At 66.9% G+C, this 100502-nt stretch carries 164 protein-coding genes, 1 tRNA gene and 1 pseudogene (1 of these 166 only partly in view); 129 read left to right on the forward strand and 37 right to left on the reverse strand.

The window, feature by feature from the left end:
- The 21 genes from ACFOY2_RS04865 to ACFOY2_RS04965 form a co-directional block, all read left to right on the forward strand.
- Window positions 1-350, forward strand: the end of a protein-coding gene (locus ACFOY2_RS04865) for an AAA family ATPase (RefSeq protein WP_379526681.1). Its footprint begins 676 nt before the window's first position; 350 of the gene's 1026 nt are visible here — the last part of the coding sequence; its start codon lies off the left edge, out of view; it ends in the stop codon at window positions 348-350.
- Entirely contained in the window at window positions 347-853 is a 507-nt protein-coding gene (locus tag ACFOY2_RS04870) for a hypothetical protein (protein WP_379526682.1), read from the forward strand. The genes ACFOY2_RS04865 and ACFOY2_RS04870 overlap by 4 nt, the downstream gene beginning before the upstream one ends.
- Window positions 850-1158, forward strand: coding sequence for a hypothetical protein (locus ACFOY2_RS04875; protein ID WP_379526683.1), 309 nt, complete (start codon window positions 850-852; stop codon window positions 1156-1158). Before ACFOY2_RS04870 ends, ACFOY2_RS04875 begins: the two co-directional genes overlap by 4 nt.
- Window positions 1155-1592, forward strand: coding sequence for a hypothetical protein (locus tag ACFOY2_RS04880; protein WP_379526684.1), 438 nt, complete (start codon window positions 1155-1157; stop codon window positions 1590-1592). The genes ACFOY2_RS04875 and ACFOY2_RS04880 overlap by 4 nt, the downstream gene beginning before the upstream one ends.
- Window positions 1589-2098, forward strand: coding sequence for an HNH endonuclease (locus tag ACFOY2_RS04885; RefSeq protein ID WP_379526685.1), 510 nt, complete (start codon window positions 1589-1591; stop codon window positions 2096-2098). Before ACFOY2_RS04880 ends, ACFOY2_RS04885 begins: the two co-directional genes overlap by 4 nt.
- Window positions 2095-2745 carry a hypothetical protein gene (locus ACFOY2_RS04890; protein ID WP_379526686.1) on the forward strand — a complete coding sequence of 217 codons (651 nt, stop codon included), beginning with the start codon at window positions 2095-2097 and terminating at the stop codon, window positions 2743-2745. The genes ACFOY2_RS04885 and ACFOY2_RS04890 overlap by 4 nt, the downstream gene beginning before the upstream one ends.
- Window positions 2729-3154, forward strand: coding sequence for a hypothetical protein (locus tag ACFOY2_RS04895; RefSeq protein WP_379526687.1), 426 nt, complete (start codon window positions 2729-2731; stop codon window positions 3152-3154). Before ACFOY2_RS04890 ends, ACFOY2_RS04895 begins: the two co-directional genes overlap by 17 nt.
- 69 nt (window positions 3155-3223) lie before the next feature.
- Window positions 3224-4027: a hypothetical protein gene (locus tag ACFOY2_RS04900; RefSeq protein ID WP_379526688.1), complete on the forward strand. Its 804-nt coding sequence runs from the start codon at window positions 3224-3226 to the stop codon at window positions 4025-4027.
- Entirely contained in the window at window positions 4027-4497 is a 471-nt protein-coding gene (locus tag ACFOY2_RS04905; RefSeq protein WP_379526689.1) for a hypothetical protein, read from the forward strand. Before ACFOY2_RS04900 ends, ACFOY2_RS04905 begins: the two co-directional genes overlap by 1 nt.
- A gap of 75 nt (window positions 4498-4572) precedes the next feature.
- Window positions 4573-5034 (forward strand): hypothetical protein, encoded by a 462-nt coding sequence (locus ACFOY2_RS04910; RefSeq protein WP_379526690.1) that lies wholly within the window; start codon window positions 4573-4575, stop codon window positions 5032-5034.
- A gap of 92 nt (window positions 5035-5126) precedes the next feature.
- Window positions 5127-5249, forward strand: a complete 123-nt coding sequence (locus tag ACFOY2_RS04915; protein ID WP_379526691.1) for a hypothetical protein — start codon at window positions 5127-5129, stop codon at window positions 5247-5249.
- Complete coding sequence (locus ACFOY2_RS04920) at window positions 5246-5749, forward strand: hypothetical protein (RefSeq protein ID WP_379526692.1); 504 nt, start codon at window positions 5246-5248, stop codon at window positions 5747-5749. Before ACFOY2_RS04915 ends, ACFOY2_RS04920 begins: the two co-directional genes overlap by 4 nt.
- Window positions 5746-6210, forward strand: coding sequence for a hypothetical protein (locus ACFOY2_RS04925; RefSeq protein WP_379526693.1), 465 nt, complete (start codon window positions 5746-5748; stop codon window positions 6208-6210). The genes ACFOY2_RS04920 and ACFOY2_RS04925 overlap by 4 nt, the downstream gene beginning before the upstream one ends.
- Window positions 6207-6581 (forward strand): hypothetical protein, encoded by a 375-nt coding sequence (locus tag ACFOY2_RS04930; protein ID WP_379526694.1) that lies wholly within the window; start codon window positions 6207-6209, stop codon window positions 6579-6581. The genes ACFOY2_RS04925 and ACFOY2_RS04930 overlap by 4 nt, the downstream gene beginning before the upstream one ends.
- Window positions 6578-6856, forward strand: a complete 279-nt coding sequence (locus tag ACFOY2_RS04935; protein ID WP_379526695.1) for a hypothetical protein — start codon at window positions 6578-6580, stop codon at window positions 6854-6856. Before ACFOY2_RS04930 ends, ACFOY2_RS04935 begins: the two co-directional genes overlap by 4 nt.
- A gap of 67 nt (window positions 6857-6923) precedes the next feature.
- Window positions 6924-7238 carry a hypothetical protein gene (locus ACFOY2_RS04940; protein ID WP_379526696.1) on the forward strand — a complete coding sequence of 105 codons (315 nt, stop codon included), beginning with the start codon at window positions 6924-6926 and terminating at the stop codon, window positions 7236-7238.
- On the forward strand, window positions 7235-7405 hold the full coding sequence (locus tag ACFOY2_RS04945) for a hypothetical protein (protein ID WP_379526697.1): 171 nt from the start codon (window positions 7235-7237) through the stop codon (window positions 7403-7405). Before ACFOY2_RS04940 ends, ACFOY2_RS04945 begins: the two co-directional genes overlap by 4 nt.
- Window positions 7402-7632 (forward strand): hypothetical protein, encoded by a 231-nt coding sequence (locus ACFOY2_RS04950; RefSeq protein ID WP_379526698.1) that lies wholly within the window; start codon window positions 7402-7404, stop codon window positions 7630-7632. The genes ACFOY2_RS04945 and ACFOY2_RS04950 overlap by 4 nt, the downstream gene beginning before the upstream one ends.
- Window positions 7633-8168: 536 nt before the next feature.
- Window positions 8169-8477 carry a WhiB family transcriptional regulator gene (locus ACFOY2_RS04955; RefSeq protein ID WP_379527000.1) on the forward strand — a complete coding sequence of 103 codons (309 nt, stop codon included), beginning with the start codon at window positions 8169-8171 and terminating at the stop codon, window positions 8475-8477.
- Between the two features lie 32 nt (window positions 8478-8509).
- Entirely contained in the window at window positions 8510-8908 is a 399-nt protein-coding gene (locus tag ACFOY2_RS04960) for a hypothetical protein (protein ID WP_379526699.1), read from the forward strand.
- Complete coding sequence (locus ACFOY2_RS04965; RefSeq protein ID WP_379526700.1) at window positions 8908-9645, forward strand: hypothetical protein; 738 nt, start codon at window positions 8908-8910, stop codon at window positions 9643-9645. Before ACFOY2_RS04960 ends, ACFOY2_RS04965 begins: the two co-directional genes overlap by 1 nt.
- 898 nt (window positions 9646-10543) lie before the next feature.
- Here the strand turns inward: ACFOY2_RS04965 and ACFOY2_RS04970 are convergent.
- On the reverse strand, window positions 10544-10774 hold the full coding sequence (locus ACFOY2_RS04970; protein ID WP_379526701.1) for a hypothetical protein: 231 nt from the start codon (window positions 10772-10774) through the stop codon (window positions 10544-10546).
- 220 nt (window positions 10775-10994) lie between these two features.
- Here ACFOY2_RS04970 and ACFOY2_RS04975 point away from each other — a divergent pair, with 220 nt between their 5' ends.
- The 14 genes from ACFOY2_RS04975 to ACFOY2_RS05040 all read left to right on the forward strand — a co-directional run bounded on the left by ACFOY2_RS04975 (window position 10995) and on the right by ACFOY2_RS05040 (window position 17868).
- Complete coding sequence (locus ACFOY2_RS04975; protein WP_379526702.1) at window positions 10995-11627, forward strand: HNH endonuclease; 633 nt, start codon at window positions 10995-10997, stop codon at window positions 11625-11627.
- A 14-nt stretch (window positions 11628-11641) separates the two neighbouring features.
- Window positions 11642-12682 (forward strand): hypothetical protein, encoded by a 1041-nt coding sequence (locus ACFOY2_RS04980; protein WP_379526703.1) that lies wholly within the window; start codon window positions 11642-11644, stop codon window positions 12680-12682.
- Entirely contained in the window at window positions 12679-13239 is a 561-nt protein-coding gene (locus tag ACFOY2_RS04985; protein WP_379526704.1) for a zinc finger domain-containing protein, read from the forward strand. The genes ACFOY2_RS04980 and ACFOY2_RS04985 overlap by 4 nt, the downstream gene beginning before the upstream one ends.
- The gene (locus tag ACFOY2_RS04990) at window positions 13236-13550 is read left to right on the forward strand and encodes a hypothetical protein (RefSeq protein ID WP_379526705.1); all 315 of its coding nucleotides are present in this window, start codon (window positions 13236-13238) and stop codon (window positions 13548-13550) included. The genes ACFOY2_RS04985 and ACFOY2_RS04990 overlap by 4 nt, the downstream gene beginning before the upstream one ends.
- Window positions 13547-13720 (forward strand): hypothetical protein, encoded by a 174-nt coding sequence (locus ACFOY2_RS04995; protein ID WP_379526706.1) that lies wholly within the window; start codon window positions 13547-13549, stop codon window positions 13718-13720. Before ACFOY2_RS04990 ends, ACFOY2_RS04995 begins: the two co-directional genes overlap by 4 nt.
- Window positions 13717-14472, forward strand: coding sequence for a hypothetical protein (locus tag ACFOY2_RS05000; RefSeq protein ID WP_379526707.1), 756 nt, complete (start codon window positions 13717-13719; stop codon window positions 14470-14472). The genes ACFOY2_RS04995 and ACFOY2_RS05000 overlap by 4 nt, the downstream gene beginning before the upstream one ends.
- Complete coding sequence (locus tag ACFOY2_RS05005) at window positions 14465-15385, forward strand: DUF5131 family protein (protein ID WP_379526708.1); 921 nt, start codon at window positions 14465-14467, stop codon at window positions 15383-15385. Before ACFOY2_RS05000 ends, ACFOY2_RS05005 begins: the two co-directional genes overlap by 8 nt.
- Window positions 15378-15617: a hypothetical protein gene (locus ACFOY2_RS05010; protein WP_379526709.1), complete on the forward strand. Its 240-nt coding sequence runs from the start codon at window positions 15378-15380 to the stop codon at window positions 15615-15617. Before ACFOY2_RS05005 ends, ACFOY2_RS05010 begins: the two co-directional genes overlap by 8 nt.
- Complete coding sequence (locus tag ACFOY2_RS05015; RefSeq protein WP_379526710.1) at window positions 15610-15951, forward strand: hypothetical protein; 342 nt, start codon at window positions 15610-15612, stop codon at window positions 15949-15951. The genes ACFOY2_RS05010 and ACFOY2_RS05015 overlap by 8 nt, the downstream gene beginning before the upstream one ends.
- Before the next feature lie 119 nt (window positions 15952-16070).
- Complete coding sequence (locus ACFOY2_RS05020; protein ID WP_379526711.1) at window positions 16071-16805, forward strand: hypothetical protein; 735 nt, start codon at window positions 16071-16073, stop codon at window positions 16803-16805.
- Window positions 16805-17086 carry a hypothetical protein gene (locus ACFOY2_RS05025; protein WP_379526712.1) on the forward strand — a complete coding sequence of 94 codons (282 nt, stop codon included), beginning with the start codon at window positions 16805-16807 and terminating at the stop codon, window positions 17084-17086. The genes ACFOY2_RS05020 and ACFOY2_RS05025 overlap by 1 nt, the downstream gene beginning before the upstream one ends.
- On the forward strand, window positions 17083-17247 hold the full coding sequence (locus tag ACFOY2_RS05030; protein ID WP_379526713.1) for a hypothetical protein: 165 nt from the start codon (window positions 17083-17085) through the stop codon (window positions 17245-17247). Before ACFOY2_RS05025 ends, ACFOY2_RS05030 begins: the two co-directional genes overlap by 4 nt.
- Entirely contained in the window at window positions 17244-17612 is a 369-nt protein-coding gene (locus ACFOY2_RS05035; RefSeq protein WP_379526714.1) for a hypothetical protein, read from the forward strand. The genes ACFOY2_RS05030 and ACFOY2_RS05035 overlap by 4 nt, the downstream gene beginning before the upstream one ends.
- 28 nt (window positions 17613-17640) lie before the next feature.
- Window positions 17641-17868 carry a hypothetical protein gene (locus tag ACFOY2_RS05040; RefSeq protein WP_379526715.1) on the forward strand — a complete coding sequence of 76 codons (228 nt, stop codon included), beginning with the start codon at window positions 17641-17643 and terminating at the stop codon, window positions 17866-17868.
- Between the two features lie 84 nt (window positions 17869-17952).
- Here the strand turns inward: ACFOY2_RS05040 and ACFOY2_RS05045 are convergent, their stop codons facing one another.
- Window positions 17953-18165 (reverse strand): hypothetical protein, encoded by a 213-nt coding sequence (locus tag ACFOY2_RS05045; protein WP_379526716.1) that lies wholly within the window; start codon window positions 18163-18165, stop codon window positions 17953-17955.
- A gap of 157 nt (window positions 18166-18322) precedes the next feature.
- Between ACFOY2_RS05045 and ACFOY2_RS05050 the strand changes: the two genes are divergently transcribed.
- From ACFOY2_RS05050 to ACFOY2_RS05260, 43 genes are all read left to right on the forward strand, one after another.
- Window positions 18323-18550 (forward strand): hypothetical protein, encoded by a 228-nt coding sequence (locus ACFOY2_RS05050; RefSeq protein WP_379526717.1) that lies wholly within the window; start codon window positions 18323-18325, stop codon window positions 18548-18550.
- A 77-nt stretch (window positions 18551-18627) separates the two neighbouring features.
- A complete protein-coding gene (locus ACFOY2_RS05055) occupies window positions 18628-18951 on the forward strand; it encodes a hypothetical protein (RefSeq protein ID WP_379526718.1) in 324 nt (107 codons plus the stop codon).
- 3 nt (window positions 18952-18954) lie between these two features.
- Window positions 18955-19506: a hypothetical protein gene (locus ACFOY2_RS05060; protein WP_379526719.1), complete on the forward strand. Its 552-nt coding sequence runs from the start codon at window positions 18955-18957 to the stop codon at window positions 19504-19506.
- A 43-nt stretch (window positions 19507-19549) separates the two neighbouring features.
- The gene (locus ACFOY2_RS05065; protein ID WP_379526720.1) at window positions 19550-20002 is read left to right on the forward strand and encodes a hypothetical protein; all 453 of its coding nucleotides are present in this window, start codon (window positions 19550-19552) and stop codon (window positions 20000-20002) included.
- Between the two features lie 78 nt (window positions 20003-20080).
- Window positions 20081-20377, forward strand: a complete 297-nt coding sequence (locus ACFOY2_RS05070; RefSeq protein WP_379526721.1) for a hypothetical protein — start codon at window positions 20081-20083, stop codon at window positions 20375-20377.
- 74 nt (window positions 20378-20451) lie between these two features.
- Entirely contained in the window at window positions 20452-20673 is a 222-nt protein-coding gene (locus ACFOY2_RS05075) for a hypothetical protein (protein ID WP_379526722.1), read from the forward strand.
- A complete protein-coding gene (locus tag ACFOY2_RS05080) occupies window positions 20670-20876 on the forward strand; it encodes a DUF7167 family protein (protein ID WP_379526723.1) in 207 nt (68 codons plus the stop codon). The genes ACFOY2_RS05075 and ACFOY2_RS05080 overlap by 4 nt, the downstream gene beginning before the upstream one ends.
- Window positions 20877-20983: 107 nt before the next feature.
- Window positions 20984-21379: a hypothetical protein gene (locus ACFOY2_RS05085; protein WP_379526724.1), complete on the forward strand. Its 396-nt coding sequence runs from the start codon at window positions 20984-20986 to the stop codon at window positions 21377-21379.
- A gap of 3 nt (window positions 21380-21382) precedes the next feature.
- Window positions 21383-21832: a DUF6283 family protein gene (locus ACFOY2_RS05090; protein ID WP_379526725.1), complete on the forward strand. Its 450-nt coding sequence runs from the start codon at window positions 21383-21385 to the stop codon at window positions 21830-21832.
- 4 nt (window positions 21833-21836) lie between these two features.
- Window positions 21837-22082, forward strand: a complete 246-nt coding sequence (locus ACFOY2_RS05095) for a hypothetical protein (RefSeq protein WP_379526726.1) — start codon at window positions 21837-21839, stop codon at window positions 22080-22082.
- Window positions 22075-22587 carry a hypothetical protein gene (locus ACFOY2_RS05100; protein ID WP_379526727.1) on the forward strand — a complete coding sequence of 171 codons (513 nt, stop codon included), beginning with the start codon at window positions 22075-22077 and terminating at the stop codon, window positions 22585-22587. The genes ACFOY2_RS05095 and ACFOY2_RS05100 overlap by 8 nt, the downstream gene beginning before the upstream one ends.
- Complete coding sequence (locus ACFOY2_RS05105) at window positions 22577-22876, forward strand: hypothetical protein (protein ID WP_379526728.1); 300 nt, start codon at window positions 22577-22579, stop codon at window positions 22874-22876. The genes ACFOY2_RS05100 and ACFOY2_RS05105 overlap by 11 nt, the downstream gene beginning before the upstream one ends.
- The gene (locus tag ACFOY2_RS05110; RefSeq protein WP_379526729.1) at window positions 22873-23127 is read left to right on the forward strand and encodes a hypothetical protein; all 255 of its coding nucleotides are present in this window, start codon (window positions 22873-22875) and stop codon (window positions 23125-23127) included. Before ACFOY2_RS05105 ends, ACFOY2_RS05110 begins: the two co-directional genes overlap by 4 nt.
- Window positions 23120-23545: a DUF4326 domain-containing protein gene (locus tag ACFOY2_RS05115; RefSeq protein WP_379526730.1), complete on the forward strand. Its 426-nt coding sequence runs from the start codon at window positions 23120-23122 to the stop codon at window positions 23543-23545. Before ACFOY2_RS05110 ends, ACFOY2_RS05115 begins: the two co-directional genes overlap by 8 nt.
- Complete coding sequence (locus ACFOY2_RS05120; RefSeq protein ID WP_379526731.1) at window positions 23529-23822, forward strand: hypothetical protein; 294 nt, start codon at window positions 23529-23531, stop codon at window positions 23820-23822. Before ACFOY2_RS05115 ends, ACFOY2_RS05120 begins: the two co-directional genes overlap by 17 nt.
- Window positions 23815-24393: a hypothetical protein gene (locus tag ACFOY2_RS05125; RefSeq protein ID WP_379526732.1), complete on the forward strand. Its 579-nt coding sequence runs from the start codon at window positions 23815-23817 to the stop codon at window positions 24391-24393. Before ACFOY2_RS05120 ends, ACFOY2_RS05125 begins: the two co-directional genes overlap by 8 nt.
- Window positions 24394-24395: 2 nt before the next feature.
- Window positions 24396-24653, forward strand: coding sequence for a hypothetical protein (locus ACFOY2_RS05130; protein WP_379526733.1), 258 nt, complete (start codon window positions 24396-24398; stop codon window positions 24651-24653).
- Window positions 24654-24816: 163 nt separating this feature from the next.
- Window positions 24817-24957 (forward strand): hypothetical protein, encoded by a 141-nt coding sequence (locus tag ACFOY2_RS05135; protein WP_379526734.1) that lies wholly within the window; start codon window positions 24817-24819, stop codon window positions 24955-24957.
- Window positions 24944-25393: a hypothetical protein gene (locus ACFOY2_RS05140; RefSeq protein ID WP_379526735.1), complete on the forward strand. Its 450-nt coding sequence runs from the start codon at window positions 24944-24946 to the stop codon at window positions 25391-25393. Before ACFOY2_RS05135 ends, ACFOY2_RS05140 begins: the two co-directional genes overlap by 14 nt.
- On the forward strand, window positions 25386-25625 hold the full coding sequence (locus tag ACFOY2_RS05145; protein WP_379526736.1) for a hypothetical protein: 240 nt from the start codon (window positions 25386-25388) through the stop codon (window positions 25623-25625). The genes ACFOY2_RS05140 and ACFOY2_RS05145 overlap by 8 nt, the downstream gene beginning before the upstream one ends.
- Complete coding sequence (locus ACFOY2_RS05150) at window positions 25622-25915, forward strand: hypothetical protein (RefSeq protein WP_379526737.1); 294 nt, start codon at window positions 25622-25624, stop codon at window positions 25913-25915. The genes ACFOY2_RS05145 and ACFOY2_RS05150 overlap by 4 nt, the downstream gene beginning before the upstream one ends.
- Window positions 25908-26438, forward strand: a complete 531-nt coding sequence (locus tag ACFOY2_RS05155; RefSeq protein ID WP_379526738.1) for a hypothetical protein — start codon at window positions 25908-25910, stop codon at window positions 26436-26438. Before ACFOY2_RS05150 ends, ACFOY2_RS05155 begins: the two co-directional genes overlap by 8 nt.
- A complete protein-coding gene (locus tag ACFOY2_RS05160) occupies window positions 26431-26754 on the forward strand; it encodes a hypothetical protein (protein WP_379526739.1) in 324 nt (107 codons plus the stop codon). Before ACFOY2_RS05155 ends, ACFOY2_RS05160 begins: the two co-directional genes overlap by 8 nt.
- Entirely contained in the window at window positions 26744-27238 is a 495-nt protein-coding gene (locus tag ACFOY2_RS05165) for a hypothetical protein (protein WP_379526740.1), read from the forward strand. Before ACFOY2_RS05160 ends, ACFOY2_RS05165 begins: the two co-directional genes overlap by 11 nt.
- Window positions 27231-27632 (forward strand): hypothetical protein, encoded by a 402-nt coding sequence (locus ACFOY2_RS05170; RefSeq protein ID WP_379526741.1) that lies wholly within the window; start codon window positions 27231-27233, stop codon window positions 27630-27632. The genes ACFOY2_RS05165 and ACFOY2_RS05170 overlap by 8 nt, the downstream gene beginning before the upstream one ends.
- Window positions 27629-27805 carry a hypothetical protein gene (locus ACFOY2_RS05175; protein ID WP_379526742.1) on the forward strand — a complete coding sequence of 59 codons (177 nt, stop codon included), beginning with the start codon at window positions 27629-27631 and terminating at the stop codon, window positions 27803-27805. The genes ACFOY2_RS05170 and ACFOY2_RS05175 overlap by 4 nt, the downstream gene beginning before the upstream one ends.
- A gap of 70 nt (window positions 27806-27875) precedes the next feature.
- A complete protein-coding gene (locus ACFOY2_RS05180; RefSeq protein WP_379526743.1) occupies window positions 27876-28658 on the forward strand; it encodes a nucleotidyltransferase domain-containing protein in 783 nt (260 codons plus the stop codon).
- The gene (locus ACFOY2_RS05185; RefSeq protein ID WP_379526744.1) at window positions 28655-28885 is read left to right on the forward strand and encodes a DUF6011 domain-containing protein; all 231 of its coding nucleotides are present in this window, start codon (window positions 28655-28657) and stop codon (window positions 28883-28885) included. The genes ACFOY2_RS05180 and ACFOY2_RS05185 overlap by 4 nt, the downstream gene beginning before the upstream one ends.
- Entirely contained in the window at window positions 28882-29145 is a 264-nt protein-coding gene (locus ACFOY2_RS05190) for a hypothetical protein (protein WP_379526745.1), read from the forward strand. The genes ACFOY2_RS05185 and ACFOY2_RS05190 overlap by 4 nt, the downstream gene beginning before the upstream one ends.
- Complete coding sequence (locus ACFOY2_RS05195) at window positions 29142-29597, forward strand: DUF6221 family protein (RefSeq protein WP_379526746.1); 456 nt, start codon at window positions 29142-29144, stop codon at window positions 29595-29597. The genes ACFOY2_RS05190 and ACFOY2_RS05195 overlap by 4 nt, the downstream gene beginning before the upstream one ends.
- Window positions 29594-29986, forward strand: a complete 393-nt coding sequence (locus tag ACFOY2_RS05200; RefSeq protein WP_379526747.1) for a hypothetical protein — start codon at window positions 29594-29596, stop codon at window positions 29984-29986. Before ACFOY2_RS05195 ends, ACFOY2_RS05200 begins: the two co-directional genes overlap by 4 nt.
- Window positions 29987-30152: 166 nt before the next feature.
- Window positions 30153-30983 (forward strand): hypothetical protein, encoded by an 831-nt coding sequence (locus tag ACFOY2_RS05205; protein ID WP_379526748.1) that lies wholly within the window; start codon window positions 30153-30155, stop codon window positions 30981-30983.
- 554 nt (window positions 30984-31537) lie between these two features.
- Window positions 31538-32032 (forward strand): GIY-YIG nuclease family protein, encoded by a 495-nt coding sequence (locus tag ACFOY2_RS05210; protein ID WP_379526749.1) that lies wholly within the window; start codon window positions 31538-31540, stop codon window positions 32030-32032.
- A 111-nt stretch (window positions 32033-32143) separates the two neighbouring features.
- Window positions 32144-32380: a hypothetical protein gene (locus ACFOY2_RS05215; protein WP_379526750.1), complete on the forward strand. Its 237-nt coding sequence runs from the start codon at window positions 32144-32146 to the stop codon at window positions 32378-32380.
- Window positions 32381-32602: 222 nt separating this feature from the next.
- Window positions 32603-32851: a hypothetical protein gene (locus tag ACFOY2_RS05220; protein ID WP_379526751.1), complete on the forward strand. Its 249-nt coding sequence runs from the start codon at window positions 32603-32605 to the stop codon at window positions 32849-32851.
- Window positions 32848-33357, forward strand: coding sequence for a hypothetical protein (locus ACFOY2_RS05225; protein WP_379526752.1), 510 nt, complete (start codon window positions 32848-32850; stop codon window positions 33355-33357). The genes ACFOY2_RS05220 and ACFOY2_RS05225 overlap by 4 nt, the downstream gene beginning before the upstream one ends.
- Window positions 33358-33361: 4 nt before the next feature.
- Window positions 33362-33802: a hypothetical protein gene (locus ACFOY2_RS05230; protein WP_379526753.1), complete on the forward strand. Its 441-nt coding sequence runs from the start codon at window positions 33362-33364 to the stop codon at window positions 33800-33802.
- Window positions 33803-34088: 286 nt separating this feature from the next.
- Window positions 34089-34162, forward strand: a tRNA-OTHER gene (locus tag ACFOY2_RS05235).
- 28 nt (window positions 34163-34190) lie between these two features.
- Window positions 34191-34442 carry a hypothetical protein gene (locus tag ACFOY2_RS05240; protein ID WP_379526754.1) on the forward strand — a complete coding sequence of 84 codons (252 nt, stop codon included), beginning with the start codon at window positions 34191-34193 and terminating at the stop codon, window positions 34440-34442.
- The gene (locus ACFOY2_RS05245) at window positions 34432-34704 is read left to right on the forward strand and encodes a hypothetical protein (protein ID WP_379526755.1); all 273 of its coding nucleotides are present in this window, start codon (window positions 34432-34434) and stop codon (window positions 34702-34704) included. Before ACFOY2_RS05240 ends, ACFOY2_RS05245 begins: the two co-directional genes overlap by 11 nt.
- A 72-nt stretch (window positions 34705-34776) precedes the next feature.
- Window positions 34777-35037 (forward strand): hypothetical protein, encoded by a 261-nt coding sequence (locus ACFOY2_RS05250; protein ID WP_379526756.1) that lies wholly within the window; start codon window positions 34777-34779, stop codon window positions 35035-35037.
- Window positions 35024-35257, forward strand: coding sequence for a hypothetical protein (locus tag ACFOY2_RS05255; RefSeq protein ID WP_379526757.1), 234 nt, complete (start codon window positions 35024-35026; stop codon window positions 35255-35257). Before ACFOY2_RS05250 ends, ACFOY2_RS05255 begins: the two co-directional genes overlap by 14 nt.
- A gap of 2 nt (window positions 35258-35259) precedes the next feature.
- Window positions 35260-35718 (forward strand): hypothetical protein, encoded by a 459-nt coding sequence (locus ACFOY2_RS05260; RefSeq protein ID WP_379526758.1) that lies wholly within the window; start codon window positions 35260-35262, stop codon window positions 35716-35718.
- A 79-nt stretch (window positions 35719-35797) separates the two neighbouring features.
- On the opposite strand, the gene ACFOY2_RS05265 is transcribed toward ACFOY2_RS05260, so the two are convergent.
- From ACFOY2_RS05265 to ACFOY2_RS05280, 4 genes are all read right to left on the reverse strand, one after another.
- On the reverse strand, window positions 35798-36277 hold the full coding sequence (locus ACFOY2_RS05265; protein ID WP_379526759.1) for a hypothetical protein: 480 nt from the start codon (window positions 36275-36277) through the stop codon (window positions 35798-35800).
- A gap of 33 nt (window positions 36278-36310) precedes the next feature.
- Window positions 36311-36649, reverse strand: a complete 339-nt coding sequence (locus tag ACFOY2_RS05270) for a hypothetical protein (protein ID WP_379526760.1) — start codon at window positions 36647-36649, stop codon at window positions 36311-36313.
- Between the two features lie 270 nt (window positions 36650-36919).
- The gene (locus ACFOY2_RS05275) at window positions 36920-37819 is read right to left on the reverse strand and encodes a hypothetical protein (protein WP_379526761.1); all 900 of its coding nucleotides are present in this window, start codon (window positions 37817-37819) and stop codon (window positions 36920-36922) included.
- Between the two features lie 48 nt (window positions 37820-37867).
- Window positions 37868-38029, reverse strand: coding sequence for a hypothetical protein (locus ACFOY2_RS05280; RefSeq protein ID WP_379526762.1), 162 nt, complete (start codon window positions 38027-38029; stop codon window positions 37868-37870).
- Window positions 38030-38667: 638 nt separating this feature from the next.
- On the opposite strand from ACFOY2_RS05280, the gene ACFOY2_RS05285 reads away from it, so the two are divergent.
- The 23 genes from ACFOY2_RS05285 (at window position 38668) to ACFOY2_RS05395 (ending at window position 53363) form a co-directional block, all read left to right on the forward strand.
- Window positions 38668-39003 (forward strand): hypothetical protein, encoded by a 336-nt coding sequence (locus ACFOY2_RS05285; protein ID WP_379526763.1) that lies wholly within the window; start codon window positions 38668-38670, stop codon window positions 39001-39003.
- 432 nt (window positions 39004-39435) lie between these two features.
- The gene (locus tag ACFOY2_RS05290; protein WP_379526764.1) at window positions 39436-39588 is read left to right on the forward strand and encodes a hypothetical protein; all 153 of its coding nucleotides are present in this window, start codon (window positions 39436-39438) and stop codon (window positions 39586-39588) included.
- An 87-nt stretch (window positions 39589-39675) separates the two neighbouring features.
- Window positions 39676-39945: a hypothetical protein gene (locus ACFOY2_RS05295; protein WP_379526765.1), complete on the forward strand. Its 270-nt coding sequence runs from the start codon at window positions 39676-39678 to the stop codon at window positions 39943-39945.
- Entirely contained in the window at window positions 39942-40589 is a 648-nt protein-coding gene (locus ACFOY2_RS05300) for a 3'-5' exoribonuclease domain-containing protein (protein ID WP_379526766.1), read from the forward strand. The genes ACFOY2_RS05295 and ACFOY2_RS05300 overlap by 4 nt, the downstream gene beginning before the upstream one ends.
- Complete coding sequence (locus ACFOY2_RS05305; RefSeq protein ID WP_379526767.1) at window positions 40586-40990, forward strand: hypothetical protein; 405 nt, start codon at window positions 40586-40588, stop codon at window positions 40988-40990. Before ACFOY2_RS05300 ends, ACFOY2_RS05305 begins: the two co-directional genes overlap by 4 nt.
- A gap of 184 nt (window positions 40991-41174) precedes the next feature.
- Window positions 41175-41651 carry a hypothetical protein gene (locus ACFOY2_RS05310; protein WP_379526768.1) on the forward strand — a complete coding sequence of 159 codons (477 nt, stop codon included), beginning with the start codon at window positions 41175-41177 and terminating at the stop codon, window positions 41649-41651.
- A 110-nt stretch (window positions 41652-41761) separates the two neighbouring features.
- Entirely contained in the window at window positions 41762-44416 is a 2655-nt protein-coding gene (locus ACFOY2_RS05315) for an LAGLIDADG family homing endonuclease (RefSeq protein WP_379526769.1), read from the forward strand.
- 12 nt (window positions 44417-44428) lie between these two features.
- The gene (locus ACFOY2_RS05320; RefSeq protein WP_379527001.1) at window positions 44429-45964 is read left to right on the forward strand and encodes a phage portal protein; all 1536 of its coding nucleotides are present in this window, start codon (window positions 44429-44431) and stop codon (window positions 45962-45964) included.
- A 3-nt stretch (window positions 45965-45967) separates the two neighbouring features.
- Window positions 45968-46888, forward strand: coding sequence for a VG15 protein (locus tag ACFOY2_RS05325; RefSeq protein WP_379526770.1), 921 nt, complete (start codon window positions 45968-45970; stop codon window positions 46886-46888).
- A 9-nt stretch (window positions 46889-46897) separates the two neighbouring features.
- Window positions 46898-47146, forward strand: coding sequence for a hypothetical protein (locus tag ACFOY2_RS05330; protein ID WP_379526771.1), 249 nt, complete (start codon window positions 46898-46900; stop codon window positions 47144-47146).
- A gap of 74 nt (window positions 47147-47220) precedes the next feature.
- The gene (locus tag ACFOY2_RS05335; protein ID WP_379526772.1) at window positions 47221-47976 is read left to right on the forward strand and encodes a hypothetical protein; all 756 of its coding nucleotides are present in this window, start codon (window positions 47221-47223) and stop codon (window positions 47974-47976) included.
- Between the two features lie 21 nt (window positions 47977-47997).
- A complete protein-coding gene (locus tag ACFOY2_RS05340) occupies window positions 47998-48849 on the forward strand; it encodes a phage major capsid protein (protein WP_379526773.1) in 852 nt (283 codons plus the stop codon).
- A gap of 19 nt (window positions 48850-48868) precedes the next feature.
- Window positions 48869-49258, forward strand: coding sequence for a hypothetical protein (locus ACFOY2_RS05345; RefSeq protein ID WP_379526774.1), 390 nt, complete (start codon window positions 48869-48871; stop codon window positions 49256-49258).
- Window positions 49258-49554, forward strand: coding sequence for a hypothetical protein (locus ACFOY2_RS05350; protein WP_379526775.1), 297 nt, complete (start codon window positions 49258-49260; stop codon window positions 49552-49554). The genes ACFOY2_RS05345 and ACFOY2_RS05350 overlap by 1 nt, the downstream gene beginning before the upstream one ends.
- An 11-nt stretch (window positions 49555-49565) precedes the next feature.
- A complete protein-coding gene (locus tag ACFOY2_RS05355) occupies window positions 49566-50138 on the forward strand; it encodes a hypothetical protein (protein WP_379526776.1) in 573 nt (190 codons plus the stop codon).
- Window positions 50135-50527 (forward strand): DUF6093 family protein, encoded by a 393-nt coding sequence (locus ACFOY2_RS05360; protein ID WP_379526777.1) that lies wholly within the window; start codon window positions 50135-50137, stop codon window positions 50525-50527. Before ACFOY2_RS05355 ends, ACFOY2_RS05360 begins: the two co-directional genes overlap by 4 nt.
- Before the next feature lie 2 nt (window positions 50528-50529).
- The gene (locus ACFOY2_RS05365; RefSeq protein WP_379526778.1) at window positions 50530-50922 is read left to right on the forward strand and encodes a hypothetical protein; all 393 of its coding nucleotides are present in this window, start codon (window positions 50530-50532) and stop codon (window positions 50920-50922) included.
- On the forward strand, window positions 50919-51329 hold the full coding sequence (locus ACFOY2_RS05370) for a hypothetical protein (protein ID WP_379526779.1): 411 nt from the start codon (window positions 50919-50921) through the stop codon (window positions 51327-51329). Before ACFOY2_RS05365 ends, ACFOY2_RS05370 begins: the two co-directional genes overlap by 4 nt.
- 72 nt (window positions 51330-51401) lie before the next feature.
- The gene (locus ACFOY2_RS05375; protein WP_379526780.1) at window positions 51402-51728 is read left to right on the forward strand and encodes a hypothetical protein; all 327 of its coding nucleotides are present in this window, start codon (window positions 51402-51404) and stop codon (window positions 51726-51728) included.
- Window positions 51725-51949, forward strand: coding sequence for a hypothetical protein (locus tag ACFOY2_RS05380; RefSeq protein ID WP_379526781.1), 225 nt, complete (start codon window positions 51725-51727; stop codon window positions 51947-51949). Before ACFOY2_RS05375 ends, ACFOY2_RS05380 begins: the two co-directional genes overlap by 4 nt.
- A gap of 3 nt (window positions 51950-51952) precedes the next feature.
- Entirely contained in the window at window positions 51953-52441 is a 489-nt protein-coding gene (locus tag ACFOY2_RS05385; RefSeq protein ID WP_449290126.1) for a phage tail tube protein, read from the forward strand.
- A 2-nt stretch (window positions 52442-52443) separates the two neighbouring features.
- The gene (locus tag ACFOY2_RS05390; protein WP_379526783.1) at window positions 52444-52989 is read left to right on the forward strand and encodes a hypothetical protein; all 546 of its coding nucleotides are present in this window, start codon (window positions 52444-52446) and stop codon (window positions 52987-52989) included.
- A 104-nt stretch (window positions 52990-53093) separates the two neighbouring features.
- Window positions 53094-53363 (forward strand): hypothetical protein, encoded by a 270-nt coding sequence (locus ACFOY2_RS05395; RefSeq protein WP_379526784.1) that lies wholly within the window; start codon window positions 53094-53096, stop codon window positions 53361-53363.
- Here the strand turns inward: ACFOY2_RS05395 and ACFOY2_RS05400 are convergent, their stop codons facing one another.
- Window positions 53364-53813, reverse strand: a complete 450-nt coding sequence (locus ACFOY2_RS05400; RefSeq protein WP_379526785.1) for a hypothetical protein — start codon at window positions 53811-53813, stop codon at window positions 53364-53366.
- Window positions 53814-53942: 129 nt separating this feature from the next.
- Between ACFOY2_RS05400 and ACFOY2_RS05405 the strand changes: the two genes are divergently transcribed.
- From ACFOY2_RS05405 to ACFOY2_RS05485, 17 genes are all read left to right on the forward strand, one after another.
- Window positions 53943-58442 (forward strand): hypothetical protein, encoded by a 4500-nt coding sequence (locus ACFOY2_RS05405; RefSeq protein ID WP_379526786.1) that lies wholly within the window; start codon window positions 53943-53945, stop codon window positions 58440-58442.
- Window positions 58443-58484: 42 nt separating this feature from the next.
- Window positions 58485-58715 carry a hypothetical protein gene (locus ACFOY2_RS05410; RefSeq protein ID WP_379526787.1) on the forward strand — a complete coding sequence of 77 codons (231 nt, stop codon included), beginning with the start codon at window positions 58485-58487 and terminating at the stop codon, window positions 58713-58715.
- An 8-nt stretch (window positions 58716-58723) separates the two neighbouring features.
- Window positions 58724-59188 (forward strand): hypothetical protein, encoded by a 465-nt coding sequence (locus tag ACFOY2_RS05415; protein WP_379526788.1) that lies wholly within the window; start codon window positions 58724-58726, stop codon window positions 59186-59188.
- A 93-nt stretch (window positions 59189-59281) separates the two neighbouring features.
- A complete protein-coding gene (locus ACFOY2_RS05420) occupies window positions 59282-59746 on the forward strand; it encodes a hypothetical protein (RefSeq protein ID WP_379526789.1) in 465 nt (154 codons plus the stop codon).
- A gap of 325 nt (window positions 59747-60071) precedes the next feature.
- Window positions 60072-60650 (forward strand): hypothetical protein, encoded by a 579-nt coding sequence (locus tag ACFOY2_RS05425; RefSeq protein WP_379526790.1) that lies wholly within the window; start codon window positions 60072-60074, stop codon window positions 60648-60650.
- Between the two features lie 108 nt (window positions 60651-60758).
- Window positions 60759-61445, forward strand: coding sequence for a hypothetical protein (locus ACFOY2_RS05430; RefSeq protein WP_379526791.1), 687 nt, complete (start codon window positions 60759-60761; stop codon window positions 61443-61445).
- A 9-nt stretch (window positions 61446-61454) separates the two neighbouring features.
- Window positions 61455-62534 carry a phage distal tail protein gene (locus ACFOY2_RS05435; RefSeq protein ID WP_379526792.1) on the forward strand — a complete coding sequence of 360 codons (1080 nt, stop codon included), beginning with the start codon at window positions 61455-61457 and terminating at the stop codon, window positions 62532-62534.
- Window positions 62535-62651: 117 nt separating this feature from the next.
- Window positions 62652-64388, forward strand: coding sequence for a hypothetical protein (locus ACFOY2_RS05440; protein ID WP_379526793.1), 1737 nt, complete (start codon window positions 62652-62654; stop codon window positions 64386-64388).
- Complete coding sequence (locus tag ACFOY2_RS05445; RefSeq protein ID WP_379526794.1) at window positions 64381-64779, forward strand: hypothetical protein; 399 nt, start codon at window positions 64381-64383, stop codon at window positions 64777-64779. Before ACFOY2_RS05440 ends, ACFOY2_RS05445 begins: the two co-directional genes overlap by 8 nt.
- 96 nt (window positions 64780-64875) lie before the next feature.
- Entirely contained in the window at window positions 64876-65286 is a 411-nt protein-coding gene (locus tag ACFOY2_RS05450) for a hypothetical protein (protein WP_379526795.1), read from the forward strand.
- On the forward strand, window positions 65276-65635 hold the full coding sequence (locus ACFOY2_RS05455; RefSeq protein WP_379526796.1) for a hypothetical protein: 360 nt from the start codon (window positions 65276-65278) through the stop codon (window positions 65633-65635). The genes ACFOY2_RS05450 and ACFOY2_RS05455 overlap by 11 nt, the downstream gene beginning before the upstream one ends.
- Complete coding sequence (locus tag ACFOY2_RS05460; protein WP_379526797.1) at window positions 65635-66447, forward strand: peptidoglycan recognition protein family protein; 813 nt, start codon at window positions 65635-65637, stop codon at window positions 66445-66447. The genes ACFOY2_RS05455 and ACFOY2_RS05460 overlap by 1 nt, the downstream gene beginning before the upstream one ends.
- The gene (locus tag ACFOY2_RS05465) at window positions 66444-66803 is read left to right on the forward strand and encodes a hypothetical protein (RefSeq protein WP_379526798.1); all 360 of its coding nucleotides are present in this window, start codon (window positions 66444-66446) and stop codon (window positions 66801-66803) included. Before ACFOY2_RS05460 ends, ACFOY2_RS05465 begins: the two co-directional genes overlap by 4 nt.
- 209 nt (window positions 66804-67012) lie before the next feature.
- On the forward strand, window positions 67013-67582 hold the full coding sequence (locus ACFOY2_RS05470) for a hypothetical protein (protein WP_379526799.1): 570 nt from the start codon (window positions 67013-67015) through the stop codon (window positions 67580-67582).
- 9 nt (window positions 67583-67591) lie between these two features.
- On the forward strand, window positions 67592-67783 hold the full coding sequence (locus ACFOY2_RS05475) for a hypothetical protein (RefSeq protein WP_379526800.1): 192 nt from the start codon (window positions 67592-67594) through the stop codon (window positions 67781-67783).
- A 56-nt stretch (window positions 67784-67839) separates the two neighbouring features.
- Window positions 67840-67992 carry a hypothetical protein gene (locus tag ACFOY2_RS05480; protein WP_379526801.1) on the forward strand — a complete coding sequence of 51 codons (153 nt, stop codon included), beginning with the start codon at window positions 67840-67842 and terminating at the stop codon, window positions 67990-67992.
- Between the two features lie 333 nt (window positions 67993-68325).
- Complete coding sequence (locus ACFOY2_RS05485) at window positions 68326-68517, forward strand: hypothetical protein (RefSeq protein ID WP_379526802.1); 192 nt, start codon at window positions 68326-68328, stop codon at window positions 68515-68517.
- Between the two features lie 53 nt (window positions 68518-68570).
- Here ACFOY2_RS05485 and ACFOY2_RS05490 read toward each other — a convergent pair whose 3' ends face one another.
- The 3 genes from ACFOY2_RS05490 to ACFOY2_RS05500 form a co-directional block, all read right to left on the reverse strand.
- Window positions 68571-69128 carry a ribbon-helix-helix domain-containing protein gene (locus ACFOY2_RS05490; RefSeq protein ID WP_379526803.1) on the reverse strand — a complete coding sequence of 186 codons (558 nt, stop codon included), beginning with the start codon at window positions 69126-69128 and terminating at the stop codon, window positions 68571-68573.
- A 7-nt stretch (window positions 69129-69135) separates the two neighbouring features.
- Complete coding sequence (locus ACFOY2_RS05495; protein WP_379526804.1) at window positions 69136-69705, reverse strand: hypothetical protein; 570 nt, start codon at window positions 69703-69705, stop codon at window positions 69136-69138.
- Between the two features lie 118 nt (window positions 69706-69823).
- The gene (locus tag ACFOY2_RS05500; protein ID WP_379526805.1) at window positions 69824-71107 is read right to left on the reverse strand and encodes a helix-turn-helix domain-containing protein; all 1284 of its coding nucleotides are present in this window, start codon (window positions 71105-71107) and stop codon (window positions 69824-69826) included.
- A 474-nt stretch (window positions 71108-71581) separates the two neighbouring features.
- Here ACFOY2_RS05500 and ACFOY2_RS05505 point away from each other — a divergent pair.
- Window positions 71582-72691 (forward strand): annotated as a pseudogene (locus ACFOY2_RS05505) (SUMF1/EgtB/PvdO family nonheme iron enzyme); the annotation flags it as partial.
- 354 nt (window positions 72692-73045) lie between these two features.
- Here the strand turns inward: ACFOY2_RS05505 and ACFOY2_RS05510 are convergent.
- The 4 genes from ACFOY2_RS05510 to ACFOY2_RS05525 form a co-directional block, all read right to left on the reverse strand.
- Window positions 73046-73483: an NUDIX domain-containing protein gene (locus tag ACFOY2_RS05510; protein ID WP_379527002.1), complete on the reverse strand. Its 438-nt coding sequence runs from the start codon at window positions 73481-73483 to the stop codon at window positions 73046-73048.
- A gap of 1366 nt (window positions 73484-74849) precedes the next feature.
- Window positions 74850-75395, reverse strand: coding sequence for a helix-turn-helix transcriptional regulator (locus ACFOY2_RS05515; RefSeq protein ID WP_379526806.1), 546 nt, complete (start codon window positions 75393-75395; stop codon window positions 74850-74852).
- On the reverse strand, window positions 75395-75961 hold the full coding sequence (locus ACFOY2_RS05520; protein ID WP_379526807.1) for a hypothetical protein: 567 nt from the start codon (window positions 75959-75961) through the stop codon (window positions 75395-75397). The genes ACFOY2_RS05515 and ACFOY2_RS05520 overlap by 1 nt, the downstream gene beginning before the upstream one ends.
- A gap of 288 nt (window positions 75962-76249) precedes the next feature.
- Window positions 76250-76435, reverse strand: coding sequence for a hypothetical protein (locus ACFOY2_RS05525; RefSeq protein ID WP_379526808.1), 186 nt, complete (start codon window positions 76433-76435; stop codon window positions 76250-76252).
- Between the two features lie 80 nt (window positions 76436-76515).
- On the opposite strand from ACFOY2_RS05525, the gene ACFOY2_RS05530 reads away from it, so the two are divergent.
- Window positions 76516-76800, forward strand: coding sequence for a hypothetical protein (locus ACFOY2_RS05530; RefSeq protein ID WP_379526809.1), 285 nt, complete (start codon window positions 76516-76518; stop codon window positions 76798-76800).
- Here the strand turns inward: ACFOY2_RS05530 and ACFOY2_RS05535 are convergent.
- From ACFOY2_RS05535 to ACFOY2_RS05600, 14 genes are all read right to left on the reverse strand, one after another.
- Complete coding sequence (locus ACFOY2_RS05535) at window positions 76797-76985, reverse strand: transposase (RefSeq protein ID WP_379526810.1); 189 nt, start codon at window positions 76983-76985, stop codon at window positions 76797-76799. The two genes, ACFOY2_RS05530 and ACFOY2_RS05535, sit on opposite strands and share 4 nt — an antisense overlap.
- Window positions 76986-77121: 136 nt before the next feature.
- Window positions 77122-77253, reverse strand: coding sequence for a hypothetical protein (locus tag ACFOY2_RS05540; RefSeq protein ID WP_379526811.1), 132 nt, complete (start codon window positions 77251-77253; stop codon window positions 77122-77124).
- 37 nt (window positions 77254-77290) lie between these two features.
- Window positions 77291-79675 carry a DNA translocase FtsK gene (locus ACFOY2_RS05545; RefSeq protein ID WP_449290127.1) on the reverse strand — a complete coding sequence of 795 codons (2385 nt, stop codon included), beginning with the start codon at window positions 79673-79675 and terminating at the stop codon, window positions 77291-77293.
- Window positions 79672-80397, reverse strand: a complete 726-nt coding sequence (locus ACFOY2_RS05550) for a hypothetical protein (protein WP_379526813.1) — start codon at window positions 80395-80397, stop codon at window positions 79672-79674. The genes ACFOY2_RS05545 and ACFOY2_RS05550 overlap by 4 nt, the downstream gene beginning before the upstream one ends.
- Window positions 80398-80667: 270 nt before the next feature.
- Window positions 80668-82794, reverse strand: coding sequence for a Yip1 family protein (locus ACFOY2_RS05555; RefSeq protein ID WP_379527003.1), 2127 nt, complete (start codon window positions 82792-82794; stop codon window positions 80668-80670).
- Window positions 82794-83195 (reverse strand): hypothetical protein, encoded by a 402-nt coding sequence (locus ACFOY2_RS05560; RefSeq protein WP_379526814.1) that lies wholly within the window; start codon window positions 83193-83195, stop codon window positions 82794-82796. The genes ACFOY2_RS05555 and ACFOY2_RS05560 overlap by 1 nt, the downstream gene beginning before the upstream one ends.
- Window positions 83155-83547: a hypothetical protein gene (locus tag ACFOY2_RS05565; RefSeq protein WP_379526815.1), complete on the reverse strand. Its 393-nt coding sequence runs from the start codon at window positions 83545-83547 to the stop codon at window positions 83155-83157. Before ACFOY2_RS05565 ends, ACFOY2_RS05560 begins: the two co-directional genes overlap by 41 nt.
- Window positions 83548-83796, reverse strand: coding sequence for a hypothetical protein (locus tag ACFOY2_RS05570; RefSeq protein ID WP_379526816.1), 249 nt, complete (start codon window positions 83794-83796; stop codon window positions 83548-83550). It abuts the gene before it with no gap.
- Window positions 83793-83945 carry a hypothetical protein gene (locus ACFOY2_RS05575; protein ID WP_379526817.1) on the reverse strand — a complete coding sequence of 51 codons (153 nt, stop codon included), beginning with the start codon at window positions 83943-83945 and terminating at the stop codon, window positions 83793-83795. Before ACFOY2_RS05575 ends, ACFOY2_RS05570 begins: the two co-directional genes overlap by 4 nt.
- Window positions 83946-84013: 68 nt before the next feature.
- On the reverse strand, window positions 84014-85504 hold the full coding sequence (locus tag ACFOY2_RS05580) for a hypothetical protein (protein WP_379526818.1): 1491 nt from the start codon (window positions 85502-85504) through the stop codon (window positions 84014-84016).
- Window positions 85504-85764 (reverse strand): hypothetical protein, encoded by a 261-nt coding sequence (locus ACFOY2_RS05585; RefSeq protein ID WP_379526819.1) that lies wholly within the window; start codon window positions 85762-85764, stop codon window positions 85504-85506. Before ACFOY2_RS05585 ends, ACFOY2_RS05580 begins: the two co-directional genes overlap by 1 nt.
- 97 nt (window positions 85765-85861) lie before the next feature.
- Window positions 85862-86371, reverse strand: a complete 510-nt coding sequence (locus ACFOY2_RS05590) for a hypothetical protein (protein WP_379526820.1) — start codon at window positions 86369-86371, stop codon at window positions 85862-85864.
- A 169-nt stretch (window positions 86372-86540) separates the two neighbouring features.
- Complete coding sequence (locus tag ACFOY2_RS05595) at window positions 86541-86753, reverse strand: hypothetical protein (protein WP_379526821.1); 213 nt, start codon at window positions 86751-86753, stop codon at window positions 86541-86543.
- 103 nt (window positions 86754-86856) lie between these two features.
- The gene (locus ACFOY2_RS05600) at window positions 86857-87147 is read right to left on the reverse strand and encodes a hypothetical protein (protein WP_379526822.1); all 291 of its coding nucleotides are present in this window, start codon (window positions 87145-87147) and stop codon (window positions 86857-86859) included.
- Between the two features lie 91 nt (window positions 87148-87238).
- Between ACFOY2_RS05600 and ACFOY2_RS05605 the strand changes: the two genes are divergently transcribed.
- The 5 genes from ACFOY2_RS05605 (at window position 87239) to ACFOY2_RS05625 (ending at window position 90167) form a co-directional block, all read left to right on the forward strand.
- Entirely contained in the window at window positions 87239-87694 is a 456-nt protein-coding gene (locus ACFOY2_RS05605) for a GntR family transcriptional regulator (protein WP_379526823.1), read from the forward strand.
- 182 nt (window positions 87695-87876) lie between these two features.
- Window positions 87877-88917 carry a helix-turn-helix transcriptional regulator gene (locus tag ACFOY2_RS05610; RefSeq protein WP_379526824.1) on the forward strand — a complete coding sequence of 347 codons (1041 nt, stop codon included), beginning with the start codon at window positions 87877-87879 and terminating at the stop codon, window positions 88915-88917.
- On the forward strand, window positions 88910-89491 hold the full coding sequence (locus ACFOY2_RS05615) for an HD domain-containing protein (RefSeq protein ID WP_379526825.1): 582 nt from the start codon (window positions 88910-88912) through the stop codon (window positions 89489-89491). Before ACFOY2_RS05610 ends, ACFOY2_RS05615 begins: the two co-directional genes overlap by 8 nt.
- Before the next feature lie 55 nt (window positions 89492-89546).
- Window positions 89547-89915, forward strand: coding sequence for a DUF6247 family protein (locus tag ACFOY2_RS05620; protein WP_379526826.1), 369 nt, complete (start codon window positions 89547-89549; stop codon window positions 89913-89915).
- A 9-nt stretch (window positions 89916-89924) separates the two neighbouring features.
- Window positions 89925-90167 carry a type II toxin-antitoxin system RelE family toxin gene (locus ACFOY2_RS05625; RefSeq protein WP_379526827.1) on the forward strand — a complete coding sequence of 81 codons (243 nt, stop codon included), beginning with the start codon at window positions 89925-89927 and terminating at the stop codon, window positions 90165-90167.
- 152 nt (window positions 90168-90319) lie between these two features.
- Here the strand turns inward: ACFOY2_RS05625 and ACFOY2_RS05630 are convergent, their stop codons facing one another.
- Together ACFOY2_RS05630 and ACFOY2_RS05635 are read right to left on the reverse strand one after the other, a co-directional pair.
- Entirely contained in the window at window positions 90320-90640 is a 321-nt protein-coding gene (locus ACFOY2_RS05630; protein WP_379526828.1) for a hypothetical protein, read from the reverse strand.
- Window positions 90637-90903: a hypothetical protein gene (locus tag ACFOY2_RS05635; RefSeq protein WP_379526829.1), complete on the reverse strand. Its 267-nt coding sequence runs from the start codon at window positions 90901-90903 to the stop codon at window positions 90637-90639. Before ACFOY2_RS05635 ends, ACFOY2_RS05630 begins: the two co-directional genes overlap by 4 nt.
- Window positions 90904-91097: 194 nt before the next feature.
- Here ACFOY2_RS05635 and ACFOY2_RS05640 point away from each other — a divergent pair, with 194 nt between their 5' ends.
- Window positions 91098-91340, forward strand: a complete 243-nt coding sequence (locus ACFOY2_RS05640; protein ID WP_379526830.1) for a GntR family transcriptional regulator — start codon at window positions 91098-91100, stop codon at window positions 91338-91340.
- 514 nt (window positions 91341-91854) lie between these two features.
- Here ACFOY2_RS05640 and ACFOY2_RS05645 read toward each other — a convergent pair.
- Window positions 91855-92454, reverse strand: a complete 600-nt coding sequence (locus tag ACFOY2_RS05645; RefSeq protein ID WP_379526831.1) for a hypothetical protein — start codon at window positions 92452-92454, stop codon at window positions 91855-91857.
- 150 nt (window positions 92455-92604) lie between these two features.
- Between ACFOY2_RS05645 and ACFOY2_RS05650 the strand changes: the two genes are divergently transcribed.
- Both ACFOY2_RS05650 and ACFOY2_RS05655 read left to right on the forward strand, forming a co-directional pair.
- The gene (locus ACFOY2_RS05650) at window positions 92605-92871 is read left to right on the forward strand and encodes a GntR family transcriptional regulator (RefSeq protein ID WP_379526832.1); all 267 of its coding nucleotides are present in this window, start codon (window positions 92605-92607) and stop codon (window positions 92869-92871) included.
- A gap of 620 nt (window positions 92872-93491) precedes the next feature.
- A complete protein-coding gene (locus tag ACFOY2_RS05655; RefSeq protein WP_379526833.1) occupies window positions 93492-93722 on the forward strand; it encodes a hypothetical protein in 231 nt (76 codons plus the stop codon).
- 800 nt (window positions 93723-94522) lie between these two features.
- Here ACFOY2_RS05655 and ACFOY2_RS05660 read toward each other — a convergent pair.
- From ACFOY2_RS05660 to ACFOY2_RS05685, 6 genes are all read right to left on the reverse strand, one after another.
- Entirely contained in the window at window positions 94523-95788 is a 1266-nt protein-coding gene (locus ACFOY2_RS05660) for an ATP-binding protein (protein WP_379526834.1), read from the reverse strand.
- A 419-nt stretch (window positions 95789-96207) separates the two neighbouring features.
- The gene (locus ACFOY2_RS05665; RefSeq protein WP_379526835.1) at window positions 96208-96684 is read right to left on the reverse strand and encodes a hypothetical protein; all 477 of its coding nucleotides are present in this window, start codon (window positions 96682-96684) and stop codon (window positions 96208-96210) included.
- Between the two features lie 79 nt (window positions 96685-96763).
- The gene (locus ACFOY2_RS05670; protein ID WP_379526836.1) at window positions 96764-96994 is read right to left on the reverse strand and encodes a hypothetical protein; all 231 of its coding nucleotides are present in this window, start codon (window positions 96992-96994) and stop codon (window positions 96764-96766) included.
- 504 nt (window positions 96995-97498) lie between these two features.
- A complete protein-coding gene (locus ACFOY2_RS05675; protein WP_379526837.1) occupies window positions 97499-98668 on the reverse strand; it encodes a helix-turn-helix domain-containing protein in 1170 nt (389 codons plus the stop codon).
- A gap of 326 nt (window positions 98669-98994) precedes the next feature.
- Entirely contained in the window at window positions 98995-99339 is a 345-nt protein-coding gene (locus ACFOY2_RS05680) for a hypothetical protein (RefSeq protein ID WP_379526838.1), read from the reverse strand.
- Window positions 99336-99551: a hypothetical protein gene (locus ACFOY2_RS05685; RefSeq protein ID WP_379526839.1), complete on the reverse strand. Its 216-nt coding sequence runs from the start codon at window positions 99549-99551 to the stop codon at window positions 99336-99338. The genes ACFOY2_RS05680 and ACFOY2_RS05685 overlap by 4 nt, the downstream gene beginning before the upstream one ends.
- 113 nt (window positions 99552-99664) lie before the next feature.
- Between ACFOY2_RS05685 and ACFOY2_RS05690 the strand changes: the two genes are divergently transcribed.
- Window positions 99665-100441 carry a hypothetical protein gene (locus tag ACFOY2_RS05690; RefSeq protein WP_379526840.1) on the forward strand — a complete coding sequence of 259 codons (777 nt, stop codon included), beginning with the start codon at window positions 99665-99667 and terminating at the stop codon, window positions 100439-100441.
- The last annotated feature ends 61 nt before the right edge of the window (window positions 100442-100502 follow it).

Consider the following 100502-nt stretch of genomic DNA (forward strand, 5'->3'; position numbering starts at 1 on the left):
GGATCCGCCCGGGCGTCGACAAGCCGCAGCCGATGCCGGACTTCAGCTTGGAGCGGCTCGTCTTCGACGCCTTGAAGTGCGACCCGTCCGCCTCTCGCGTCCGCGAGATGACGGAGGTGAAGGCGGGCAGCGAATCGCCCGACCTGGACAGCTTGTCCGAGGCGGCGCAGCGCCTGCTGACCGAGGCCGAAGACGCATCCAACCTCGACGGCCTACAGAGCGTGTGGACGGCAATCAACCCGCTCGGCATTGCAGGCGAGATCACCGCACCCGAGGCCGACCTGGTCAGGACACGCGTGCAGGCGCTGAAGGCGCAGATGACGTCCGAGTCGAACGGAGTCGCGGCATGAGCGATCTCACCCCGAGGGAAGCGCGGACGGTGTTCGCCCTGCTGAAGATGCGCCAGTCGCAGCTCAACCGGGCGCTCAAGCACGTGACCCAGTTCATCGAGCAGGAGCCCGGCGACAAGAACGCCGCCAAGCTCGGCGCGGCCCGGCTCGGCAAGGTCGCGATGACCGAGCCGGAGGTGAAGGCGATCGTCGCCGACCGGGACAAGTTCGTCGCGTTCGTGCAGGAGACGGCGCCGACCGAGGTCGAGCACGTGCCTACGGTGCGCACCGCGTACGAGATGAAGCTGCTGGAGCAGGCTCTCGCCAACAACGCCCCGGTGGACAAGGAAGGCCGCGAGATCCCCGGCGTGGAGATCGGCCACGGGTCGTCTCCGTCGCAGCGGTTCTACGCCGACGACGGCGCCGAGCGGCTGCTGGAGGTCCTGGAGGAGACGGACCTGCCGCAGATCGACGGCATCGACCTCGCCGGCCTGCTCGGCGCGAAGCGAGGCGAGCAGGCGTGACGACTCCCATCCAGATCAAGGTGACCCGCTACGCCTGCCCGTTCTGCTCCCGCGCACGGGCGAAGAAGACCGCTACGGCGGCGCACATTGGCCGCTGCTGGCTCAACCCGGCGAACCGGACCTGCAGGACGTGCCGGCACTTCGACGCAGCCTTCGCGGGTGAGTGGTGCTTTCCGGGCCGTCCCTGCTCCTGCAACGAGGGCGGCGCTTCCTGTGAGGTGGGCGTGGACCTGCCCGGCTTCGAGGGGCTCCCGGTCGTCGACTGCCCGCTGTGGCAGACCGCGATGGCAGGTGAGCAGTCATGACGGACGTCTTCCAGCGCGGCGAGGCCGGTTTCGAGTTCATCTCCGAGGACGCCGTCCTGACCCCTGCGGACACGGACGTGTACCTGAAGCGGCTGAACAACGAGCTGGCCAAGTCACAGCTCAACCTGATGAGGGCGCGTGACGCCGAGGTCAAGGCGGAGCGGGTGTTCCTGGAAGCGCGCACCGCGTTCCTGTTCGCCTCCAGCGAGGAGCCGCCCGAGGTCGGCCGGAAGGTCGGCCAGGTATCGCAGAAGCAGGCGGACGAGTGGTACGCGGTCCGCATCTCGAAGGAGTATTGGGCGCTCCGGGCGGCGAAGGTCGTCCGGCAGAACGCCTCGGACTACGTCTGGCAGGTCAAGACGCAGGTCGAGGTGATGCGTTCGCTGAACGTCAACGCCAAGGCGCTGTACGACACGCCGGGGCGTGGCCGATGAAGACCCGCGTCGCCCGCCCCTGCTGCTCGAAAGAGACGTTCGCGAACGAGGCGGAAGCTCGCCGACGCCTGGAGCGGATGCACGCTCTCGGCCTGCGGAGCGTCCTGCCGATCGATGTGGAGCACTGCTTCAACGGCTGGCACCTGAAGTTCCCCCAGCCGGACACGGGCCCTTCGCCGAAGCTGAGGGCGCTGGTGGAGGCCCGCGACAAGGGGTGCGTCCGTTGCGGCGCGGTCGTCCCTCGTGATGAGGATTCGATCCACCACCGGATCCCGCGGGGGCGCGGCGGTGAGAACACCGCCGAGAACCTGCTGCTGCTGTGCGGGTCTGGGACGACGGGCTGTCATGGCTACGTCGAGCAGCACCGGACCGAGGCCTACAACCACGGCTACCTGGTGCGCACGGGTTTCGACCCGTTGGACGTTCCCGTGCTGCTGCTCGGCACCACGTGGGCGTACCCCTCCCCGGACGGTAAGTGGGTCATCTCGGGTGGTGAGGGCTCATGAAGGCGCTCACCGTTCGCCAGCCGTGGGCCTTCGCCATCGCCCAGCTCGGCAAGAACGTCGAGAACCGCACCTGGTCGACCACACACCGGGGCCCGCTTGCGATCCACGCAGGAGCGGGCTGGGCCGGCGAAGAAGCGCAGTGCGACGTGGCGTTCAGGGCCCGCCGGGGATACGGCAGCGTTCTGCCGGCCCGCCAGCAGAAGTCCGCGGTCGTCGCCGTGGTCGACGTGGTGGGCGTCTGCCGGATGTTGGACGGCGGCGCCTGTGACTGCGGGCCGTGGGCGATCCGGGGTCAGTCCCACTGGCGACTGGCGAATGTTCGCCCCCTCGCTCAGCCGGTGTCGTGCAATGGGCGCCTGAGCTTGTGGGACCTGCCCGCCGATGTGGAGACGGCGGTTCGCATGCAGCTCGACCCGCCTGTCCAGGCCATGGAGTTCTGCCCCTGGTGCCGCGGGCGGAAGCCCGCTGGCCACGTCTGTCCGGCGGGTGCGGTCGGCTGCACCACCAACCCGCCTGGCGGGGACTGCTGCGGCGTGTGCTCGCGATGCCAGCAGGCGCAGCTCGACGACTATGCCCGTCGCTCTATCGACGGCTCCCCATCCGACCTGATCAACCCCGAGGAGTTCCCCGATGACTCACGTCGATGACCTGTACGAACCAGGAGACGACCGAGAGCCCGAACCGTGCGAGTGGTACCCGGCGCCTGAACCGGTGGACCTGGAAGAGGTCGAAGAGCTGGTCGCCAAGCGTGACGTGGTGCACGCGGACGTGAAGGAGCAGCGCGAGACGGAACGGCGACTCCTGGACGAGTTGCTGCCCGCGATGGCGGACGAGCTGGCGGAGGCCCGCCAGCGGATCGCCGAGTTCGAGGCGCTGGAGAAGCGCGAGGAGTGGGCGGTCACTGTGGGCGGTGCCGTGCCGCCGACCGGGCCCATCCAGGACGGCGAGTACGGCGAGGCCGCCCTCGACCTCGCGCGCAAGCACAAGGGGCAGGCGTGGCGTCGCTTCCTGACGGTCCACCCGTGGGAGCCGATCTCGCCTGAGGCCCCGTTCTGACCCTCTGATCTTCCGCGCCCGCTCGGGGGCGGGCGCGGCACACAACCACATCACACTGAAAAGAGGATCATGACCGCGTTCACACCGCGCGACATGGAGAGAGAGCAGCGCGAAAAGCATCGCCAGGAGTGGGAGCACCACGTCTACGTGATTGAGTTCGCGAGCGCCACTGTGAAAGTCGGGCAGGCCAAGCAGGCGCACAAGCGCCTGTCCGAACACGCCAAGAGCGCGGCGCGACACGGCGATTCGGTGACCCGCTCGTGGTTCTCGGATCCGCACATCGGCTATCAAGAAAACGAGCGCGCGTTGATCGACTTCTGTGCCGAGCGCTGGCCGCGTACGACCGGGGTTGAGTACTTCCAGGGCGCCAACTTCGACTTGGTTATCCAGTACGCGCTCGGGCTGCCGGTGGTTCGACTCACACCAGCCGAGTTGGACGGACTCGTTGCCAGAACCAAGGCCATGTACCGCTCGTCAGAAGAGCGTCTGTCACGCTCAGCGGCTCGCGCTCGCCTGAACCAACTCGGGGACCGACTGGCGATTGTCGGGGCGCTCTACAACGACGCCAACGCCCCAGGGGCGCTGAGCATGGCACTCGATCTCGGCAAACAGATGATGGCCAACGCCATCATGCCGTGGTCGGAGACGGACCCGACCGTGGCGGAGCGCTACCTGATTGGGCGCGGGATCGCGCCCGCGGATGCCTGTCAGATGGCCAGGGCCTTCGAGATCGAGATGTGCGCGATCTACGCCTTCACGCGCGATGACGTCCCTACTGCGTTCGAAGACATTGCCCGCCTGGCTGACGAGATCGTCCAGGCACTTCCGCTCGACCCTCCCGGCTGGCCTGAGCTTCCCCTGGAAGGTGCCTGATGGCGGACAACCCGTTGACCGCGTCGGAGACGGCAGTGCTCGCCGCGATCGAAACCGCCGGGCTGCGCGTCACCTCGGACACGCTGCCCGAGATCGTGGCTGGCCTATACCGGGCCGTCGGCGTCGAGCCGCCCATGCTGCTCGCCCGCCCAGCCTGGTGGAAATCCGCGAACCCCATCCGGGAGTGGACGGACAGCAACGCGTTGACCTTCACGCGCCGGTATGACCGCATCCGCGTCTTCACCAGAACAGGTGATGGTCTCAGCTCGGCCGACGCGCTCGGCGCAGCGGCGGTGCTGGCCGCCATGGCGCTGGAGGCCGCCGACGAGCCGTCCGCCGAGGCCGTTGAGGAGGTCGCCGAGGTGATCTACCAGTCCGGCGCCATCGACGACAGCGTTTCGGCCGCTGGCAGCGCGGAGACCATCGCCCGCGCCCTGCTCAAGGCTGGCATGGCTCTCCCCCCTTCCTGACCTTCCCCGCGCTTGCCCTCTGGGGCGGGCAAGCGCACCGCTCTACCCGAACTACTGCACCAACAGGAGATCAACTTGAGCACCACCAGTAGCGTTTTCGACCAGCGTCTCGCCTACCGTCCCGCCGTCGTTGAGGCGTTCCGCCGCGTTGCCGAGCCGGAGATCCAGCGGGCCGCGAACGACATCACCCAGTGGCAGGAAGAGGTCAACCAGCTCCAGGCGAAGATCGCCGACGCGAAGACGTACATCGCCGAGTTCCGGCAGGCGGTCCGCGACGTGGAAGCATCCGCCGACCTGCCGCCGCTCGCCGTCACTGAGGAGACGCCGTGCCGCACCTGCGGCCAGGCCGTCACCCAGCGGCCGGACGGCGGGTGGACACACGCCGGCAGGGAGCTGCTGGAGTACGGCGAGCGCTGCAACCCGAAGGACAAGGAGTCGCCGACGGCGGCCCCGGCGGGCCAGAACACGGCGGCGATGCTGCTGGCGCGGATCGAGACGGCTCACGACGACCTGGAGCGGGCTGGAGGTCACTCGTGAGCGGGCTATTCGCCCGCCACAGGGGCCGCCGCTTCCGTCGCCGCTGGTCCTCTCACGGCTCCTTGACGGGCTGGTCTGGTCTGGCTCGCATCGTGCCGTCTGAGGACTTCACCCGCCGCCGCTCCACTCCGCTGGCGCTCTGCCCGGTGAGCGACGACGTCATCCCCTTCGCCGCCGACTACCGGCACCCCTACTCCCCGAAGGACGCAGCATGAGCACCGAAACCCCCGAGACGCCCGTCGCGGCCACGCCCCCCACCGTCGAGCTGGTGGCCGACCTGCTGACCGAGGCCGACAACGACTACCACGACGGCTACTACTGGAAGCTCCACATGAGCTCGGTGGGCAACGTCGTCAGCATCGGCATCGAGGCGTTCGCGGACGACGGAGGCGACGGAGACTTCGACGAGGCGACGCTGCTGCCTGAGGTTCCCTTCCGCGCCGTGGTCGTCGGGGGCGACGAAACGCCGCTCGTCCTGAAGTGGCCCGCCGAGTTGGGTCTGTCCTGGGACGACGGCGGAAAGCTGCTGACCTTCGACAACGGCATCATCCGCCTCAACCCGCGCGGCGTGGACGAGTGGGACCTGAGCCCGGAGGAGGCGCTTGAGCTGGCGGGCCAGCTCGCCGCGATGGCCGCTCTCGCTGCCCGCTCGGACGACCTCGAAGGCGTCGCGTTCGGTGGCACCGCCCTGCCTAAGACGGGCGGTGCGGAATGAGCGACATCGCCCCCGAGAAGGTCGCCCACCTGAAGCACCTGCTCGCCTCTGTCGGAGACCTCCCGTGGTTCCTGGCGGACTGCGAGGGTGACATGCAGATCTGGCGCGAGTCCGCTCTCCAGCGCGTCAGTCGGGAGTGCTCCGGCGAGATCGTCGGCTACAGCACCCCCTCCTCGTACAAGCGCAACGACCTGGTCGCCGACTGGGATCTGGGCACCTGGGACGAGGGGGAGGACGAGGACGACGACGAGCGCCGCCGCATGGCGGAACTCATCGTGGAAGGCGTCAACATGCTGCCGCTCCTGATCGGCGAGGTGGAGCGGCTCCAGGCCCGCCTGGAGGCCACAGAGGCGGCCATGCGGCAGGCGCTGTCGGCACCCACGCGTATGGAGTCCGATCACCTGCTTGGCCTGGTCCTCAGCGCATCTGAGGCCGCTCAGGCAGAGGAGCGTGCCCAGTGAGCGAGATCACCCCCGAGAAGGTCGCCGCCGCCGTCTGCTCGACCGTTGACGGGTGGCGGCACGACCTTCAGGCCGCCCTGTCTCTGGCCGCTGAGGGCAACGTCCTGCGCCTGGAGACCATCAGGTGGGTGGACGACGAGCAGGGCACAGAGATCGTCCGCCACTACCGGGCGGTGGTCGTCGAGGGCTCCGAGACGCCGGTCGTCTGGGACCCGGACGCGCTGAGGGCGGCGATCGTCGGCGAGGTCCACGCCTTCGCCGAGGCCGCATCGAACGCTCCCCGAGAGGCATTCCCTGACCATGTCGCCCGCCTGCGCGCCGCTCTGGTGGCTCTCGCCGGCGTGCCCGCCGCCAAGGAAGGTGCCCGATGAGCCTCTACACCATCCCCAACGCCCCCAGCTCGCCTGAAACCAGGCTGACCACGACCGGCTGGGACTCCATCCGCGCGACGTTCTGGGCGCAGGTGTGGGAAGACGGGAAGCCCGGGAGTACACAGCCAGTGTTGGCGTGGCAGTGCGGCTCCCGGCATCGCGAGGTGCCGACCGTGGACGCCCTCCAGCAGGCACTCGCCGGCCAAGGGATTGCTCTCCCGGCGGGAGTCCGTACGGCGCTGTCTCAGGACCAGCGACGGGACGGCGCCCAGTGATCTCCCTCGACCGGCACACCCCGCGTCCCGCCGACGTGCTGGCCGCGATCCGGAAGGAGATCGGGTCGTGAGCCTCGAAAACTTGGCCGAGTGGGCCGCCTTCTGGAACGACGCCGCCAACGGCACCTTCCTGCTGACCATCGCCCTGGTCGTGCTCATCCTCATCGCCGTCGCGGTGGTGTGGGCGCGGGACAAGTTCCGCGAGGTCGACGGCCGAGCTCGCCGCCGGCGGGAGGAGCGGGAGGACCGCTACTCGCGCGCCCAGGTGGAGGAGCTCCTCCGCGACGGGCTCGCAGTCGAGGCCGACCGAGTCCCGACCGGCGACGTCCTGGACGGCATGGTCGACGACTGGACCACTGAACAGCGTAGGAGGGGGAGATGATCGTCGCCGGAATCGCCCTCCTTGGGATCGTTCTGACTGCGCTGGTCGCACTCATGGTTGACGCCATGGGCTGGAAGGGCGCCCTCTCCACGTGGAGCCTCGCACTTCTCATGACCGCGCTCATCGTCGGCGGTCTCCTCCTGATCGAGGCAGGGATGACGTCGTGATGTTTGAGCTCCTGAAGAACGTCCTCGCTGTCATCGGCCTGCTGTCCGTGGCCGCGTTCGGGGCACTCGTGGGCTGGGTCCTGATCGACGGCCTGAACGACTGGTGGGCGCGGCGTGACCGCCGCCGGCGCGAGCTCGCAGCCCAGAAGCAGCAACTCGACACCGACATCACAGCGTTCGAGTTGCTGACGTCCCGTGACGTGGCCGGAGGCGACGATGCCCTCTGATCTCTCCGCGGATCTGACACGCATCAAGGCCCACATCCCGTGCCTGGAGGCGGCTGTGTCTGCTGCTCCTACCGCTGCCGGTCGTGCTGCCGCACGGGTGGAGCTGGCTTTGTGGCGGATGGCGTCGGAGCTCGCCGAACACGACCAATCCGCCGCCCGCGCCACCGGCGGCGACCCCACAAGCAACGAGGAGGTGAACCATGGCCACTGAACACATGATCGCTATCGCGTGCAAGACGGATGAGGACTTCGCCAAGCCCGGCATGTCCAACTCACCGCTCTACTCTGACGACCTCGCCGAAGAGGCCAACCCCGCTCTGGCGGGTCCCGCCGGCCGGTGGCTGCGCAGGAAGCGTCCTGACGGCTGGGAGACCATCCTCGCCGCCCTCGACCTGCCCGAGGGCGGCCCGCTCACCCCGTGGGATGACGACCTCGAAACGCTGGCGACCTGCCTTGCAGAGGCTCGCCAGGACCAAGAGGCGGTGGAGGTCGCCGCGGAACTCGAAGAGATCACGGCGGTGCCTGAACCGGTCCCGGTGCCACGCGCGCCTCGTAGGAGCACCCACAAGCCCGAGTGGAGTTGGCAGGACGACGCTCAGTGCCGCGGCGAAGACCTCGTGTTGTTCTTCGGCCCTGACGGCGAACGTCAGCCTGAGAGAGACATCCGCGAGCGGAAGGCGAAAGCCGTCTGCTCTCAGTGCCTCGTCCGCATCGAGTGCCTGAACTACGCGCTGTCCCAACCCGAGAAGTACGGCACATGGGGCGGCCTCAACGAGGACGAGCGCGCCTCTGAGCGTCGTCGTCGCATGCGCCGCGCGGCCACCGTCGGCGTTCCCGCCGCCTAAATCGAAACCCTCACAGATCAAGGACATGTGACATGGGATCACGAAACCCGCAGGACTACAGCCCGGAAGAGTTCGACGCCGTCGTCGCGATGATCCAGGGCGATGCAGAGCTCCGCAAAGACATCGAGGCGATCACCGGCCAGGCCGTGGCGGGCAAGTCGCCGCGGGAGCTGTTCGAGCTGTTCCGCACCATCCAGCACACGACCGAGGTTCAGGCCGTGGTCGTGAACTACGGCCGGGCCCGGCGGGCGGTGCGGGACACCCGCGCTCAGCTGGAAGCGGACGCCTCGGCTGAGGAGGCGCTGACGCTGGCCCGTAAGGAGATCGAGCGGCTGGAGGCGTCCAACGACGCCCTCAAGCGCAAGAACCAGGCGCTCGCCGCCAGCCAGGGCGCCACTCCGCTGCCTCGCGTCGCTGGGGGGAGGGCCTGATGGGCGCCGTCGACATCTTCGGAACCAAGAGCAACGTGGCCGTGTACCGGGTGCGGCTGCAGGTCCTCGACAAGATCGTGGGCGGGGTGCCGTCCTCCGAGTCCGTCATCAAGGGCTGGCTGAAGTCGCGCATGGAAGTCGGCGACCGGGACCTTCAGGAGCTCACTCAGAAGACGCTGCTGGAGCGGTTCCCGGACCGGCAGCCGACCGCGGACGAGCTCGCCGACGCGCTTCTGGAGTCGGACGCGGCGCCGTCCATCAACGGGTTCAAGCGCATCCCCGAAACGGGAGAGCTCGCTTATGAGGGCCGGTGCATGAAGGCCGCCCTCAAGGAGTGGGCGAACTCCGCCTACCCCGGCACCGACTGGGACGGCAAAACCGCCGCCGACACGACCGTGGGCCGGCCGCTGCCGAAGGGCTTCCGCAAGGGGCTCATGGCGACGATCTCCGAGCGGGCGTTCGTCGTGGAGACGTTCATCGGGCTCGGCGTGAAGGAGCCCACGGGGGTGGAGGAACGCATCAAGCACGTCATGACCCCGCAAGGGCCGCGCTCGTCGATCAACCGCGTCGAGTTCGTGCAGTCCCCGCTGCTGGAGTTCGAGCTGAAGGTCCACGACGACTTCCTCAAACCGGAGGCGTGGGGCCGCATCTGGGAGCGCGGCGAAGACATCGGCATCGGCTCCGACCGCGGCCGGTCGGACGGCAAGTTCGAGCTGCTCGCGTTCGACCGCCAGTAACGACAGCGGGCCCCGGCAAAACGCCGGGGCCCCTCAACCCACCCACGACTGTAACCGAAGAGGTGCCACATGGCTGACCGCGACGCCGTAACCGATACGGCTAGCCAAACCCCCAGCCGACAAGCCGCTCCAGTCCTTTCCAGGTCAAGGGCAAGTCGACAAACCCAGCCCCGCCTCGCGCAGGGGCAACACAACCCGCGCCATGCCGACATCCCGAGTCCAGCCCGGACATCACGGAGCCGCCCATGCCCACCCCGCCCGACAAGCCCCGCCGCAACTGACCGTCACGTGCCGATCCGACAGCCCCACTCGTGTCCCTGCCTTGCCGCGCCATGCCGACATCTCACGCCTACTCGTGTCCCACCGCAGCCAGCCAACCCACTTCGACCAGCCTTGCCGCGGCAATCCGCCCGCTCGCCGCTCCGACCAGCCATGCCTTCCCGCGTCGACACCTACCAACCCCGGCCCAGCCGACACGCCTCTCCACACCCGGGCTATCCACTGCTCTTCGACAATCCACCCCACCGCCATCCTCGCCTAGTCGACGAGCCGAGCCTTCCCACAACAACACGACTTGCCATCAGCGCGCCCGACCACACCACGCCGACATGTCAACCCGAGTCGGCCCCTCCCGACTTGCCATGCCAGGTCTAGCCGAGCACGACAATCCGGGCCCGACCCGCTCCCGGCATCAGCGACATGCCGAACCGCCGGCGTGCCACTGCCGCGCCTTGCCACCGCCGACTTGCCGGACCAGCCCCATGGCCATGCCTTCAGCTGACGCCTGAGCTGGAGCACTGACGTGATCAACACAAGGGGCCGCCCGACCAAAAGGGTGGGCGGCCCTGCAACCACAGAGAGGGGAGGCATCGTGACCGAGGTCCCGGCAGACAGAAGGTCAGGAGTCGGAGGGCTCAGACGGGTTGCGCTTGCGCCGCCCGCGGGGCCGCGCCACGCCGGCCTCACGCACGATTTTCGCCACGTAGTCCACGGAGTACGTGAAGTTGATGGCCTGGGCGATCTCTGTCGCGGTCGCGTCGCTGGTCTCGGCTGCCTTGACGATCGCGTCGCGCAGCCGCTTTGGGGCCTCGTTGTAGGCGGTCGCGGCTTCTGCCAGTTCAGCGGTCATCTCGGACTCCACTCCTTCAGCGTCTCATGTGCGCGTTACCACAACCTGATGATAAAACACGCAGCTTTTGCGTGTCCTCGTAACCTGATCGAATAACACGTACTGAGTGCGTATTATGGAATCGAACGCCTGAGTGACCAGGGGGACTGAAGTGGACCAACCCCGAAGACCGGCCCAGCTCCGGACCTGACCGAACTACTCACCAACTGGAGCAAGGCACGTGGCACGTAAAGAAGCGCGTTTCCCCTCGTCCCTGTGGGATGACGTCAGCTTCAACGGGTTGGACAGGAGCACCCAATGGCTATTCCTGACGGTGTACAGCCAGCCCGAGCTTGACCCTGCTGGCGTCCTGCCGCTTCGGGTCAGGCGATGGACGCACTACGCCGCTGACATGGACGAGAGCCGGACGCGCGCCGCTCTCGACGAGTTGCAGAAGGCGGGTTGGCTGGAGGTGGACGAGGAGACCGAAGAGGTCTACGTGCCGACCTTCTTTGAGTGGGAGCGCATCGGCGGCCAACCGCGAAGGGTTGTTGCCGCGCTCGACGCAATGGCCAACTGCTGCTCGGCGAGGTTGCGCGCCTTCGCGGCAGTGGATCTGACCGAACAGATTGAACGCCACGAACCTCCGGTGCCGCGTGGGGTTCGCGCCGCGATCCTTCTGCGCGACGGCAGTCGGTGCCGCGCATGTGGGTGGCGGCCAGGCGACCCGGTACCCCAGAAGAACGGTCGCGACCTTTATCGCGGCCTGGAGATCGACCACATCCACCCGAAGAGCATGGGCGGCACTGACGACCCGGACAACTTGCAGGTCCTGTGCACAACGTGCAACACCAGCAAGGGAGCGTCCGTCTGATGGGCTGGGGTCGCATGGATGACGCCTTCGACGATCACGAGAAGGTGCTGGCGCTCCTCGACCTCGACGAGGGAATCGCGGCCATCGGGCTGTGGACGCTGTGTTTTACGTGGGCGCACCGCAACACGCGGAAGAAGGGCAAGACGCCCGGCCTGCTGCCGAGCACGCTCCCGCGCCGGTTCGTGGGAGCCCGCGGCAAGGACTTGGCCAGGCTGCTCGTGGACGCCGGCATGTGGGATGTCGTGAGCGACGGCTGGATGATCCACGACTTCGTTGACTACCTCCCGGACAAAGAAGTGAGCGCGGCGAGGTCGGAGGCGGGGAAGAAGGGGGCCGCCGCACGCTGGGGAAACAAGAAGAGCGATAGCAATTTGCCATCCGGTGATGGCAAACCGAATGGCAAAGCAGATGGCCGCGACATGGCAGCCCCCGTTTCTGGCGAGTCAGACGATGCCGTTACGCCTGTTGAGGACCCCGTCAACTCACCCGATGGCAACCAGCCATCACGCGATAGCAATTTGCCATCCGGTAGCCATCCGGGCGATGGCAAAGCTGTAGCAAGCGATGGCTCGCGCGCGGGCGCGCGCTGGGAACGGGTTGATGTAGGTACTACGGAGCTCTTTCCCATACCCAGTCCCAGGCCTGCTCAGCCTTCGGCTGCCGAGCCTGCGGCCCGGCCGGAGCGCGACCCGCTCGACGTCATCGCCGGTCTGACCCTGACGCAGCGCTCGAAGCGGATCACCGACGCCTACGCCGAAGCTGAGCCGATGTGCAAGTGGCCCGCGATCAACGGGATCGTGCTGAAGGCGCTGAAGGCCGAGAAGTACGCCGACTCCGAGGTTCGTGACGCTCTTCTGCGGCTGGCGAAAGAGGGCCGCTCCGTCTCGGTGGAAACGCTGCGAGTCGAGCTCCAAGGCCAGCCACCCCGCAACCGGGACGCACCTACGGGTGGATCCCGTAACGCCCAAATTCTCAGCGCTGCCATGGAGCGGGCCGTCAGGGCCGAGCAGCAGCGCGTGAACGCGACCATCCCGAAAGGAGAGATCCCGGCATGACCCCAGTCGAAGCTGTGAAGTTCGTGCAGTTCGTCAGCGCTTTATGGCCGCAACAGCGCCTGGAGGACGAAACCCCCGACGCCTGGTACGCCGCCGGGCTCAAAGACGTTGAAGCCCGCGACGCGGCCGAGGCGGCGACCCGTCTCGCCAATCACAAGGTCTTCATCAGCCTTGCCGAGCTCCTCAGCGAGGTGAAGGCGCTGCGAACCGAGCGGATCAGCCGCTCTGCGCTCCCCGCGCCAGCTCCGGAGCTGGCTGATCGGCCCGTCGACTACCAGGCAGCGTTGAAGGACGCGCTGGCGGAGATGGCCCAGGGGTTCGCGCTTCCGAAGCAGATCATGGCCAAGGTCGAGCCGTCCACGGAGTACACCGAGATCCGCGGCGCCGACCACGACCCGGCCAGAATCGCCGCTATCCGTGTCCCGTGCCCATGGCCGCCCTGCAAGGCGCTGCCCGGCGCGGTGTGCGTGAACGCGGACGGGCGCCGACTTTCGGCGCCCGCGCATGAGGCGCGCCTGAAGGCTGCGGGGCTGGCTGAGATCGAAGGCTCGCCATGACCAAGACCGACGAGGTGCCCGAGATCCGCCGGGCGGTGCCCGCGCTGGTCGCCTTGTCGCTCGCTGTCCGGCCCGACTGGCAGGAGACCGACCTGCGGAGCGCGATCGTTGCTGCGGCTACCGCGGGCTGGGAATGGCCGCGCGTCCTGGTTGAGGTGGTCCGCCTGCTGGTGGACCCGGACGGCTCGCCGAGGGACCTGCGTGAGGCGTCTCGGGACCCGCTCAAGCCGTCCCGGCCGCCGACGCCGGGGACCGAGGTTCGCGGCGCCGAGCTCGTCCGGCGGGCGATGGCCGGCGAGGACGCGCCATGAGTCGCCGGCCGGTCGACGAGCTGTGGGATCGGCAGCGTCGTCTCGACGCGGAACGGCTGCGGCCGGAGCGGCCACTGCCGCCAGCTCGTGGCCCGATGTGGGAGCTGATCGAGCTTCTGGACCGGCTGCTCTCCGACCCTGGACCCCCTGACCCGAAGGAGGAGACGTGAACGGCGAAGATCTCCGCTACCTGCTGAAGGTCCGCGAGGACGTCTCGCGGGCGATGAAGGACGTCCGGTTCCCCCGCCCGAACCGGTGGGGCGGCGACTTGCGCATGTTCGTCGTCACGTCCATCTGGGTTCTCGGTGTGGAGCGCGCCCCCCGCGGTCAACGCATCAGGCGGGCGTGTGAGGTGATGGGGCTGGACAACTTCCGCTTCTGGGAGTTGATCCGCTCCGACCTGCCCCGCTACGAACCGCACGCGGAGCCGTACGACGCTGGGTGCGTGGTCGAGCTGCCGAGGGCGAAGCGCCCGTGCGGGCGCAGCGGCCAGGTCGGCTTCCAGGTGACGAACCCGGTGGACGGCACATGGCAGATGGCCCGCTTCTGCTCCCGCCACCGGGAGGAGGCCGACGCGGCGAACATGGCGGAGAACCGCCGCCGCGACGCTGGCCTCCCGACGCCCCTGCCGAACCGGGGCGGGCTGCTGCCCTGCTACCTGCCGTGGGACTGGGAGAAGAACTACCGCAAGGCGGACGGTTCGTGGACGCCGCCTGCGGTGGGGATACGCGCCGACGACTGGCCCGTCCTGGCCCGTGTCGAGATGGCGAACCCGACACCGCCCCGCTTCAAGGTCGTGCTCGGTGGTGTCGAGCACGACCCGCCCGGCCTGGAGGAGGCGGACGACTCCATACCGCCATCACTCCAACTGGTCACTCCTGACCCCCTGAACACGAGAGAGGAGAACGACACCCATGGCTGAGACCACGAAAATTCAGTGGACGGATCACACGTTCAACCCCTGGTGGGGATGCTCCCGCGTGTCCCCAGCGTGCCGGTTCTGCTACGCCGACCGGGACGCCCAGCGGTACGGCCACCAGCTCTGGCGGCGGCACGGTGAGCGTCGGATGCTGTCGGACAACAACTGGCGCCAGCCGGTGCGCTGGAACCGTCAGGCCGAACGCGACGGCAAGCCCGCGAAGGTGTTCTGCGCGTCGATGGCGGACGTGTTCGAGGACCACCCGCAGCTCGACGAGCCCCGCAAGCGGCTGTGGGATCTGATCGAGGCGACGCCGTGGCTGCGCTGGCAGCTCCTGACCAAGCGGCCGGAGAACGTGGCGGGCATGGCGCCGTGGGGCGACTCGTGGCCGGACCACGTGTGGTTGGGCGCGAGTGTGGAGACGCAGCGGTTCGCCGAGCAGCGCATCCCAGAGCTGCTCAAAAGCCGCGCCAAGACCCTGTTCCTGTCCTGTGAGCCGCTGCTCGAAGAACTGGACCTGTCACGCTGGCTGCTGCCATGGAACCGGGCAGTCCTTCACTCCAACGCCTTCCCGGACCACATCCTCGGCCCGTACGGAGATGACCTCACTCAGATCGACTGCGACTCGTGCGACTTCGACTCTGCGGACGGGATCGCCTGGATCATCTCCGGTGGAGAGTCAGGGCCGAAGTCCCGCGTCACAGAGGTGGCCTGGGTTCGCTCACTCGTTGAGCAGTGCCGGTCCGCCCGTGTCGCGCCGTTCGTCAAGCAGCTCGGCGCCGCGTGGGCGAAGGACCAGTTCGTCGGCGGCAAGAGCATCTTCGGCCACGGCGACCGCAAGGGCGGCGACTGGGAGCACTGGCCGGCGGATCTCCGGGTCCGCGAGTTCCCGCAGGAGGTGGCTCTCCATGGCTGACACCAAGACCGAGGCGACGATCAGCGAGGCGGCCATCCGCGCTGACGAGCGCGCCCGCTGCGTCGCCGAGTTGCGCGCCTACGCCAGTCCACGACTGAGTGACGCCGTCGCTGATGTCGCGGCAGGCAAGAGCGGCGGCATCGCTGCGGTCATTCAGGCTGCGGCGATGGGCCTGGCAGCGAGTCTGCTGGAGTCCGGCGGAGCGACCACGGGGGAGGCCAACCATGGCTGACACCACCGAGAAAACCGTCGCCGGCGAACTCCGAGAGGCGGCGCAAGAGCTCCGGGCGCTCGCTGCGGCGCAGTGGAGGACGGTGGTCAGTCCTGAACTGGCCGAGCCTCTCGCCTCCTGGCTGGAGCAGGTAGCCAACGAGGCGGAGCGTCACGGAGCGCAGGGCATGGGCAACTCCCAGGACGAGGTCATCTACGGCCCCTGCCTCGCTGTGGCTCGGGTCCTGAACGGGACCAGCCCGCAGGAGCGGATGCCCGGTCCGGGTGGGGATGCCCTCGCGCGGACCTCTACGGCACCCCTGGCGGCTCGGGAGTCGTCTCAGGTCTCCCAGTAGGGATCGGGCGCGCTGAGCGTCTCTCAAGGGGCTCTCAGCGCTTCCGATCAGAACTCAAGATCGTATTTCAATGTGATCCAGCACCGACTCAAGCAAGATTCGAGAGAGGAATCGAACAGATGACGATCGACCTACGCACCGCCACACGACGCGGAAGCCGCCTGTACAACGCTGACGGTGCCGCCATTCACCGCGTGCCCGACACGGACGTAGTCGCCGCTGCCATCGTGGACGGCATCGGCAACAACCCCGAGGTTGCGGCCTTCTCCGCCCTCGCGGCCGAGGTCGCCGCGCGCGTCGGCGCCCGCCGGACCGCCACCATCGGCATCCTGGCCGCCGCCGAGCTCGTCGCCGCGCCGGCTGCCACCGCAATCGAACCCGACGGGGTGGCCGTCGTTGCGGTTGCCGAGCCGGGCGAGGAAACCGCCATCGCGTGGACCGGGGACGCCCGCGCCTACGGCTGGGACGGTGAGACGCTGACACAGAGATCCACCGACCACACCGTGGGCCAGTACCTGCGCGTCAACGGCGTCCCGGTCGAGGTCGCCAAGGAGCACGACAACTGGGTCCGCACCTCTCTGGGGCGCTGCTCGATAGCCACGGTGCACTCGTGCGAGATCGGCGACCCGCTGGTGCTGCTCACCTCCGATGGGGTGCATGACCAGGTGGAGCACGCCGAACTCGAAGCGCTTGTGCGCGCTCACCAGGACGTGCCGCAGGATCTCGCCGACGCGATCGTGGCCGCTGCCCGCGCGGACGACGACGGGTACCGAGACGACGCCACAGTCGTCGTGATCAGCCGAGCTGGGAGCTTCTCGACCAGCGACGCCGACCAGGCGGGGGAGGCGTTCTGATGACGGACGAGCGCTACGTCGAGGGCGAGATCGCAGCCCGCCAGCACTGCCGGGACGTCGCGGACATCCTGGTCTCTCACCTGCGCGCGTCGGATCACCCTCAGGCCGAGACATGGGCCGAGGCTCTGAACTGGTTCCGCCAGAAGATCAAGGGCGGGCACCTGTCGATCTACGCCCAGCGGGAGTTCGACCAGCGATTCGGCGCCGTGGACTGGAGCGCGTTCCCCGCCGCAGGCGCAGCCGACGCCGAGCCCGTCGAGCAGGGCGAGGTGTCCCGGTGAGCCACGCCGCGATCGAGAAAGCCATCCGCGAGTTCCCGTTCTGGGACTACGGCATGGACAACGTGGACCCCGAGTCCGAGTACGCCGAGTGGGTGCCCGCTCTCGCGCTGGCGATCAGCGACGCTCTCGCCGCCGACCAGTCCGGGGAGGCATCCCGATGAGCGAGAAGCGGATCGTCAACCTGACGCCGCACGTCGTGCGCGTCTACCACCCGGACACCCCAGACCGTATCGACGACCTGGAGCAGGGCTTGATGTGTCTGATCCCGCCGTCTGGCGCCGTCGCCAGGCTGGCCACGGTCGACCTGGGCACCTGGTGCTTCATCGACGGCATCCCGATCGAGGGTGTCGAGTACGGGCACGCCCACGACCTGCCGCCCCAACGGGACGGCGTCCACTACGTGGTGTCACTCGCTCTGGCGCTCGGGCAGCAGGGCCGCGATGACCTGCTTGTCCCGTACTCCGAGGTTCGCAACGGAGACGGGACCGTGGTCGGTTGCCGGGTGCTGGCGCAGGTGGCGGGCTGATGGCAGCCGAGCAGCCGGGGGAGATGCCGTGATCCGCCGCTTCTGGCGCTGGCTCTTCGAGTCCGTCGAGCAGCCGTTCACCCGCAGCTTTGTCGCCTTCGTCACCGTGCTGGCCTTTGCCAGCGCGGCGGCGGGGTTCGTTTGGTACGCGCTGGAGACCGGGAACGGCCACGTCCTACCGGTCATCGCGGTGTTCCTGGCCCTCGGGCTGGCGGACCTGATCCGCCGGCTGAAGCGGTCGGGGGAGTCCCGGTGAACGGCTACTCGCCGGCGGGCTCGGGCTTGCGCCATCACTTCGGCACCTCCCGAAGTGATGGCGGGCTACTCGCCGGCGGGCTGCCTAGGAGGACGGGTCCGCCTCTCTGGCGGCCCGCTCCCTTGCCTTGCGCGCACGCTGCTTGGCCCGCTTGGCGACGTACTCCAGGAGGGCTTCCTTCACGATCGCTGAGGCGGTCGTGTCGTCTTCGTCCGCTGCTCTCTCGACCTGCTCCCAGATCTCGTCACCGACGCGGACGTTGCGCACGGGCGTCTTGCCGGTGGCGGGTCGCGGCACCTTGGGTCTCCTGCTCGTAAGTGTCTTACGCGCGATCATAGTTGGCCTCCCAAGAGCAGTTCATTTGTGTAAGACAAAAATATCCGAGAAAGCCTTGTGGGGCAATCGCTGATCGGTCTAATCTGTAAGACAGAAACGAGACGTCAGGGAGAACGAGATGACCGCCACCGAGACCAAGCGCCACCAGATCGCCGACCAGATCGTCAAGGCCGTCCAGGCCGGCCACCTCAGCCGAGTGGACGACCTGGCCGAGGCGCTCGTGGAGCTGGGTCGCCGGGACGGGATGAACGACCTCCTGTTCGACCTGTGGGACGGCAAGGAGATCAGCCCCGAGGGTGTCGAGTTCGCGGTCGAGAACAACGGCTGCAAGGACCCCCGCCGCTAGACCCCGGGCCCCGGAAGGGGCCCACCCCTCTCCCCGCATCCGATCTTGATAGCCCCACCCCGACGTAGGAGCCCACGATGACCCCGACCGAGATCGCCGCCCAGATGGCCAACCTCGCCGACCAGCTCCGCGAGTCCCTGATCGACCCGCCGGACGACTGGGACGGGGACTACGCCGCCGTCACCTCCTCGGTGAAGGAGGCGACCCACTCGCTGACCGGCGTCACCAACCTGGTCGTCAACTTCGCCGACGGCTGCGACGGCCCCGAGTGGGGCGACGTGCACGAGGCGGCGCTGAAGGCCGCCGACAAGCTGCTGGCCGCCGGCTGGTCGGTGGAGACCCTCGCGGACGAGGTGGAGCACGCCCAGTCCGCGGAGCCCGCGCCGCTCATGGAGGTGTGAACGGTGGCTCTCACTTGGCAGCAACTCCGCCGGCGGCCTGCTCGCGATCTGCGGATCGGCGACCAGTGGATAGTCCTGGACGCCTTCACCACCTACACCATCGCCCCGGACGGCACGGTTCGCGGGCACGGCTGGGAGGAGCCGTCCGGGACCGTGTGGCGGTTGCTTGCCCGCGATGGCGACATGTTGACGGCGGTCGATCAGGACGGGCGCACGCTGGCCCAGACCGCGCCCAGTGGCACGCAGCTGCTGAGAGTCGAGCGGGAGACGACTCCCTTCGACGCCGCGACGCTCGTCGTCACCGCCGACCACATCCACGCTCTCGCCCAGCCCGACGGAGACGTCCTCGCCTGGGACCACCACGCTGGCGAGGTGCGGGCCATGACCCGCGAGGAGGCGATCGCCGCCGACTTCGTGTCCTTCACCGATCGGGGCTGGCTCAACGACTGGACCCGCGAGCCCGGCTGCTGGAACGACGACCACAGCGACGTCACCGCTGAGTGCGCCAAGGCACTCGCCGACGTGCAGACCGAGTGGCTACGGCGCATCGCCTGACCATCCTCCGAGCCAACTCCCCAACGACCCACAGGAGCACCACATGATCAGCAAGCGTCACGCGCAGGGCATCCAGCACCTCCTCGGCATGCTGGCCCCCGGCCACCCCGGCACCTACCAGCTCGTCAAGAGCCGAGCCCAGGAAGTCGTCAGCGAGTTGGCGGACCTTTCCGCCGGCGTCCTCGGCAGCGGCCTGAACGGTGTGCAGTTCCTGGCGGAGTGGGACAGCCGCCCGGAGGTGACCGTCTGGCTCACCGCTCACGAAACGTTCGGAGGGTCGCTGGTGTTCGATGGCGCCCATCTTGACGAAGATGCGGCCCGCGACCAGGCGGAGGAGAAAGCCCGCGACGCCTATGCGGTGGGCACGGCGTTCGCGTGGGGGCCGGTCCACCCGGACGACCCGCACGGACCGCAGGCGCTCTTCGCTGACCCGCCCGAGGAGGAGGAGCGCCCGACGGGCTACCAGGTGCACCTCATGGCCACTCGGCTCGTCTGACGGGGCTTGGCGCTCTCCCTGCCCCGGGAGGACATCTTCCGGGGCTACCCCTCAACCTCTCGACGATCAGGAGACCCGATGCTCATGACCGCCAAGAAGCGGCTCAGGCCCGAACAGTCCAAAACGGCCCGGACGTGGCAGGCGCGAGCAGTCCACCTGTTGAACCAGGCGATCACCCAGATCCGCGACGGCGAGGACGCGATCCCCACCGTGGGCGCGGCCATGGCGGTCCTGCGGATCGAGATCGGCGAACTGCCCGCCGACGAGTTGGACTTCCTCTTCTCGGACTCGCGCCTGAACCTCTGCATCTGCCCGCCTGACCTGCTCGCCCGTGGTGGATTCCGTGGCGACTGCCCCGTTCGCGCCTCGCACTGACCCCTCTCCCCGGTCCCCGGTGCACCGCCGGGGACCGGACACACCCCAACCTCTCGACGACCAAGGAGCCTCCGATGGCGGCACGGCACCGCTGGAACCGCAAGGACGCCCACAACGCGACCTGCGAGCGCTGCGGCACGCACGCCCAGAAACGTCCCTCACCGTACGGGCGGCGCTGGTGGACGGAGTGGCGGCTGCCGGACGGGTCGTTCGTGGACAACTACAACGGCGGGCGGACGCCGCCCTGCCCGCCTGCGAGCGCCGCCAATTCCTCGACGATCAAGGACGCGAGATGAGCGACGAAGAGACGATCAAGCTCAAGGTCGACCTGAGCATCGGCCTCGCCAACGCCAAGCAGGAAGACGTCATCGACAGCGGCATCCTCAAGGCCGACTGGGACGCCATGACCAACGACAAGCGCGACGAAGCCGCCCGTGTGGCCTGGGAAGAGTGGGCCTGGGAGTACATCGAAGGCGGCTGGGACGTCGTCGGTGCCTGACCCCGTGGCCCGGTCCTTCTCTGCCGGGCCACCCCAACCCCGCCCCCTTCCCGGTCTGTGCCGGGAGGGCCAGATCCACAAGACCATCAACGACAAGGAGACCCGAGATGATCGGGAGCAAGTACTGGTCCACCGGCATCACCGTCCGCTACTCGAACGGGGCGTGGGGCGGGACGGTCGAATACCTCGACGACGGGTTCGCCAACGATGACGCCGCTACGCGCAGGATCTCGACCGAGGGCGAGTTGCGGACCCGCTACTTCGTGAAGGACTGCGAGGGTGCGGACGCGCTCACGGTGGTGATTGACGTGCTCATCTCTGACGCCGAGCGGCTCGGAATCACGTGGAACGCGAAGGCGGGCGTCTACTACCACGGCGACGGTGAGGACAGTGACTGGCCTACCCCGGACGGTTGGCGAGGTCTGGTGAACGCGCAGTCCGTGCGGCTCGGCTGGGAGACCAAGTACGTCGTTTCTGACTCCTCCACCCCCGAGGAGGGCTGACCCGTGTCCGACAAGCCCCAAGTGATCAGCGTCCACGACGGCGGAGACGGAGAGTGGGGCGTCACCACCATGGTCGGTGGCGGACGCGCCTACCAGACGCGCCCATGCCCGTCCTGCCCGTGGCGGCGAGACAGCGAGACGGGCGTGTTCCCGCCGGAGGCGTTCAGGCATTCCGCCCGTACCACCTACGACCTGGCCACCAGCAAGTTCGCCTGCCACATGTCCGGGCGAGAGAGGCCGAAAACGTGCGCCGGGTTCCTGCTGCGTGGCGCGTCCGACAACCTCGCCGTCCGCATGCGCATCGCCGACTACTCCGGCATCGACAGCCCGGTCGAGCTCTACGACGACTACCGGGAGATGGCAGTCGCCAACGGGGTGGACGAAGACGACTCGGCGCTTCGCCCATGCCGCGGCGACAGACCGATGGAGTACCGACCACGAAAGGAGGACTGACCCGATGGCTACCACGAACATCCCGTTACACCCCATCCAGGAACCGCCCAACGACGCGATCCCGTACGCGATCGGTGAGAGCTCGGCGCCGGCGAACGAGGCGGCGCTCCGCGAGGCGCTGTCTGGCCTGGAGTTGGGGACGCACGACGAGCGGATCGTCATGTGGCTGTCCATGTGGGAGACGTCCACGGTGGCCACCGTCTGCTCGTGGCTGGAGAGGACCCGGAAGGAGGCGTTGAGCCATGGCTGAGACCGCCGACTGGCCGTACGACGCCGACCGCGACGACCCGCTCACCAAGCTCCGCATCCCGGTCGTGGGCAGCCCGTGGCCCCGCTGGCACTACATCGTGGCCTTCGACTCCGGGCGGCTGGACGACGAGCAGCAGCACCGTCCCACCGACCGTGAGGCGCGGATGCTCGCCTCGTTCCTGGAGGAGTACATCCACCACTGGTACAACGCCACCTGGCAGTACAAGCTCGCGGAGCGCCCGTTCGACGTGGACGGCGGGGCGAACGGCGTCGTGTTCCGCAAGTGGGGCGAAGGCGACTGGGGCTTCCGGCGTCGCACGTGGAGCCAGGGGCCGACGTACGTGCCGACACACCCCCGCATTCGGGGCGGCAAGTCCCCTGGTCCGCTCACGCTGGTGCAGGTGATGGACCGTATCCACACGATCGGTGACGAACCGATGAAGCGCTGGACGGACTGGAAAGCCGCCCACCCCGAGGTGTTCGGAGAGGATAACCATGGTGCTTGAGATGCTCGCCGGCGGCGGCCTGGTCCTGCTCGGCATGGCGATCGACCGGTTCGTCCCTGCCCGAAGGAGAACCCCGAAGCCGCCCGCCCCACCCAAGGCCATCTGCGGATGCAAGCACGAGCTGGCCTTCCACGACCCGGCCACAAGCGAATGCCACGGCACGAACGCCGTGGACAAGCACAACCGGTTCGGGGACTGGGTCGGCGAAGAGCAGGTCCCCTGCACGTGTCGCCAGTACGTCGGCCCGACTCCACTACTGACCATCTACGCGCCGGAGGTGACCTCGTGACTGCGTCAGAGACCCGAGAGCCCTGGTACGCCTGGTGCTTCTCCTGCGGCCAGATGCACCGCTTCGTATCCGGTGACGAGACCGTGAACGGAGCGTGGTGCGGAGGCGCGTGGGTCCGCATCGGGACTGGCGCTGAGCGCGATTGCCTCGCCGCGAAGCAGGTCCGCTTCGGCATGGCACGGTTCCTCAACGAACTGCCGCTGGACGTCCAGGCCGAGATCGACAAGGAGTGGGAGGCTCGCCATGGATGAGACCCGACAGCCCCAGCGCGTCCAGAGGCGACGGGTGAAGGGCTGGCGCAAGCCAGAAAACTGCGTGATCGTGGACCGAACCTCGCGGTTCGGAAACATGTTCGCTGTCCGCCCGTGCGACAGTGGATGCTGCTGGCGAATCGAGGACCCCAAGGGGGTCGCGGAGCGCTCTGACCGGCCCAACTCGTTCCTCGCCGAGAGAGAAGCTCGCCAGTATGCGTGTGAGCTGTACGACCTGCACACCGGCCCGATGGGCGCGTACGAGTTCGACGACGTCGATCAGGTCATCCAGGCGCTGAGGGGCAAAGACCTGGCCTGCCCATGCCGGCTGCCAGATCCGGGGGAGATCGACTGGTGCCATGCAGCCCACACGCTGATCCCGCTCGCGAACGGAGGCGCCGATGCTGCTGGGCGATGAAATGGCGATTCGGCGGAGCGCCTACGAACTCGGGCTGGACCGTGGCCACTGCGACCCTGTATGTGGCGGCTTGGGCAACGGCCACTTCGTCGTGGACGCAGCCTCGTTCGTGGCGGCGGCGGGCTACGACCCAGACGAGCACCCCGACGTTGTCGAAGCGTTGGAGACGGAACTGCGTGAAGTTGTCGTGGACACCGCCGCCGACGTGATGCGCGAGCACGGCCTGCGTTCCGAGACTGACCCGCTGGCGCCCGCGAACGGAGACGCCGATGCCTGAGCCCAGGACCCCAATCCACGTCAGCCGCCTGCTGCTGAGGGCCGTGGAGACCGAGCGGGCGACGGACGGCATGTGCGAGCGCGGCGCGGCCTTGCTGAACCGGGTGGCCGCCGCTTACCGCCTGGCCGCCGAGATCTACACCTCTGACCCGACGCTGGAAAGGTGTCCTGCCGGGCGGGAACGACAGCTCGACCTCGCGGCGGAGATCTGCCGCCAGATCCTGCCACGGGTCCGCTCCGCCATCGAGGGCCGTCAGGCGGACCGGTGGCCGGTAGAGGACCGCTGGGAGGAAGCCGAAGCTCTGGCGGCCCGCCTGCCCGACATACTGGCTGAGGCTCGCGCACAGGCGCGCACCGACCATGCCACCCCGGACGGGTCGCGGGAGATCTCCCGCATGTGGCTGGCCCACTCCTCGCACCGCATCCACCTCGCGGGCGAAGGGCTGCGCGATGCGGTGGCCAAGGCCAAGAGTCTCCCGCACCCAGATCCGGAAATCGCCGAACTGGAAGCCCTCGCTGACGAGATCGTCGCGCGAGCTGAGAAGTTGGAGAAGGAAAGGACGGGCTTCTGACCATGTCCGACATCCCTCCGGACGCTCTGAGAGAGGCTGAGGAGGCGTATGCGTGCGCCTACCAGGCTGGTGTCGCGCACAGAGAGATCGCCCGCATCGTGGTGGAGGCTGCCGCTCCGTGGATCGCCGCGCAGGCGCTGATCCGGGAACGCCGCCGCGCGGTCCGCCTCGTACGCCGCGTGTTGGTCCCTCGCGGCTGTGAGCCGACCAAGGGCGCCGCGGACCTCATCGACGCCATCAAGGGAGACCTCCGTGTCTGACATCCCCCAGGAAGCCTTCCGTGCGGCGGCCGAGGCGGTCCACGATGCGCGGTGCGCGCATGCCGCAGGCCGGTGGGCTTGCTTCTCCTGCCGCGCTGAGGCCGCTGTGGAGGCTGCTGCTCCTGTCCTCACCTCCCAAGCCCGGCGAGACACCGTCACAGCCTTGCGCGCTGTTGCTGAGACCCGCGAACTGCTCCACCGCCTCACGGATCGCCATCCAGAGTTGCGCGAGGGCGTCACGGTGAAGGCCGTGCTGCTCGCGATCGCCGACGAGATCGAAGGAGAAGCCCGTGACACCCGCTGAAGTGATCGAGAAGGCGCTGCGCCAGCATTTCGAGCTCCGCCTGAAGCCGTCAGCGATCGAGCAGGCGCAGCGCGGACACCCCCTGCACCTGTCCGGGGCGGAAGCTGAAGACGCCGCCCGGATCGCTGTGGACGCTCTGGCTGGCGCTGGGCTGGTCGCCGTCTCTGCCGACCTACGCGAGGCGCTGAAACTCTGCGGCCGACTCATCGCCTGCCACTCCCGCGACTGGGGGCAGGACGCCTCAGACGCGACGCTGTGGGCCATCCTCTGCGGCTGGGAGTGCGAGGAGCACCACATCCACGACGACATCTGCGGCGGCTCCGGAGCTCTACGCCAGGTGGCAGATCGATTTGGCTGGGACGAGGCCCATGTCGAGCGGATCAGACGTCTACGCCGCGCTGTCGCCGCCCTACCCGAGGAGAAGGCCGATGCCTGAGATCGATGACCTCCGTCGCCGTGCAGCGCGGGCCCTCGCCAACCCGCAGTGGTTGGGTATCACCCGAGGACACGAGGTGCGCGAGCAGCCCGACGGGCACGGCCATGTCCAGGTGTGCTGCGAGTGCGGGACCGTCGTCATCCACCGCATGCTCCTGCCCGGAGACAGTGCAGAGTTCATGCGGGCCGTGAAGCGGCACGCCAGCCGAGACAACGTGGGATGGAGCGAATGAGCGCGACCGAACCTGCCGCCGTTTACATCGCCGAAGTGATCGGGTTTAGCGAGAACCCCGTGGACGGGCGTAAGCGCATCGCCGTGGGTGCCAGCCTCGAAGCCGCCTTGGACGCCCTCAGCAGCCACGACATCTTCGGTGGTGACCTCGCGGCCACGGAGACGACGAGCGCTCTCGGGACGGAGAACGCTCGCACATGGGCGGTACACGAGCGCGACGAGGAGCCCAGCGACGAGGGCTGCCTGTGGATCACCGAAGAGAAGGTAACCGGGGAGGCGAGCCGTGACTGACGACCTCCGCCAGCGCTACCACGACGTGCTCGCCGACGCTCTCGGTGAGTGCGTCAACTGCGGTAGCCCCACCGCGGCGAAGTGCATCTGCGGCCCGTACGGCACGGCTGCAGCCCTCGAAAGACTCACCGACGCCGCATTGGCGACTCGTGACAGCGAACTGGAGCAGATCAAGGAGATCATCATGGGTGTATTCGTCTGCGTCGGCTGCGGCCAGGCCGAGGGCCACCCCGAGTCGTGCGACCTCGGCGGCTACGCCGACCGCGAGGAGCTGGCCGCCGAGCGCCGCGCGGAGCTGGTTCACGAGCGCGACCATTGGCTGCTCGACGAGCGTGCCCCCGGCTGCGAGTACTGCCTGATCGACCCGCCAAGCCCTGGCATCCGGATTACCCGCGCCGGTTATCGTGCGCTGGACGAGGCCGCCGAACGGTACCGAACTCGCGTGACCACGCTGGAGCAATACGACGCTGAACGAGCCGCGATCATCGCCGCCCACCCGGCGACGGAGGCTGACCGTGGCTGACGACCTCCGCCAGGCCGAGTACGGCCTCTACATCGCCAAGGTCGGCACCGATGAGCGCCACCACTACCGCAAGGGAAACCGCCCGTCCGACCTGCCCGACCTGTTCGACCTCGCACGGCACGCCATCAAGGACGTTCAGGCGCGGCAAGGGCACATCTACCGCCTGCATGGCAGGTGGTCCACGGGCGTCGAAATCTGGGAGTCGCCCAACGGCGACCAGGACCCATTCCAGCCGCCGGATCGTCTCCTCGCCTACGCCCGCTGGGAAGACCGAGACCTGACCCTGACCGACCAGGAGGCCGACCGTGTCCGATGACCTTCGCCAGCGCTACGCCGAAGCGCTCGCAGCCACCAACACGCTCGACGCCACCGACCTCGAATACACCCTCGGTCTGCTGCTCACCGCGCGAGACGACGAACTGGCCGAACTCCGCGAGCAGGTCGCGTTCCAGAAGCATCGGGCCGACACCTACCAGGCCGACCTTGAGTTCCTCGAACGCCAGCACAAGTTCGCCATCAACGAGCGGGAGGCGTGGCGGGAACGCGCCGAGACCGCAGAGGAGGCGGTCAAGGACCTCGAATCGCTGATCTCCGACGAGCGAGCCATCCACGAGGAGACCATCCAACGTGCCAAGAAGGCCGCTGCGGCCGTCGCTCGCGTCCTGGAGATCCTGGACGAGCGCCGCCACTCCTACCCGTCCATGGACCACTCGGTCACGTACGTGGATCCGCTGCTTCCCGGAGGAGTCATCCGCGGCGCGCTCGCAGACCTCGGCTTCCCCGAGACTGGCCGTGGGTAGGCTGCGCCGGCCTGGTGGCCGCTGGCGCCTGCTGGTGCACGAGTGGATCGGCAAGCAGCCCGACAGCCCGGTTTTGTACGGGACCGCCCACCACGTGTCCAGCGCGCCCGGCGAGGACGGAGAGCACCGCAGACACCACCACCTGCCAGGAACCGAGTTCGACGAGCTGGTGGTGGGTTCGTGGCTGCACGTCGAACAGATGGACGCAGGCGTGTGGTGGATGAACTGCGGCGGGGTAACCCTGACCGTCCGCGTTGACCGAGACGGGAGACCGCAGAGAGTTTCCGTCTCCGGCCCCGACGACGACGCCGCGCGGGAGGATGGAGTGGAGTACGAACTGACATGGAGCATGCCGCCGGAGACGCCAGCCCTGCCCGAGGAGGAGACGACGTGACCCCGTTCGTCAAAGCGGTCCTCAGCGAGGTGGCGGACTGGTTCCGGGGCGACGGCATGGTGTACATCTCCCACGACGCGAAGGACCCGCACTGCTGGGCGACACTGGTCATCCTCGCGATCCTGGTGGTACCTGCGCTGGTAGCGGCGCGCATCGTCGAGGCATGCCTGTGAACCTCCTCAACCTCGCCGTCCCGCCCTTGTCGCCGATGCTCTGCCACTGTCTGCTGCGGAAGGATGCACGATGAGCTGGACTAAGCACTCGACCCCGGAGTTTCAGGAGATCGCCGACCGGTACACGATCCTGCGTTGCCAGGTCGGCTCGGGCGTCCACGGCACCAACATCGTGGGCACCGATGACCGTGACGAGATGGGCGTATGCGTCGAACCGCCCGAGTATGTGATGGGGCTGCGCCGCTTCGACCAGTACGTCTACCGAACCCAGCCTGAAGGCGTCCGCTCCGGCCCTGGCGACTTGGACCTGACGGTGTACTCGCTGCGGAAGTGGATGAGGCTCGCCACGACCGGCAACCCCACGGTGCTGCTGCCGCTGTTCGTCCCCGGCGAGGAGATCGTCACCGTCAACGAGATCGGCCTCGACCTTCGCGCCAACCCCGACATGATCCTCTCCCGGCAGGCCGGCTGCCGGTTCCTCGGCTACCTGCGAGCCCAGCGCGACCGCATGGTGGAGCACCCGAACGGCGCGCGCACCAACCGGCCCGAGCTGATCGCCTTGCACGGCTTCGACACCAAGTACGCGGGCCACATGGTGCGGCTCGGCGTGCAAGGGGTGGAGCTGCTGGAGACGGGCTCGATCACGCTGCCGATGCCGGAGCCGTGGCGCTCGTGGATCGTGGACCTCCGCCAGGGCAAGCACACCAAGGACGAGGCGCTGGAGGCGGCGGCAGAACTGGAGGCACGCCTTGAGGCGCTGACCGCCACCTGCGACCTTCCGGAGCGCCCGGACATGGGCCGGGTGGACGCCTGGCTGGTCGAGTCCCACAGGCGGGCGTGGGAGGGGATGTGACCCTCCTCGACCTCGACGAGCCCGCCCCAACCGTTGGCGAGAGCCCAACGGTTGGCCAGTGCCGCAGCTGCCACCACAAGCTGCAGGATCCGGTATCGCTCGCCTACGGGATCGGCCCCGACTGCCGGAAGAAGCTGGGCATCGTCCCGCGCCAGCCGGTGCGGATCACCGGCGTGGAGATGTGGCGGGACTGTGAAGGACAGACCGACCTGCTGGAGGAGACATGACCAGATGGACGATCAACCCGGACACCCTCGACCTCGACCCTGAAGACGGAGACGCCTCGATCTCCCGCATCTTCACCGGCGAGGAGTGGTGTGCACAGGAGTGGCCGCCCTGCCCGGCCTGCGGGAGGACAATCCATGTGACCTCGATCGACGCACAGACCTCGCAGGACCCCTTCCCGGTGTACGTGATGGGCCGGTGGCGGTGCCTGAACCGCTGCGACCCTCGGCCCGCACTCCAGGCGACAGGAGGGACCACGTGACCACCGACATGCTGTCCTGGACACGGCAGCAGATCGAGACCAGGAAGGCGCTCGCCGAAGAGGCACACGGCGCATCGTGGGCGCTCCAAGACCAGCTCATCGAGCGCACGGACGGTGGCGCTGACGACCGCGCTGCCCTCCTCGACGCTGAAGACCGGACCGAACTGGTGAGCGTCACGCTGCCCGGTCCCGGCTTGGACGAAGACGACCTCAAGCACATCGCCTTCAATGACCCGCGCCAGATCATCGCCGACTGCGAAGCAGACCTGGGCATCCTCGACGATCACGAGCCGGGCTGGGCGGGGCTGAAGCGCGACGTGCGGGTGTGTATGGCCTGCGACGTTAAGCGCGGCGACCGGTGGCCGTGCAGGACCGTCCGCCGTATCGCCTCCCGCTACCGTCACAGGGACGGCTACCTTCCCGAGTGGGCACCAGAAGGAACGACACCGTGAGCACCGAGCACATCCTTGACGCCATAGACGGCGCTCTCGCCTGGGACGGCGGCACCGATGAGATGCGGTGGCGACCGCCCGAGCAAGAGCCTCCACCCAAGCTGGCGCCCCCGCTCCGTCGGCGCTCATCCCGGGTCACGATCATCATCGAGGATGACGACGAGGTGACGGTCCTGGACGTACCAGACCCGCTCGACGCTGAGTACAGCATGGATGTGCGCGAGGATCCGCCCCACTGGCAGGGCCTCGCTCACTCGTTCGCCCCCGTCCGAACGGAGACGAACATCGGGCTGAAGATGCGCGTCAACCCAGATGAGGGCTTCACCACCTACCGGGGGCGAGAATACGTCAACACGGTGCTGGGAAGGATCGCCGGCGAGGGGGAATGAGACTCTCGCGCATGGGCCGCATGCGTTGATATACGTGTTCGTCTAGTCTTGAACGCGAAAGCGGCCCTCCGCCCCAACGGAGAGCCGCCTCGACCCCACTACCCACGCCACGCCTCAACCGCCACAGATCGAGGTCTTCCCGTAAGCCTACTTGGGGGAGGCCGAAATGCCGCGTTACTGGATTCACTCGGCGCCGGACAGCATCACCGAAGACGGCCAGCGGGAATGCGCCCGCGGTGACCGTTGCTCCGACCCGCGCATTGTGGCGGAGGGCGGCAAGACGCTCAGGTATCCCGCGCTCACCTACCAGACGTTCTGCCCCGCCGACCGGACCGCCATCTCTGCGGCGCTCAACGCCTTGCCTGAGCTATTCGTCCGCGTTCACCAGCGCCTCGACAAGACGTTCTCCGCGACCGCTGGCGGGCCCATCGTCTCCATGTCGAAGACCGCGCCCGTCCCGCTGTCGCTCGGCGCCGACGAGCTGCTGCGACTCGTCCTGGCGACGCTGGTCTCGTGGGAGGAGCGAGTGCGTACCGTCGCCCGGCTGAAGCCGCTCGACACGTCGACCTCCCGCCGTCGAAGGGACGGTCAGGTGCTGACGCAGGCGTACACGATCCTCTCCTACCACCTGGACGCCTTGCTCGCCCTCGACGCCGAGCCGATGCTGCGAGACGGCGAGCTCGCCGAACTGTCCGGCGCCGACGCCGGCCTCGACATCCTGTACCTGGTGCACCGGTGCCGTATGTTCCTCACCGACACCAAGCAGCCGGCCCGACACCTGTCCGGCGTGTACTGCGACTGCGGGTACCCGGAGTTGTACGAGGTCCTTGACGACGACGGGCAGCCTGCGGGCGCCCGCTGCCGCCAGTGCCGGGAGGAGTACGACCGGGACGGGTACGCCGACCTGACCAAGGACCGGGCCGAGCCGGTCAAGTCGTACCGGCGGCGCCCCCTGGTGGCAGTGTCGCAGGCCGAGCGTGAAACTCGCCGGGCCTGACGTGGGATAATGAAGGGGAGATGTCATCCTCCCCTTCACCCGCTCCCGCCGTCAGCTTCCCTTGTGAGGGAGGTGTTGACGTCGTGCCGCATGTGCTGCCCATCCGCATTCCGGAAGAGGCGTACACGATGACTGTGGCCGAGTATTTCGGCCTTGATGAGGAACGTCCGACAGGTTCCGGCGTGTCGTAATTGGCGTTTTCGCTGGTGACCTGTTATCCCGCGATTCGCCCGAAAATGTCAGCCCTGCCTGCGATAATGGACACGCATTCGAAAACCCCCGCGCCTGCTGTAACAGGCCGGGGGCCGTGGCCAACCTGGAGAAAGCAGGCTGACATGCAAGACGTTACCGTCACGTGCGGCTGTAGCCGCAAGATGGGTGTCGATACGTTACGCGGCAAGGGTGCATACCGCTGCGGGTGTGGATCCCGCGTAAAGATCGCAACTGCCGAATACGACAGGTCGACGTGCATCGCGGTCGTCGCTGGGCAGCGCTGCCTGCGAACTCCCGACTCCGAAGAGCCGTTCCCGCTCTGCAAGCCGCACATCAAAGAGATGAAGGTCCTCTTCAACCTCATCCACCCGGAGGACGCCGACGAGTACCTCTTGCGCCGATACTCGGCCGAGTGGGCGGTCATGATCGGTGGCGACGTCGAAGAGAACTATGTCGCCGACCTGGCTGCACGCCGCGCCCGGCAGGCGGCAGAGGACGCACGCCAGAGGTTCCCGGAGGAATGGAACGAGACACTCATCCCGCGCTCGTCGGTGGTCTACTACATCCAGTTCGGCGACCGCGTGAAGATCGGATTCACGACCAACCTGGAGAAGCGGCTCACCGCACTCCCGCACGACGAAGTGCTCGCCACCGAACCTGGCGGGCAGGTTACCGAGCGGCGACGCCACGAGGAGTTCGAGACCTACCGCATCACGGGCGAGTGGTTCGAGATGGGCGACGAACTCGTGGACCACATCAACGAACTGCGGCGGCGGGAGTACGCGGCCAACAGGACGCCGAAGCCGATGCGCCGATATGTGCCGCACCGCGTGTGAACTTGCCGTTTGGGAAAGGGTCGTGTAAGAATCCGAAATAGGTTCAGCAGATCTAGGCCCTCGACAACCTTCGGTGTCGGGGGTTTTCCCATGTCCGGGGAGGTGTCCGGCATGGTTGAGCGTGCCGATCCGATCACCGCTAGCCAGAGTGCTGAGCGGTTGCAGGTGCCGCCGTCTCGGATCTACGTGTGGGCTCACCGCTACAACGCGCGCAAGGTTCGCCGAGGTAGGACGGTCTACTACGACTGGCACGACCTCAAGACGATCGCCCGCTACATCCGCGTCGGGGAGCCGGTGCCAGAGACCCCTGAGGCTCGGGACGAGATGCGCCGGCAACCCGCAGCGTAGACGCCCCTAGATTTCCCTAGTCGCGCGTCCTGTCGGGGGACGCGCCTGCTCCGCGGTACGTGCCCCCATGGATCGCGTGGAGCCCCACCCTGGTCGCCTGGTTCCCGTGTCTGTGAGGGTCGCGGGGGCCAGGTGGCCAACCCCGAAGACGTGCGGCCTGCTCCCTCCGGGGGGTAGGGGCGGGCCGCACAGCTACCCCCTGCACCCCCTGTGGAGATCACTATGCAGAAGCCCTACATCGGGCAGATCGTTCACTACCAGTCGTACGGCACACCGGGCGGCGAGTACCCGAGCGTCTGCCGGGCCGCCATTGTGGCCGCTGTGGACGAGTACCAGCCTCCTGTGGGCGACACGTGGTTCGGTCACGTGAACCTCGTCGTTCTAAACCCCGAGGGGATGTTCTTCAACCGGGGCGTTCTCCAGGATCAGCACGAGTGCCGTGGCGGCACCTGGCACATGGTGCACCCGTGATGCGCCGCTACAGGAAGAAGCCCGTCGAGGTCGCTGCCGTCCAGTGGACGGGCAGCAACGAGGACGAGCTGAAGAAGTTCGCTGGCCACCTCTTCGAGGTCGTAGACCCGGAGGATCGCGGCGACGACCCGGACCAGACCGCCGCCATCAGGGACACGCTTCACAACACGTGGGTGCGGGTGTACGACGGACAGTGGATCGCCAAGGGGATCAAGGGCGAGTTCTACCCCGTGGCGGAGGACGTGTTCGCTGAGACGTACGAGCCTGTGCACGCAGCGGAGATCACCACCCATCCGGCCTACGCCCAGTGGTGCGCCACAGGGGAGCGGATCCACGCCGACCTGGGTGCCACCAACGCCAACCACGCGAGCTGGATCCCGCACCCGTTCGCGGGTGAAGGGCTGCCGGTGTGCGCGGCGTGCGAGCAGCCGGAAGGGTCACAGATCCACTGGCACGACTGCGCCGAGTCCGGGTGTGGGATCCCGGCCCGCGTCGTGGAGGGCTGATCTGATGCGCATCCAGATCTTGCCTCTTCCGTCCGTCATGGTCGGCGATGACATGGAAGAGCCATTCGCGATCGTCGTGGACCAGTGCCCCAAGGGGATCGTCTCCGAATGGTTCGCAGGGCAACTGACAGACTTCGCCAAGGATTGTGGCGGGAAAGCCGCGCTCGTCACGCCTGAGACGGTAGAGATCGTGGACCGGTACGCCGACGCCGACGCGACCGACAGCGTCCGTCTTGCGGCCTACCTGAACCAGCACTTCGGCGACGAGGTCCAAGGGCCCGCGCCTGCTGACGATGCGATACTGCTGCTCGGGGAACTGCTGCTGCGGCGCGACGCAGGCAAGATGCGGAAGACGATCAACGATGTCCTCCCGGCGATCCGGCAGGAGCGGGTGATAGCCGGGTGGCCGAAGCTCCAGCGGGACCGCTCCGAGGGCGACGAGTGATGTGCGGCTCCTGCAAGGCCGAGGATGCGGTCGTCTGCGAGGAGTGCGGGGCGCTGGTCACCTTCGAGTGGCAACCCGAGCATCGCGCCTTTCACGAGCGGATGGCTGCTCTCGCTGCACGGCTCGTACAGGCTGAAGAACTCGGCAACGACGGCTCAGACCGCCCTCTCCTCCGTTTGGGCGGTCTGACCTCGTAGACCTCCGGGCGGGCCAGGGTAGGCAAGAGGTCAGTCCTCTCTCATGCCGCCTTCGCTTGGGCTCCCTGGCCCGCCCGGACACCATCCCTTGGCACATGGTTCAACTGGTTAGAACACCCAGCCGTGGGGCTGGGCAGTCTGGGTTCGAGTCCCGGTGTGCCAGCTTCAACCCCTCACCCTGGAGACCCCTCATGGCCGACGACGAAGTGACCCTCGACGAGGACTGGGACGTCCACCTCCGAGAAGGAGAGAACTACACCGACCGCTACCGGGGCGCGGTCCTCATGCCGGGTACGTGCGGATGCTGCAGCAGGCAGCACGCGTGGGACTACACCCCGGCGAAGGCGCGGAGGATCGCTGCCCGGCTGATCGCTCTCGCCGACGAGGCGGAGAAGGTCGAGCCCGCACGGCTCCTCACCCCGGAGGAAGCCGATGCCCGATGACCTTCGCCAGCGGTACGCCGACGCGATCCGCTCCGCTGCCGATCAGTCGATCGTCGGCGAGTGGGTCTGCTGCGACCCGGTCAACCCTGACCATGACCTGTGCGTGAAGGGCGACATCGCCCGGCAGATGCTCCGCGCTGTCCTCACTGACGACCCGGAGAAGCTGTTCGTCCCGTCCAGCATCCTCGACGCGGTGATGGCGGTACGGGACGAGGAACTGGCGGAGCTGCGCCGACTCGTCGCCCACCCGCCTGGGCGATGACGTCTTGAAGTAGTCGTCGTCTCACACCTTCGGCCCGCCCTGTGCGGGCTTGCTTGCCGTTCGGGGGTGGTCATGCGCGAGGAGTACGACCCCGACCGCCACGGCTCGTACGGGGCGTGGCTGCGCTCCAAGAACCTCCAGACCCGCGCCGGCGGATGGACGAACGCCACCCACGATCAGGTGCTCACGGACACCAAGCACGAGAAGCGCGTCTTGGACCAGCTCGGCAACGAGGTCCGCCAGTACGGGCGGGACCAGCAGGACGTGACGATCAACAGCCCTCAAACCGTCGTAGCGACCATCCAGAAGGAGGGCTCCCGTGTCGAGCCTTGACCAGGCCGAAGAGCTAGAGGCTCGCGCTGCCGCGCTGCGAGCGGAACACCGCCTCGAACTCGAAAACGAGGAAGCGGTGAAGGCGTACCTCGCGAACCCGAGCGAGGAGACCAAGGACGCCAAGCAGGCCACCGCCGAAGCCCTGCACAACGCCCGCGCTCAGCGCCGCTCCAACGGTGTTCAGGTGGGCGGCGACGCGTTCGTGGACGAGGAGGCGTAACCATGGCGATCACCACAAGCGGCCTGTTCGTGGCCCCCTTCGTTGACGTCTTCGACACCACGCAGCTCGCGGTCAACCTCGACGGCGACACCATCAAGGCCGCCCTCTACCCCTCGACGATCACGCCCGACTTCAATGCGACCATCGCGAACGCCGCCTACAACGCGGGCGTCTACTCCGGCACCGAACTGTCCGGCACCGGCTACACGGCTGGCGGGGCCACGCTCGGGTCGAAGACGTTCACCGGCTCGGGCGGCATCGCCACGTTCGACGCGGCGGACACGTCGTGGACGTCCTCGACGATCACAGGCGCTCGCGGGGTGCTCATCTACGACGACACCCTGTCGGGCAAGAACGCGATCGTCCTGGTGGACCTGGGCAGCCCCTACAGCACGTCTGCGGGGACGCTCGCGATCACCTGGAGCGCCAACGGCATCTTCCGGTACACGCTGGCGGCCTAACCCCAGCCGCGTAAACCGCCTCCTGACCTTGCCACCTCCGGGCGGCTTTCGCGTTCCTGGGGGTTGGTGTGGTCGCCGCTTACCGCTCCCACACCACGGCCACGGCCGACAATAACGCCAGCTCGTACACGATCGGCCGCCCCTCCGGGGTGGTTGCCGGGGACGTCCTGGTGCTGGGCCAGTTCATCGACAGCGGCGACGTGTCGATCATCACGGCTCCGTCTGGGTGGACGCAGATCGCCTCCCAAACGTCGGGACAGACGTACACGCGCGGCCGGGCCTTCGTGAAGACTGCGACCGGGGCCGAGCCGTCCACGTATTCGCTGACGCAGACGGGCGGCGCGAGCGGCGCGGCGATCCTGATCTGCGTACAGGGCGCTTCGCTGCCCGGCGTGTACGCCTCCAACAGCGCGGGCTCCGGCAACAACGTCACCACCCCCAGCGTCACCCCGTCGTCGGCATCCGGCATCGAGATCAGGTTCGCCGCTGCGGACGGCGACGGCACGGCCCGCACGTTCACCCCGCCCAACACGTACGCGGAGCCGACAGGCGCAGACATCAACCAGGGCGGTTACACGCACGCTGAGGCCGCCTACAAGGTGCTGTCCAGCAGCGCGGCGACAGGCACGCAAAACCATGTGGCGTCCGGCGCGATCGTCAGCAGGGTCGGCATCACGGTGTTCCTGCCGTCTACTGGCGGCACGGATGCGACCGCGACCCCGACCGTGGTGTCGGCCACGGCGTCGATCCCGTCGCCGACGGTCTCCGTGGATTCGGGCACTACCGCGTCCCCATCCGTGGTGGCCGCGACTGCGTCCATCCCCGCCCCTACGGTGTCGGCGCAGGCGTCCGCCACCGCCACCCCGTCTGTGGTGGCTGCGGTCGCGTCGATTCCGACGCCGGACGTCGCCACGGTGCTGATCGAGTTCATCGACTCGACCCACGCCGAAGACCACACCGGTCTTATGCCCGCAGGCGTCCAGGAGGGCGACGTCCTGCTCGCCATCATGCAGGACTCCGCAGCCCCGGACGGGCCCGCAGGCTGGACCCAGATCGGCGCAGACCGGGAAGGCGCGCAGTATGACGCCAACGCCTGGACCACCACCGTGGGTGCGAGCCCGCCGGACTTGACGTGGACGAACGGCGGCGCCGGGCCGATCCTCGACATCCTCGCCTACCGGGGGGCCGCCGAGCCGGCCGTCTACGCGCAGAGCGCCGCCGCCAGCCCGGTCGCCCCCTCGGTGACGACCACTGTCCCGAACAGTTTGCTGGTGGTCCTGTACGCGGACGAGTCCTCCCAAGCCCTGACCACCCCGCCGGGCATGACCGACCGGACCCCGGTGAGCGGCTTCGCGTACAACGCCGAAGCCGACCAGCTCATCACCTCGCCAGGCGCTACGGGAACCCGCCAGTTCGGCGGCACCGGCAACGCCATCGGCGCCTGGACGGTCATCCTCGAACCAGCGGCCCCTGACGGCAACGCCACAGCCGCACCGAGCGTCGTCACCTCCACGACGACGATTCCGGCGCCGTCGACGAGCACAGGATCGACGGCCGCTCCTGCTGCGGTCGCCGCCGCGGCGTCCGCTCCGACCCCATCCATCTCGACGGGCTCGGCTGCGGCCCCGTCCACGGTCTCCGCCGCGGCGTCGATCCCTGCCCCGGCTGTCGCGGCGGGCTCAACCGCAACCCCTGCCGCCGTCGCCGTGTCGACTACCGCCCCCACGCCCTCGGTGAGCACTGGCGCGTCCACGACCCCTGCCGCGGTGCAGGCGACCGTCAGCGTGCCATCTCCGGCGGTCACAGCAGTCACCACCGCGTCCCCGAGTACGGTCACGGCCACCGCCGCGATCGGCGCTCCAAGCGTCTCGACGGGCAGCACGGCTTCCTCAGGCGTCGTCGAGACCACTGCCGGTGTGCCGGCGCCCACCACCAGTGCCGGGGCGACTTCGGCTCCTGGCGTGGTCTCGACGACCACCACCATCCCCACCCCACAGGCCGCGGCGGGCTCAACGGCGAGCCCCTCCGTGGTCCTGGCCACCGCGCAGATCCCGGCTCCGGCCATCAGCGCGAGTGCCACGGTCTCGGCTGCTGCGGTCACGGCTGCAGCGTCTATACCCGAGCCGATCGTGGCCACCGGGCAGGTTGCTCAGCCCGCGACCGTCACTGCGACGGCCGCCATCCCCACGCCGGCCATCTCGTACGGGCAGACCGCCACACCGGCCGTCGTTGCTGCTACCGCAACAATTCCGGCGCCCAGCGTCCAGACGGGCAGCTCCTCCACCGCGACCCCGGACACTGTCACCGCCACGGCGTCGATCCTGGGTCCGTCCGTCTCGGCTGGAGCGACCGCACAACCCGCCGTGGTCGCCGCTGACGCTTCTGCAGGCGCTCCTACGGTCTCGGCAGGCTCCACAGCCTCACCGGGCACCGTAGCGGCTTCTACGAAGATCCCAGCCCCGACCACGGGTGCGGGAGCCGCGGCGACCCCGGACACCGTCCAGGGGAGCGCCACAATCCCGGTGCCCACAGTGGCAGCGGATGGCAACGCCACAGCAACACCGCCCGTCGTCTCCGTCGCAGCGAGCGTTCCCGCGCCGGCCACGAGTACCAGCACCACCGCTCAGCCGCCCGTGGTTCTCGCCACTGCGGCGGTACCAACGCCGACGACCACGATCCTCGTCGCAGCCACACCCGCTGCGGTCCAGGCGTTCGCATCCATCCCCGCGACGCTCATCTCCACCACGGCACGACCTCCAACCGTGACCGCAGTGGCGTCCATACCGGCGCCTGCTGTGTCCACGGGCGCAGCTCCTGAGCTACCGCCTCTGGGCGGCGCTCTCGTCTCCGTGAACAGCCTCGGTGGCACGCGCGTCACCACGGACTCGCTCGGCGGAACGCACTCCACAGCAGGCCAGCTCGGCGGGCATCTCGCGTGAGGAGGTGGCCGTGCCGGACACGATCAACATCACGTTGACCGAAGACGACGACAACTCGGCCACCTTCACGATCACGTCCGGAGGCGACCCGCTCGGGCTCGCCTCCGCTGACGTGTTCGCCATCGTCAAGCCTGATCAGCACGTAGAGGATGACGCCGCCACCGCGTACGAGCTCACTGAGGGCGACGGCGTGGCGATCCTCGACGCTGCGCCCGGCTCGGTGAGGCTCGACTTCCCAGACGCGGTGGCGGAGTCGCCGGGCTCCTGGTTCTACAAGATCCGGGTCACACAGGGCGGCACGACGCGTACGGCTGTGGTCGGCTGGCTGTCTGTCTCCGATGTTTAGAGTCACGGTCTGCAGCAGGCCGGGCTGCCCGAACCTGTGCGAGGGCGGACGCTGCTCGGAGTGCCGGAGCACCGCAGAGAAGGCGCGTGGCAGCGCCTCACAACGTGGCTACGACACGGCCTGGCGGCGAACGAGGGCGGCGTATCTGAAGAACCACCCTCGCTGCGAATGCGTCGAGTGTGAGGCGCTGCCGTACGACCAGCGCTCGGCGGCGACGGACGTGGACCACATCGACGGCCTCGGCCCGAACGGACCCCGCGGACACGATCCGACCAATCTGAGGGCGCTCTCCAAGTCGCACCATTCGCGCCGGACCGCACGCGATCAGCCGGGCGGATGGAACGCCCGATAGTCACTCTCGGTACAACTCGTCACCGGCGGGGGACCCGATTTTGGTCACCTTCCGTAGTAGCCGCAGGAATCGAGAAGCCCATGAACGCCTCCGACCTGTTCACCCTGCTCGCTCTCGTCGCCTTCCTCGCGGCGTCCGTCGTGGGCTTCATCCACAAGTCGTGGGTCCCCGCCCTGTTCTGCCTCGGCGTCGCATTCCTCGTTCTTGCTGGCGCGGACTTCGTCACCACCTGAACGCATCAAGATCCTCCCGTTCGCGGCGGGAGGTAGAGGCCCCCGAGATCTCCGGGCTCGGGGGCCTCGCCACACCCGGGAGAAACCATGACCGAACGCAAACTCACCCTGTCCGGCGGCCCGCTCTCCTACGAGGTGGCCATCGACGGCCGGGACGTCAGCCGAGGAGTCCGCCGCCTCTCCATCGAGGTGGACCCACGCAACAACGGGCCGCGCGTAGAGACCGAACTCGCCATTGACGCCATCGAGGTGACCGCCCTTGGCGCTCGGGACCCCGAGTTCGTCGTGTCCATGCCGGACGAAGCACGAGACGCGCTGATCGCTCTTGGCTGGACTCCTCCGGCAGGTGACCGATGACCCGGATCTACTACGACCTGGAGTTCATCGAGTACCACACGGGCTGGTTCCGCAAGCGGTACACGATCGACCTGATCAGCATCGCCATGGTCGGCGACGATGGCCGCGAGTACTACGCCGTGAACCGAGACATGCCGGTAAGGCGCATCCGCCGCCACAAATGGCTGATGGACAACGTCGTCCCTCACCTGCCGAAGGGGCATGGCGATCAGCGGTTGAGCATGCCCAAACGGTGGCTGTTCCACTACGGCGACCGGGCGGTGAAGCCGGCGGAGCGGATCGCGGATGAGGTCGCAGCCTTCATCCAGGCCACCCCGGATGTGGAGTTGTGGGCGAACTACGGCGCATACGACCATGTCCGGCTCTGCTGGCTCTGGGGCCTCATGATCGACAAGCCATTCGGCGTGCCGATGTTCACCCACGACATCCAGCAGGAAGCCTCCCGCCTCGGACTACGAGAAGAAGACCTTCCTCGCCAAGCAGACGGCGAACACAACGCTCTGGCCGATGCCAGGCAGAACAAGGTGATATGCGACTTCCTGGCTGAACTCGCTCGGCCACGGATCCGGATCGAGAACCACGAGCCCGGCTCTCCCGAAGACCTCGCCATCCGCAAGCGGCTCGGCCTGGACGAGGAACCGTGACTGATCTCGGAGACCGCGCCGAATTCCACATGCTGGTCTACATCCCCGAGGACTTGACTGCGATGGCGGACCGGCTCATGCACCTGTCGTACGCCACTGACGCAGCGGCGGATACAGGCGCTGTTGTGGAGCACCTCCGCTCCGCCATCGACAAAGCAGCCCGGCTGGCTGACGTATGGCGTGCTGTGGAGCGGACCGACCACGGAGACGGGCTTGGCGAGGTAGAGATCCACGAAGCCCTCGCCCCCTACCGAGGTGACACCCCTCAGCAGGAGACCGCCTTCACATACCGCGCAAGGTTGGCCTTGTACTTCGCGCCACGAAGCTTCACCGCGGAGTATTCGACATGCATCCGCACAGAACACCACGCGATAATCCACGCGCTCGCGAGATCGCGGTAACTGTCCGCATCCGGACACGCGGCGGGGGTGGGGGACAACCCCTACAAACATGCTGAAATAGAGGACCGCGGGGGAGATCTCTCCTTGGGCTGCCAGGTCAGAAGGTCCTTGATCGACTTCAGATGGTGACGCAAGGTGACCATCGCCCGATGCCGCGCAACGCGGCGGAGGAGTAGTGAGTGCAATGCCGAGAGGCGGACATGCCGCATCCGGCCCGGCGCCGGATCCTGACGCGCTCAGGCGGGAACGGCCGGGAGACAAGGCGACGTGGACGACGCTTCCCGCGGAAGGGCGAGCGGGCGATCCACCCGAGTGGCCTCTGCTGGATCCCGAGGGCCGCGAATGGGAGCTGTGGGCTGAGCTGTGGGCGATGCCTCAGGCGGTCATGTGGGAGCGACTTGGTCAGCGTTACGAGGTGGCCCTGTATGTGCGGATGCTCGCCCGCGCGGAGCAGCCCAAGAGCTCGATCGAGCTGCAGAAGGTTGTCCGCCAATATCTGGACTCGCTAGGACTGTCGACGCAGGGGATGCTGCGCCACCGCTGGCGGTTGTCCGCGGCGGCCCCCGCAGAACCGGCGCCCAAGAGTTCCGGCGTGAAGGCGCCAGCGAAGCGCTCCTCTCGTGACCGATTCAAGGTCATTGACGGCGATCTAGGCGAATAGCCCCAGCTAGAGGGGCATTCCCGATATGATCAAAGCCACAACCGCATACAGAACCCCGGCGAGTGCTACCAACACTCCCGGGGCGTGGCCGATCTAACGAGGAGATCGACATGAGCAAGCGTAGCGCGCCGATGGCGGCTGCCCCAAAGTACGTCGTCAACTTCCCCACGCTGGGGATGCTCGTCGGCGATTGGATCGAAGCGCACTGCGTAGTGCCGGACGGATTCGATCGCGGCACCCCATTCATGCTGTCCGACTGGCAGTTATGGAATGTCGTCAACCACTATCGGGTGAAGCCCGAGGCGAAGGTTGGCCAGTTGGCTACGGCCTTCCACAACCGCCGCTCGCAGACCGTCCGCCCCCAGAAGGCGCTGGCTCTCGATACACCCATCGCCACGCCTGACGGCTGGACAACGATGGGCGAAGTCCAGCCGGGAGACCGGATCTTCGATGAACGCGGCGAGCCATGCACGGTGCTCTCCAAGTCCCAGGTGTGGATGTCCGACACCTACCGGGTGACCTTCTCGGATGGCGCGTCGCTCGTGGCGTGCGGGGATCATCAATGGCAGGTGGAGCGGAGGACGCCTAGCGCCACCTACGTGGCCGAGCGTGTGACCACGTCTGACATGTACGGCAACCTCCTCGACAAGCAGGGTGCACGCCGGTTCCGGATCGGGAACGCGCAGCCGCTGCGGCTCCCAGAAGCGAACCTTCCCATCGACCCCTACGTGCTCGGCGCGTGGCTGGGCGACGGCAATCATGACGATGGTCGTCTGACCGGCCTGGATCGCGAGGTGTTCGACCGCATCGTGAACGCCGGGTACGAGGTGCGGCAGATGAAGGTGACCAAACGGGTCAACGTCATCGGCCTGAGGACACACCTCCGCCTGTCGGGCCTTCTCAAGAACAAGCACATCCCGTCCGCATATCTTCGCGGATCCGAGAAGCAGCGGTGGGCGCTCCTGCAGGGCCTGATGGATACGGACGGCTTTGCCGATGCTCGGCAAGGCAAGTGCGAGTTCACGACCGTCCTGCCTGTCCTGCGTGACGGCATGCGAGAACTGCTGTATTCGCTCGGTATCAAGCACACCGTGTACGAGGGCATTGCGAGGTTGAACGGGCGCGCGACTGGTCCGAAGTGGCGCATCAACTTCGCGGCGAGGGCGGACATGCCCGTCTTCCACCTGGCGCGCAAACAGGATCGGTTGAAGCCGGAGGGCCGAAGCCATTCGCAGTTCGAGCATCGCCGGGTCGTTGCTGTTGAGAAGATTCCGACCGTTCCGACGCAGTGCATCACTGTGGATGCGCCGTCGCACATGTTCCTTGCCGGCCGGGAGATGATCCCGACGTGCAACACCGGCAAGGGTCCGTTTACCGCTGCGATCGTCTGCACGGAAGGGGTAGGACCGGCCCTGTTCGCGGGCTGGGCCGAACGCGGCGACGTGTACGACTGCCGCAACTTCGGCTGCGGCTGTGGCTGGCTCTACGAGTACAAGCTTGGCGAGCCGTTGGGGATGCCCTGGCCTACGCCCCTGATCCAGTTGACCGCGACGTCAGAGGAACAGGTCGGGAACGTCTTCGACGCGCTTCGCCCGATGATCGAGTACGGGCCGCTGGCGGACCTGATTCCGAAGACGGGCGAGGAATTTGTGCGACTCCCGGGCGGCGGACGCATCGACGTGGTCACCGCGAGTGCGATGTCCCGGCTGGGGCAGCGCGTCACATTCTGCGCCCAGGATGAGACGGGCATTTGGACGGTCACGAACAAGATGATCCGCGTTGCGGAAACGCAGCGGCGAGGACTCGCGGGCATGGGGGGCAGGGCGTGGGAGACCACGAACGCATGGGATCCGTCCGAGGACAGCGTCGCTCAGCGGACGTCCGAGGCTAAGGCCACGGACATCTTTCGCGACTTCCCGCAGGCCCCGTCGCACCTGTCCTACAAGAACAAGGTCGAGCGGCGAAAGATCCACCGAATCGTCTACGAAGGCTCCCCATGGGTTGACCTGGACGCGATCGAGGCCGAGGCGGCGGAGCTGCTGGAGCGTGACCCCGCACAGGCGGAACGCTTCTTCGGCAACCGCATCGTGTACGGCGCCGGCCATTTCATTGATGGCGACGTGTGGGACAGCCGAGCGGCACTCCGCCAGGTTCCGAACGGGACGCCGATCGTGCTGGGCTTCGACGGTTCGGACTCCGACGACTGGACGGGCATCCGGGCAGAGACCGCGGATGGCTACCAGTTCACTCCCACGTTCGGCCCAGACCGGTGTCCGACCGTATGGGATCCGGCCGCGTACGGGGGGCAGGTGCCGCGGCTTGAAGTCGCGGCGGCTTTCGACGAGCTCATGATGCGCTATCGCGTTATCCGGGCCTACATCGACCCACCCGGGTGGACGTCAGAGATTGACGCATGGGCGGAGAAGTACGGCGACAAGGTTGTGATCCGCTGGGCGACGTACCGGCCCGTACAGATGCACGCCGCCAACGAGCGGTTGCTGGTCGACGTCGGCAAAGCGGATTCGCCGTTCACCCACGACGGGTGTCCGATCACTGCGATTCACGTCCGCAACACCCGTAAGGCGCCACGCCCTGGCCAGCGGTACGTCCTGGCGAAGGCGTCCCAGACGCAGAAAATCGACCTCACCGTCTGCTCGGTGCTCGCCCACGAAGCGTACGGCGACGCTCTCGCCGCCGGCTTGTTCGTGGTCGAGAAGCCCACCGAGAACCTGATCTATACGGCGTCATCGACCAGACGGAGGTGACGCCTGGTGGCTATGCCTCTGCCGGTCCAGGAAGGGCCGAACACCGACGAGGCCCGCAGGGCAGTCACCATCTTGAATCGTCTCGCCGACGAGCTTCGCCGGCGTGAGACGGAGACGACGCGGCGGCTCGACTACTACAAGGGCAAGCACAAGCTCTGTTATGCCAGTCCCGAGTTCCGTGACTATTTCGCTGACCGGTTCAAGGGGTTCTCCGACAACTGGACTGCCCCGGTAGCGGCGGCGCCGGCCGAACGCATGAATGTGCTCGGTATCCGGCTGGATCCGGACGAGCGGACGGCGGACAAGGAACTCTCGGAGGCGTGGAAGGTTGCCGACTGTGAGCGCACCTCATCGGAAGCGTTCGTGGTCACGCTCGCTGCCGCCCGCTCGTACTGCCTGGTGTGGGGCAGCTCAGACAGCGAGGACGAGCCTCGGGTGACGTGGGAGCGTCCCGACCAGGCGATCGTCGGCTACGACTCCGACACCGGTAAGCGGTCGGCGGCGTTGAAGCTCTGGAGCGACGACACACGCGAGTACGCCACCCTGTACACGCCCACTGACGTGTGGAAGTTTTCCAGGCCGCGCTACGCCCGGACCGGGTACAGCGTCTCGGGGCTGATCGTTCCAGCCGGAAGCGACGTGGTCCGCAACGCGGGCCCGTACGGCTGGCAGCCGCGGCAGGGCGACAACGACGACACCTGGCCGATCCCGAACCCGATGGGCGTCGTCCCGATGGTGGAGCTACGGAATCAGACGCTGCTCGACGACGACCCAATCTCTGACATCTCGGGCGTGATGGCGATGCAGGACGCCATCAACCTGACGTGGGCGTACCTGATGAACGCCCTCGACTTCGCCAGCTTGCCGCAGCGGGTCGTGATGGGCGCCGACGTGCCGAAGATGCCGGTCCTTGACGACAACGGGCAAAAGGTCGGCGAGAGACCGCTCGAACTTGACACCCTCATCAACGAGCGGATCCTGTGGTTGACCGGCGACGCCAGCATCGGCAGTTGGCCGGCCGCAGACTTGGCCGCGTACAGCAATGTGATCGAGCGTGCGATCGAGCACATCGCCGCCCAGACCCGAACTCCGCCGCACTATCTGATCGGCAAGGTCGCCAACCTGAGCGCCGAAGCGCTCACCGCGGCCGAGACCGGTCTGGTGTCGAAGACGGGGGAGCGGATCGTCTACGTCAACTCCTCTATCCGAGAGATCCACGCGCTGATGGCGCTGGCCATGGACGACGAACCGAAGGCGAAGGCGTGCCGGCGCGGCACAGTCATGTGGGCGGACACCCAGTTCCGGGCGCTCGGCCAGAAGGTCGACGCTCTCATGAAGCTCAAAACGATCGGCTTCCCCCTGCCATGGATTGCCGAACAGTACGGGCTGGAACCGCACGAGGTGGAGCGAGTCATGCGCATGGCCGAGGAGCAGGCGCAGAGGGATCCCATCAACCAGGCGCTCAATGGCGCCGTCCAGCCGCCTGCCGCCGAGCTGGTCGCCGAGCAGGGCGACCCGCTCCAGGTCGAACCAGAACCGGTCGCATAGCCGATGGCCACCCCGCAAGAGATCGCCGCTGCTCACCAGCAACGCCAAAGAGGAATCATCCTCGCCCTGGTCGCGATGATTCTCGGCTGGTGGAGGCGCATCGACCGGGAACGGTTGACCGAGTCGTGGCAGGCAGGGGTCGGGCCGTCGATCGTTGAGATGATGGCCCGAGCGCAGACCGACGTCGCCGCCTTGGTGCCTCTCTATTTGCGGGACCTGGCGCGGGCGCAGGATGTTTCCCCGCCCGCGTTCGAGGTGGTGCCAGAGGCGTTCTCAGGGATCGCGTCGGATGGGCGCCCACTTGAGTCGCTGATGTACCAACCGGTGATCGCCCTGAAAAGGTTGCTCGCTGAGGGCGTGCCGATGGATGAGGCGATGCGGCGGGCGACCGCCCACATGACGATGATCGCCGCCACGCAGGCGGCCGACGCCGGGCGCGGCGCGGTCGAGGCCGGGATGACCGCCAACCGGCAGTGGGTGATGTACGTCCGGGTAGTGAACCTGCCTGCCTGCTCCAGGTGCATCATCCTGGCGGGCAAGGTTTACTCGCACTCGACCGGCTTCCAGCGCCATCCGAACTGTGACTGCACGATGCAGCCCGTAACCAGCGACGACGTGTCCATTTCTTCGCCTCGCGACCTCTTCGAGCAGATGTCCGAAGCCGACCAGGACCGCCGCTTCGGTAAGGCTGGCGCAGAAGCTGTCCGCCTTGGTGCCGACCTCGGTCAGGTGGTCAACGCGCGACGCGGCATGCAAACCGCGGGCGGGCGGATCGTCACCACGACCGGCGCCACTCGTCGCGGCGCAGCAGGCCGCCGTCTTCGCGGGCAGGTGCGGCTCATGCCTGAGCAGATCCTGAAGGACGCCGGCGGCGACCGTGACCAGGCGATCGAGATGCTGCGACGCCACGGCTTCATCACGTAGGAGGAACTCGTGGCCGACATGTCCACCGCAGACCGTGAGAAGGCCGCAAAGCAAGGACAGGCCATGAGCGGGGGCCGGTTCCCGATCCGGAACCGGCAGGACCTGCAAAACGCGATCCGCGCGGTCGGCAGAGTTCGGCCGAACACCGACGAGGCCCGCGCACTGGTCAGACGGCACATCATCAAGCGGGCCAAGGCGTTGGATCTCGCCCCGCTCATCCCTGAGGACTGGGCTGTCGACGGCAGCCTGAAGAGCTAAACCCACCGCACGCCAGCCGATCGCGCAACGCGGTCCGGGTTCTTGGGCGTGCCTGAAGAACGGAGACCTGCAACATGGCTGATCAGCAGGACGCAACGTCCGCTGACGTCGACGACGCGGCAATCGCGGACGACGACGCCCAGGCCGAAGAGATGCTCGCCTCGGCTGTTGATGACGATGCTGGCGACGCCGATGAGGACTCGGCCGACACGCCTGAGGACCGCCCGCTCGGCCCTGCGGGGGAGAAGGCGCTGCAAGCGGAGAAGGAGCGGCGGCGAGTTGCCGAGCGGCTGCGCCGGCAGCGGGAGCGGGAACGGGATGATGCCCTGGCCGAACTGGACAAGCTTCGCAAAGCGGCCGAGCAGAAGCCTTCCAACTCCGGTGATGCGCCTGTCGACCGGGGACCGGACCTGGACGCCATCCGAAAGGAGGCGCAGGAGCAGGCCAAGACCGCGCTCAAGGCGGAGGTCCTGAAGGACCGCGTCAGCGACAAGATCGAAGTGCTCGCGGCCAAGCGCGCCCAGGACCCGGACGTGGTCCGGACGCTGCTGCTGGCTGGCAACGAGATTGCGGACTTCCTCGACGGCGACAAGATCGACGCCGAGGCGATCAAGGAAGCTCTCGATGAGCTTCTCGAAAAGAAGCCCTACCTGGCTGTGGCAGCGCAAAGCGCCAAGCGATTCCAGGGCTCAGGGGATGGCGGCGCCCGCAAGGGGCCCCAGAAGCCAGCCCAGCTCACCGAGGACGACCTCCGCCGGATGTCGCCCGAGCAAATCGTCCAGGCGCAGGCAGAAGGCCGTTTCGACGGCCTTCTCGGTGTTTCGCGCTAACCATCGAAAGGAACGGCTGACATGGCCATTACCCGGTTCCGGCCGGAGATCTGGAGCGCGAACCTCCTGGTCGCGCTCCGCAAGGCTCTGGTGTACGCGGGCCCTGGGATCGTGAATCGCGACTACGAGGGTGAGATCTCTGAGGCGGGTGACACCGTTCGGATCACCTCGATCTCCGATCCGACGATCGCGACGTACACGCCCAACCAAACCTCGATCACGCCGGAGGAGTTGACCGACGCGCAGCGGACGCTGGTCATCGACCAGTGCAAGTACTTCGCGTTCAAGGTCGACGACGTCGACGCCCGTCAGGCGCGCGGGAACGTCATCCCCGAGGCGATCTCCCGGGCTGCCTACAAGCTGGCCGACGTGGTCGACCAGTACGTGGCCAGCCTGTACACGGGTGTCGCCACCGCGAACGCGCTCGGCACCGTCACGGTTGCCGCTGGCACTCCCACGGACGCCTACGACAAGATTCTTGTCCCGCTGAAGGTGAAGCTCGACGAGGCCAACGTGCCCACCATGGGCCGGTATGTCGTGATCCCGCCGTGGCTGCACGGCAGGCTGCTGCTCGACGGCCGGTTCATCAAGCTGAACGAGTCCGGTACCGAGGAGGGTCTGCGCAACGGCCAGGTCGGACGCGCCGCAGGGTTCGACATCCTCGTGTCGAACAACACCCCGGTCCCGGGAGCGAACCAGAGCATCGTCCAGGGCGGCGTCGACATGGCGATCAGCTTCGCGGAGCAGATCAACAAGACCGAGGCGTACAGGCCCGAGGCCGGTTTCAGCGACGCCATCAAGGGCCTCGCGCTCTACGGGGCGAAGCTCGTCCGGCCGGACTGCATCGTCACGGCCGTCGCCCAGTCGCAGTAAGTAGACAAGGACATCAACTATGGCGATCACTGCGATTCCGTACAGCAACCTCGTGTCCAACAGCAACCTCGCCGACCCGGCTGGTGTCTCGATCACATCCGGCGCGGCTAACCGCGGCCAGATCCCGGCTGTGCCCGCCGCGAACACGAAGGTCAACGCACTGCCCGAGCTGACGCTCCTGCGCGTCGTGAACGGCTCCTCCGCGGGCAACGTCGTCGTGAAGGCTGGCGCCACCCCGCCCGCGCTCGCCGCTGGGCAGGGTGACCTGACGGTGGCGGTCGGCGCGAACGCCACCCTGTGGGTCGGCCCGTTCGAGTCCGGCCGTTTCCTGCAGAGTGATGGTTCGCTGCTGGTGGAGACCACGCAGACGATGACCATCACGGCGTTCCGTGTGCCGAGGAACACCTGATGCATGATCGGGAAACCGGCTGGTTCCGCGGCGCGGGAGGCATCGTCTGGCAGATGGACCTCCCGCTGCCGGAGGTCATGGCCGACCAGCTCACCAAGGGCTACCTGACCCGGGTTAACCAGGACGGCAGCCCGTACGCGGAAAAGTCCGCGGACGAGCCCGAGCAGCCTCCGGCCGCGAACGCGTCCAAGGCGATATGGGTCGGGTATGCGCACCGCGTCCACGGCGTGCCCATCGACGACGCTGAGGCACTGACCAAGCATGACCTGATGGAGCTGTACGGCTCCAAGGGCTGAGGAGGTTGCCCATGCCTCCTCTTCCTCTCGCGTCTCCTGCCGACGCCGCCAGGCTCGGCTATGCCCTGCCGGAGGGGCGGGGGATGGAGATGCTCGCCCGCGCCTCCGCACGTCTACGCCGGGAGGCGGGCCGCCCCATCTCCTCCACCATCTCAACGGTGCGCCGGCGGGTGGAGGGCGGTACCGCCCTCCTCCCGGGCGGGCCCATCACCGCAGTGTCCACGGTGGCGAGGCTCCCCGAGGACGGCGGCGCCACCCTGACTGGGTGGCGGTGGGACGGCATGGAACGCGTCCACCGCATCCCGCTGTGGTGCGGCGACGTCAACGTCACCTATGCGCACGGGTTCACCTCCATGCCAGACGAACTGCTGGACCTCGTCTGCTCTGTTGCTGCCCGGTTGTCCTCCACGGAGGAGGCCGCAGGAATGGAGGCTGGGATCCGCAGCGAGTCCATCGACGACTACTCCGTCACCTACGCAGCCGAAGCGGTCGAGACGGCGTCCGGTCTGCTGCCCGGGGAAGCCGCGCAACTCGCTGCGTTCCTCGGCTCGTCGCCGGGCGCGTACGTGGTGAGGCCACGGTGAGCGTCTCCGGAGTGCTCGCCCGAGGTCGAGCAGTAGCGCTGCAGTTGATGCGCGACACCTGCACGGTGGAGCGCAAGGACGGCGAACCGGTGCTCAACGAAGAGACCGGCATGCTCGATCAGCCGTGGACGACGGTCTACAACGGGCGGTGCCGGATCAAGCCCCGCTCCAGTTCGGAGACGGAGTGGGGCGAACGCGAGGTGACCCTAGCGCAGTGCGTTGCTGTGCTGCCCTGGGACGCCACCGATCAGATCCAGCGTGAAGACCGGCTACGCGTCACCGCCTCCGACGACGCGTGGCTGATCGGACGCAACCTCGAAGTGATCGGCATCAGCCTCGCCGGGACATCCACAGCCAGGCGGCTACTTGTGGAGGACAAGGAGGGGTGACGGTGGCTGACGTCGACCTCGACTTCTCCGAACTCCTCCCGGTTGCTGCTGAGATCGAGCGTGAGGCGCACGAGGTGGCGCAAGAGGCGTACCCGGTGACCAAGAAGATGGCGGCCAAACTGCAGCGGGACTGGCGACGCAACGCCCGATCTTCTGCGGGAGCGCACGGCAAGCACTACCCGCGATCCATCACGTCTGAGCAGCGGTTCTCAACGGATGGGCCTGACTGGGAGGTCGGCCCGGACAGGGCGATGCCGCAGGGCGGCATGGGTCGCGGTTTCGAGTGGGGCAGCGTCCACCAGCCGCCGCACAACGATATGGGGCAGGCGATGGCGACACTCGAACCGCTGTTTGAGGCTGCCGCGAAGAAGATCGCCGATGGGTTCATGTCGTGACGACGCTTTCAGCGGCACCGCTCATTGAAGCGCTGCTGGCAATCATTCGGGCGCCGGTCGGGGAGGACTGCCGCATCTACTGGGGTGGTGCCGCGGCGAACGCTGCCCCTCCGTACGCGGTGGTTTACCCGGACAGTGGGATGTTGACTCCAGGCCGGCGCACGCTGGCCAACAACGGGCCCACCGAGTTGCGGTACCAGATCACGTCGGTTGGCGCCTCGCCGGCGCAGGCCCAATGGGTGGCCGACAAAACCCGCGCAGCCGTTCTGGCAGGCGTTCCGGTGGTCGTTGGGCGGCGCGTGTGGCCGACCGTCGAGGAAGGCTCCCAGCCGCTGAGACGGGATGACGTCTCCACCAATCTGTGGTTCGCCACCGCCCAATACCTGACCAGGTCAGATCCCGTCTGACCTTCCTTTCCTGAACCCCGTAGCCCGGCACGCCACGTGTGCGGGCTCTTCGGCATGCCCTGAGGAGAGCGCATGGCCAACCTTGACACCTCGCAGGCGATCAGCAGCGAGGCCGCCATCAGTTACGCCGCCGTGGGCGGGTCGGGCGACCGGGTCAAGTACGAGCCCGGAATGTTCGTGGTCATCCGGAACGGTTCTGGCAGTTCTACGACCGCGACGATCACCGTTCCCGGCAACACCCCGTACGGCGTCGCAAACCCGGTCAAGACGAAGACCATCGCCGCCGGCGCGGACGTTCCGATCCCGCTACTACCTGCGTACGTCGACTCCACCGACGGCCGGGTGGCCATCGCCTGCACGCCGACGACGACCGTCTCGATCGCGGTGATGCGGTCGTGAAGACGATCACCATCCGCAACGAGTACGGCCACGAGTTCGAGGTCGACGCCTCAGCTCGCCCCTTTTGGGAGAAGCGGCCCGGCGTCGTGATCCTCGACAACCAGCCGTCCGAGCCCGACGCCGATCCGGCGCCTGCTTCCCCTGCCGCCGGTGCGGCTTCCGACCAGCCGGACGTCTCCGGCGCTTCCTCCTCGCCGCTGCGCGGCAGCAAGAAGGGCTGATCCATGGGTCAGATTCTGACGGACGGTAACACTAGGGCCACGTTCGTGCCCTCCATCGCGTCCATCTCCGCGCCGACCGTCGCCGAGTTGACTGCTGTCGGCATTGTCGACCTGGAGAACACCCTCACCGACGACGGCCTCAGCATCGAGTTCGATGAAGGCACCATCGCCGGCCCGACGCTGGCGTCCACGCAGGACTTCGAGGCTCCGGGCCGCAGCAAGGCGAACATCGACCTGACTGGGTACCGCGACAGCATCACTGCGAACGACCGCATGTGGACCGTCATGGTCCGCGGCACGGTCGGCTTCCTGGTGGTGCGGCGTGGTCTGGTGGTGGCCACCGCGTACGCTGCCGGGCAGCACGTCGAGGTTTACGGCGTGACGTGCGGTGAGAGGCGCAAGCTCGCCCCTGAGCGGGAGTCGCAGGAGAAGTTCTCGATCAAGCTGTTCGCCTCGTCCACCTACAACATCGACGCGACGGTGGCTGCCTGACCATGGCCACATTCGCGGACGTCAAGAAGAAGGCGAAGCTGCCCGAGAAGTCGGTTCCGCTGTGCCTCGCAGGCGACCTGCAGGCGGAGTTCGAGGAACTCGAAAGGCAGTTGCAGATCGAGCGGACCAGGCCGGACAAGCCTGGCGCGACGATGGCGGCGAGCGGGCGCAGCCCGGCCGAAACGGAGCTCGCCCAGCGGATCGAGGCGCTGCGGGAGCGGATGCAAGCGGACACCACCGTGTTCCGCCTGCGTGCGCTGCCGAAGAAGAAGTGGTCAGATCTGGTGGCGGCGCACAAGCCGCGGCCGGAGGACAAGGAGAACGGCCTCGACTACAACGGGGACACGCTGCCCGTCGCTTTGGTGGCTGCCTGCTGTGTCGATCCGCAAATGTCGGTCCCGGAGGTGGAGGAACTCGTCGACGAGGTTCTGTCTCAGGGACAGTGGGACGAGCTGTACTCCGGCGCGTTCTTCCTGAACCGTCGCAAGGTGGATATCCCTTTCTCCGCGAGCGCCTCCGCGATTCTGTCGAGCACTGGCGCGAACTAGAGATCGCCGCGGCCTACCGGATACCGAGGTCGCGGTTGTTGGGGCGGGAACCGGAGACGGTTACCCGCCATCACTACAACAAGCAGGGGCGCCTGGTCCGATCGGTGACTACGAGGGAATCGGAGTGGACGGAAGAGGACCTGGCGTGGGCTATCGCCTACCAGGACGAACTCGCCGAACGGTGTCCGGCCTGCAGGCTGCCGCTGTCGGAGACGACCGCGATGGCCGGCGGGCGGCCGGTCCACACCTACCGGGCTGATGAGCCTGCACGGTGTTACGCCTGCGACGCGATCGCGAAAGCGATCGAGAAGGCAGGCGACACGCAGCGACCGCAGGCATTGCTGTACCAGGCGCGTCGCACCTGCTCCTGCTGACTAGCAGCCGTTGGTGATGATGCAGTTCACGACCTGGCGTTGATAGTCGTGGCGGGCCTGCATCTCTTTGCTGGCTTGGACGCCGACGATGAACGCGGCGATGCTGGCGATCAGCGCGAACGCCGCCACACCGCCCTGGGACGGGCGTCGCCTGGCCTTGGCGAGGGCGACGATCGACAGGATGAACGTGGCGATGCTCACCACTGGCGCGGGACTTGCTCCGTTGGGTAACGGGAGCGCCTGATAGATCGCCACCACGAGGGCGGCAAGGGCGCTGAGGAGTGCCGTTACGCCGATCCATGCCTGGGTGTTCGGCGCCGCGGGCGGTGGCGTGTGGTTGGGCGGTCCGTACTGCGGCTGGCCGTGCGTGGGCATCGGTTGGGCCCACTGTGCGGGCTGAGGGTAGGGCTGGCCGGGTTGGTGCTGCGGTGGTGGCCCGTACGAGTTCATCGGTTTCGTCTCCTTTGCTGGTGCTGGTGAGGTTCAGGACGTCTCGCGTGGACGTGTGGTTGGCAGCGTTGCACCACTCGTAATGATCATTCCCGTCTTTGGCCCCCTTTTGGGTCTCCGTGTCCGGAGGTGGTCAAGATCGCAGATCGTTCCGTCTCCGTCCGACTCCGCCTCAAGATCAAGGAATTTGAGGTTGGGGCGAACGGTGTCAAGAAGAACCTGACCGGCCTGAACAAGAAGTTCGCGGAGACGGCAGGGTTCGCCCAGGGTTTCCGCCGCAAGCTTGAGGACGCCACCAAGAAACTCCCCAAGATCGAGATTGACGCGAACTCCAAGCCCGCAGACATCAAGCTCGCAGAGCTGCGGTCGAAGCTTGAAGCGCTGTCGAAGAAGGAGATCGGCGTCGACATCGACGCCTCCCAGGCGCTCGTCGAGATGGCCGCACTCCAACGCGAGTTGGAAGCCGTTGAGCACGGGGCGTCGTTCGACGTCAAGGCCGACGTCGGCAACGCGCTCGCCGACCTCAACGCGATCAACCGCGAGGTGCAGCGGCTCGACGGCCAGAAGGTCGAGATCGACATCGAAGCGGACCGCACGTTCGCTGACCGGCTGCGGGCCCAGGTCGAGATGGCGGCGCGGTCCCTGCCGAAGATCGAACTGGACGCCAATTCGACGTCTGCGCAGGCGAAGATCACCGAACTGCGTGCGGCGCTGGTCGGACTCGCCGACAAGCGCATCGGGGTCGACCTCGACTCGGCAGCCGCGATGGCGCAGATCGCCGCCCTCGAACGCGAACTGGCCGCCCTCACCAAGTCGAACGACATCGACGTCCGAGTCAACGCCGGCAGCGCACTGGCGGAACTGCGGGCAATCTCTGCCGAAGTGAACCGGGTCGACGGCAAGACCGCCCGCGTCAACGTCAACGCCGACGTCGGCGGCGCTCTCATGGCGATCTCACTGGTGGGCGCGGCCCTGGCGTCGCTCCCCGCGGTGACGACGATCGCGGTCGGCGTGGGCGCGCTCGCCGGGGCTTTCACCGCCGCCGGCGCGGGCGCGGCCGGGTTCGCCGCGGTGGCTGTGCCGAGCTTGGGCCGGATCAACGAAGCGCTCAAGCAACAGGAGTCCGCCGCGGGTGGTGCTGGTGGGGCAACCAAGTCGGCCGCCCAGTCCGCGGCGGAGGCGGCTTCGCGCGCCCTGCAACTGGAGCAGGCGGAGCGGCGTGTCACCGATGCCCAGAAGGGCGTCAAGGCGGCCCAGGAGGACCTGACCAGGGCGAGGCAGGACGCCAAGCGGGCGATCGAGGACTACGCCCTCAGCGTCAAGGACGCGGCGTTGGCCGAGGAAGACGCCGCCCTGTCGGTCGAGGAGGCTCGCGTCAGGCTCGCGGAGGTGCAGGCCGACCCCAAGGCCACCGACTTGGAGAGGCAGCGGGCGGAGCTCAACTATCGGCAGGCTGTGCAGCGCCTGGAAGACCAGCGGGTCCGCACCAAGCGCCTCCAGGAGGACAAGGCCGCGGCCGACAAGAAGGGCATCGAAGGGTCCGACCAGGTCCGCAGCGCTCAAGACAAGCTGATCAAGGCGCAGGCAGACCTGGCCGAGGCGCAGAAGCAGTTGACCGTGCTGCAACTCCAGCAGCGGGCTGCCATGCAGCAGGCGGGCGGCGCTGCTGGCGGCGCCGCTTCGAAATTCGCTGAGCTCAGCAAGGCCGAGCAGGCGCTCGCCAAGGACATCAAGAAGTTCCAGGACTCCTATGTCGCGTGGCAGAGGAGTCTCCAGCCGGACGTGTTCCCGGTGATCCGCAGTGGCCTGGACCTGCTCAACACGGGCATGAAAACCGGCACTCCGCTGATCAAGGCCAGCGCGGGCGCGTTCAAGCAGCTCATCGACCAGACGAACAAGGGACTCCAGTCCGAGCAGTGGACGTCGTTTTTCGACGACCTGACCGAGAAGGCGCCGCGGGCGATCGAAGGGCTCGGCGCGTCCGCCGGGAACGTCGCCGGTGGTCTTGCCGGGGTGATCCAGGCGTTCCTGCCCTACACGGACGACCTGATGACGTTCCTGGAGGACGCCACCCAGGGGTTCGAGAACTGGGGACAGTCACTCAAGGGGTCGCCCGAGTTTGAGGCGTTTGTTCGATACGTGCAGGAGCAGGGGCCGAAGGTCGGCGAAGTGCTCGGCAATATCGCGGAGTTCGTCGGCAAGATCTTGTCTGTGGGTGCCGGGGCGGCTCCCGGCGTCCTCGACTTCCTGGTGAACCTGTCGGAGAAGCTGGCCAGCATGGACCCCGGCCAGATCGAGGCGGTCGCCACCGGCGTGGGTCTGATCTTCGCCGCGGCGAAGCTCGGCGCCACCCTCAAGCTGGGTGCCTTCGTGCTGCTCGCTGACGTGCTGTCCAAGATGTCGCCGGGCCAGATCCAGGCTCTGGCGGTCGCTATCGCCGCCACGGTCGCCGCCGTAAAGGGCTACCAGGCCATCTCCGGTGCGGCCGAGTGGTGGCACAGCCTGTCCGGCAGCCTCGACAAGGCGGGCGCTTCGGCGGACACCGCGAAGGGCAAACTCGGCGGGCTGAAGGGTGTGATCACTTCAGGCGGCGGCATGGCCGCGATCGTGGCCGGCGCCGCCATCGCTGTCGACCAGCTCAGTGACAACCTGGGCGGGCTGAACCCCGACGTTGAGCTGCTGGCGCAGCGCATGACGGACCTGTCAGCGAAGGGGCAGCCCACGGCGCAGATGCTGAACACGTTCGGGTCGAACCTCGACACCCTCGCAGCCGACATGAGCCGAAGCACGACGTGGTTCGCACCCACGGTGGGCCAGTTCGAGTCTCTGGGCGACACCGTTAAGCGGCTCAACAGCGACAACCCGTTCATGGAGCTGGGCAACAACATCGCCGGGCTCACCGACAGCTTCTACACGATGGACACCGGACGGCAACGGCTGGAGAACTTCGACAAGACGCTCACGCAAATGGTGCAGTCAGGCAACAGCCAGGAGGCGGCGCGGCTGGTCGCCGAACTGGGCAAGCAGTCAGGCCTGACCGGTACCGACGTCGACAAGCTCCGCGCACTGCTGCCCGGCTACAGTCAGGCGGTCAAGGCTGCCGGTAGCGCGTCGACAGAGGCGGCGTCCGGGGTCGACCAAGCCAAGCAGCGGCTCGACGGGTTCAACCAGTCGCTCACCACCTTCAGCAGCCGGACGGACGCCCTACAGGCGCTGCAGAACATGAAGACGGCCTACAACGAGGCTGAGAAGGCGATCGAGGCGGCCAGCGGGAAACTCCAGGTGAATACCCGGATGACCGACGAGCAGCGGAACGCCGTCGTGCTCGCCCGGGAGAAGTTCGCCGCGTACATCGAGTCCGTCCGGGTCGCCGCGGACGGTGCGCAGACGCTGTCTGGGCGGACGACGGACGGCACCCGCACCATCCTGGAGCAGCTTCCGCAACTGTCCGCTCTGGCGGGCAAGAACCAGGAGGCGCGCGAGCAGATCCTCAAGCTGGCGGAGGCGTACGGCATCAGCCGCGAAGACGCGAACAAGGCGATGACCAGCGCCAAGGGGCTGCGCGACATGCTGGCCCAGCTTAAAAGTAAAGAGATCGAGATCAATGCCAACACGGAGAAGGCGAAGCAGGCGCTGCGGGACCTGCTGAACATGTACATCAAGCCGTTGGAGATTCCGGTCAGCATCAGGAAGCCGCAGGCAGCGGGCGGGCTTTTCCCGTACGCGGCCGGCGGGTTCGTCGCGGCGGCGAGCGGGATGCAGGTCCGTCCTCAGCCGCCTCAGGTGGTCGGCAAGCCCACGGTCCTGTACGGCGAAGGAAGCTCCGGCCAGGGAGCGACAGAGGCGTTCATCCCGTACGAGGCCAAGTTCCGAGACAGAGCCGTCGCCCTGCTGGGCCAGGTCGCGAACGACTTCGGTCTCACCCTTAACAACCAGAGGGCGGCCGAGAACCTGTCGGCCCTGTCGGTGACGATCGACTCGTCCGGCCTGCAGATCGCGTCCGGCCTTGAGGCCACAATGGGCGCTCTGCAATCGACGATGGGTCAGGCCGGGTCTCTGACGTCCACGATCGGCAAGGTGGGGTCCAGCGCCGATCAGCTCAACGCGTCGTGGATCGCAGGCTCTCAGGTGGTCAATGGTGCGGTGTCGCTGGTGGGCCAGTCGGTGTCCGGCGCGGCAGACTCCATGTCGGCCTCGATCGGTGACCTGGCGTCCACTGTGGACGCCCTGAGCGTGGCGATCAGCCAGGCGGAGGCGGGTGCTTCTGGGTCCAAGCCGACCGCTAAGGGCAAGAGCGGCAAGGGCGGCAGCACGTCCAGTTCCAAGGGCGGCATGGTCGCCGGGTCAGGGCCCTCGCAAGGTGGGCTGATAGAGGGCCACACCTCCAGCGGCTACAGCACGGGCTCGTCCGGGTTGTCGAACTACAGCAGGATGAGCGCGCCTCAGCAGATGTCGCCGGGCCAGATCGCGGCGTTTTCGGGCTCCAGCGCAGGGGCCGGAGGTGCGCCCTCGGGCGGGACGACGGTCGTCAACAAGACGGTGACGCTCACCGGGACGACGATCCGGGAGACCGTGGACGCTGATGTCGTCACGGCCAAGATCGGCATGGTTCTCGACAGCCGCGGCTAAGCCCGCCTTTTCTTTCGATCAGACAGGAGGGCGGGCTGAGCCATGCCTGAAGACAGCGAAGACGGCCTCACCTACGGGGAGAGGCTCCGCCGCAAGGCCATCCAGGTGAGGGCAGGCGGCTGGTCCTGGAACACCCGCGACCAGGTCACCGAGTGGCGCACCGCCGACGGGGGCCACTTCAAGAAGGTCACCGATCAGGCAGGCCACGAGACCACGCAGGAGACCACGCCGGACGGCCGGGAACGGCAGCACGTCCGCATCAACCTCAGATAGGAGGCGGCGTGGCTATCACGCAGGATGCCTGGTTTGTCGACAGCTACGTGAAGCGGATGCGGAACCAGCTCAGCATCGACCTGGGCGACACCACACCGGGGCTCTTCAAAGGGGCCCTGTACACAGGCGCGGTGGTCCCGGCCTTCTCCCAGACGAACCCAGCGTGGAATGTAGCGCCCTGGAACGCCGGGGAGACCTCCGGGCCCGGATACACATCCGGCGGCCAAGACCTGACAGTGACTGGGTTCACGATGCTGGCGGCCACGAACAAGGTGGGCTGGCAGTTCGCCACCGTCACCTGGACGGCCACCACGATCAGCGCCGAAGGGCTGCTCATCTACTGTCCGAGCCTTACGGACCGGGCGTTCCTGTTCAGGTACTTCGAAGGGGCGAAGACCACCTCGGACGGCGACTTTGAGATTGCGTTCCATGCCGACGGCGCGTGGCGGACCGTGCTCCGCGATCCCGCCTGACCTGACCTCGTTCCCACCCTCAGCCCCGCCGGCGTGCGGGGCTTTCTGCTGAAAGGGGCCAGGATGCCTCTCTACTGGGCTGCCTCCGCTGCCATGGCCACGAGCGCCGCGATGGCGGACGTGAACACCGGCACGAGCATCAAGACGCTGCTGCAGGTGGCCACGCCGTCTACGCGCGGTATCAAGGTCGTCGAGTGGGGGATCTCGTTCGAGGGCTCCACCGCCGCGACCCCCGTGAACGTCGAACTGATCGACGCCAACGCGGCGGCGACTGTCACTGCTCACGTCTCGGCAGGGGTGCAACCGTACGACGATCCGAACGCGCCGGCCTCTCTGATGACGCTCGGAACGTCCGCGACGGGCTACAACGCCTCCTCGGAGGGGACGATCACAGCGACGCGGATGGGCGACGCTCAGAAGATCGCCCCGACGGCGCAGTACAAGTGGGCATGGCCCCTGGGTCGGGAGTTTCGCGTCGCCCCCTCCCGCTTTCTGCGGGCCCGCGTGCACGCGGGTACCGCTGTTGATGCGTGGACGTACATCGTGTGGGAAGAATAGGCGTTCGATATATGCTTATGAAATGACACCTCAATTAGGGGAGCGTTTCAACCGGTGGACTGTGGTTGGCGAGCGCATCCCCGGCACGCGTAACGTTCCTTGTCGGTGCGACTGCGGGACGGAACGCCCGGTCTTCATCGGCGGCCTGAAGTCGGGAGCGACCAAGTCCTGTGGCTGTCTCAGTCGAGAACTAGCGGCGGAGAGAGCGCGTGGGCGGGTGAAGCACCCCATCAAGGCGGGCGACCGCTACGGTCGATGGACGGTCATTGACCCGTCGGATCGGCTAGCGGTGAACTGCCGTTGCGACTGCGGAACAGTAAGGGCCGTGGTCGGCACGAATCTCGTCGCGGGGCTGAGCAAGTCGTGCGGTTGCCTGAAGAACGAGATCATTGCAGATAGAGGCCGCCGCAACCGTAAGCACGGACTCTCCCGAACGCGGATCTACGCGCTCTGGAAGCAGATGGTCCGGCGCTGTACGAATCCGCTCGCCTTCGACTTCCACTACTACGGTGGCCGTGGAATCAAGGTTCACACGCCATGGATGGATCCGGCGACCTTCGTACGCGACGTCGAAGCCGAGATCGGGCCATGCCCGTCAGGAATGACGCTAGATCGGATCGACAACGCTGGTGACTATGCCCCGGGAAACGTCCGCTGGGCATCGCGAGCTACGCAGTCCGCTAATCGTGGCGGCAAGCCCCAAGGTGGATCTGTTCAGAAGCGCATCCGGGTTCGGAAGAAGCTAACCGCCGAGCAGGTGCGGCAGCTAGTCGAGTTCGTGCAGTCGGGGCACTCGTATGCGGAAGCGGCGGAGATCTTCCCCGTAAGCGGTGGGCATGTGAGCCGTGTCTATCGCGAGACGGCTGGTTCCGCATTGCCCAAGCGACGCCGTCGCGTCTTCTAGTCCAACATTCTTTCTCGCCAAGGGTCGCTCTAGGGCGGCCCTTTCGCATGCCTGGAGGTGGTCATGTCCACGCTAAGAGAGCCACACCCTCGGGCAGGGGAGAGCTGAGTGGCGGCCTCGGTGCGCGCCGTTACCTCCGCCTCCTCCGCAACGCCCTCCTACACGTGTGACCGGCCGACCGTGGTGGCGTCGGACTTGATGCTGGCCTTCCAGGTCGCCGACCTGGGCACGCTTGCGGACATGTCAACTCCGACCGGTGGGACGACATGGCAACTGCTGGCTCAGCGATCGTGGAACGGCATTGCAGGCGGCAAGGTTTGGTGGAAAGTGGCGGGTGCGTCGGAGCCGAGCACATACGGGTTCGCGCAGGAAGGCACCGCCGACGGCGTGGTCATCGTCGCCTCCGTATCTGGTGCCAGGACCACGACTCCGGTAGTCGCCCAAACGGGCACAGACGGCAACTCCTTAACTGTTCCCACTCCTGGTATCACCCCGACAGGCGCTGATGACCTGGAGTTGCGGTGCGCGATCGGGCAGGGGCCAGAGGCTGCAGTCACATTCACCCAGCCTGCCGGGTACACGCTTCACACGCAGGTGCAGTCCGGCCTTTACCCTGCCGAGGCTCTGGCGTCGAAAGCATTGACAAGCGGAGCGCCCACGGGGGTGTTGAACTTCACCGTCGTCCCAGATGTCTGGGACCCCATCGGGTTCACTGTGGCTGTGGCGTCGGCCATCTATGTCGCCCCGCCGCCGCGGTTGTTTAGCCAGGCTGTTCAGCGCGCCGCCTACTACTAGGGAGGGCGTGTGGCTCGTCTCGGCAGGTCCCGCCCGATCCCGGTCCTGATCAACGGGCGTCTGCGCTACTCCCGCCAGACCGTGACGCTCGGGGCGTTCGAGTCGGCGTCGGAGTGGCCCGCGCTCGAGGTGCACACCCCGAACGTCAACCTGTTCCTGCCGCCGTTCGAGTCGGCCAGTGAATGGCCGGGGCTCGGCTTCCGGTACGAGGCGCGCTTCACGCTGCCCGCCTTCGAGTCGATCTCTGAGTGGCCTTCGCTCAGCGTCACGATCCCCGTCAAACCGGGTGACAGCCTCACCGGCGGGAATGGCGAGGTCGAATGGAACGGAACCCTCTGGGGTCCGGCAACGAACGTCAGGGTGCTGCTGCCGGTCAGCGGCTGGTACGACTCGCCCAGCATCGACAACCTCAACGTGGAACGGCCTGGAGCGCACGGGGCGTGGGATGCCCGGAAGGTGGCCCAGCAGCGGATCGTGTCGATCAAGTTGCAGCTCAACTCCGCCGACGACCCCACCCAAGTCCAGGCGCTCATCGACGACATCTGGGCCGCCACCGGCATCCCCGAAGACGAGGAACCGCTACCGCTGGTGATCAAAGCGTACGGTGCGCCGAAGCTCGCCTACGGGCAGGTGGTGGACCGGCCACTGGAGCTGGACGGCGACTACAACGCCGGGCTCCCATCGGTCGGCGTGATCATCGCGTGCGGTGACCCTCGCCTGTACAGCCTGGAACGCCAAGGCGTGACGGTACCGATAGGCACGCCGACCACGCTGGCGAACATCGGCAACGCGTCCACATACCCGCTCATCAGACTGGAAGGCCCGGTGACGAATCCGGTCCTCGTCAACCAGACACTCAACAGGACCATCCGGTTCAACATCTCGATCAATGACGGCGACCTGCTGGCGATCGACACGAAGAACGCCACCGTCACCGCTGCAGGCGAAAACCAGATGTCCACCCTGGCCGGGAACTCGGTGCCGGTGGGTGACTTCGTCCTCCAAGCCGGGCCGAACACGATTGCCTTCTCCGCCGGGTCAGGTGGTAGCGCCGGCGCGGACTTCCTTTGGCGGCACGCGGTGATCTGATCGGTGACAGGCGGGTGAGTCGTGACCGCCTTCGTCCGTTCTGTCTCGTCTGGGTCCGGCCCAAGCGGCAACTCGTTCACTGTCCCCCTCCCCGTCGGCGTGTCGGCGGGCATGACGATGCTCGCGTTTGTCTCCATCGACTCTGGCGGCACGGGCCCCATCAGCATCTCCGGCGGCTGGGAGTTGGTCGGGCGGGTCACCGGGCCGTCGACGCACCTGTCCGCGGTGGACGTGTACTGGAGGGTCGCCGCGGCGGTCGAGCCGAACACCTACCAGATCACGATGGCGTCCACATCGGACGGTATCGCGGCTATCGTCGCGATCTCTGGAGCGGTTCCGACCCGTCCGACGGTGGTCGCCAGCCCGCTCGAGGTGGCCACGTCTACGGTTTTCTCTCCGGCCGCGACCCCGTCGACGGCGTCCGGGGTGGAGTTGCGCTGGGTGGGCGCCATCCCACCTGCCGACGTGCACATCTCGTGGACACCGCCGTCCACGTACACGGAACTCGTGGATCTGCAGTCGGACGATTTCGTTACCGGCAGCCTGGTGTGGCGCGGCTACGCCAGCACGGCGTACATCAACACCCAGCCCCACATGGCGAGCTCCCGGATCGACTACGGCGCCGGGCTGACGGTGCTGGTGGCGAGCGCCGAGGTGGAGCCCCCCGAACCGCCAGTGGTGCAGCCGTACGCGCCCGGCAAGGGATCCAGCACCTACCGGTATGTGGTCACCAACCTTCTGACTCGGGAGTACCTGGGCGATCTCGATCTGGTCGGGGTGAGCTTCGACAAGCGCCTCCTGCAGCCGGGCGCTTTCAGCGCGACGCTCCCGATCCCGTCCCGCCGGATCGGAGACCAAATCGCCGAGATCATCCCGCGCGATGAAACTCAACTCGACCGCGGTCCTGGCGTCATCACCATCCAGGTGATCAGGGAGGGTGAGCCTTGGGGGGAGTACTGGATCACCTCCGCCACCCCCTCACGAAGCCGCCGCGGCACCCCCGCCATCGCGTTGAGGGGCAGCACACTGGACGCCTACTTGTCCAGGGTCGAACTCCAAGATGACCTGTTCTACGCAGGCCAAGACCAGGTGGACATCGCTCGCGGGCTGCTCAATCACCTGATGGCGCGGAATCACGCCAACATCAGCCTGGTCCTCCAGGACGGAACCAGCGGTGTTCCGAGAGACCGCACCTACCTGGAGTCGGAAGGCGGCACCTACGGGGCGCGACTCCTTGAGCTTGCCCAGGTCGACAACGGGTTCGAGTGGTCCATCAATCTCGAAGTGGTTGACGGGGCACTCGTCCGCCGCTGGGTGTGGGGCTACCCGACGCTCGGCACGTTGGACCCGCCGCCGCACCTCTTCGCTGATGGACGGTCCGGCGGTGACATCCTGGAATGGTCGGAGGAGATCGATGCGCTCCGTGGGGCCACGAGGTGGCGGGCGCGTGGTTCCAGCGCCTCCACGGACGCGTCCACGAGTGGCACGCCGCTCGTCTCTACCGTTCACGAGGCGACGGCACACCTGGCTGCCGGGTGGCCGCGCCTGGACAGGACGCTCTCCTACAGCACCGTCTCCGAGACCAGCACGCTCGAGGACTACGCCGCGTTCTGGGCGGCCCGCGCCGGCGGCGCGCTGCGCGTCGACCAGGTGACGGTGACGTTCGGGCGAGACCCGTCTCTCACCCCGAACCGCCTGGGGGACGCTGCCCGCCTGTACTTCGACAACGAATGGCACAGGAGCACGTGGCGCACGAGACGTGTCATCGGTATCGCCATCACTCCAACGTCCCGTTCAGACGGCAAAGAGCAGGCCAAACTCATCCTCGAGGGCCAGGAGGTGCCCGGTGCCTGACCTCTACCCCAACGATCTGACCGTCCGCATCCGCCAGTTGGAGCGCGACGTCGAGGAGCTCAAGGCCCTGCTGCGTGCACGTCAGCCGACGACGGCGGCCTCGCAGGGATGGCTGCTGAGCAACATGTCGATCCCCTCGGTGAGCGCGGGCACCTGCCACATCGGCTGCACCGGCGGCGACGTCTTCTCGGTCAACGCTGCAGGCAAGATCAAACGCATGTTCGAGCAAGCCCCGGCGATCGATAACCAGGCGAATTTCATCTCTGGGGACATCGGGGGCACGCCCAACGCAACGCAGTACAACAACCTGCGCGCGGACGCGGTCGCGACCCGGGCCTACGTGTTCAGCGTGGTGACGCTGCTCCGCGGTGCGGGCTTCATCAATACCTGACCGCCGCCCCTTGTCCGTGCCGCCCGTCTGTCGAGGGTGCGGGACGGGCGGCACACCCTCTTCTTCGCCGCGACGACCATGTACGGAGGTAGCCGCGTGCGAGCACGCCTGACAGCCCTGAAACGGCGTCTGAGCCAGCGGGGAGCGTTCCTGCTCCTGCTGGCCGCGTTCGACCTCACCTACGCTTCCGGGCTCGCGTGGGCGCCGGCGGAGACGCGAGCCACGCCGACGTACGCGTTTATTGCAGGCATGCTGCCGCTCTCGGTGTGGGCTGCCACCTGGGCTGCCGTAGGTGTGCTGTGCCTGGCGCAGGCGTGGACGACGCAGGACCGGGTCGCGTATACGGCTGCGACTGCTCTGAAGATCGCGTGGGCGTTGCTGCACTTGGGGGCATGGGCGTTCGACGTTCTACCGCGCGGTTACATCTCAGCGGCGATCTGGCTGCTGGCCGCTGGCGCGGTCATGATCATGGCTTCTGTTGCGAAGGGCGGTGTTCGTGACGCCTGAGATGTGGATAGCGCTCATCGCATTAGCCGGGACGGTGGCCGGAGGCGCTTTCACGTACCGGACGTCGAAGGCCACCACGACGATCGAGCAGTCCAAAGTAGACGCTGCCGCCTACGACAGGGCGAAACAGATCTACGAGAGCGCCCTCCAAACGCTGGAGGAGCAGCTAGAACGAGTCCGGACGCGCCTGGACACCGTCACCCACCAGCTCGCCCAAGAACAGGACTCAAGCGCAGGCATGCGAGCCCAGATCCAAGCCCTGCGCGGGCAGATCGCCGACCTGGAGCGCACCGTCGCCGACCTACGCCTGCAGCTCTCGCGCGCCGGCATACCTGTGGAGGAGACCTGATGCCGTACCTGACGCAACTCGCCAAGGTGGCCCGCCGTACCGGATATCCGGTGACGGAGGTGAGCGGGTGGAAGTCGAGGGGCCACGGGCCTCAGCCGGAGGTGCAAGGCGTCGTCTGCCACCACACGGCCGGACCGACGGGCGGTGGCGACTACCCGTCCCTGGGCGTGGTCAGGTCGGGCCGGCCAGGGCTGGACGGGCCGCTGTCCCAGTTCGGGCTCGGCAGGTCGGGCCGCATCTACGTCATCGCCGCTGGGCGGTGCTGGCACAACGCGCCCTCGACGAGTGCCTACCACGACAACTCCAGCTCGATCGGCATCGAGGCCGAGAACAACGGCAGCCAGCCGTGGCCGGACGACCAGTTGGACGCCTACAAGAAGCTGTGTGCGGAGCTGTGCCGCGAGTTCGGATTGAGCGCCTCGCGGGTGAAAGGCCATAAAGAGGTCAACCGGCAGAAGCCCGACCCGCACGGCATCAACATGAACGACTTCCGCGCCGACGTCGCCGCCCTGCTGCGTGGTGAGCCTGCGGCGCCTGCCCTGTCATGGACGGAGAAGCTCTTGACGGATCTACCCCTGCTGCGGCCCAAGGACGACAACTACGACGTCAAGACCGCGCGGGGGCTCCTGCTCCAGCGCGGCTATCTGCCCGAGGCGGTGTACGCCACGGGCGGGTTGAAGTCGTGGCTGGACCGGACGAAGTACGACGACGAGCTTGCGGGGCTGATCCGCGGCTATCAGCGCATCAAGAAGCTCGACGACGACGCGATCGTTGGGCCGCTCACTTGGCGAGCCCTGCTGCGGGTGTCGTGAGCGCGGGTGTGGGCATGCCCGCCCTCCTGCATCTGAACTCCTTCGGCAGAGAGATCGGCGAGGCGTTCGGCCATACGCCCTACCTGGTCGGCTCGGCCGCGCGAGGAAAGCAGTGGCGGGATGTGGATGTGCGGCTGATGCTGCCGGACGACGAGTTCGACGCGCTGTTCCCCGGCCATGCCAAGCCTGACGAGACGGACGGCCGGTGGGCGCTCGTGTGCGCCGCCATCTCCGAACTGGGCCGTGTCCGCACAGGGCTGCCCATCGACTTCCAGATCCAGCGCGTCACGCAGGCCAACGAGCGGTACGACGGCGTCCGGCACGCGCTCGGCCTGTCTCTGCAGTGGGAAGCCTGAACCGTGAGCGACGGCCTGGTCGCCCGCTGGTGGCCGATCCTTAAAACGCTTCCGCAGCATCCCGAGCTCGCGGACGACCGCACGCCTGAGCGCGTGCCCGGCCTCGAAGGCGAGGCCAACTGACGAGCCCTGTCCCGGGCTCACCTGGAGCGCCCCGCCGGATGCGGAGGCACTCTCTTTATGTCACCTCATGTAGGAGCATCCTCAAAATGCGCATCTCCAAGAGCGCGGTCCTTCTCGCTGCCGTCGTGGCCACTGCTGGCCTGACGGGCAGCCCGGCCTCGGCCACCAGTACCACCGCGCCGATCGCTGCCCTGGACATCACGGCGATCGGCTACAACGCCTATGGCGCGGACACATCGACGAACAGGAACGCCGAGTTCGTCGAGGTCAAGAACGTCACCGAGACGCCGGTCAACGTCGCGAACCTGCTGCTGCAGGACGCGTGGGCGCGCGGCCGAGACAAGACGACCGGCTGCAACACGTTCAAGCTCGCCGCCGGCGTCCTGCCCGTCGCGTCGGGTGGTGTCGCTGACGAGCTGCCCAGCGGTGCTGTTCTCCGCATCCACATGGGCGCTGGCACGCCGGGCGTCGACCGGGCGAACGTCCGCCACGTGTACGCGAACATGCGGACGGCCTGCGGTTACAACGGCCACATCTTCAACAACGGCCCGTCCGGTTCGAACAAGTGGGCCGCCTGGGACACCGCGTGGATCACGCTCGGCTCCGACAGCGAGTCGAAGTCCTACAACTTCAGCTTCGGCTACATGGCCCGGTAGGAGGTCTTCATGAAGGTCGGAAAGGTAGCAAAGAGCGTCGTCGCTGCTCTCTTCGCGGCTGCTGTGGTGGTCAACGCTGCGGTGTCGGATGACGTGTTCACCACCACGGAGCTGGTGAACAGCGTCCTGGCGGTGCTGACGGCGCTGGGCGTGTACATCACGCCGAACGCTGAGCAGTCCGAGCCGCGGCGCCTGAACTGAGCCCAGATTTCGTCGGTCGGACTCGCTAGCGTGGCGGGGTGGATCGGTGGATATGGGTGTCCCTGGACTTCGCGACGTTTGCGATCGTGGTCCGGGATGGCCGTGTCGTCGATGCCGCCCCGATCGCCCGCTGGGCTGTAGGAAAGCCTGAACAGCGGGTCGCCGACCATTTCAGAAGCAAGGGCGCGGAGTTCGTTCCGCTGCCCTGATCCCGGAGGACGGCATCGCCCGAGTCCGGTCTCTCGCAACCAGCCAGGGGCGCTTTCGGGCGTCGTCTGGATTGGGAGTCCAGTGCCCGACTGCCCGCGCTGCGGCGGGCAGGGACAGAGGGCTCAATCGTGGAGAACCCCAGGGGAGACCCTGGTTACGTAACTGGCTGGACTCTCACGGGGCCGGGTCATCCTTCGGGGTGGCCCGGCCCTTCTCCCGTTTCGGTACGGTGATCGCATGAGTGGACGCTTCACGGGCGCGGACTTCTAGGGTCACGCCAGAACGACTGGCGGGCCTAGACAGGACCCGTAATGTCCCGCACGGATAACACGATGCCGCTCCGCCTTCAGACGGAGGACGGCAAGGTCTTCATGCGTTGCGTCGGCGGCTCCTACGCCGGGGTCGGCAGAGACTGCAACATGTACGAGCGGCGGGCACGTCAGCGTGTACGGCTCGCCCTGCTGAAGGGTGTTGAGCCGGAGCCGACCCGACATCGAGGCCACGCCAAGTGGATGTACTGGTGACAAGCGAGAGCCCGCCTGATCCTTCGGGATCGGGCGGGCTTCGTGTTGTACGGCTACGCGTAATCCGGTTCGTCGTCCTCTGGCTTGGGGCCGAAGTCGATCTCATCGTCGTCGTCCGCATCGGCGCGGACACTGATGCCGCGATCGATCAGGGTGTTGATGGTCATGAAGAACAGGACCGTGCGGGAGCGCCACCCGTCATGCCCCTTGCTGGTCACGAGGTCGAGCGCTGCCGGGCTCGGTATGGACGGATGGTGTCCGTCCAAGACGAGTTGCCCGTAGGCCGTCTGGAATAGTTTGGCCAGCTTGTACGGGTTTGGGGCGAGTCTTCTGAAGAGGCGGAACCGCCCCGTGACCTTTTCTGCGTCGTTGGAGCCGATCCACGTCGCCATCGTCTCGGCGATCGGGGCGAGGGTTGTCTCCATGGGGCTGTCTCCGGGTCCTGTGCGTGCGCGGACGCCGGAGACGACGATCTCTCGCAGGACATCGGCCCTGGTGGCGTCTGCGGTTTTGGCCATGGCGTCTACCTGGTCCAGGATCGGTTCGGGGATGGTGACGCTGACCTGCTTGCCAATGGAGGGCCTTCCGCCCTTGTTGTCCTTGTCTGTCATGTTCGTCCTATATGCAGTCGTAGCAGAGGCCGCGCACACCGCGCAGGCCGTCGAGGTCGCCGTGCGGGTTGAGCGGGCCACCGCAGCTCTGGCAGCAGCCACGCCGTGCCTGAATCGGGTGTAGTTCGTCTTCCAGCGCTCCAATGAGTTCGCTTGCTTCGGCCTTGCTGATCTGATCGAGATCAGCGGGCGCTTGGCGTCCAGCCTTGGCATGCAGGTCCTGTAGGAAGCGGATTTGCTTGTCCGTGGCCGGGTTCGCGGCCCGGTAGGCGGCGCGTTCGGTTCGGCGCTTCTCGCACTCCCGCTCGGCGCGGATCGCCTCACCCTTTTCGATGCCTGCGACGTTGAACGGTACGACTGCATGGCCAGAGGAGTCCTGCCACTTGAAGAAGTGCGGGTTGACCGGTCCCGTGTAGCGGACTCTGACACCGGTAATGCCGCGCTCTTCGGTGCCGTAGTAGCTGAGCACGATGCCGCGCACCCAGACGAAGGTACCGTCCTGCATCACGTAGCCGAAGGTGACTTCGGCGTTGCGGCGAGCGCGAATGTCACAGAGGACTTGCGGCAGGTTTCCCATGTGAAAACAGTAGCATGATGCTTGATGTTTTCACATGGAAAACTATGGCCGAATGTGGACGCGAAGGAGCCCCCGCCCAATCCGGGCGGGGGCTCCTTCGCGTTGTACGGCTACAGCGTCAGGCGACGGGCATGGTCAGAGGGCGACTGATGGCCCTGGCGAGCTGGGATACGCCAGCGACCCGGGGGTGGCGCTCCACCAGCTCGGCCGCGATCATCCGAATAGACGGCCGGTCAAGCACCTCCGCCGGCGCATGCTGGTGCGCTGCCAGCAGAGCTGCTGCAGTCTGTTCGGGCTTGCCCCATTGTGCCCAGTAGCGGGCGAGGTCGGTGTTCAGACGTCCGCGCCGCTCGGGCGTGAAGAACATCTCGTCCCGCAGGTTCTGGGCGGCATGGAGCGCGGAACCTGCGTCGCCAAGGACATAGTGGATGTTGGAGCGATAGAGCACCGTGAACGGCTTGGCTGTCGGGCTCATGGCCGGAACCCTGACGGCGGCATGCTCGGCCTCGGCGATCCCCTCCAGGGCGCGATCCCGGTCACCCGCCCATGAGTAGGTGTACGCCCGCGCGCACAGGATGCGCAGGTACATGTCGACCTGGGCTGTCGTTTTCAGGCCGGTCGCCTCCAGTTGGTCGACGCCCCGCGTCATGAGGATCGCGGCCAGGTCGGGACGCCCCTGCTTGCGCAGCATCATGCCCCGCGCCCGCATCGAGGCGGCCCGAGTCACCGGCTCTTCTGAACGGTCGGCGTACAGGACCGCCCGCTCGGCGGCGATCTGGGCCGAGGACTTGCTCCCGATCTTGTTGAGGGTGTCAGTCGCCAGGCCGTAGCTTGCCGAGACCAGCGCCCATGCGGCTGGCGTATTGGCCTGATCAGCCGCCCCCCGAGCCGTCGCCAGAAGCCCTGGCAAGGCAGCGGTCAAGCCGGACAGGTCGCTCACATCAAACTGGCGGCGCGCTGCCCGCAGTAGTTGCGCGGCCTCTTCCGGCCCGGCGGGACGATCCGGCAGTTGCGGCACTGCTAGGGCGTCATCGACGCCCCGAAGTAGTGACAGCGGGATACTCAGCCCAGCCGCAGTGAGTAGTGTGCGACGCCGCATTGGATCGGTCCCCTCGTCGTCAGAGCTCCCACCACTTACTGTATCCGCAGCATGGCTGGGTGTAACAGCATGTCCCGTCATGGCGTGGACGCCGATGTCGAGAAGTCCGAAAACCGTTGGCGACAATCCCAACGCGGCGGCAAAGCTGCGCAGCACCACAGTGTCGGTCAGGGGCACGATTCCGCGCTCAAGACGGGAGACCTGAGAGGCGGAATACCCAGTCAACCGGCCAAGATCGGTGAGCGTCAGGCCCTTGGCCCGTCGAACGGATCTTACGATCTCGCCAGCGTGACGTAATGTCATCGGCTGCTCCGCATGCGTGAGTCCCCGCCTCACCGTAACCGGCCCACGCGCCGACGGCGCGGCTGTTTGCAAAACACGCAACCTATTGCCGACATGAGCAAACGCCCTTGGAGAAAGGCGCAGGTCCGGGGCTTGCTGGAGCACAGGAAAAGCTCCGCGCCAGAAGGAGGACCTACCGTGGCTGAGATGGCTATGCCGACGGCTTCCGGCCCGCAGCCGACGCCGGGAGACATCGTCGCCGAGATCCAGGCGAGAGTGACGGACGTACGCGAGACGGCTCGCGCGGGCGGCGTCCGGCTGCTGGCGCCGCTGCTGGTGCTGGGCACCATGGAGCGGGTCGGCTCGAACTGGCTGTCCGACAGCCTGCGCCCTCTCATGAGTCAGCACAACGAGCCGCTCCGGCAACAGCTCGGACCAGACCACCCAATGTCGGCGCTCAACACGCACCCGGTCGGGTTGGACGAAGCCGACCAGATGCTTACGCCGTACGCGCGACACTGGTTGACAGCATTCGCCGTCACCAAGTACAGCCCAACCCGTCAGGTGATCAAGGAGACCAACCTGTTCACTGCGGTTGAGCACGTCCTGACGCTATTCCCAGACGCGCCCGCCGTGGTGCTCACACGCAGCCCGCTCGGCGTCGCTAGCTCCTTCCGGCGCGGCGATCTGTTCACACGCTGGCGCTACCCAGACCGCTATCGGCAGATCGCCGCCACGGCGTCGAGCACCGGTCTGGCCCACCTCGTGCCTGACGACGATCCCCCCGAGGCGGTGGCTCTCACGCGCCTGCACGTGCTGAACACGCTCCACCTGGCCGCCGCCCTCGACCGACGCCGCGATGGCCGGCCACTCACCGTGATCGCCTACGAGGAGGCAGTCCTCGACCCAGCTACGTCCTGGGCACGGCTGGCTCACATCGTGCCCGAGTTGGACGGCGTCCCACGCCCGAGCACGACGACGCCGCCGGACAACTGCCAGCCGGTCCGCGACGACACGTTCGCCACCACCACGGCGAAGACCAGCCTCGTCGCACACCTCGACAGCCGATCCGCCGAGCTGGTGGGCGAGACCGCAGAGCAGACACTCCTCGCGGCCCGGCGCGTCTTCCCCGCACCGGTAACGACGCTGGCCACACGGTGGCTAACGGGAGAAAGCCTGTACACGCTGGCACCACCGCCCGCCCGCCGCCCGCCGGCACCGCGCCCCGACATCAGCCCCTCCAACACTCCGGTCGCATACGTTGCTCGCTGCGGACTGTACTGGCGCAACCTGCTGGTATCGAACGGCGAGTTCGCCGCATTCCTCAACGAGCTCGCCGACCAGGGCCTGCACAACAGCTCCGGCGGCGCCTACCTGCTGTGCTGCGAGATGCCGCACGAGCGAGGTGGCCGCTTGCACCGCGACCCCGTCAGCGGCCGGTGGACGGTCAGCCCCGGGTTCGAGAACCATCCGGCGTACTGGGTGACCTGGATCGGCGCCGCCGCGTTCGCGGCCCGCCACGGCGCGCGCCTGCCGAAGCTGGCCGAGATGGCCGACCTGATGGCCGGCGCGCAGGCCTCCAACACCGACTACGCGGAGGGCGACACCGTGGCAGTCGTCCAGGACGACATGCCGGCCGACGCCATCCACCACCTGCTCGGCAACGTCCAGGTGTGGTGCGCTGACGGGCCCGACCTGGCCGACGAGCCCGTGAGCAGGTGGCTGACCGGGGCCGCGTGGAACACCCCGTCGACGTGGGAGGAAGTCATGCGGCCGCGGCACCGCCACCTGGCGGGCAGCTCTCGCGGCGTCGGCATCCGCCTCATCTCCGACGATCCCGACCGTCCGATGCCGGCCGACCTGGTGGCCGGGCTGCTGGGCGAATGGATGAGCGGCCTGGCCGAGCGCAGCCTCCCCTTGAGCGTGCTGGACGGCCGACTGGTGGAGGTGTTCACACGGTTACAGGCCGATGTTGGACTTGGCGCCCATGTAGGAACCAGCGCCGGGCCATCCAGCCTGAGCCAGCTCGACGAACCGCGGGGAGAAGCCGATCGCCGGCAGGTCGGTCAGCGGCACGAACCGCACGCCGCGGATCGGCGTGGTGTCGGCGCCCTCGGTGACGGCGCCCACGCTGCCGCCGACCCGGGTGGCCTCGAACGTCAGGTGCACGACGTGGGTTCCGCCACCGGGCAGGTGGTCGCACACGTACAGGAGCTGGCCGACCTCCACGTCGATGCCGGTCTCCTCGCGCATCTCCCGCACCAGGGCGTCGCCGATGGGCTCGCCCGGCTCGACCTTTCCGCCGGGCAGCGACCAGGAGCGGCCGGTGTCGGTGTCTTGGTCAAGGAGCAGAATCTGGTCGCCCTCGATGACGACGCCGGTGACACGTACCTTCACCCGGCCACCGTACCCCGGCAGGCCGCGCCGGGGGCCGGGAATGGACGGTCACGGGTGGTGATCGCCGCCGGAGGACTGGGCACCAGGGTCCACCAGTGGGCCCGATACCTGCCCAAGGAGTGGCAGCCGGTGGACGGCCAGCCCGGCATCGTCCACATCCTGAACGAGATCGCCTACCTCGGCCCGGCCCACGTCGTCATCGTCTACCACCCCTACTACGAGTCGTTCGTCGCCTGGGCAAGACAGGCCCTGACCCTCGACGGGCACCATCGCTACCTGCGATCAGCTGGCCGTGCCCTTCGCGACGATGCCCTGCCCCCTGACGTGACCATCGACTGGGTGCCGCAACGTGGCAGCTACGGCGACATCACGTCCGTCCTCAACGGCGCCGATCACCTCGCCGGTCAAGGGACCTCCAGCGGTGGCGAGCTGCTGGTGGTGTACGGCGACAATCTGTACCCGGGGACCAACCCGCTGGCGGCACTGCGGCAGCCCCCTGACGGCGTGGAAGTCCTCGCACGTCCGTACCAACCGGACCTGGCTCAAGAGCGCGGTGTGATCGCCACCGAGCACGGCGCCGACGGCGCCCTGCTGGTCGAACTCGTGGAAAAGCCCGATCGGTGCGCCGCCCGAGCGCTGGAGGAGCGGTACGGCCCGGAGAACTTGATGCTGGTGGAGGGCCGCTCCCGCGTCGATGACGACTTCCTCGACTACGCCCGAACGTACCTGTCCGAGCCCAGCGGCGAGCCAAGGCTGTCGCTGGCCCTGGCCGCCTATGCCAAGCACCATCCGGTCCACGTCGTCCCCCTCCACGGCGATGTCATCGACCTCGGAAAGGCGAACGCGGAACTCCTCGACGCCGTCTTGATGCCTTGACCTCGGCCAGGAATGAAGCGGCCCCGCCCCTGGACAGTCAGGGACTGGGCCGCTTCACCCCGAAGTTAGGCGCGCTTCCACCGCCAGGTGGCCTTCGTGTACTGCGTGCACTTGTAGCGCTTGTTCGTCACCTTCGCGTACCCGTACCGCGTACGGGCCGCCTTGGGACAGAAAGCGCCAGCGGTGATGCAACGCCATACATTCCCGTCGCGCTTGTACGTGCACGCCGACGCAGCGGCGGAGGCCTGGGCATGGACGGCAGCGGAAGCCGTCCCCGCGGCGGCTACAGGGGCGACCAGGACCGCGCCAGCCAGGGCGGCGGAGGCGACGAGACGTTTGAACACGCAGACTCCTGTGTGTAGCGGGTGGAACGTGACAGGAGATGAGACGGCAGAAGTCACGATCCGGTTGTCGCAGGCGGCTGTCCGGATGCGGACAGACGAAAGCCCCACCTGCCACAGCGGCGGGTGGGGCTCGTCCGTGGGAGAGGCTAGCGCTCCAGCCAGGCGATCAGGTCGGCCTCGTCCCAGATCGGCGTGCGACCGATGTAGCGGGACGGCTTCGGTGCCTGCCCCCTCGCGGTGTAGGCACTCCACGTGCTCGGCGCGATCTTCCGACCGTGCGCTTCCAACCACTTCAGGACCTGGTCTCTGGTCATCCCCTTGTCTGCCGCGCCCTCCTCGTACGAGGGAACCGGCTGCTGGGCAAACGCGCCAATGATCGAGTACTGGGGCGGGATGCGCCTGCACTGCTGCTCCAGGTAGTCATGCTGCGACATGACTGAGTCGGCGGGGTAGTGCGACCAGCCGGACCAGCCCATCCGGTACGGCTGGTCGAGCTCGTCGGCCGAGTACCAGCGCTCGGCATCGGGCATCGTCTGCCGGATGGTCTTCTCGGACTGGACCCAGATGGTGCAGCGTCCGCCGAGACGCTGGGCAACCGCTTCTGCCAGGGCGCGGGCGCGTGGGGAGAGCGCGTCGAGGTCAACCGGCTCGGGGTCGCTGTCGTCGCGCAGGCACAGGTTCACGGTCGCCATCACGCACCGTCCTCGGCCAGGTTGTCCAGGCGGTCGTCCTCACGCTCGACCCGCTCGGAGACGCGGGCGGCGTTGCCTGCGGCGGCGGCCTGCGCCTTGCGGTGCAGTTCAGCGAGACGGGGCGCTCCATCCAGGCGGGTCATGTCCACGAGGTATGCGGCGATGGTGTGGCCGGGAAACTTCGGCGACTCGCCCAGCGTGCGGTCGAGGCCGATCCGCTCACGGCCGATTCCGTCGTCGTACGTCTGCCGCACGTGGCCGAGGTAGACGACCTCGCCGGCGTGCTTGCCGTCGAGGGTGACGGGAGCGCCGGTCTCGAACGCGGCCTTGAGCTGGTCGGCGTCGCCGAGGACAGCGATGCTCGCGCCGGGGGTGCTCACCTTGGCGGTGAGGGTGATCGGTGGGTTCATGGTCGCCTTTCCGAGGGCGATGCGGTGGGCGAGGGAGCGGGCTTCGACGATCCACCGGCCGGCGAGTTTGACGGCGGTGACGACGCCGCGGCGGCACCAGGCGCGGATGGTCGCGACGGTGACGTTGGCCTGTGCGGCTGCGGCGGTGGTGTTCATGTCGCTCTCCCTCTTTCGAGAGCCCGACCGTACAGCCTCACGCTGTACAGCGTCAAGCTGTATTGGGGGATCTTCTCCACTAACTCCCCGGCGCCAGCCACACGCGCTACCGTAAGAACTCCTAGGCCCCGCTCCGGCGGGGGTGATCCACAGTTCTGTTGGGGCGAACTGTTGGTCCCGCTCCAGCGGGAATGGCCCATAGTCCTGTTTGGATCCAAGATTGGCCCCGCGAAAGCGGGGAAAGAGAAGCCCCGTCCCTCGTCGGCGGGGCTTCTCTGCGTCCAGTCGCTACTCGCCCATCCGCTCGCGGTACATCTGCCGCACCCTCTCGCGAACCTCTGGCGGTACCGGCTCACTCGCCGCTATGCGGGCGTCCAGGCGCGCCTGTAGCCGCTCCTCCGGTGTCAGCGCCGCCCACTCCTCATCCGTGCGCCCGCCGCGCTCCACAAGCTCGTCAAGGTCTGCCTCATCCATGGCCTCATCGTGGACCCGCCACGTGATCGGCCGCAGGCGTGTCCGTATGATCCGGTCGGACCACGAACGGGGAGACGACCATGGCCGACGCTGAACTGCGAGAAGACCTGATCCAGGTGCGACGCGATTTCCTGTCCGCGCAGGACCGGCTGAGCGCCGCCGGGCGAGCGCTGCCCGCGTACGCGGCCGTGATCGCGGGAGAGGCCGAGGCTGCCGCGGATGAGCAGCGGGAGGAATGGGCAGCGGCTCAGGAGGAGTGCCGCCGCCTGGCCGTGGCAATCCAGGAGCATCCGTACTGGGAAACGGTCGAAGATCGCAAAGCGGCTCGCAAGGAGATTGAGGCTGCGGCTGAAAGCGACCGCTAGCTGGGGAAAGGGATGACCTCGACCAGGTCGGCGAGATCCACATGCTGTGTGACCTGGGCGATGGTTGCGCAGTAGCCGAGGAGGAATCGGCCGTGACGGCCTGTCTTGGTGACCTTGAAGACTTCTCTGCGATCGAGTCGGATGACCTCGACTTCGATGCCTCGGGGTCCTCGCCAGGATGTCACGCCAACAGAGTACGCAAAGCGGATGAATTAAGACAATGCGGACATTTAGGGTAGCGGTCCAGCGGGATCGATTGCCCTATCCCATGCGAAAGCCCCGGCCCGCTGGGAGGAAGCGGGGCCGGGGCTCGTCAGTGGGTCAAGCGCGGATCCGAGTGGACATCACGTTGTCGCTGGTGAAGGGGAGATCGTCATAGAACGCCTCGTCTTCCGCAGACGCCTCGATCTCGATGGTTTCGCCGTTCTTGGTGTGGATGGTGACCTTTGCCACGATTGGCCCTCTCATCTTTGGGCGTTGGTTGTGTGATCTAGCAGTCGCGCAGATCAGCCAGCAGACCAGGCAGATCATCGGGTCTCACCATGACTTCGCGCGCCTTGGAACCCTCGCTCGGGCCGACCACGTTGCGGCTTTCGAGCAGGTCCATCAGCCGCCCTGCCTTGGCGAACCCGACCCGCAGCTTGCGCTGCAACATCGAGGTCGAGCCGAACTGGGTCGTCACGATCAGCTCGGCCGCCTGGATCAGCAGGTCGAGGTCGTCGTCGACATCGATCGGTTCCTTTGAAGGCTCTGCGCTCGGGGTGACGTCGTGGTAGGCGGTGGCGCCCTGCTGCTTGCAGTGGGCGACGATCTGGGCAATCTCCGACTCGGTGACCAACGGCGACTGAATTCGGATGGGCTGCGTCGTCCCCATCGGCATGTACAGGCCGTCGCCTTCGCCGATCAGATCTTCGGCGCCCGTCTGATCCAGGATGATCATCGAGTCGCGGTGAGACGCCACTGCGAACGCCAGCCGCGACGGCACGTTCGCCTTGATGAGGCCGGTGACAACCTTCTTCTCGGGCCGCTGCGTGGCCAGCACCATGTGGATACCGCACGCCCGCGCCAACTGGGTGATCCGGATGATGCTGTCCTCGACCGCCTTGGCGGCGACCATCATCAGGTCCGCCAGCTCATCCACGATCACCAGCAGATACGAGTACGGCTCGATTGAGGTACCGTCAGCAGCCTTGAGCTTGCCCGAGCCGGCGGCCTTGTTGAACTCGTCGACGTGCTTGAACCCGTGGACGGAGAGGGCGTCGTAGCGGCGCTCCATCTCGCCGACCACCCAGTCGAGAGCTTCGGCGGCCTTTCGCGGGTTGGTGACGATCGGCGTGATCAGATGAGGGATGCCCTGGTAGGCGGCCAACTCGACCCGCTTCGGGTCGATCAGCAGCATTCGAACCTCTTTCGGCGTGGCTCTGGTCAACACCGAACAGATGAGTCCGTTGACGCACACCGACTTGCCGCTGCCGGTGGCGCCGGCGACGAGCAGGTGAGGCGTCTTGGCCAGGTTGCCCACGATCGGCTGGCCCTCGACGTCCTTGCCGAGCCCGACCGTGAGCGGATGCTTGCGCGCTTTGGCCTCCGCGGAGCGGAGGATGTCGCCGAGCCGCACCACATCGCGCTCCAGGTTGGGAACCTCTACACCGATGGCGTCTTTGCCGGGGGCGGGGGCGAGCATCCGGACGTGCTCGTTACGGCACGCCATCTGGAAGTTCTTGAGCAGGCCCGTAACCTTTTCAACCTTCACCCCGTCGCCGAGTTCCACGTAGTAGCGGGTGACCTGCGGGCCCCGCACGTGCCCGGTCACCTCCGCGTCGATGTCGAACTTTTCGAGGACGCGGCCGATCGCGTCGGCGACGGTGGCGTTCGAGCGGGTGCGCTGCTTGGGCGCGGGTCCGCTCTTCAGCGGGGTGAGGTCGGGCAGCTCGTAGACGGGCTTCGGCTTCTCCGGCTCCTGCACAGGCTGAGGTTTCGCCTCCTCTTGGGGCGCTGGCGGCGTCTCTGGCTGGGGGGCGGGTTTCGGCGCGGCCTGCTCTTCAGCGTCGGATGTGGGCGCAGGCGTGGGCCCTGCAGACTCCTGCGCGGGGGGCTCCTCGGCCGTCTCCTCGAGCTCGGCGGTCTCGTCCTGCACCTCTGGCTCGGGGGCCGGGTTGTAGCGGACATTCGTGCGACGCGGCGCCTCCTTGCCTTTGGCCGCCGGACGCTTCCGATCGGTCGCTGTCCAGGGCAGCGGGCGGCTGACGACCAGCGCCATACCGCACGCCGTCATCACGAGCAGCAGCGCGACTACAACGGCCGCCCACACGTAGAGGACGGGCCAGGAGGTGGCGAGCCCGACCAGGCCGCCGGCGTCTGCGAGGTGCTGCCAGGCGGCGGCGTTGCCCTCCACGGTTGGGGTGCCGTGGGCGAGATGGACGAGGCCGAGCACGGCGGCGAGGATGAGCGTGAGGCCGACGCCGCGGCGCAGCGTGGTCCGGTGGTCGTCCGGCCGCCGCCACACCCTGACCGCCATCCAGGCCAACAGGAGCGGCGCCAGCACGCGTGAACCCGCCGTACCGAACAGGGCAGCCAGCGGCGTGACGGCGAACTGCACGGGGATGACCTGTACGGCCACCATGCCTGCGGCGGCGAGGAAGAGGGCGAGAGCGGCTGAGTCATGGCGCCGCGCCTCGTCGACGTCCTCGGGGCCGCCAAGGGCGCGGACCAGGTTGCCGATGCCGCGTGCCAAAGCTCGGTAGGCGGATCTCGCCAGTTTCCCGACATCGGTGTTGCTGGACCGGCGGCGCGGTGCGGTCGTGCGGCGTGTTGCGGACTTCCTGGCCGTGGTCTTTCGTGCCGGAGTCGGCTGGGTGCGGCGTCGGCTTGTCATCGGCCCAGCCCTCTCCACATCCAGCCGAACCAGCCCAGCACGCCCACCGCAAGCGCGACGGCACACCCAAACTTCAGTGGTAACGGCGCGGCCGGCGCGGCGATGCAACCGAACGCCACCACCGCGACGAGGACCGCCGCGCCGATCCCGGCGACTCTGGCGAGGAAGGAGGTGGACTCCCGGACCGCGGTCGTTGGCGCGCCCTCCTGTACGGCCTCCTCGCCGCGGATCTGCCCGCTGTCGGCGGGCGGCGTTCGGCCGGCACGCTCGTACACGTCAGCCAGCCTGGCCTCCGGGTCGAAGCGCTCCTCCAGCTTCGTGAGCAGCGACTCCTGGAGGTCGGCGAGTGCGGTGTCGAGGTCGTCGTCGGCGATGGCCCGCTCGGTTTCGGCGATCTGCAGCAGTACGTCGGCGTCGTCGCCGAACTCGCCCAGCGCCCAGTCACGCCAGATGGTCTCCAGCAGGTCGGCCCGCTCTATCCGATTGGCGGTGCCTGCGAGCCTCCACCAGGTGTCGTCTTCCCAGGCGGGGTCTTCGTCGTGTGTGGGCTCGGCTGTTGCGGGGCTATCGAGAAGGGCTTCGGTGTCGCCTATCAGGCCGACGAGGCGCGCCTGCGCCGGGTTCTCGGTGAGCCTGTGCTCGAGGTCGTAGAGGAGGGTGGCGCGCTCGCGTGGGTGGCGTGTGTGGGCGAGTCGTTTGATGGTCTGGGTGGCGGTGGTCATGGTGGGCTCCGGTGGTTGGGCACCCCCTGTGCGGGTGCGTTGTGGAGTTGTGCGGGCACGCTGTGTGAGTGCGCGGTGGTGTGCGGCATGTGCGTTGATCTTGTGCGGGTGGCGTGCGGTTACTCTGCGTCGATGTGCGGGACGTGCGATGATCTCGTGCGGGCGATGTGCGTAAGGACCGTCATGCGGCTATGAAACTTACGCACACCCTCCCCCGCCTAAAGAGAAAGAGGCGCCCGCACACCGACGTGCGCCGCACATCCGCCACGGTCACACCCCGTGAGGCGGGCCGGGCTGCCGTTCCAAAGGCGACGCGATGAGATCCCAGCCGTCCGCCGCCGGGTTCGGGGCGATGCACTTCATGCCATCGGACTCCCACCGCTCGGTCTGCCGGTAGAGGAACCTGCGCTCACGCTTCACGTCACTCAGCCACTCAGTCAGCATGGCGGTGGTCACCTGCCGGGTGCCCGACCGGTACAGCGCATCCAGGCGCTCGTCCCAGATCCGCTGCGCCTCGGCCGGGGTAGGGGAGGGCTCGCTGCCGTCTTCCTCGCCATCGTCCTCAACTTCGGTGTCGATGGACTCTTCCGGGTCGATGTCGTCGAAGTCGTGTGGTTCGGCGTGGTCGCCGAGGTTGCGGCGGCGGGCGTCGGCGAGTCGCCCGAGCATCTCCTGTCGATCTTGTGCGTACTGTGCGTCGGCCTGCGCCTCCGCCTCTTCCTGGTCGCCGTCGTCGACATCGCCGACGAGGGCTTCCACGACATGGCGCGCTTCATGATCGTTTCGCTGTGCTTGGTGTGCCAGCTCGCCTGGCCGCAGCGGGCGCCCATCCAAGCTGTAACGGATGCGGCGAGAGAACAACTCGCCGAACAGCTCCGCCGTCACCGGGTCCATCGGGTCCCGGAAACGCTCACCGACCGCGACCGCCTCCCGGAGCTGGTCGCCCGTCGAGTTGTACATGCGCAGCATCTTCGGCCAGCGGAACTCCGGGATGCCGATCCCCGATATGTAGCAGTAGCCAGGCCGCGACTTGCCCCACGTCGGCAGGTTCCGCTTCCCGAGCGCCTCGATCACCGAATCCGGCAGAACCTGCCCGACGTCATCCGACTCCGTCATGCCGAAACAGATAGCATCCGGGTGCTGTTTCCGCAGGTCCGTAGACAAAGCACGATAGATCCACGACTGGGTCGACGACACGATCCAGATGCCAGCCGCGCGGGCGTCGCTGACGAAGGTGACGTAGTTCTTGGTGAACCTGCTGAGAGCCTTCGACTCCTCGAACCACACCAGGAGCAGATTCAGCGACGAGCGCGGCGCCCACCTCGTCAGATCCTCCCTGGCCAGATGAGCCTTCCGGCCGCGCATGACATGCTCGATGCGCTGCATGAACAGCCGCGCCTCCTGCTCGTCCGTGATGAGCCACGTCAGGCCGCCGGCGACAGGGCCGAAAATCTGCAACTCGGTGGACAGGTCAACGCCCACGATGTTGAGGCGCCCCATCGCCATCAGCGAGCCCAGGAACGATCGGGCGCCGGTGCTTTTACCAGACCCGGTCACACCGCCGATCTTGACGTGGCCGACGTCGTGCGCGTCCGGGTCCCGTTCAACGTCGCCGACGATCTGCACCCGCACCGGGCCCGTCTGATACTCCCCGATTGTGAACGGATCCACCGGCGTGATCCCCAGGAGATCGGACGTAAGCCCAGGCCACGGGATGGATCGCTTCAGGTTGTCGCGCGTGGGGATCTCGACCTCGCCGGTCCCGTCCCGGTCCGGGTGCGTGGTCAGATTTGACCCGCCCGGCACCGCCCGCGCGTACGCCGCCATCGGCGCCACCAGGTTGCGGGCGTCATCGGACACGCCGCCCGGCTTGGTCGCCCACTTCGCACGGATGACACCCCGATCATCGACCCGCGGCTTGGAGAACTCGACCGGCGCGGCCTCGAGCATCTCCAGCATCTGGTTACGCGGTCCACCAGAAGATGCCGCGCCCGCGTATTTCGAACCGCGCCAGATCGCCCACACGGCCCACACGATCAGCGACGACACAATGTAGGTCCACACCATCCACACCTGCGGGCCGACGATCAGCCCCAGCACGAGATTCATCGTGCCAATGACGCCGGTCGCGAGCATCACCAGCCGGAAATGGTCACGCGAACCGGCGCTCGACACCATGAACCAGGTGACACCGACGCCGATCACCAGCAGAAGGATGGCCAGCAGCGGCGTGAGAACCGGGTCGCCTCCGCCAAACGCGTGCGCCCCCAAAACGACCAGCGCGAACACGACACAGCCGATCAGCGGAGCAGCCAACGGCAGGCCGTGAATCCGCCACCACCCGCCAGACATCCTGGCCAGATGCTCCTGGTCGTAGACCTCCGAGCGGCGGCCCATCACACACGCTCCACCCGGTAGCGGCCCGACTGGCCGACCGTCGCGGACGCAGTCGACTTCGGCGCCACCTCGGCCGCCACATACTCGCCGTGCACCAGCGACATCTGCACGACGCTCTTTGCCGCCTCCGTCAACGCCTCGGCCGCGTTTTTGCCGTGCCCGCGGACCGACAGCGACAGGAAGAACTTGTGCAGCCAGTGGCCGAGTCCGTGCCCGGCGCTGCGCTCTCGATGCCAGTCGGCAGCTCGGCCGGCGTCCTCCTGCAGCAGCAGAGCGATGTCCATCATCAGCATCCGCTGGTACTCCAGATACTCCCGGTAGGAGGCGTGGCTGCGCGTGAAATGCGAGGTGGAGACCTCGCTAGCCGCCTGACTGATGCTGACCCTTACCAACCTGGCCATCCGTGCTCTCCCTTTCCTTCTCGTACTTGCCGTGGGCTTCTTCCAAGTCCTGGTTGACGTCCCGCCACTTCTTCATCTGGGAGACGGCCTCCATGAGCGCGTCGCCGACCTGGCGGCCATGCCCGCGCGTCCGCCGCGACAGGGACACTCTTTTCGCCCATGGGACCCGGCGGCCTTTCAACGGTTTGCGCCTGGCCAGCCAGGTTGCGGAGATTTCGGCGTCCTGCCTGGCCATGAGCGCCCACCGCTCCAGCATTTCGATCACGTTGTCCAGGTAGTCGGCGTGCGCCTGCGGTGTGGCGATGGGCTCGCCGTCCTGGAACTCGGTGACACGCCCGACGAAGTCAGCCATCTACAGGTCTCCAATCACGTCTCTGAGCAGCCGGATCGCGGTCCGCCGGGTTTCGGTGAGGGCGACGGTGTGGCTGAGCATCGTGAACGTGGAGGTGGTGTCGCGGGCCGCCCAGATCCAGCGGCAGCGCGTCGTCCACAACCTGGTGCGCAGGCTGGCCACGGGATCGGCACAGAAGGCGATCGCCACAGCGGCCAGAACGAGCACAGCGAGGGCGACGTATTCGAGGAGGCGCTCGTGCCAGGTCATTCGGACATCCATTCCGAGCGTTGCCGCAGTTCTTCGCGCTCAGCGATGTCGCGGCAGACCTCGTGATACTTCCGGCAGGCCCGCCAAACCGCTCCCAGGAAGACGGTCACGAACAGGATGACGGCGGCCACGTCGCCGGTCTCGACCATCAGCGCGACCCAACCGGCGAAGCCGAGGAGGGCAGTCGCCGGAAAGAGTGTCCACAAGTCTTGAGGTCTCATGCCGTCACCCGCTTTGGGCCCACCAGCCGCCGGCGTGTCCGGCCATCCAGTTCGTCGAGCCAGTCCTTGCGCTTCCGACGGCCATAGGACTCGCCGCACTTGCCCACATCGGCCAGTTCTGGCCCACTTGGGACGCGCCCCTTGGCGATCTCCGCGTCGAAGTGGCGGCGCATCGCCTCGGTGGCGCCTACGGTGGCGGTCTCAGTGTCGCTATCGGTGTCGTCGCCTGTGTCGCTTTCCTCGTCGCGGAGGGCTGCGATGATCGCATCGACCTCTTCGTCGGACACCTCTGGCGACACCTTGGCCGACACCGGACGGGAGGTGTCGGTCCGGGTGTCGTTGCGGGTGTCGGTGGGAGGGCTTGGGACTGCCCGGAGCGACACCCGGCCCGCCACTAGATCCGCCACCGAGGGCGACACCTGATCTTTGGTGGCGCTACCTGGTGTCGGTATGCGCCGCCCCATCAGCATCGAGGCGAGCATTTCGATCGTCGCCGCAGAGTCGGGGTCGCGTCCGGCGAGGACCGCGGCACTGAGCTTCTCGGTCTCCTCGACGAGCCGGGCGGTCTCGCTCAATCGCGTCTTGCCGGTAATGGCCCGGTGATCGAGCTGCCGCCAGGGCGGTGAGTCGGGCAGGTCCAGCAGGGACGCTCCGCCGTACAGGGACGTGATCTGGTCGAGCAGCGCCTCCTGCATAGCAGCGTCCCGAGGGAGCCCGGTGTGCTCGACTGCGGCGTCCATGGCCTTGTCGAGCTTGGCCAGCGCGGCGCGCACCTTGCGGTCGGATGCCCCGCCATCGCGCAGCGCCTTGGCCCGCTTGGCGGCCAGCGCGACCCTGGTCAGCCTGCGGTGGGCATCCACCTGGGCGGCGCTGCGGTCGCGCACTTCAGCCAAACCCAGCCACACCAGCACCCGCTCCGGAGTGACCCGCCAGTTGATGCCAGACAGACCGCGAAGCTTGCGGCGCTCCAGGCGCATCCCGCGTTCCCACAGCCACGCGGCGACCAGCGGGGCCGCAAGGCGGAATATGGCTTCCTGGGGCTGTTGCGTGTCGAGGCTGGCCAGGATCGCGGTAAGCGCGGCCAGCGCCCACACTGCGATGCCGTCCAGGCCGGCGGTGTAGTTCTCGCGCATGCTCCGGCGAGCGCGGAGCGCGGAGATGACGATCGCGCCTTCGATGAACGCGAAGAACAGGACACGCCAGAAGCCTTCAAGTTTGAGGACGTCGCCGGCGAACTTCCACATGCCGGACGCGGAGACGGCGGTGGCTATCCCGGCCATGACCCATGTGAGGATGTCTTCGAGCTCGAGCGGTCGGCGGTCGGCGGTCTTGCCGCTCTTGTCGCCGCTTCGTCGCCGCAGTGCGAGGGCGGCGTGTCGGATGCCGTCGAGGGCGGCTCGGCTGGTGAACCAGGTGACGATGACGGAGCAGACTCCGACGATGGTCCACACGACCCATTCAGGGGGAAGGTAGTTGGTCCAGTTCATCAGGAGCTCCTGCGGGTCTTGGTCGTCTTCCACCACTCCGCGCCTCGCCCGTCCTCGGTCGGCCGGAGGGTGAGGTGTCCCGAGACGCGCAGTAGCTGCAGGTACCGCATCGCCTCGCGGGCGGTCAGGCCGAGCTCCGTTGCGGCGGCGTCGGTGGTGACGCCTTGCGCGGCGAGGGCCAGCAACGGTCTGCGGACGTCTTCGGGGACGGCCGGGCTGGGGACCGCCTCATCGGGGGAGACGGTGAAGGGCGGCTTCATGGCGTGGGTCCGTTTCGTGGTCGGGCTGGTGGTGCCCCCGTCCAGGGGCGGACGGCGGCCTGGGTGTGGGCCGGGCCCCTGGACGGGGAGTAGGGGGTCAGCGGCGGTCGAGGGGTCGGCCGTAGTTCTCGATGCGGAGCGCCTTGGCGACGTCCTCGCCGAGCTCGGATTCGTCGCAGGCTTCGCGGTAGTCGCGTTGGACGGTGGGGTCGCTGGTGATCCTGGCGACGTTCTTCTGCAGGTTGAACGAGGCGACGTGGATCTCGAGGTCGCGGCCCTCAGCGGTGGAGGCCCATTCGCGTCCGTCGGCGTCACGGAACGGCATGGTCGGGGGTCCTTTCGGGTTGTCAGGTCTGTGTGAGTGGGCGGTGGGCCCGGCTGCCGCAGAGCGGGTCAGTACGGCGGCCGGGCCGGTCATGGGGTGCTCGCCTTCCGGACGCCCGGTCAGCTCGTCCACCCAGTCGCAGAAGCGGTCCCAGGTGGCCAGGTGCTCGGCCAGCTCGTCGTTCATGATGTCGAGCAGGTCCTCCGCCGCTGCGAGGCGAGCCCTCGCTGTGGCGAGGGCGTCCCGCTCGATGCGGCGGAGTTCGGTCTCGACGCTGGTCATCCCTGGCCCCCCTGAGAGCAGGAGCAGCGGCGGTTAGAGCAGGACGGGTTGGTGCAGACGCTCGTGTCGAACCGTGGACAGTCCAGAAAGCCACGGGGGGAGGGCTGGTGCGTCATACGGCTGTGCAGGTCCGCGATGGCCGCCTGGATCTCGGCGGGGGTGCGCGTCGTCATCGCTGCACCGCCTGACGGCGAGCACGGAGGGCGTCGAGGCTGAAGACGTCGGCGTCGGAAGGGATGGTCGACGCGGTGGGGCGGGTCAGATCGATCCCGCACTCCTCGAGGACGAGAGCCACCCTGACGGAGAGATCGAACGCCTGCTTCTGGATTGACCGCAACTGGTCAACCGCAACGGTGACAGTGGCTGGGGCCGGTTGTGTCATGATTGGCGAGTCCTTCCATGCTTTCCGGTCTGGAGGACACGCGGGCGGCCTGAGCCTTGGCGGGAGCGGGCCGCCCTCAGCATGTCCGGGTGGATCGCGCGCATTAGGCCGAAGCCTCCGCGCTGTTTCTCGCGCGCCAATCGGCGGCGTAGATCTCGAAATCGATCAGCTCGCCAGCTTCGACTCGCGCGATGAACTCCTCAACGAAGGTCCGGAGGAGTGCACGTACTCGCCCGAAGCTGGTGCCGGGGAATCTGCCTGCGCGGAGACCGGCATAGAGGTACGCCTTGGAGACAGGAAGCAAGATCACGGCTTCCTTCACAGGCATGAACCGCGCCGTAGCGCAGGAACACGTCACACTCTCGATGTCCTCGATGGACTCCGTGCTCTGCATAGCATTAACTCAAGCAGCTACTATTAATAGAGTCAATAGGTTTAGGCATAGATGCTGGTGTGTGATGGCACAAGCCCTCTAACCTGAGGGGGTGGCAGACGTGCATCAGATGCCGGACCCGCGGCCCGCGTTCACGCAGATCGCCGACGACGTCCGCGAACAGATTCGCCAGGGTGAACTCGTGGTCGGCATGAAGCTGCCTGCGCTGCCCATCCTGGCCGAGCGGTACGGCGTGGCCATTAACACGGCCAGGGCAGCGGTGCGCGTGCTAGTCGATGAGGGACTAGTCCATACACAGTCCACAAAGGGGACGTTCGTCCTGAAAGTGCCTGGAGATCCTGAACCATCTCCAGAGGTGCTCGAAATACAGGGGTACCTCAGGGGGCTGTCGGCACAGATGGACGCCCTTGGGCAGCACTTCGAGAGGCTGGAACACCGAGTCCAAGAGCTGGAGGCTCGCCTACGCTCTTCTCCAGAGCGTCCACACGGTGTTCAAGAAGGCGGAACCGGCGCTCGAACTCCTGAAGACGGGTTGACAGGAGACTGATCGCGCCAGCGATCTCCCGGTGCTCTGCCGGACTCATAGCTTCGACGCTAGAGAAACTCCTTCACCATCTGGAGACACCAGCAGTACACGTTTGGAAGGCTGCGGCCACAACCATGAGCAGAGGAACGGGAAACACAGGTACCGCCAGTTCACCTCGATCCGGTGGCATCATCGCCGGCGTCATGCTGCGGACCCTACGCGAGATCATCGGAAGCACTCAGGAGCGTCTCGCCGAGTCTGTCGGCGTAGACACCAACACGATCAAAGGCTGGGAGACCGGGCGGCGGCCACTCATCAACGCGTCCGGCAGGACTCTCTACGGGCTCCGGCGACGCCTGACCCAATTGGGCGCTCCGGCCGAGCTGGTGCAGCGACTCGACACGGCCATGGATGCCGATCTGTTCATCGCCCACGCTCTCGACGCCAGTGACGCCGCCTACCTCGGTAGTTGGGTTGCAACCAGAGCATGGAGTGATCTGCTCGCTTGGGTTTGTACGGACCGTCCGCCGCCCCTCGTCACCAAGCACATAACCAAGCCTCCGCAGCCGCTTCTTCCTTCAGCAGATCGGCGGCGCTTCTTCGAGGTCCTGCGCAACGCGGCGGAGTCCGCTGCCGGGGAGAACGCATCCGCGATGCTGCTCCGCCGTCAGGCGTACTACATGGTCGCCTGGGACCCTGAATCGGAGGACTGGCTCCTCAGCATGGAGCGCCGCGAGCTGCGCCACCACGGGCGGCCCGGGTACGAGTGGACCCCCGCGTGGCCGCTCATGCGATCCATCGCTGTGGCACGAGCGTGCCAAGGAGACCCAAGCCTTTTACACGACTTCATCGACAGCCACCTGGCGGACGACCTGCGCGAGTCCGCGAACCTCAACTACTGGTCGTACTGGGTAGAAGAGACAGCGGGCGTCGCGGGGTCGGACCAGTTCATGGCCGACGACCTCGGCGCGTGGCAAGGAGGCGTCCTTCTGCGGCACCTGGCCGACGGCCTGGCACGCGGCGTGCCGTACCTGAGTCTCTCCATCCGAGCCTCTCGCACGCTTGTTGAGCGGCGCCCAACTCTTCTCATGGAGAACCGCGAACTGGCGGCGAGGCTCGATCGGCGGGCCTCCAACCTCCTCGACCTGCCTGTTGGGCTTCCCCCGAAGATTCGCCGCGACCTGGAGAACGTTCACTTCGCAGCCAAAATGGCTGCCGGACTACACAGGAGCAACCATGACTGATGCCCGCGACGTCGTCCCCTTTTTGTACGAGGCCGGCCACCTCAAGAGATCGGCGAGGCAGGGGTGGTGGATCGCTGGCGTCAAGAACCCGGAGTCGGTGGCAGAGCACAGCTTCCGGGCTGCCATCGTCGGCTACGTGATTGCCGTCATGGAGGGAGCCAACCCAGAGCGCACCGCAACCCTGTGCCTCTTCCACGACTTGCCCGAGACGCGAGTCGGAGACATCCCCTCAACGGGGAAGCGGTACCTCACCCAGGCCGGTGCGGAGCAGATCACCAAAGATCAGACCGCCCAGATGCCGCCCCAGCTTGCTGAACGCATCCAGCACGTCATCGCCGAGTTCGAGGGCAAGGCGACCTTGGAGGCTCGCTGCGCAAAGGACGCTGACAAGCTTGAATGCCTGCTACAGGCGCGTGAATACGTTGGGCAGGGCAACCAGCAAGCACAACCGTGGATCGACACCATGGTCGACGCCGTAAGCACGGAATCAGGCAAGGCGCTCGCCGCCGCTGCTCTCGAAATCTCACCAGACGCATGGTGGTACGAGATCGTGGCGTCGTACGGACGGAAGTGAGGACGGCACACGGCGGGCGCGCTACTGTCGCAGATATGGGGGAGAGGAGCAGCCGATGACCGCTCAGCCGCATGATCGTCATAGGGCGCCGGAGGAGATCCGGGAGTCGCTGTATGCGGATCGCAGCCCGAAGAACATCCGGGCATCGCTGCCGCCCGAGGATCATGCCCTCTTCGACCGCGAGTACTGGCACGCCCTCGACACAGCGAAGCTCAACTACGACCTGGCCCCCGTCCTCGCCTTCCAGCAAAACTGGTGGTGGACCGCCTACCACAAGGCCGACCCGGAGGAGTACGCCGAGACCATCCGGGCTGGGGAACGCGCCATGGAGTACTACGAGCGCGGAGAACGCCCTCCTGGCGCGGTGCGGTGGGATGACTCCCTCGACGCTCAGATGCGCGAACGCATCGAACGCGGTAAGTAGCAGGCCCCGGTGTACGTCGTCGACTTCGACCCGCCGGCGGAGAAACAACGCGACGCGCTGCCGACCGAGGCGCTTGCCGCGCTCATGGAGTTGCGCGCCGTCCTGGAGATGACACCCTGGAGCGGCACGCCACCATCGAACAACCCCGCCGGGAACATGCTGACCATGCCGTTCGGCGACTTCGGACTCGTCACGTACTTCGTCATGGAGGAGCGTCGCCTGGTCTACATCGTTCGGATCACCTGGGTCTGACCAGCAGGCCGGAGTGGTGAGCTTCTCCAAACGTCAGCCCCGCCGTGAGCGCAGCTACGGCGGGGCTGACGTTTTCGGGCGGCCCCGCTCCCCCCTCCACGAGCAGCGGGCCGCCCTCCCTCCGGCGGTGACGCATCCGGGGGAGCCTGGTTTCACCTGATGAGCAGCTTGCGTATCCACAGGTGGGTGGACTGCTTTCGCAGGTCCCAGCGCAACGCGTCGATCGGGATCTTGACCCGGCGGGCAGCCCTCAGGAACTCGCCCTCGATCGGCGTTTTGCCCTTGTCGTCGTTGAGGAGATACATCAGGTCGAACGCCACGAGCACATCCCACGGGTCTTGGGGCCTCCACGGGTTGCGGCGCCGCTGTCCACTCCGCAGCAGCCACCAGTCACCGGCGGAGTCGACGTCGATCGCGAACTCGCCTGTAGGCGGCTGGGGAAGGCCGTACTCCTCCCACGGAGGGGCGCTCACGGCAGTTCGCCTGTCCGGAGTGTGGGCTCGTCGTGGTTCCATTCCAGGTGGACGGGCCGCATGCCCGGCGGCTGGGGGTCGGAGTGCTGCGCGAGCAGGCACAGCGCCATGCCGACGAGCTTCGCCCCGCGTTCGCTGTGGGCGGTGGCCGTACGACCGGACTCGTGGGTGAGGTGCAGGCGCCCATCGGAGCCACGCTCAACCGTGCACTCGGGGATCTCCGGGACTGGAGCGGAGGAGGGCTGGCTACTCATTGTCGCCACGCCCGCTTAGGGTGTGCATGGGTCGGACCTCCCGCGTCCGGTCAAGGGCCCGTCCTGGCGCGCGAACGCCTTCGGCCGGGCCCGACTCACGTCTAGGTGCCTGCAACAGTAGCCAAGATAACCATGCTTAACCATGGTCGGCCACGGTACTGCGTGAGTTTCTGCAGGTAAGTGTGGATGCGTACGGTCGGGTGATGATCGAATGGCGGCCCAACGCGCCCAAGTGGGTCCAGGTGGCTGAGGTGCTCAAGGAGCGGATCGCGGACGGCGTCTACCCGCCCGACACGCAACTGCCGTCACAGCACCAGCTCGTCGAAGAGTTCGGCATCGCACCCAACACGGCCCAGAAGGTGCTCACCCGGATGCGGGAACAGGGCTTCGCCTACTCCGTCCGTGGCGTCGGCACGTTCGTGGCCTCGAACCCGCCCACGGAGTGAGCGTGCGCCGGGACGGGCGGTGGGTTGAGGATCATCCCCCTTGGAGGATGTCTGCTCTACCGAAAGTGCGAAGTACAACGCCGAGTGCATAAACCAGCGCATGCGCGGATGGGTCTGTAGGCACCATCATGGGCGAGCGGGACGTCGCAACCTGATCGGCGCCGGACGGTCCGGCGCGGTCGACAGGGGAGGCCTTGTGGCCGACGACCCGCACCGGGACGAGAAGCACCGACGGATTCAGACGGCACTGGCCGCAGCGCGGCTGGCGTTGTGGATTCTGTGGGAGCTGCTCGACCCGCGGCGCCCCTTCTAGGGGATAGGGCCTCCTGTCGCACACCGCGCCACGGCCGAGCGGACAGGAGGCCCTACACGTCTCCCAACAGTAGGCGGATAGCAGTCCTGCTGGGAATGCTGGCGAGACGAGCCTGGTGTAAGAATCACCAACCCGGCGGCGGAGGTAACACCACCGCCAGGAGTGATTGTCTGACTAGCGAGGGCGGCTTCGGATTCGAAGCTATCGCCGGACGATCGACCAAGGGCCGTCGGAGCCGATCACCGCATACTGGGTGCCGGCCGGTAGAGAGACGCTGCCCTTGTAGGCGCCGACCTTGTTGGCGAGCAGGTTGCTGCGCCGGCCTCGGCCGTCGAGCGCCCACACCGAGAAGTAGCCGTCGCCGGTGTGGCGGATGCGCAGCGTGTGGAAGCCGCGGCTCGGCCTGGAGAGGCGCAGCACGTCGTCGGTGCCGCCGGAGGTGGTGGCGGACCAGGAGCGCGCCTTGCTGAGCGGGAGGAGCTGGATGGTCCACGGACCGTCAGCGCCGATCTTGAGGGCGGCGAGCCCGTTTCCGGTGCCAGCGTTGTAGACGGCGGTTCCCTTGTAGGCGCCGACGCGGTTGGCGAGGAGCTGCTGCTGCTTGCCGGAGCGGTCCAATCCCCAGACGGAGAAGTAGCCGTCTCCGGTGTGGGTGATTTTCGCGATGCCGGGCGTGGTGGTCGCGCGTATGCGCTGGACGTGGTCGCTGTCGCCGCGGTAGGTGGCCGCAGCCTCGGCGGGGGTGGCGATGAGGAACGTTCCGAACAGCGCGGCGAAGGCAACGAGGATGCGTAAGCGCATGGGGTGTCTCCTGAGACGAATGGTTTCGGCGAGAGGAGACGCTTCAACGCCGTCGCGGGTGTACACGCATCACCAGGGCACACAAGGTCATGCCCTGCCATGCCCTGTCTCACTGGAGTAGGCACGGGCATGCCCTCCTACGGTCGGCTCATGATCGATTGGGCACCGGATGAGACGGTGTGGGAGCAGATGTACGACATTTTGCGCAAGCGGATTGAAACCGGCGAATATAAGGCAAGGAACCCCATTCCATCTATCACTCACCTGGAGCAGGAGTTTGGCGTTGCTCGGGGGACAGTGAGGAAGGTTCTCGGCAAACTGAAGGATGAGGGATATTTGAGGGCGATCTCCGGAAAAGGGACGTTCGTGTTGCCGCGACATGAACGTCTTAGGAGGCTTGAAGAAGGCGATGCGTGACGGAGGCCCCTAAACGGGTGGTGACCACTCGCTGTTGTGGCGAGTGGTGACGCCTGGCGGACGGGTGGCTGGTTGGTGTGGAGGGTGGGAGAGATCTGGGAGACGACGTCTCCCGCTGAGCGCTCGCGAACGCTTCCGAACGCACCTCAACACCGGGGTTGACCTGCGTGGATATAGGTCGTCCCTGGTGGCTCAAATCCCCGGACGGTCCTTACAAGCGAGGGGTCACTGGTTCGAACCCAGTACCGCCCACCTGCGGAAAGAGCCCCGTCTCCGATCATGGAAACGGGGCTTCGTGCCATTAACGTGCCGTTAGCCAGCGCCGGAGGGTTCCTCCGAAGATCCATCAGCGTCCTGCGCGATCTTGGAATTCATCGCATCGGCGATCTTCCGATCAGCCTCCGCCGTGCTGTGCTGGTAGATGAGCGCGGCCCGGACCGAGTCATGTCCCATGCGCTGCATGAGATCCCTTAGGCTCGCGCCGGAGCTGGCAGCGATTGTCGGCCTCTGGGGTGGTGAACCGGTCGAGGTGATCGCGGAGCAGCGCGCCGGGGAGTTGATGACCGGCGCGAGCGGGCGGAGGCTTCCGCATTGGGGATCAACATGGAATGCTCTCCGCCGTGGCTGAATCCGATGAACCCGTACTGCATAAGAAGCCAAGCGGCGATCACGATGAGATCGAAACGATCAGCACGTATGGCACTGTGCTTCTTGTTCTCGGCGGGGCACTATGTGGCGGGGCACTCGTGATCGGCGATGGTGAGCCGGCGTGGCAGATACTCAGTGTCTTCATGCTCGTTGCGCTCACGGGGCTGGCTCTACGGATCGAAGCGGCCATCCGTAGCCGGTGAACGTCGCGAGATACCCTCAACGTGTGGGGACGCCCGGAGCCTCTCCTGCGCGAGATCCTCCCTCACCAGGCGTAGCGCGTCCACACAACGCCAGGGAAGCTTGAGCGACCGGCGCTATTGAGATCCGAAGAGCCAGGAGCCGGGCTTTTTGGACACGGGGTCGCTGACGACGAGACCTCCACGCCACTTCCCCGTCTCGTCGCGGTAGCGATACTGCAGGGTTCGGAGCCGGGCACCGAAGTCCGCCTGCACGTTGGCGTAGAGCCCTGATGAGTGAGGATTGCCGGGCCGCCGAGGGCAATATGCCCATGCAGCCATAGGGAATACCAGCGTGGTTGCAAGTAGATCGGCGATCTGGAGCCCGGCGTGGTTGTCGCTGGCGGAGAACAGCGGTACTTCGCTAAGGGGTGTGTAGGGGTCACCATGTCGGGGGACTCGCAGCCACCGGACTCGTCGAGGTAGCAGAGCTGCACCGGGTAAAGATAGCGCTAAGGCCGCCCATTTGGGCGGCCTTAGGATGTGGTGTTCGGGTTGCCCCTAGGCACCGGTAGAAAATTTCTGGATTCAGGCAAGCACATCTACATACCCGAAAGCAAACGGGCCGTCAGTTGGCGCTGGTGGGCGTTGGCGGGTTGCGACTATGGCAGACACCCCAACATAGGGGTGGGGTGGTGCGGGTCCAGACGTACGGCCAAGGGATCATGGCTCCTTACAAGCGAGGGGTCACTGGTTCGAACCCAGTACCGCCCACCTGGTTCCAGGGCTCGTGGGGGTCCGGTGGTATATCGAGTGGCGGCCGGCTAGGTCGTGGTCGTTGCCTCCCACAGGACGCCGACCGGGACGGCCAGCATTCGGTCGCCGAAGGAGAATGTCTGCGTGCCGGTGTGCAGGACCAGACCGGCGACGAAGTCGGGGCCCACCCGTTCCGCAAGGTGGCGGAGTCCCTTGAAGTCGTCCGGTCGTACGGTGGAGGCGGCCTTGACCTTGATGCCCACAACCCGGCCCTGGCGGCTCTCCAGGACGGCGTCCACCTCCACCTTGTCCTTGGTCCGGTAGTGGTACAGGTCGACCAAGGTGTCCGCCCAGGTCACCTGCCGGGCCAGTTCCATCAGGACGAAGCCCTCCAGCAGCGGCCCGAATGCGGAACCGGGCCGGAGGAGGCTGTGGGCGTCGACGCCCAGCAGGTTCGCTGCCACTCCCGAGTCGACAAAGGTGACCTTGGGGGTGTGTACGGCCCGGCTGCTGATGTTCTTCGACCAGGCGGGGATGCGTTTGATCAGGAAGACTTCTTCCAGCAGTGCCAGAAATCTGGCGGTGGTGGTGCCGGGCAGGCCGAGGTCACGGCCCAGCGCCTGAACGACGAGGAGTTGGCCGGATCTGGCCGCCAGGGACCTGACCAACGTGCGTAGTTCCGCAGTACGTTCGATCTCCGACAGCTGCATCACGTCACGGTTGATCAGATCACCGACATAGGAGTCGAAGAAGCGTTGCCTGCGTCGAGGGTTGGTGCGGGCGACAGCTTCGGGGTAGCCGCCGCGGACCAGGCGGTCTGCATAGTCGGCCCGGGTGAGCCGGGAGGTGTGCCGGAGGGTCGGGCCGTGCGTGAACACCGCGTCGACGAAGGCATCAGGACGGCCGTCGATCTCGCCCTGCGCGAAAGGCCACAGTTCGATGGTTTCCATCCGTCCGGGCAGGGTGTCCGGCAGACCGCGTAGGGCGAGTAGCCGGGAGGAGCCGGTGAGCAGGTATCTGCCGGGTCTCGGATCGGCGTCCACCTGAGATTTGATGGCGAGCAGTAGTTCCGGAGCACGCTGGATCTCATCGATGACCATGGGCTCAGGAAAGTCGACGAAGCCGCTGGGGTCGCTCAACGCAGCCTGCAGGGTCAGTGGATCGTCGAGGTCGCGCCACTCGGTGCCGTCTGCTTTGGCGAGCCGCCGGACCAGCGTGCTTTTGCCCGACTGTCGTGCGCCGTTGACCAGGACGACGCGCGTGTCGGCCAGGGCGTCCGTGACCATTTGCTCCGCGTGACGGTGGATCAAGCGCCCGAGCGGGGTGGTGACCATGCTCTCCATCATGACATGTCGTGGTGATTTGGTCGCCACCACAGCAGTGACTTGGTCGCTATATCGATGGTGGAATAGTCGCAACCGATATGGGGTGATGGTCGCTCCAGCCCCCACCCGGATTGACTTACAAGCGAGGGGGTCACTGGTTCGAACCCAGCACCGCCCACCAGCGGAAAACGCCTGTCTCCGATCTTGGAAACGGGGCGTGAGTGACATCCTGAACGGCCACGCCCCATCAACCATGGGGAAGATTCGATGTCATGATCCGAGAGCAAAGACACGAAACTGCGTCGGAGTCCCGGTCGCGGGGCCGCCTCCGCTCCATCACGGCCGTGACACCAAGCGCGCACCCGGGCAGCCCCGCCACCCTTTGGGTGGGACGACGGCGCAGCTATCGGAGTCGGCTGTTGAGTTCTTCAGCAGGGCCAGGTGGACGCGCTCACCATGTACGAGGTGTCCTCCGATTCGGGGTCGAACCAAACTTCGAGATGGACCTCTGTGCCATCGACCTCTTTTACCATGCACGTAGGCCCGTCAGCAGAGTGCCCAACAGAGAGGAGCTCCCAGCCGTTGTGTAAGGCAAGGTCTCGGTAGAAGGACTCAACGTGCTCGCGTGAGCCGTGCTGCCCTGCAGGACGGTAAGAGCGGCTAATGCTGGCATGGTGGTCATCCGTGTCAGTACATGAACGATCACGCTCGCCGTTCGGAGTGGCATCGGCTGGGGCGGCGTCCAGGACATTGAACGATGTCAGGGCGGTTTCGATGCTGTCGAAATTCTCCTCGCAAATCCTCCCGTGCTCCCAGGCTTCGGAGAGCAGAGGCGTGGCGGCAAGGCCAGCCAATGCTAAGAGACTCGCAACCACGATGAAGACCCAGCCGAACACCCTTTTCATGATCGAGACCATAGCCGGACGAACCTCGCCGAGTGACCGGTCTGCCCGATTGCATCATGTCACTCTGCCTAAATTGGACCTACCGTGCTTCGCCGCTCAGCAGAGCAGCCCATACGTCGCAGGCCTGGCGGAGTGGCCAGCGGTGGGTCTCCTTGATCTCATTGTCGGGTTCACGCTGGAGCGTGCTCCGGATGAAGGCTTGGCCGCCGGCCTGGCACAGCTCATAGAAGGTCGCCCGGCATTCGCAGGTCCACGCCAGAATGCGGACGCGGCCCACGCCGCAGAACGGCGGGTGCCAGACCAACTTCATGTGACCCCGCTGAGGCAGAGGTACATGCGGACTCGGGCATTCGTCCGGAAAGGTCATGAACTGCTTCCCATCAGAGCCGACAACGGGTGGTTCTGGCGGAGATCCTTGTAGCGGAGGGCGATCCGGCGAGCGGTGATTACCGGGTCCTCGACTGGACCGAACGCGTAGATCCACCGTTGCGTGTGTGGGGATTTGCGCCCCGACCACCAGCGGTAGCATCGGCCGTCAGTCCAGACGACCAGTTCGACCCACACAGAAACCAGGGCGAGTCCATATCCCTCGTGGGCATCAGCTCGGATTCCAAGGGCCGCCAATTCACCGCTCAATCTTTCGGCGGCTTGTGACGGAGTCGTGGGCGTTTTACTTCGTGTGTTCACGGGGCGGAAGCCCGCGATGGCCGTATGCATGCTGCAACGCTACGAGCAGGCGTAACAGGCATGGAAGTGCGATTTCGTGTCACTTCCTAACGGCTGGAAAGGGAAGTAACACAAGCGGTGTCACAGCTCAATATTCGAGTCGCACAAAATCGGCGAGGTTGCGCATTTCGCCGGTGAGAGTGCGTCGCTTGCCGATGATTCCCTTGAGGATGTCTCGGGCGTATCGCTGGTTCGTCATCCACTCTGGGGCATCATGCCGGACGCCTTGCAAGATCTCGAAGGCTTCGCCGTGCCGGTGCATTCGACGGAGGGCCTCGGCCACATCGAGGAGATGGCGGTTCCGGTTGTTGGAGGTGGGGCGCAGGTCGGTGACCGGAATGGTCTGCGAAAGCTGGATGACCTTGTCCGGCCGGTCCTCGACCATGGCGTTCTCGACGCGCTTCATGGCGACGGTGATCGGGCCAAAGGTGCGCAGGAAGTCCTCATCCGGCGTCAGGTCGCCTCCCATGGCGACGGCCGCGGTTCGCGCAAGACGGATCGTGTCGTCGGCCTCGCCGGGCCGGTTGTCACGGATGGCAGCGGCTGAGGAGCGAAGCAGCAGCCAACCCCAGGCGGACAACTGGTGCGGTGTCGCACGAGAGATACGCGGCTCCACATCGTCGGCCCAGTGCGTAGCCATCTGGCGGGCTTCGTTGAGTTGACCCTGACGTAGGAGAAGCCAGCAATGGGTGCTGATCGTCGCCGCAGCGTCCAGGGGGTCGTTCATGTCGTCCATGGCTCGTGACAGCGCGAACTCGGCTTCGTCGAATTGGCGCGTCTGGGTCATGAGCCAGCCAACGAGGTGCAGCAATCTGCCTCGTACGTGACGCGCCGACAGGTCCGCCGTTACGAGCGTGTCGGCGTCCCGGAGCATCCTCGGCAGCATCGTCGCGACCTGCGAATAGCGATCCTGCTTCCACAGCGGCATCGACGCTTCCAAGGCGGAGCCGAGGCCCTCTCGGGTCGGCGCCTCTGAGGGCGGACTGTCGAGGCCGTACAGCGCCCGCCGTACCGGCGCCCACAGGTCGCGCGTCCTCTCATCCGCCGATTCGGAGTCGTGTTGGGCCATGAACGAGGTCGTCGGCACCTTGAGAGCCACAGCGATCTTCCGTAGCGTCTCCAGTCGCACGTCTCTCCGCGCGTCCTGCTCCAACTTTCGAATGAGCGAGGCGGATACACCGGCAAGGTCGGCGAGGCCCTGCTGGGTCAGGCCCCGGCGCTTCCGGACGCTGCGGATACGTTCGCCTATCGTGCCCACCCATCCATGCTAAGGACGGCCCGCGCACAAGTCGCGTGATCGCCGACCCTGCTATCCCGATCGTGGAAACGGGCTCCGAGTGAATAACTCCCAAAGCGGGTCGGAACCGGAGGTTCGGGGCTACAGGTCACCGAGGGCGATGGCCCTTCCTTTTTCCGGTTGGTGCGGCCCGGCGGCCGGAGCCCTTCTGCGCGAGCTTTGTGCTTGCCGCTGTGCCGGTTTCTGCGCGGGGGACGTCGCGGGGGGCGGTGTGGTGCTGGCTGGATGATCGTCTGAGCTGAGTGACTATCGCCCAGACCAGGTGGACAACGATGGCCGTAGATCGTTCATGTGTTGCCCGCTTCCACCGCTCCCGGGCAAGCAACATCGCCGATCGCCCCTGAGAGTGGATGTCGCCTTCGGAGATCGGCGTAACAGAAGGCGATCCGCCGTGCGGCCCGCGATGGCTCGATGGTCGGATGACGGGCGTACAACACCTGCTTGCGCCGGTCATCCCAGCCCGCCCGCCACCAGTACCACTCGCCGTCGCACCAGACCACGAGTCCGATCCATACGGACACCAGGCTCAAGCCGTAGCCATCATGCACGTCTGCGGAGACGCCCTGGGCGGCGAGAGCCGCTGCCAGGGCATCGGCAGCGTGCTTCTCCGGTCGGGAGGAAGGAGTGTTCACAATGCCTGCTCCGCTGCTTCCTGCTCCTTCAACCGCTCGGCGAGTTGGGCGACGTCGTCGGCGTCGATTGTCTGGCAGAGACCGTCATCTACCTCCTGCTGTGATAGGCGTCGTCCGTTTCGAGTTGCCCACAGGCGTCCTGCCGAACTACGCCAAATGCGCCAACCAGGAAAAGCCTTCTGGAGGTCTTCGAGAATTGCCGGCGTGGACATGTGATCAGCGTGCTTGCTGAAGAGTGACGAACCCACCGCATTATTTAGACGTCCAGGACGTTATGGCGTTACGCTCAAAACGTCCCTGACGTCCTCCACCTCTGAGGTGTACCGTGGCCAACGTCCCCCTACGCAGTGCGATGCTGAACGCGCAGGTCACGAACCAGAACTTGGCTGACCGATGTGGCGTGGACGTCAAGACGGTGGAACGCTGGTTGCAGGACGAAACGCGCGTTCCGCACATGCGACACCAATGGGCCGCCGCAGAGGCGCTAGGAGTTGAGACAGCCATGCTATGGCCAGACGCAATTCGCAATACGGTGAAAACGGGGCCGGATAAGGAAGTCTTGACCGTTTATCCGTATCGTTCCGCATGCCCGAAATCGATTTGGCGTAACCTCATCAACACCGCGCGTAATGAGATCGTGTTCGCAGGTTACACGAACTACTTCCTTTGGTTGGAACACCCGAATCTCGCGAAAGTCCTCAAGCGGAAAGCGCAGCAGGGCTGCAAGATCCGGTTTCTTGTCGGTGACCCGGAGGACGACGTCACTCGCCGCCGAGAGGAGGTGGAGAACGTCCCGCTGACCGTCTCCACGCGCATCCGGATCACTCTGTCGGAGATCGAGCAGCTACGAGACGTCCCCGGAGTCGAGGCCCGGTACGGCGACGAGCACATCGCCATGAGCGTGTTCCGGTTCGATTCGGAGATGCTCGTCACGCCCCACCTGGCCAGGCTTGTCGGTCACGACTCACCGATGCTGCACCTGCGGCGGTTCCAGGACGACGGGTTGTTCGACCGGTTCGCCTATCACGCCGCCGAGCTGTGGAGCAGCGGCCGTGACGTGTGGCAGCAGCCCCAGCCCACGGGCCAGATTCTGCGTGACTGATCCAAGTGACAAAACGCCGGGACTTGGACGCCGTCACCAGTGTCGGCCAGGCGCTCGATTC

Source organism: Nonomuraea purpurea (assembly GCF_042650645.1).
GTDB lineage: Bacteria > Actinomycetota > Actinomycetes > Streptosporangiales > Streptosporangiaceae > Nonomuraea > Nonomuraea purpurea.

What these genes read in the sequence shown, in the direction of transcription:
- ACFOY2_RS04870 (WP_379526682.1), top strand. Translation starts at nt 347, where the DNA reads ATGAGCGATCTCACCCCGAGGGAAGCGCGGACGGTGTTCGCCCTGCTG.
- ACFOY2_RS04880 (WP_379526684.1), top strand. Translation starts at nt 1,155, where the DNA reads ATGACGGACGTCTTCCAGCGCGGCGAGGCCGGTTTCGAGTTCATCTCC.
- ACFOY2_RS04885 (WP_379526685.1), top strand. Translation starts at nt 1,589, where the DNA reads ATGAAGACCCGCGTCGCCCGCCCCTGCTGCTCGAAAGAGACGTTCGCG.
- ACFOY2_RS04890 (WP_379526686.1), top strand. Translation starts at nt 2,095, where the DNA reads ATGAAGGCGCTCACCGTTCGCCAGCCGTGGGCCTTCGCCATCGCCCAG.
- ACFOY2_RS04895 (WP_379526687.1), top strand. Translation starts at nt 2,729, where the DNA reads ATGACTCACGTCGATGACCTGTACGAACCAGGAGACGACCGAGAGCCC.
- ACFOY2_RS04900 (WP_379526688.1), top strand. Translation starts at nt 3,224, where the DNA reads ATGACCGCGTTCACACCGCGCGACATGGAGAGAGAGCAGCGCGAAAAG.
- ACFOY2_RS04905 (WP_379526689.1), top strand. Translation starts at nt 4,027, where the DNA reads ATGGCGGACAACCCGTTGACCGCGTCGGAGACGGCAGTGCTCGCCGCG.
- ACFOY2_RS04920 (WP_379526692.1), top strand. Translation starts at nt 5,246, where the DNA reads ATGAGCACCGAAACCCCCGAGACGCCCGTCGCGGCCACGCCCCCCACC.
- ACFOY2_RS04925 (WP_379526693.1), top strand. Translation starts at nt 5,746, where the DNA reads ATGAGCGACATCGCCCCCGAGAAGGTCGCCCACCTGAAGCACCTGCTC.
- ACFOY2_RS04935 (WP_379526695.1), top strand. Translation starts at nt 6,578, where the DNA reads ATGAGCCTCTACACCATCCCCAACGCCCCCAGCTCGCCTGAAACCAGG.
- ACFOY2_RS04945 (WP_379526697.1), top strand. Translation starts at nt 7,235, where the DNA reads ATGATCGTCGCCGGAATCGCCCTCCTTGGGATCGTTCTGACTGCGCTG.
- ACFOY2_RS04960 (WP_379526699.1), top strand. Translation starts at nt 8,510, where the DNA reads ATGGGATCACGAAACCCGCAGGACTACAGCCCGGAAGAGTTCGACGCC.
- ACFOY2_RS04965 (WP_379526700.1), top strand. Translation starts at nt 8,908, where the DNA reads ATGGGCGCCGTCGACATCTTCGGAACCAAGAGCAACGTGGCCGTGTAC.
- ACFOY2_RS04970 (WP_379526701.1), bottom strand. Translation starts at nt 10,774, where the DNA reads ATGACCGCTGAACTGGCAGAAGCCGCGACCGCCTACAACGAGGCCCCA.
- ACFOY2_RS04980 (WP_379526703.1), top strand. Translation starts at nt 11,642, where the DNA reads ATGGATGACGCCTTCGACGATCACGAGAAGGTGCTGGCGCTCCTCGAC.
- ACFOY2_RS04985 (WP_379526704.1), top strand. Translation starts at nt 12,679, where the DNA reads ATGACCCCAGTCGAAGCTGTGAAGTTCGTGCAGTTCGTCAGCGCTTTA.
- ACFOY2_RS04990 (WP_379526705.1), top strand. Translation starts at nt 13,236, where the DNA reads ATGACCAAGACCGACGAGGTGCCCGAGATCCGCCGGGCGGTGCCCGCG.
- ACFOY2_RS04995 (WP_379526706.1), top strand. Translation starts at nt 13,547, where the DNA reads ATGAGTCGCCGGCCGGTCGACGAGCTGTGGGATCGGCAGCGTCGTCTC.
- ACFOY2_RS05005 (WP_379526708.1), top strand. Translation starts at nt 14,465, where the DNA reads ATGGCTGAGACCACGAAAATTCAGTGGACGGATCACACGTTCAACCCC.
- ACFOY2_RS05010 (WP_379526709.1), top strand. Translation starts at nt 15,378, where the DNA reads ATGGCTGACACCAAGACCGAGGCGACGATCAGCGAGGCGGCCATCCGC.
- ACFOY2_RS05015 (WP_379526710.1), top strand. Translation starts at nt 15,610, where the DNA reads ATGGCTGACACCACCGAGAAAACCGTCGCCGGCGAACTCCGAGAGGCG.
- ACFOY2_RS05020 (WP_379526711.1), top strand. Translation starts at nt 16,071, where the DNA reads ATGACGATCGACCTACGCACCGCCACACGACGCGGAAGCCGCCTGTAC.
- ACFOY2_RS05025 (WP_379526712.1), top strand. Translation starts at nt 16,805, where the DNA reads ATGACGGACGAGCGCTACGTCGAGGGCGAGATCGCAGCCCGCCAGCAC.
- ACFOY2_RS05035 (WP_379526714.1), top strand. Translation starts at nt 17,244, where the DNA reads ATGAGCGAGAAGCGGATCGTCAACCTGACGCCGCACGTCGTGCGCGTC.
- ACFOY2_RS05050 (WP_379526717.1), top strand. Translation starts at nt 18,323, where the DNA reads ATGACCGCCACCGAGACCAAGCGCCACCAGATCGCCGACCAGATCGTC.
- ACFOY2_RS05055 (WP_379526718.1), top strand. Translation starts at nt 18,628, where the DNA reads ATGACCCCGACCGAGATCGCCGCCCAGATGGCCAACCTCGCCGACCAG.
- ACFOY2_RS05065 (WP_379526720.1), top strand. Translation starts at nt 19,550, where the DNA reads ATGATCAGCAAGCGTCACGCGCAGGGCATCCAGCACCTCCTCGGCATG.
- ACFOY2_RS05070 (WP_379526721.1), top strand. Translation starts at nt 20,081, where the DNA reads ATGCTCATGACCGCCAAGAAGCGGCTCAGGCCCGAACAGTCCAAAACG.
- ACFOY2_RS05075 (WP_379526722.1), top strand. Translation starts at nt 20,452, where the DNA reads ATGGCGGCACGGCACCGCTGGAACCGCAAGGACGCCCACAACGCGACC.
- ACFOY2_RS05080 (WP_379526723.1), top strand. Translation starts at nt 20,670, where the DNA reads ATGAGCGACGAAGAGACGATCAAGCTCAAGGTCGACCTGAGCATCGGC.
- ACFOY2_RS05085 (WP_379526724.1), top strand. Translation starts at nt 20,984, where the DNA reads ATGATCGGGAGCAAGTACTGGTCCACCGGCATCACCGTCCGCTACTCG.
- ACFOY2_RS05095 (WP_379526726.1), top strand. Translation starts at nt 21,837, where the DNA reads ATGGCTACCACGAACATCCCGTTACACCCCATCCAGGAACCGCCCAAC.
- ACFOY2_RS05100 (WP_379526727.1), top strand. Translation starts at nt 22,075, where the DNA reads ATGGCTGAGACCGCCGACTGGCCGTACGACGCCGACCGCGACGACCCG.
- ACFOY2_RS05105 (WP_379526728.1), top strand. Translation starts at nt 22,577, where the DNA reads ATGGTGCTTGAGATGCTCGCCGGCGGCGGCCTGGTCCTGCTCGGCATG.
- ACFOY2_RS05115 (WP_379526730.1), top strand. Translation starts at nt 23,120, where the DNA reads ATGGATGAGACCCGACAGCCCCAGCGCGTCCAGAGGCGACGGGTGAAG.
- ACFOY2_RS05120 (WP_379526731.1), top strand. Translation starts at nt 23,529, where the DNA reads ATGCTGCTGGGCGATGAAATGGCGATTCGGCGGAGCGCCTACGAACTC.
- ACFOY2_RS05125 (WP_379526732.1), top strand. Translation starts at nt 23,815, where the DNA reads ATGCCTGAGCCCAGGACCCCAATCCACGTCAGCCGCCTGCTGCTGAGG.
- ACFOY2_RS05130 (WP_379526733.1), top strand. Translation starts at nt 24,396, where the DNA reads ATGTCCGACATCCCTCCGGACGCTCTGAGAGAGGCTGAGGAGGCGTAT.
- ACFOY2_RS05145 (WP_379526736.1), top strand. Translation starts at nt 25,386, where the DNA reads ATGCCTGAGATCGATGACCTCCGTCGCCGTGCAGCGCGGGCCCTCGCC.
- ACFOY2_RS05150 (WP_379526737.1), top strand. Translation starts at nt 25,622, where the DNA reads ATGAGCGCGACCGAACCTGCCGCCGTTTACATCGCCGAAGTGATCGGG.
- ACFOY2_RS05180 (WP_379526743.1), top strand. Translation starts at nt 27,876, where the DNA reads ATGAGCTGGACTAAGCACTCGACCCCGGAGTTTCAGGAGATCGCCGAC.
- ACFOY2_RS05190 (WP_379526745.1), top strand. Translation starts at nt 28,882, where the DNA reads ATGACCAGATGGACGATCAACCCGGACACCCTCGACCTCGACCCTGAA.
- ACFOY2_RS05205 (WP_379526748.1), top strand. Translation starts at nt 30,153, where the DNA reads ATGCCGCGTTACTGGATTCACTCGGCGCCGGACAGCATCACCGAAGAC.
- ACFOY2_RS05210 (WP_379526749.1), top strand. Translation starts at nt 31,538, where the DNA reads ATGAAGGTCCTCTTCAACCTCATCCACCCGGAGGACGCCGACGAGTAC.
- ACFOY2_RS05215 (WP_379526750.1), top strand. Translation starts at nt 32,144, where the DNA reads ATGGTTGAGCGTGCCGATCCGATCACCGCTAGCCAGAGTGCTGAGCGG.
- ACFOY2_RS05220 (WP_379526751.1), top strand. Translation starts at nt 32,603, where the DNA reads ATGCAGAAGCCCTACATCGGGCAGATCGTTCACTACCAGTCGTACGGC.
- ACFOY2_RS05230 (WP_379526753.1), top strand. Translation starts at nt 33,362, where the DNA reads ATGCGCATCCAGATCTTGCCTCTTCCGTCCGTCATGGTCGGCGATGAC.
- ACFOY2_RS05240 (WP_379526754.1), top strand. Translation starts at nt 34,191, where the DNA reads ATGGCCGACGACGAAGTGACCCTCGACGAGGACTGGGACGTCCACCTC.
- ACFOY2_RS05245 (WP_379526755.1), top strand. Translation starts at nt 34,432, where the DNA reads ATGCCCGATGACCTTCGCCAGCGGTACGCCGACGCGATCCGCTCCGCT.
- ACFOY2_RS05250 (WP_379526756.1), top strand. Translation starts at nt 34,777, where the DNA reads ATGCGCGAGGAGTACGACCCCGACCGCCACGGCTCGTACGGGGCGTGG.
- ACFOY2_RS05260 (WP_379526758.1), top strand. Translation starts at nt 35,260, where the DNA reads ATGGCGATCACCACAAGCGGCCTGTTCGTGGCCCCCTTCGTTGACGTC.
- ACFOY2_RS05265 (WP_379526759.1), bottom strand. Translation starts at nt 36,277, where the DNA reads ATGTCTGCGCCTGTCGGCTCCGCGTACGTGTTGGGCGGGGTGAACGTG.
- ACFOY2_RS05270 (WP_379526760.1), bottom strand. Translation starts at nt 36,649, where the DNA reads ATGAACTCGATCAGCACCGTGGCGACGTCCGGCGTCGGAATCGACGCG.
- ACFOY2_RS05290 (WP_379526764.1), top strand. Translation starts at nt 39,436, where the DNA reads ATGAACGCCTCCGACCTGTTCACCCTGCTCGCTCTCGTCGCCTTCCTC.
- ACFOY2_RS05295 (WP_379526765.1), top strand. Translation starts at nt 39,676, where the DNA reads ATGACCGAACGCAAACTCACCCTGTCCGGCGGCCCGCTCTCCTACGAG.
- ACFOY2_RS05300 (WP_379526766.1), top strand. Translation starts at nt 39,942, where the DNA reads ATGACCCGGATCTACTACGACCTGGAGTTCATCGAGTACCACACGGGC.
- ACFOY2_RS05310 (WP_379526768.1), top strand. Translation starts at nt 41,175, where the DNA reads ATGCCGAGAGGCGGACATGCCGCATCCGGCCCGGCGCCGGATCCTGAC.
- ACFOY2_RS05315 (WP_379526769.1), top strand. Translation starts at nt 41,762, where the DNA reads ATGAGCAAGCGTAGCGCGCCGATGGCGGCTGCCCCAAAGTACGTCGTC.
- ACFOY2_RS05320 (WP_379527001.1), top strand. Translation starts at nt 44,429, where the DNA reads ATGCCTCTGCCGGTCCAGGAAGGGCCGAACACCGACGAGGCCCGCAGG.
- ACFOY2_RS05325 (WP_379526770.1), top strand. Translation starts at nt 45,968, where the DNA reads ATGGCCACCCCGCAAGAGATCGCCGCTGCTCACCAGCAACGCCAAAGA.
- ACFOY2_RS05335 (WP_379526772.1), top strand. Translation starts at nt 47,221, where the DNA reads ATGGCTGATCAGCAGGACGCAACGTCCGCTGACGTCGACGACGCGGCA.
- ACFOY2_RS05340 (WP_379526773.1), top strand. Translation starts at nt 47,998, where the DNA reads ATGGCCATTACCCGGTTCCGGCCGGAGATCTGGAGCGCGAACCTCCTG.
- ACFOY2_RS05345 (WP_379526774.1), top strand. Translation starts at nt 48,869, where the DNA reads ATGGCGATCACTGCGATTCCGTACAGCAACCTCGTGTCCAACAGCAAC.
- ACFOY2_RS05350 (WP_379526775.1), top strand. Translation starts at nt 49,258, where the DNA reads ATGCATGATCGGGAAACCGGCTGGTTCCGCGGCGCGGGAGGCATCGTC.
- ACFOY2_RS05355 (WP_379526776.1), top strand. Translation starts at nt 49,566, where the DNA reads ATGCCTCCTCTTCCTCTCGCGTCTCCTGCCGACGCCGCCAGGCTCGGC.
- ACFOY2_RS05375 (WP_379526780.1), top strand. Translation starts at nt 51,402, where the DNA reads ATGGCCAACCTTGACACCTCGCAGGCGATCAGCAGCGAGGCCGCCATC.
- ACFOY2_RS05385 (WP_449290126.1), top strand. Translation starts at nt 51,953, where the DNA reads ATGGGTCAGATTCTGACGGACGGTAACACTAGGGCCACGTTCGTGCCC.
- ACFOY2_RS05390 (WP_379526783.1), top strand. Translation starts at nt 52,444, where the DNA reads ATGGCCACATTCGCGGACGTCAAGAAGAAGGCGAAGCTGCCCGAGAAG.
- ACFOY2_RS05400 (WP_379526785.1), bottom strand. Translation starts at nt 53,813, where the DNA reads ATGAACTCGTACGGGCCACCACCGCAGCACCAACCCGGCCAGCCCTAC.
- ACFOY2_RS05410 (WP_379526787.1), top strand. Translation starts at nt 58,485, where the DNA reads ATGCCTGAAGACAGCGAAGACGGCCTCACCTACGGGGAGAGGCTCCGC.
- ACFOY2_RS05420 (WP_379526789.1), top strand. Translation starts at nt 59,282, where the DNA reads ATGGCCACGAGCGCCGCGATGGCGGACGTGAACACCGGCACGAGCATC.
- ACFOY2_RS05440 (WP_379526793.1), top strand. Translation starts at nt 62,652, where the DNA reads ATGCTCGCGTTTGTCTCCATCGACTCTGGCGGCACGGGCCCCATCAGC.
- ACFOY2_RS05460 (WP_379526797.1), top strand. Translation starts at nt 65,635, where the DNA reads ATGCCGTACCTGACGCAACTCGCCAAGGTGGCCCGCCGTACCGGATAT.
- ACFOY2_RS05470 (WP_379526799.1), top strand. Translation starts at nt 67,013, where the DNA reads ATGCGCATCTCCAAGAGCGCGGTCCTTCTCGCTGCCGTCGTGGCCACT.
- ACFOY2_RS05475 (WP_379526800.1), top strand. Translation starts at nt 67,592, where the DNA reads ATGAAGGTCGGAAAGGTAGCAAAGAGCGTCGTCGCTGCTCTCTTCGCG.
- ACFOY2_RS05485 (WP_379526802.1), top strand. Translation starts at nt 68,326, where the DNA reads ATGCCGCTCCGCCTTCAGACGGAGGACGGCAAGGTCTTCATGCGTTGC.
- ACFOY2_RS05490 (WP_379526803.1), bottom strand. Translation starts at nt 69,128, where the DNA reads ATGACAGACAAGGACAACAAGGGCGGAAGGCCCTCCATTGGCAAGCAG.
- ACFOY2_RS05495 (WP_379526804.1), bottom strand. Translation starts at nt 69,705, where the DNA reads ATGGGAAACCTGCCGCAAGTCCTCTGTGACATTCGCGCTCGCCGCAAC.
- ACFOY2_RS05500 (WP_379526805.1), bottom strand. Translation starts at nt 71,107, where the DNA reads ATGACATTACGTCACGCTGGCGAGATCGTAAGATCCGTTCGACGGGCC.
- ACFOY2_RS05515 (WP_379526806.1), bottom strand. Translation starts at nt 75,395, where the DNA reads ATGGCGACCGTGAACCTGTGCCTGCGCGACGACAGCGACCCCGAGCCG.
- ACFOY2_RS05520 (WP_379526807.1), bottom strand. Translation starts at nt 75,961, where the DNA reads ATGAACACCACCGCCGCAGCCGCACAGGCCAACGTCACCGTCGCGACC.
- ACFOY2_RS05525 (WP_379526808.1), bottom strand. Translation starts at nt 76,435, where the DNA reads ATGGATGAGGCAGACCTTGACGAGCTTGTGGAGCGCGGCGGGCGCACG.
- ACFOY2_RS05530 (WP_379526809.1), top strand. Translation starts at nt 76,516, where the DNA reads ATGGCCGACGCTGAACTGCGAGAAGACCTGATCCAGGTGCGACGCGAT.
- ACFOY2_RS05545 (WP_449290127.1), bottom strand. Translation starts at nt 79,675, where the DNA reads ATGACAAGCCGACGCCGCACCCAGCCGACTCCGGCACGAAAGACCACG.
- ACFOY2_RS05550 (WP_379526813.1), bottom strand. Translation starts at nt 80,397, where the DNA reads ATGACCACCGCCACCCAGACCATCAAACGACTCGCCCACACACGCCAC.
- ACFOY2_RS05555 (WP_379527003.1), bottom strand. Translation starts at nt 82,794, where the DNA reads ATGGGCCGCCGCTCGGAGGTCTACGACCAGGAGCATCTGGCCAGGATG.
- ACFOY2_RS05560 (WP_379526814.1), bottom strand. Translation starts at nt 83,195, where the DNA reads ATGGCCAGGTTGGTAAGGGTCAGCATCAGTCAGGCGGCTAGCGAGGTC.
- ACFOY2_RS05565 (WP_379526815.1), bottom strand. Translation starts at nt 83,547, where the DNA reads ATGGCTGACTTCGTCGGGCGTGTCACCGAGTTCCAGGACGGCGAGCCC.
- ACFOY2_RS05570 (WP_379526816.1), bottom strand. Translation starts at nt 83,796, where the DNA reads ATGACCTGGCACGAGCGCCTCCTCGAATACGTCGCCCTCGCTGTGCTC.
- ACFOY2_RS05575 (WP_379526817.1), bottom strand. Translation starts at nt 83,945, where the DNA reads ATGGTCGAGACCGGCGACGTGGCCGCCGTCATCCTGTTCGTGACCGTC.
- ACFOY2_RS05580 (WP_379526818.1), bottom strand. Translation starts at nt 85,504, where the DNA reads ATGAACTGGACCAACTACCTTCCCCCTGAATGGGTCGTGTGGACCATC.
- ACFOY2_RS05585 (WP_379526819.1), bottom strand. Translation starts at nt 85,764, where the DNA reads ATGAAGCCGCCCTTCACCGTCTCCCCCGATGAGGCGGTCCCCAGCCCG.
- ACFOY2_RS05590 (WP_379526820.1), bottom strand. Translation starts at nt 86,371, where the DNA reads ATGACCAGCGTCGAGACCGAACTCCGCCGCATCGAGCGGGACGCCCTC.
- ACFOY2_RS05595 (WP_379526821.1), bottom strand. Translation starts at nt 86,753, where the DNA reads ATGACACAACCGGCCCCAGCCACTGTCACCGTTGCGGTTGACCAGTTG.
- ACFOY2_RS05600 (WP_379526822.1), bottom strand. Translation starts at nt 87,147, where the DNA reads ATGCAGAGCACGGAGTCCATCGAGGACATCGAGAGTGTGACGTGTTCC.
- ACFOY2_RS05610 (WP_379526824.1), top strand. Translation starts at nt 87,877, where the DNA reads ATGCTGCGGACCCTACGCGAGATCATCGGAAGCACTCAGGAGCGTCTC.
- ACFOY2_RS05615 (WP_379526825.1), top strand. Translation starts at nt 88,910, where the DNA reads ATGACTGATGCCCGCGACGTCGTCCCCTTTTTGTACGAGGCCGGCCAC.
- ACFOY2_RS05620 (WP_379526826.1), top strand. Translation starts at nt 89,547, where the DNA reads ATGACCGCTCAGCCGCATGATCGTCATAGGGCGCCGGAGGAGATCCGG.
- ACFOY2_RS05640 (WP_379526830.1), top strand. Translation starts at nt 91,098, where the DNA reads ATGATCGAATGGCGGCCCAACGCGCCCAAGTGGGTCCAGGTGGCTGAG.
- ACFOY2_RS05645 (WP_379526831.1), bottom strand. Translation starts at nt 92,454, where the DNA reads ATGCGCTTACGCATCCTCGTTGCCTTCGCCGCGCTGTTCGGAACGTTC.
- ACFOY2_RS05650 (WP_379526832.1), top strand. Translation starts at nt 92,605, where the DNA reads ATGATCGATTGGGCACCGGATGAGACGGTGTGGGAGCAGATGTACGAC.
- ACFOY2_RS05660 (WP_379526834.1), bottom strand. Translation starts at nt 95,788, where the DNA reads ATGGTCACCACCCCGCTCGGGCGCTTGATCCACCGTCACGCGGAGCAA.
- ACFOY2_RS05665 (WP_379526835.1), bottom strand. Translation starts at nt 96,684, where the DNA reads ATGAAAAGGGTGTTCGGCTGGGTCTTCATCGTGGTTGCGAGTCTCTTA.
- ACFOY2_RS05670 (WP_379526836.1), bottom strand. Translation starts at nt 96,994, where the DNA reads ATGAAGTTGGTCTGGCACCCGCCGTTCTGCGGCGTGGGCCGCGTCCGC.
- ACFOY2_RS05685 (WP_379526839.1), bottom strand. Translation starts at nt 99,551, where the DNA reads ATGTCCACGCCGGCAATTCTCGAAGACCTCCAGAAGGCTTTTCCTGGT.